The 115343-nt window shown below is 37.2% G+C and carries 108 protein-coding genes, 2 tRNA genes, 2 pseudogenes and 1 riboswitch (2 of these 113 only partly in view); of the genes and pseudogenes, 58 read left to right on the forward strand and 54 right to left on the reverse strand.

Translation table 11 applies throughout. The features are described 5' to 3' along the window. The 3 genes from ABR854_RS00545 to ABR854_RS00555 all read right to left on the reverse strand — a co-directional run. Nucleotides 1-433, reverse strand: partial view of an NAD-dependent epimerase/dehydratase family protein gene (locus ABR854_RS00545; RefSeq protein WP_350263395.1) — the 5' portion only. 230 nt of this gene lie to the left of the window's left edge; the window shows 433 of its 663 coding nt (coding positions 1-433); its start codon is at nt 431-433; its stop codon lies beyond the left edge, outside the window. Continuing rightward, a complete protein-coding gene (locus ABR854_RS00550; protein ID WP_350263396.1) occupies nt 430-993 on the reverse strand; it encodes a TetR/AcrR family transcriptional regulator in 564 nt (187 codons plus the stop codon). Before ABR854_RS00550 ends, ABR854_RS00545 begins: the two co-directional genes overlap by 4 nt. A 127-nt stretch (nt 994-1120) precedes the next feature. Continuing rightward, nucleotides 1121-1663 carry a pyridoxamine 5'-phosphate oxidase family protein gene (locus ABR854_RS00555; RefSeq protein WP_350263397.1) on the reverse strand — a complete coding sequence of 181 codons (543 nt, stop codon included), beginning with the start codon at nt 1661-1663 and terminating at the stop codon, nt 1121-1123. Between the two features lie 136 nt (nt 1664-1799). Here ABR854_RS00555 and ABR854_RS00560 point away from each other — a divergent pair, with 136 nt between their 5' ends. Together ABR854_RS00560 and ABR854_RS00565 are read left to right on the forward strand one after the other, a co-directional pair. Beyond that, complete coding sequence (locus ABR854_RS00560; protein WP_350263398.1) at nt 1800-3230, forward strand: amidohydrolase; 1431 nt, start codon at nt 1800-1802, stop codon at nt 3228-3230. A gap of 138 nt (nt 3231-3368) precedes the next feature. Further along, entirely contained in the window at nt 3369-4445 is a 1077-nt protein-coding gene (locus tag ABR854_RS00565; protein WP_350263399.1) for a GNAT family N-acetyltransferase, read from the forward strand. 66 nt (nt 4446-4511) lie between these two features. Here the strand turns inward: ABR854_RS00565 and kbl are convergent, their stop codons facing one another. Further along, entirely contained in the window at nt 4512-5696 is a 1185-nt protein-coding gene (gene kbl / locus ABR854_RS00570) for a glycine C-acetyltransferase (protein ID WP_350263400.1), read from the reverse strand. 4 nt (nt 5697-5700) lie between these two features. Next, nucleotides 5701-6651: an NAD-dependent epimerase/dehydratase family protein gene (locus ABR854_RS00575; protein WP_350263401.1), complete on the reverse strand. Its 951-nt coding sequence runs from the start codon at nt 6649-6651 to the stop codon at nt 5701-5703. 186 nt (nt 6652-6837) lie between these two features. On the opposite strand from ABR854_RS00575, the gene ABR854_RS00580 reads away from it, so the two are divergent. The 3 genes from ABR854_RS00580 (at nt 6838) to ABR854_RS00590 (ending at nt 9731) form a co-directional block, all read left to right on the forward strand. Further along, nucleotides 6838-7299: an Lrp/AsnC family transcriptional regulator gene (locus tag ABR854_RS00580; RefSeq protein WP_188771674.1), complete on the forward strand. Its 462-nt coding sequence runs from the start codon at nt 6838-6840 to the stop codon at nt 7297-7299. 172 nt (nt 7300-7471) lie between these two features. Then, on the forward strand, nt 7472-9112 hold the full coding sequence (locus tag ABR854_RS00585; protein WP_350263402.1) for an ABC-F family ATP-binding cassette domain-containing protein: 1641 nt from the start codon (nt 7472-7474) through the stop codon (nt 9110-9112). Nucleotides 9113-9143: 31 nt separating this feature from the next. Further along, a complete protein-coding gene (locus tag ABR854_RS00590) occupies nt 9144-9731 on the forward strand; it encodes a hypothetical protein (RefSeq protein ID WP_350263403.1) in 588 nt (195 codons plus the stop codon). Nucleotides 9732-10035: 304 nt separating this feature from the next. On the opposite strand, the gene ABR854_RS00595 is transcribed toward ABR854_RS00590, so the two are convergent. The 14 genes from ABR854_RS00595 to ABR854_RS00660 all read right to left on the reverse strand — a co-directional run bounded on the left by ABR854_RS00595 (nt 10036) and on the right by ABR854_RS00660 (nt 20348). Then, nucleotides 10036-11496, reverse strand: a complete 1461-nt coding sequence (locus tag ABR854_RS00595; RefSeq protein WP_350263404.1) for a nicotinate phosphoribosyltransferase — start codon at nt 11494-11496, stop codon at nt 10036-10038. Between the two features lie 363 nt (nt 11497-11859). Next, the gene (tnpA, locus tag ABR854_RS00600; protein ID WP_350263405.1) at nt 11860-12294 is read right to left on the reverse strand and encodes an IS200/IS605 family transposase; all 435 of its coding nucleotides are present in this window, start codon (nt 12292-12294) and stop codon (nt 11860-11862) included. A 45-nt stretch (nt 12295-12339) separates the two neighbouring features. After that, the gene (locus tag ABR854_RS00605) at nt 12340-13068 is read right to left on the reverse strand and encodes a metallophosphoesterase family protein (protein ID WP_350263406.1); all 729 of its coding nucleotides are present in this window, start codon (nt 13066-13068) and stop codon (nt 12340-12342) included. 2 nt (nt 13069-13070) lie between these two features. Further along, complete coding sequence (locus ABR854_RS00610; protein ID WP_350263407.1) at nt 13071-13604, reverse strand: RNA 2'-phosphotransferase; 534 nt, start codon at nt 13602-13604, stop codon at nt 13071-13073. Further along, entirely contained in the window at nt 13601-14011 is a 411-nt protein-coding gene (locus ABR854_RS00615; RefSeq protein ID WP_350263408.1) for a hypothetical protein, read from the reverse strand. Before ABR854_RS00615 ends, ABR854_RS00610 begins: the two co-directional genes overlap by 4 nt. Nucleotides 14012-14014: 3 nt before the next feature. Further along, nucleotides 14015-14485, reverse strand: a complete 471-nt coding sequence (locus ABR854_RS00620) for a macro domain-containing protein (RefSeq protein ID WP_350263409.1) — start codon at nt 14483-14485, stop codon at nt 14015-14017. Beyond that, complete coding sequence (gene ybiA / locus ABR854_RS00625) at nt 14482-15033, reverse strand: riboflavin biosynthesis intermediates N-glycosidase (RefSeq protein ID WP_350263410.1); 552 nt, start codon at nt 15031-15033, stop codon at nt 14482-14484. Before ybiA ends, ABR854_RS00620 begins: the two co-directional genes overlap by 4 nt. Before the next feature lie 62 nt (nt 15034-15095). Next, nucleotides 15096-15932, reverse strand: coding sequence for a ribose-phosphate diphosphokinase (gene prs, locus ABR854_RS00630; RefSeq protein WP_350263411.1), 837 nt, complete (start codon nt 15930-15932; stop codon nt 15096-15098). A gap of 70 nt (nt 15933-16002) precedes the next feature. After that, nucleotides 16003-16689: an NUDIX hydrolase gene (locus ABR854_RS00635; RefSeq protein ID WP_350263412.1), complete on the reverse strand. Its 687-nt coding sequence runs from the start codon at nt 16687-16689 to the stop codon at nt 16003-16005. 143 nt (nt 16690-16832) lie between these two features. After that, complete coding sequence (locus ABR854_RS00640) at nt 16833-17012, reverse strand: hypothetical protein (protein WP_350263413.1); 180 nt, start codon at nt 17010-17012, stop codon at nt 16833-16835. An 86-nt stretch (nt 17013-17098) separates the two neighbouring features. Further along, on the reverse strand, nt 17099-19273 hold the full coding sequence (locus ABR854_RS00645; RefSeq protein ID WP_350263414.1) for a xanthine dehydrogenase family protein molybdopterin-binding subunit: 2175 nt from the start codon (nt 19271-19273) through the stop codon (nt 17099-17101). Nucleotides 19274-19288: 15 nt separating this feature from the next. Further along, the gene (locus ABR854_RS00650; RefSeq protein ID WP_350263415.1) at nt 19289-19624 is read right to left on the reverse strand and encodes a hypothetical protein; all 336 of its coding nucleotides are present in this window, start codon (nt 19622-19624) and stop codon (nt 19289-19291) included. Next, nucleotides 19621-19860 carry a DUF4160 domain-containing protein gene (locus ABR854_RS00655; protein ID WP_350263416.1) on the reverse strand — a complete coding sequence of 80 codons (240 nt, stop codon included), beginning with the start codon at nt 19858-19860 and terminating at the stop codon, nt 19621-19623. The genes ABR854_RS00650 and ABR854_RS00655 overlap by 4 nt, the downstream gene beginning before the upstream one ends. Before the next feature lie 2 nt (nt 19861-19862). After that, entirely contained in the window at nt 19863-20348 is a 486-nt protein-coding gene (locus ABR854_RS00660; RefSeq protein WP_350263417.1) for a (2Fe-2S)-binding protein, read from the reverse strand. Nucleotides 20349-20548: 200 nt separating this feature from the next. On the opposite strand from ABR854_RS00660, the gene ABR854_RS00665 reads away from it, so the two are divergent. Then, nucleotides 20549-21571, forward strand: a complete 1023-nt coding sequence (locus ABR854_RS00665; RefSeq protein ID WP_350263418.1) for a threonine aldolase family protein — start codon at nt 20549-20551, stop codon at nt 21569-21571. Nucleotides 21572-21662: 91 nt separating this feature from the next. Next, nucleotides 21663-22442: a DUF3575 domain-containing protein gene (locus tag ABR854_RS00670; RefSeq protein ID WP_350263419.1), complete on the forward strand. Its 780-nt coding sequence runs from the start codon at nt 21663-21665 to the stop codon at nt 22440-22442. 49 nt (nt 22443-22491) lie between these two features. On the opposite strand, the gene ABR854_RS00675 is transcribed toward ABR854_RS00670, so the two are convergent. The 4 genes from ABR854_RS00675 to ABR854_RS00690 all read right to left on the reverse strand — a co-directional run bounded on the left by ABR854_RS00675 (nt 22492) and on the right by ABR854_RS00690 (nt 26645). Further along, nucleotides 22492-24477: an STN and carboxypeptidase regulatory-like domain-containing protein gene (locus ABR854_RS00675; RefSeq protein WP_350263420.1), complete on the reverse strand. Its 1986-nt coding sequence runs from the start codon at nt 24475-24477 to the stop codon at nt 22492-22494. Nucleotides 24478-24657: 180 nt separating this feature from the next. Beyond that, entirely contained in the window at nt 24658-25686 is a 1029-nt protein-coding gene (locus ABR854_RS00680; protein WP_350263421.1) for a FecR family protein, read from the reverse strand. 2 nt (nt 25687-25688) lie between these two features. Then, entirely contained in the window at nt 25689-26051 is a 363-nt protein-coding gene (locus ABR854_RS00685; protein WP_350263422.1) for a YybH family protein, read from the reverse strand. Further along, nucleotides 26052-26645, reverse strand: coding sequence for an RNA polymerase sigma-70 factor (locus ABR854_RS00690; protein ID WP_502881169.1), 594 nt, complete (start codon nt 26643-26645; stop codon nt 26052-26054). Nucleotides 26646-26861: 216 nt separating this feature from the next. Between ABR854_RS00690 and ABR854_RS00695 the strand changes: the two genes are divergently transcribed. Continuing rightward, nucleotides 26862-27581: a head GIN domain-containing protein gene (locus ABR854_RS00695; RefSeq protein WP_350263423.1), complete on the forward strand. Its 720-nt coding sequence runs from the start codon at nt 26862-26864 to the stop codon at nt 27579-27581. Nucleotides 27582-27664: 83 nt separating this feature from the next. On the opposite strand, the gene ABR854_RS00700 is transcribed toward ABR854_RS00695, so the two are convergent. After that, nucleotides 27665-28303, reverse strand: coding sequence for a hypothetical protein (locus tag ABR854_RS00700; protein ID WP_350263424.1), 639 nt, complete (start codon nt 28301-28303; stop codon nt 27665-27667). A gap of 88 nt (nt 28304-28391) precedes the next feature. On the opposite strand from ABR854_RS00700, the gene ABR854_RS00705 reads away from it, so the two are divergent. The 3 genes from ABR854_RS00705 (at nt 28392) to ABR854_RS00715 (ending at nt 33765) form a co-directional block, all read left to right on the forward strand. Beyond that, the gene (locus tag ABR854_RS00705; RefSeq protein WP_350263425.1) at nt 28392-30749 is read left to right on the forward strand and encodes a TonB-dependent receptor; all 2358 of its coding nucleotides are present in this window, start codon (nt 28392-28394) and stop codon (nt 30747-30749) included. A 57-nt stretch (nt 30750-30806) separates the two neighbouring features. Beyond that, a complete protein-coding gene (locus tag ABR854_RS00710; RefSeq protein WP_350263426.1) occupies nt 30807-32798 on the forward strand; it encodes a M1 family aminopeptidase in 1992 nt (663 codons plus the stop codon). Between the two features lie 121 nt (nt 32799-32919). After that, a complete protein-coding gene (locus tag ABR854_RS00715; RefSeq protein ID WP_350263427.1) occupies nt 32920-33765 on the forward strand; it encodes a sugar phosphate nucleotidyltransferase in 846 nt (281 codons plus the stop codon). 73 nt (nt 33766-33838) lie between these two features. Here ABR854_RS00715 and ABR854_RS00720 read toward each other — a convergent pair whose 3' ends face one another. The 3 genes from ABR854_RS00720 to ABR854_RS00730 form a co-directional block, all read right to left on the reverse strand. After that, nucleotides 33839-35083: an MFS transporter gene (locus ABR854_RS00720; protein WP_350263428.1), complete on the reverse strand. Its 1245-nt coding sequence runs from the start codon at nt 35081-35083 to the stop codon at nt 33839-33841. A gap of 961 nt (nt 35084-36044) precedes the next feature. Continuing rightward, a complete protein-coding gene (locus ABR854_RS00725; protein ID WP_350263429.1) occupies nt 36045-37475 on the reverse strand; it encodes a S41 family peptidase in 1431 nt (476 codons plus the stop codon). A 90-nt stretch (nt 37476-37565) separates the two neighbouring features. Then, nucleotides 37566-38438, reverse strand: coding sequence for a bestrophin family protein (locus ABR854_RS00730; RefSeq protein WP_350263430.1), 873 nt, complete (start codon nt 38436-38438; stop codon nt 37566-37568). Between the two features lie 197 nt (nt 38439-38635). Between ABR854_RS00730 and arsN2 the strand changes: the two genes are divergently transcribed. The 3 genes from arsN2 (at nt 38636) to ABR854_RS00745 (ending at nt 40036) form a co-directional block, all read left to right on the forward strand. After that, nucleotides 38636-39076: an arsenic resistance N-acetyltransferase ArsN2 gene (gene arsN2 / locus ABR854_RS00735; protein WP_350263431.1), complete on the forward strand. Its 441-nt coding sequence runs from the start codon at nt 38636-38638 to the stop codon at nt 39074-39076. Between the two features lie 128 nt (nt 39077-39204). Further along, nucleotides 39205-39717, forward strand: coding sequence for a SixA phosphatase family protein (locus ABR854_RS00740; RefSeq protein ID WP_350263432.1), 513 nt, complete (start codon nt 39205-39207; stop codon nt 39715-39717). A 178-nt stretch (nt 39718-39895) separates the two neighbouring features. After that, nucleotides 39896-40036, forward strand: coding sequence for a hypothetical protein (locus ABR854_RS00745; protein WP_350263433.1), 141 nt, complete (start codon nt 39896-39898; stop codon nt 40034-40036). Nucleotides 40037-40054: 18 nt separating this feature from the next. On the opposite strand, the gene ABR854_RS00750 is transcribed toward ABR854_RS00745, so the two are convergent. Then, a complete protein-coding gene (locus tag ABR854_RS00750) occupies nt 40055-40561 on the reverse strand; it encodes a GbsR/MarR family transcriptional regulator (protein ID WP_188771520.1) in 507 nt (168 codons plus the stop codon). A 385-nt stretch (nt 40562-40946) separates the two neighbouring features. Between ABR854_RS00750 and ABR854_RS00755 the strand changes: the two genes are divergently transcribed. After that, on the forward strand, nt 40947-42320 hold the full coding sequence (locus tag ABR854_RS00755; RefSeq protein ID WP_350263434.1) for an aminopeptidase P family protein: 1374 nt from the start codon (nt 40947-40949) through the stop codon (nt 42318-42320). A gap of 104 nt (nt 42321-42424) precedes the next feature. Here ABR854_RS00755 and ABR854_RS00760 read toward each other — a convergent pair whose 3' ends face one another. Continuing rightward, a complete protein-coding gene (locus tag ABR854_RS00760; RefSeq protein WP_350263435.1) occupies nt 42425-43663 on the reverse strand; it encodes an AI-2E family transporter in 1239 nt (412 codons plus the stop codon). Between the two features lie 98 nt (nt 43664-43761). Next, nucleotides 43762-44814, reverse strand: a complete 1053-nt coding sequence (locus ABR854_RS00765; protein ID WP_350263436.1) for a hypothetical protein — start codon at nt 44812-44814, stop codon at nt 43762-43764. Nucleotides 44815-44979: 165 nt separating this feature from the next. Between ABR854_RS00765 and ABR854_RS00770 the strand changes: the two genes are divergently transcribed. Further along, nucleotides 44980-47226: a DUF5916 domain-containing protein gene (locus ABR854_RS00770; RefSeq protein ID WP_350263437.1), complete on the forward strand. Its 2247-nt coding sequence runs from the start codon at nt 44980-44982 to the stop codon at nt 47224-47226. A gap of 237 nt (nt 47227-47463) precedes the next feature. Here the strand turns inward: ABR854_RS00770 and ABR854_RS00775 are convergent, their stop codons facing one another. Then, nucleotides 47464-49221, reverse strand: coding sequence for a hypothetical protein (locus ABR854_RS00775; protein ID WP_350263438.1), 1758 nt, complete (start codon nt 49219-49221; stop codon nt 47464-47466). A 167-nt stretch (nt 49222-49388) separates the two neighbouring features. On the opposite strand from ABR854_RS00775, the gene ABR854_RS00780 reads away from it, so the two are divergent. Further along, a complete protein-coding gene (locus ABR854_RS00780) occupies nt 49389-51179 on the forward strand; it encodes an ABC transporter ATP-binding protein (RefSeq protein WP_350263439.1) in 1791 nt (596 codons plus the stop codon). A 111-nt stretch (nt 51180-51290) separates the two neighbouring features. After that, the gene (locus ABR854_RS00785; RefSeq protein WP_350263440.1) at nt 51291-52235 is read left to right on the forward strand and encodes a hypothetical protein; all 945 of its coding nucleotides are present in this window, start codon (nt 51291-51293) and stop codon (nt 52233-52235) included. Nucleotides 52236-52289: 54 nt separating this feature from the next. Here the strand turns inward: ABR854_RS00785 and ABR854_RS00790 are convergent. Then, nucleotides 52290-54382: pseudogene (locus ABR854_RS00790) on the reverse strand (prolyl oligopeptidase family serine peptidase). Between the two features lie 171 nt (nt 54383-54553). Here ABR854_RS00790 and fdhD point away from each other — a divergent pair. Beyond that, nucleotides 54554-55393, forward strand: a complete 840-nt coding sequence (fdhD, locus tag ABR854_RS00795; protein ID WP_350263441.1) for a formate dehydrogenase accessory sulfurtransferase FdhD — start codon at nt 54554-54556, stop codon at nt 55391-55393. A 127-nt stretch (nt 55394-55520) separates the two neighbouring features. Next, entirely contained in the window at nt 55521-57806 is a 2286-nt protein-coding gene (locus tag ABR854_RS00800; protein ID WP_350263442.1) for an FdhF/YdeP family oxidoreductase, read from the forward strand. Between the two features lie 51 nt (nt 57807-57857). Here ABR854_RS00800 and glmS read toward each other — a convergent pair whose 3' ends face one another. Next, on the reverse strand, nt 57858-59696 hold the full coding sequence (gene glmS / locus ABR854_RS00805; RefSeq protein ID WP_350263443.1) for a glutamine--fructose-6-phosphate transaminase (isomerizing): 1839 nt from the start codon (nt 59694-59696) through the stop codon (nt 57858-57860). A gap of 444 nt (nt 59697-60140) precedes the next feature. Here glmS and aceB point away from each other — a divergent pair, with 444 nt between their 5' ends. Both aceB and aceA read left to right on the forward strand, forming a co-directional pair. Continuing rightward, on the forward strand, nt 60141-61748 hold the full coding sequence (aceB, locus tag ABR854_RS00810; RefSeq protein WP_350263444.1) for a malate synthase A: 1608 nt from the start codon (nt 60141-60143) through the stop codon (nt 61746-61748). Between the two features lie 131 nt (nt 61749-61879). After that, nucleotides 61880-63163 (forward strand): isocitrate lyase, encoded by a 1284-nt coding sequence (gene aceA / locus ABR854_RS00815; RefSeq protein WP_350263445.1) that lies wholly within the window; start codon nt 61880-61882, stop codon nt 63161-63163. A 65-nt stretch (nt 63164-63228) separates the two neighbouring features. Here aceA and ABR854_RS00820 read toward each other — a convergent pair whose 3' ends face one another. The 6 genes from ABR854_RS00820 to ABR854_RS00845 all read right to left on the reverse strand — a co-directional run bounded on the left by ABR854_RS00820 (nt 63229) and on the right by ABR854_RS00845 (nt 67618). Continuing rightward, on the reverse strand, nt 63229-64563 hold the full coding sequence (locus ABR854_RS00820; protein WP_350263446.1) for a DUF4270 family protein: 1335 nt from the start codon (nt 64561-64563) through the stop codon (nt 63229-63231). 37 nt (nt 64564-64600) lie between these two features. Beyond that, nucleotides 64601-65413 carry a glycogen/starch synthase gene (locus ABR854_RS00825; RefSeq protein ID WP_350263447.1) on the reverse strand — a complete coding sequence of 271 codons (813 nt, stop codon included), beginning with the start codon at nt 65411-65413 and terminating at the stop codon, nt 64601-64603. A 237-nt stretch (nt 65414-65650) separates the two neighbouring features. Then, nucleotides 65651-66202 carry a GNAT family N-acetyltransferase gene (locus tag ABR854_RS00830; protein WP_350263448.1) on the reverse strand — a complete coding sequence of 184 codons (552 nt, stop codon included), beginning with the start codon at nt 66200-66202 and terminating at the stop codon, nt 65651-65653. Between the two features lie 77 nt (nt 66203-66279). Next, nucleotides 66280-66633 (reverse strand): hypothetical protein, encoded by a 354-nt coding sequence (locus ABR854_RS00835; protein ID WP_350263449.1) that lies wholly within the window; start codon nt 66631-66633, stop codon nt 66280-66282. A 116-nt stretch (nt 66634-66749) separates the two neighbouring features. Then, on the reverse strand, nt 66750-67034 hold the full coding sequence (locus ABR854_RS00840; RefSeq protein WP_350263450.1) for a hypothetical protein: 285 nt from the start codon (nt 67032-67034) through the stop codon (nt 66750-66752). Nucleotides 67035-67063: 29 nt separating this feature from the next. Continuing rightward, nucleotides 67064-67618 carry an RNA polymerase sigma factor gene (locus ABR854_RS00845; RefSeq protein ID WP_350263451.1) on the reverse strand — a complete coding sequence of 185 codons (555 nt, stop codon included), beginning with the start codon at nt 67616-67618 and terminating at the stop codon, nt 67064-67066. Between the two features lie 205 nt (nt 67619-67823). Here ABR854_RS00845 and ABR854_RS00850 point away from each other — a divergent pair, with 205 nt between their 5' ends. Next, entirely contained in the window at nt 67824-68297 is a 474-nt protein-coding gene (locus tag ABR854_RS00850) for a hypothetical protein (protein WP_350263452.1), read from the forward strand. A 75-nt stretch (nt 68298-68372) separates the two neighbouring features. On the opposite strand, the gene cysM is transcribed toward ABR854_RS00850, so the two are convergent. From cysM to ABR854_RS00865, 3 genes are all read right to left on the reverse strand, one after another. Next, nucleotides 68373-69245, reverse strand: coding sequence for a cysteine synthase CysM (gene cysM, locus ABR854_RS00855; RefSeq protein ID WP_350263453.1), 873 nt, complete (start codon nt 69243-69245; stop codon nt 68373-68375). Nucleotides 69246-69337: 92 nt separating this feature from the next. Then, a complete protein-coding gene (gene epsC / locus ABR854_RS00860; RefSeq protein WP_350263454.1) occupies nt 69338-70147 on the reverse strand; it encodes a serine O-acetyltransferase EpsC in 810 nt (269 codons plus the stop codon). A 168-nt stretch (nt 70148-70315) separates the two neighbouring features. Continuing rightward, nucleotides 70316-70765 carry a hypothetical protein gene (locus tag ABR854_RS00865; RefSeq protein ID WP_350263455.1) on the reverse strand — a complete coding sequence of 150 codons (450 nt, stop codon included), beginning with the start codon at nt 70763-70765 and terminating at the stop codon, nt 70316-70318. 203 nt (nt 70766-70968) lie between these two features. On the opposite strand from ABR854_RS00865, the gene ABR854_RS00870 reads away from it, so the two are divergent. The 14 genes and pseudogenes from ABR854_RS00870 (at nt 70969) to ABR854_RS00935 (ending at nt 82555) form a co-directional block, all read left to right on the forward strand. Next, a complete protein-coding gene (locus ABR854_RS00870) occupies nt 70969-71865 on the forward strand; it encodes a hydroxypyruvate isomerase family protein (RefSeq protein WP_350263456.1) in 897 nt (298 codons plus the stop codon). Between the two features lie 96 nt (nt 71866-71961). Continuing rightward, on the forward strand, nt 71962-72999 hold the full coding sequence (locus ABR854_RS00875; protein WP_350263457.1) for an SMP-30/gluconolactonase/LRE family protein: 1038 nt from the start codon (nt 71962-71964) through the stop codon (nt 72997-72999). 44 nt (nt 73000-73043) lie between these two features. Next, nucleotides 73044-73451: a hypothetical protein gene (locus ABR854_RS00880; RefSeq protein WP_350263458.1), complete on the forward strand. Its 408-nt coding sequence runs from the start codon at nt 73044-73046 to the stop codon at nt 73449-73451. A gap of 225 nt (nt 73452-73676) precedes the next feature. After that, nucleotides 73677-74480 carry an MbnP family protein gene (locus ABR854_RS00885; RefSeq protein ID WP_350263459.1) on the forward strand — a complete coding sequence of 268 codons (804 nt, stop codon included), beginning with the start codon at nt 73677-73679 and terminating at the stop codon, nt 74478-74480. Next, a complete protein-coding gene (locus ABR854_RS00890) occupies nt 74480-75523 on the forward strand; it encodes a cytochrome-c peroxidase (protein ID WP_350263460.1) in 1044 nt (347 codons plus the stop codon). Before ABR854_RS00885 ends, ABR854_RS00890 begins: the two co-directional genes overlap by 1 nt. 100 nt (nt 75524-75623) lie before the next feature. Next, the gene (locus ABR854_RS00895) at nt 75624-76577 is read left to right on the forward strand and encodes a PepSY-associated TM helix domain-containing protein (protein WP_350263461.1); all 954 of its coding nucleotides are present in this window, start codon (nt 75624-75626) and stop codon (nt 76575-76577) included. A gap of 15 nt (nt 76578-76592) precedes the next feature. After that, a pseudogene (locus ABR854_RS00900) lies at nt 76593-76727 on the forward strand (PepSY domain-containing protein); the annotation flags it as partial. A 13-nt stretch (nt 76728-76740) separates the two neighbouring features. Then, nucleotides 76741-76995 (forward strand): YHS domain-containing protein, encoded by a 255-nt coding sequence (locus tag ABR854_RS00905; RefSeq protein ID WP_350263462.1) that lies wholly within the window; start codon nt 76741-76743, stop codon nt 76993-76995. Nucleotides 76996-77003: 8 nt separating this feature from the next. Continuing rightward, complete coding sequence (locus ABR854_RS00910) at nt 77004-77351, forward strand: heavy-metal-associated domain-containing protein (protein ID WP_350263463.1); 348 nt, start codon at nt 77004-77006, stop codon at nt 77349-77351. Between the two features lie 84 nt (nt 77352-77435). Further along, nucleotides 77436-78338, forward strand: coding sequence for a hypothetical protein (locus tag ABR854_RS00915; RefSeq protein ID WP_350263464.1), 903 nt, complete (start codon nt 77436-77438; stop codon nt 78336-78338). A 122-nt stretch (nt 78339-78460) separates the two neighbouring features. Next, a riboswitch (cobalamin riboswitch) is annotated at nt 78461-78596 on the forward strand. 158 nt (nt 78597-78754) lie between these two features. Further along, complete coding sequence (metE, locus tag ABR854_RS00920) at nt 78755-81043, forward strand: 5-methyltetrahydropteroyltriglutamate--homocysteine S-methyltransferase (RefSeq protein ID WP_350263465.1); 2289 nt, start codon at nt 78755-78757, stop codon at nt 81041-81043. Between the two features lie 55 nt (nt 81044-81098). Beyond that, the gene (locus ABR854_RS00925) at nt 81099-81599 is read left to right on the forward strand and encodes a PAS domain-containing protein (protein WP_350263466.1); all 501 of its coding nucleotides are present in this window, start codon (nt 81099-81101) and stop codon (nt 81597-81599) included. A gap of 21 nt (nt 81600-81620) precedes the next feature. Beyond that, complete coding sequence (locus ABR854_RS00930) at nt 81621-82337, forward strand: Dph6-related ATP pyrophosphatase (RefSeq protein WP_350263467.1); 717 nt, start codon at nt 81621-81623, stop codon at nt 82335-82337. Further along, the gene (locus ABR854_RS00935; protein ID WP_350263468.1) at nt 82334-82555 is read left to right on the forward strand and encodes a cysteine-rich CWC family protein; all 222 of its coding nucleotides are present in this window, start codon (nt 82334-82336) and stop codon (nt 82553-82555) included. The genes ABR854_RS00930 and ABR854_RS00935 overlap by 4 nt, the downstream gene beginning before the upstream one ends. On the opposite strand, the gene ABR854_RS00940 is transcribed toward ABR854_RS00935, so the two are convergent. The 3 genes from ABR854_RS00940 to ABR854_RS00950 all read right to left on the reverse strand — a co-directional run bounded on the left by ABR854_RS00940 (nt 82544) and on the right by ABR854_RS00950 (nt 86530). Next, complete coding sequence (locus tag ABR854_RS00940) at nt 82544-82906, reverse strand: hypothetical protein (RefSeq protein WP_350263469.1); 363 nt, start codon at nt 82904-82906, stop codon at nt 82544-82546. The two genes, ABR854_RS00935 and ABR854_RS00940, sit on opposite strands and share 12 nt — an antisense overlap. A gap of 105 nt (nt 82907-83011) precedes the next feature. Continuing rightward, complete coding sequence (locus ABR854_RS00945) at nt 83012-83944, reverse strand: sugar phosphate isomerase/epimerase family protein (protein ID WP_350263470.1); 933 nt, start codon at nt 83942-83944, stop codon at nt 83012-83014. A gap of 90 nt (nt 83945-84034) precedes the next feature. Beyond that, on the reverse strand, nt 84035-86530 hold the full coding sequence (locus ABR854_RS00950; RefSeq protein WP_350263471.1) for a M14 metallopeptidase family protein: 2496 nt from the start codon (nt 86528-86530) through the stop codon (nt 84035-84037). A gap of 264 nt (nt 86531-86794) precedes the next feature. On the opposite strand from ABR854_RS00950, the gene ABR854_RS00955 reads away from it, so the two are divergent. From ABR854_RS00955 to ABR854_RS00980, 6 genes are all read left to right on the forward strand, one after another. Further along, a tRNA-Glu gene (locus tag ABR854_RS00955) sits at nt 86795-86866 on the forward strand. A 162-nt stretch (nt 86867-87028) separates the two neighbouring features. Continuing rightward, nucleotides 87029-87100 (forward strand) — tRNA-Glu (locus ABR854_RS00960). Nucleotides 87101-87353: 253 nt separating this feature from the next. Beyond that, on the forward strand, nt 87354-87854 hold the full coding sequence (locus tag ABR854_RS00965; protein ID WP_350263472.1) for a QcrA and Rieske domain-containing protein: 501 nt from the start codon (nt 87354-87356) through the stop codon (nt 87852-87854). A gap of 359 nt (nt 87855-88213) precedes the next feature. Then, nucleotides 88214-88855: a hypothetical protein gene (locus tag ABR854_RS00970; RefSeq protein ID WP_350263473.1), complete on the forward strand. Its 642-nt coding sequence runs from the start codon at nt 88214-88216 to the stop codon at nt 88853-88855. Nucleotides 88856-88885: 30 nt separating this feature from the next. Beyond that, nucleotides 88886-89440 (forward strand): YceI family protein, encoded by a 555-nt coding sequence (locus ABR854_RS00975; RefSeq protein WP_350263474.1) that lies wholly within the window; start codon nt 88886-88888, stop codon nt 89438-89440. A gap of 58 nt (nt 89441-89498) precedes the next feature. Then, nucleotides 89499-90047, forward strand: a complete 549-nt coding sequence (locus ABR854_RS00980; RefSeq protein ID WP_350263475.1) for a YceI family protein — start codon at nt 89499-89501, stop codon at nt 90045-90047. On the opposite strand, the gene gldD is transcribed toward ABR854_RS00980, so the two are convergent. Continuing rightward, on the reverse strand, nt 90048-90644 hold the full coding sequence (gene gldD / locus ABR854_RS00985) for a gliding motility lipoprotein GldD (protein ID WP_350263476.1): 597 nt from the start codon (nt 90642-90644) through the stop codon (nt 90048-90050). A 13-nt stretch (nt 90645-90657) separates the two neighbouring features. After that, a complete protein-coding gene (locus ABR854_RS00990; protein WP_350263477.1) occupies nt 90658-91158 on the reverse strand; it encodes a phosphoribosyltransferase family protein in 501 nt (166 codons plus the stop codon). A 214-nt stretch (nt 91159-91372) separates the two neighbouring features. On the opposite strand from ABR854_RS00990, the gene ABR854_RS00995 reads away from it, so the two are divergent. The 3 genes from ABR854_RS00995 to ABR854_RS01005 all read left to right on the forward strand — a co-directional run bounded on the left by ABR854_RS00995 (nt 91373) and on the right by ABR854_RS01005 (nt 93436). Beyond that, entirely contained in the window at nt 91373-91801 is a 429-nt protein-coding gene (locus ABR854_RS00995) for a DUF4783 domain-containing protein (protein WP_350263478.1), read from the forward strand. 302 nt (nt 91802-92103) lie between these two features. Next, nucleotides 92104-92592 carry a YcxB family protein gene (locus ABR854_RS01000; protein WP_350263479.1) on the forward strand — a complete coding sequence of 163 codons (489 nt, stop codon included), beginning with the start codon at nt 92104-92106 and terminating at the stop codon, nt 92590-92592. Nucleotides 92593-92776: 184 nt separating this feature from the next. Then, on the forward strand, nt 92777-93436 hold the full coding sequence (locus tag ABR854_RS01005) for a hypothetical protein (protein WP_350263480.1): 660 nt from the start codon (nt 92777-92779) through the stop codon (nt 93434-93436). Nucleotides 93437-93522: 86 nt separating this feature from the next. Here ABR854_RS01005 and ABR854_RS01010 read toward each other — a convergent pair whose 3' ends face one another. From ABR854_RS01010 to ABR854_RS01025, 4 genes are all read right to left on the reverse strand, one after another. Continuing rightward, complete coding sequence (locus ABR854_RS01010) at nt 93523-93708, reverse strand: hypothetical protein (RefSeq protein WP_064197935.1); 186 nt, start codon at nt 93706-93708, stop codon at nt 93523-93525. Nucleotides 93709-93805: 97 nt separating this feature from the next. Beyond that, nucleotides 93806-96442, reverse strand: a complete 2637-nt coding sequence (locus ABR854_RS01015; RefSeq protein ID WP_350263481.1) for a VPS10 domain-containing protein — start codon at nt 96440-96442, stop codon at nt 93806-93808. A 91-nt stretch (nt 96443-96533) separates the two neighbouring features. Beyond that, complete coding sequence (locus ABR854_RS01020; RefSeq protein WP_350263482.1) at nt 96534-97643, reverse strand: tetratricopeptide repeat protein; 1110 nt, start codon at nt 97641-97643, stop codon at nt 96534-96536. A 109-nt stretch (nt 97644-97752) separates the two neighbouring features. Continuing rightward, nucleotides 97753-98379: a hypothetical protein gene (locus tag ABR854_RS01025; RefSeq protein WP_350263483.1), complete on the reverse strand. Its 627-nt coding sequence runs from the start codon at nt 98377-98379 to the stop codon at nt 97753-97755. Between the two features lie 226 nt (nt 98380-98605). Here ABR854_RS01025 and ABR854_RS01030 point away from each other — a divergent pair, with 226 nt between their 5' ends. Both ABR854_RS01030 and pepT read left to right on the forward strand, forming a co-directional pair. Beyond that, nucleotides 98606-99073 (forward strand): pyrophosphohydrolase domain-containing protein, encoded by a 468-nt coding sequence (locus ABR854_RS01030; RefSeq protein WP_350263484.1) that lies wholly within the window; start codon nt 98606-98608, stop codon nt 99071-99073. 7 nt (nt 99074-99080) lie between these two features. Beyond that, nucleotides 99081-100328 carry a peptidase T gene (gene pepT, locus ABR854_RS01035; RefSeq protein WP_350263485.1) on the forward strand — a complete coding sequence of 416 codons (1248 nt, stop codon included), beginning with the start codon at nt 99081-99083 and terminating at the stop codon, nt 100326-100328. 128 nt (nt 100329-100456) lie between these two features. Here the strand turns inward: pepT and ABR854_RS01040 are convergent, their stop codons facing one another. Beyond that, the gene (locus ABR854_RS01040) at nt 100457-101491 is read right to left on the reverse strand and encodes an alpha/beta fold hydrolase (protein WP_350263486.1); all 1035 of its coding nucleotides are present in this window, start codon (nt 101489-101491) and stop codon (nt 100457-100459) included. Nucleotides 101492-101537: 46 nt separating this feature from the next. Here ABR854_RS01040 and ABR854_RS01045 point away from each other — a divergent pair, with 46 nt between their 5' ends. Next, nucleotides 101538-103199 carry an AMP-binding protein gene (locus ABR854_RS01045; RefSeq protein WP_350263487.1) on the forward strand — a complete coding sequence of 554 codons (1662 nt, stop codon included), beginning with the start codon at nt 101538-101540 and terminating at the stop codon, nt 103197-103199. Between the two features lie 72 nt (nt 103200-103271). On the opposite strand, the gene ABR854_RS01050 is transcribed toward ABR854_RS01045, so the two are convergent. Beyond that, on the reverse strand, nt 103272-105425 hold the full coding sequence (locus tag ABR854_RS01050; RefSeq protein WP_350263488.1) for a S9 family peptidase: 2154 nt from the start codon (nt 105423-105425) through the stop codon (nt 103272-103274). A 265-nt stretch (nt 105426-105690) separates the two neighbouring features. On the opposite strand from ABR854_RS01050, the gene ABR854_RS01055 reads away from it, so the two are divergent. Both ABR854_RS01055 and ABR854_RS01060 read left to right on the forward strand, forming a co-directional pair. Continuing rightward, nucleotides 105691-106422 carry a sulfite exporter TauE/SafE family protein gene (locus tag ABR854_RS01055; protein WP_350263489.1) on the forward strand — a complete coding sequence of 244 codons (732 nt, stop codon included), beginning with the start codon at nt 105691-105693 and terminating at the stop codon, nt 106420-106422. Nucleotides 106423-106521: 99 nt separating this feature from the next. Continuing rightward, entirely contained in the window at nt 106522-107034 is a 513-nt protein-coding gene (locus ABR854_RS01060) for a hypothetical protein (protein WP_350263490.1), read from the forward strand. A gap of 2 nt (nt 107035-107036) precedes the next feature. Here ABR854_RS01060 and ABR854_RS01065 read toward each other — a convergent pair whose 3' ends face one another. Beyond that, entirely contained in the window at nt 107037-107405 is a 369-nt protein-coding gene (locus ABR854_RS01065; protein ID WP_350263491.1) for a winged helix-turn-helix domain-containing protein, read from the reverse strand. Between the two features lie 164 nt (nt 107406-107569). Here ABR854_RS01065 and ABR854_RS01070 point away from each other — a divergent pair, with 164 nt between their 5' ends. From ABR854_RS01070 to ABR854_RS01100, 7 genes are all read left to right on the forward strand, one after another. Beyond that, complete coding sequence (locus ABR854_RS01070) at nt 107570-108079, forward strand: hypothetical protein (RefSeq protein WP_350263492.1); 510 nt, start codon at nt 107570-107572, stop codon at nt 108077-108079. Between the two features lie 96 nt (nt 108080-108175). Then, nucleotides 108176-109072 (forward strand): DUF1684 domain-containing protein, encoded by an 897-nt coding sequence (locus ABR854_RS01075; protein WP_350263493.1) that lies wholly within the window; start codon nt 108176-108178, stop codon nt 109070-109072. An 86-nt stretch (nt 109073-109158) separates the two neighbouring features. Beyond that, nucleotides 109159-110034: an aldo/keto reductase gene (locus tag ABR854_RS01080; RefSeq protein WP_350263494.1), complete on the forward strand. Its 876-nt coding sequence runs from the start codon at nt 109159-109161 to the stop codon at nt 110032-110034. 73 nt (nt 110035-110107) lie between these two features. After that, the gene (locus ABR854_RS01085; protein WP_350263495.1) at nt 110108-110788 is read left to right on the forward strand and encodes a YggS family pyridoxal phosphate-dependent enzyme; all 681 of its coding nucleotides are present in this window, start codon (nt 110108-110110) and stop codon (nt 110786-110788) included. 671 nt (nt 110789-111459) lie between these two features. Beyond that, nucleotides 111460-112125: an RNA polymerase sigma-70 factor gene (locus ABR854_RS01090; RefSeq protein WP_350263496.1), complete on the forward strand. Its 666-nt coding sequence runs from the start codon at nt 111460-111462 to the stop codon at nt 112123-112125. A gap of 32 nt (nt 112126-112157) precedes the next feature. Next, nucleotides 112158-113240 carry a FecR family protein gene (locus tag ABR854_RS01095; protein WP_350263497.1) on the forward strand — a complete coding sequence of 361 codons (1083 nt, stop codon included), beginning with the start codon at nt 112158-112160 and terminating at the stop codon, nt 113238-113240. Between the two features lie 74 nt (nt 113241-113314). Beyond that, a protein-coding gene (locus ABR854_RS01100) for a TonB-dependent receptor (protein WP_350263498.1) crosses the window boundary here: on the forward strand, nt 113315-115343 show its 5' portion. The gene runs 1310 nt beyond the window's last position; the window shows 2029 of its 3339 coding nt (coding positions 1-2029); the start codon lies at nt 113315-113317; its stop codon lies off the right edge, out of view.

Raw genomic sequence — 115343 nt, forward strand, 5'->3', positions numbered from 1 at the left:
TGAAGGGTAGCTTCGTCAAATCATTTTCAGTTTTACCTTTTACCCTTGCCCACATACTTTTGCCTTGCTCGGTGCTGTCTGTACTTGCTCCCGAAATGTAACAAAATGTCATTGCTGGATTTACCGAACTCAATTTCTCGGCAAAATTGAGCGTAAGCGTATGCGTAAGTTTGAAATACTCGGCTTCTTTCATGCCAACTGACGAAACTCCTAAGCAAAAATAACAAGCATTATAGTCGGAGAGTTGGTTGAGAATTGGCGAAATATCATAAAAATCAGTGTGAATAATTTCTTTCAATTTTGGGTGAATGACTCCGCAAGGTTTACGATTGATTACCAAAACCGATTCTACTTCCGAACGGTTGAGGGCTTCGTGTAGCACTCCTTCGCCTACCATGCCCGTTGCCCCCGTTATAATTGCTTTTATTTTCATTTTTTTTGTTTGATTAAATCCCAAATCATCTCGAAGCCTTGTTCGATAATTTCTTGTTGTTGTGAAGTTGGCTGTGTTAAAACGTATTGATAAATTCCCATAATCTGACTATTCACGAGTGTGTAGAGTAAATCGTTGTGCATTATTTTAATATTGCCACTGGCTTTTGCCTTTTCTATAAAAGCAATGTGCATTTTGCTTTGTTCGTGCAGTACTTCAGCAGGAATTTGTGCCAAATGGGGCGAAAAATGTACTTGTTGGATATAATAAAATTTATCTTGATTGACCAATGCCCAATTGATGGTAGTGAAATAGAGTTTGCGAAAAGCTACTTTTATGCTATCGGTCGGGTTGGTTTGGCTTGCTAAAATTTGATTTAACTCATTTTTGATAGTCACATAAAGTTCTTTAATCAAAGTTTCTTTAGTTGCGAAATAATGAAAAAGTGTTCCGTTGGCTACACCAGCATCTTTAGCAATTCTGCTGGTAGGAGTGCCATGAAACCCAAATTCAACGAAAAGTTTTAGGGCTGTATCAAGTATTTTTTTTTCTTTATCCATTTAATAGATTGACTGATCAGTCGATATTTAAAATAGAAACGTTTCTTTCTTAGAAAAGTTTCATATTAGTTGCATTTTTATTGTACCACAGAGTTTCACAGTGTTTTTTCTCAGTGGTTAAAGAAAATTAATCAAAAATACCTGTTGGATGGCCATCGAAGCTGACCGTATTTTTGTTTTGCCAGTAATTGTTGATGCCTTCTTGGCCTTGTTTATCGGCCCAATGGTTGAGTTCTTCTCGTTCATGTCTATAATCCATAAACGGTACGGCCATACCGCAGGAAGTTTGAACTACTTCGACATTTACATCAAAAATTTGTCTTGCACCAGTATATTTTGGGAATAGATTGATGTATTCTGCCCATTCGGCATCACGTTGATGATAAGTTTTTGCCGTTCCGTAGAGTCTTAAAATGAGTGGTTTTCCCTCGAATGCACAAAACATAATTGTCATTCGATTGTTTTCTTGTAAGTGCGTAGCGGTTTCGTTGCCACTACCAGTTACGTTGAGCCACATTACCCGTTTTGGGCCAAGTACTCGAAAAGAATCCATGCCTTTGGGTGAAACATTAACGATGCCCGTACTCATAGCTGTACCTACGAAGAAGAGTTTTTGTTTTTCGATGAAATCTTTGATTTCAGGTTGAATTTGGTCGATTTTTTTGCCCATAATTTTGTGTAATAGTTTTTTACAAAAGATTTTTTTGAGTAAAAAAGTTCGTCGTTTGCTTTTAGTACTTCTTTTTGCCAATTTGCTGTTAATTTTAGGCATAACCAAGTAATTTTGAAACTTTACCTCATCAATTATGAAAAAAATACTACCACTCCTCCTCTTCTTGATTGCTTTTGTTAATCGAGGATTTTCTCAAAAAGAAATCATTCAAGAGTTAGAGCAAAACTTTAGATATTATGCTGGTATTTCTGATAAAGTTTGGCAGCTTGCCGAGCCAGGTTATCTCGAAAGCCAAACTTCGGAAATGTTGATAAATGAATTAAAAAATGCTGGGTTCGAGATAAAAAAAGGTGTTGGAAATATCCCGACGGCTTTTGTGGCATCGTATGGTTCAGGCTCGCCTGTCATCGGGATTTTAGCCGAAATGGACGCTTTGCCGGGGCTTTCACAAGAAGCAGTTCCGTTTAGAAAAGCACTGAAAGCTAATGGATACGGCCATGCTTGCGGACACAATTTGTTTGGTGTTGGCTCGGTTGCGGCCGCTATTGCTACCAAAAAATGGATGGAAAGTGCAAAAATCAAAGGAACGATTCGCTTGATAGGAACGCCCGCCGAAGAAGGTGCAGGTGGTGGAAAAACATACTTAGTTCGTGAAAATGTTTTCAAAGACATTGATGCTGTATTGCACTGGCATCCGGGTGATAACAATAATGCAAGTCCTAATTCATCATTGGCCTATCGGGTGGCAAATTTTAGCTTTGAAGGTTTGGCAGCTCATGCTTCTGCCAGCCCCGAAAAAGGTCGTTCTGCCTTAGATGCAGTTGAGGCAATGAATTATATGGTCAACCTCATGCGTGAGCATATTTCGCCCGAAACTCGCATTCACTATGTCATAAAAAATGGTGGTTTGACCTCAAATATTGTCCCTGATTACGCAATGGTTGAGTACACAGTTAGAAGCCCAACGGCCAAAGGTTTGGAAGAAACTTGGCAACGAATCATGAAAACTGCTGAAGCGGCTGCACTTGGCACCGAAACCAAAATGAGTTTTGAGATTTTGGCGGGTTTGTATAATCTGTTGCCAAATGATATTTTGGCGAAACAAATGCAAAATAGTTTAGAAAAAGTTGGCGGTGTGAAATATACGCCCGAAGAAGTTGATTTTGCCGAAAAAATCCGTAAAACGGTCAATAGTCAAAGTTTAGCGGCCTTAAATTCGGCACAAGAGGTAAGACCTTACCAATCGGGACTTTCATTTCCTGCATCAACTGATGTTGGTGATGTCAGCTGGGTTGTGCCAACAGCGGGATTATCAACCGCAACTTGGGTGGCTGGAATTCCTGCTCACAGTTGGCAAGCGGTGGCTTGCAATGGCATGAGTATCGGCCATAAAGGAATGATAAATGCCGCCAAAACAGTTGCTCTGACTGCTCAAAACTTGTTCCAAAATACTACAATTATTGACCAAGCAAAAGAGGAATTATACCAAAGAAGAGGCAGCAAAGTATTTGACTATAAATCATTGGCAGGTGATAGAAAACCACCTTTAGATTATAGAAAATAGCTTTTATATGGTATTTTTGTTTTGAAATTGCCAATTATCGGTGACACGCATAGCGTGCCACCGAATTTTTGTCAACTTTTAGCGGTGTGTAGATTCGCAAAGTTGTCAGTTAGAACCTTACATCATTATCCAATACGAATGTTTGTCGAATTACATTACCCAGAGTCATTAACTGCACAAGAACTTGATATTTACCTTGCCAATGGTTGGTTCAGAATGGGACAATCTATTTTCACGACAAATTTTCTACGTTTTAAGGATAAAATTTATTCAGCAATTTGGCTCAGAATAGACTTATTGAACAGTGAAAAAAGTAAAACTCAGCTCAAAATTGAAAAGCTAAACGCCAAATTTAGAGTTGAAATTCAAATAGCCAATCCAACCGAACAGCACGAAGAATTATTTAGCAAATACCGAGAAAGCATGACTTTTGATGCTGCCCCATCGGTCAAAAACTTGCTTTATGGGCATCAAGAAGAACGTGCTTCGCTCCGAATTTATAATACCATAGAGATAAACATTTATGATGAAAACAAGCTAATTGCGGCAGGTTTTTTGGATTTAGGTGAAAAAAGTGCGGCAGGAATTTCGTGTTTTTATGACCCCGAATACCGAAAACATAGTCTTGGAAAGTATTTGATGTATCTAAAAATAGAATTTTGTAAACAAAACGGATTTCATTTTTTCTATCCAGGTTATTTTGCCCCAGGGTATCCATTATTCGATTATAAACTTGATTTGATAAAACCAAGGCTTCAATACCTTGATTTGGTGGCCGATGCTTGGATTTCGTTTGAAGAGTTTGATTCAACTCGAATTCCGATAAATTTGATTGTGGAAAAACTAAGAATTTTGAGCGAAATTTTGGATAGTAGGGGAGTGAAAAATGACTTTAAATTTTACGACTTTTTTGATGCAGACATGATTCATAACCTCAACGGCATGGGCTTGCTTGATTTTCCAGTATTCTTGTTTTGTTTTGATATTGATTTCGATTCTCCGCTACTTCCGATGGTTATTTATGATGTACGAGACGAACAATTTCACCTGATCCTATGCACAAAAGTTTATAAATCAATTTTTGAAGAAGCACCCGAAGAGCATTATAATGCTTTTTTGCTACAAATTTCGAGGTTTTTATACACAGGTGAAGTGGTTGAGGAAATGGCTGATGTGATAGAAATGTACGGGCAAGAATTATTGAAAGAAGTCTAAAAAAATACCATCGAGCATCGATTCGACACCCGATGGATTTCATTGTATAGATAGAGTTGAATATACTTAGATAACTTTTAGCTCTTTACCGACTTTCGTGAAAGCGGCAATGGCTTTATCGAGATGCTCGATTTCGTGGCCTGCTGAAATTTGAACTCTGATTCGTGCTTTTGATTTTGGTACAACTGGATAAAAGAAACCAATCACATAAATGCCTTCTTCCAATAATTTGGCTGCAAACGCTTGTGCCAAAGGTGCATCATAGAGCATGATTGGAATAATTGGGTGTTCGCCTGGCAATAAATCAAAACCAGCTTCGGTCATTTTTGCTCTGAAATACGCCGCATTTCTTTCGAGTTTATCTCTCAAAGCAGTCGATTGCTGCAAAATATCCAATACTTTTATCGAAGCCCCAACGATAGCTGGTGCAAGTGTATTCGAGAAAAGATAAGGTCTTGAACGCTGGCGAAGCATATCTACAATTTCTTTACGTGCAGCCGTAAAACCACCCGATGCACCGCCCAAAGCTTTTCCGTAAGTACCCGTCACGATATCAACTCGGCCAATTACATTTTTCAATTCAATCGTTCCACGTCCAGTTTTTCCCATAAAACCCGTTGCGTGGCATTCGTCAACCATTACCATTGCACCGTATTTGTCGGCCAAATCACAGATCTTATCTAACTGAGCAATCGAACCATCCATCGAGAAAACGCCATCAGTTACGATTAACTTCTTTTTGCAATGGCTGGCCGCAATGAGTTGCTGCTCCAAATCTTCCATGTTATTGTTTTTATAACGGAAACGCTCGGCTTTACACAATCTGATGCCATCAATGATAGAAGCATGGTTGAGCTCATCCGAAATAATGGCATCTTCTGCCCCCAAAAGTGGTTCAAAAACACCACCATTGGCATCGAAAGCCGCCGCATACAAAATACAATCTTCGGTACCCAAAAACTCAGCCGTTTTACGCTCCAATTCTTTGTGAATATCTTGCGTACCGCAGATAAATCTTACCGAAGACATGCCGAAACCATGCGTTTTGATGGTTTCGATGGCAGCTTCAAGCACTTCGGGGTGCGATGAAAGTCCTAAATAATTATTAGCACAGAAGTTCAGCACTTCCTTGTTTTGTGTATTTATCGTAGCTGACTGTGGCGTAGTGATTACCCTTTCCGATTTATATAAACCAGCCTCTTTAATGGCCGAGAGTTCTTCCGAATAGTATTCTCTGATGTTATCAAACATGGTTTTATGCAAATGTTAATTGTTCCTGTAATTTAAAAATCATTATCTCGGCGATGTCCTTCAACGTGTAGCTCGATTGCCAACCCCATTCTGCTCTCGCTTCCTTATCATCAATTACTTGTGGCCAAGATTCGGCAATTTGTTGTCTGAAATCTGGTTCGTAAGAAATAGCAAAATTCGGAATAATTTTCTTGATTTCTGCCGCAATTTCTTCGGGCGTAAAGCTCAAACCAGCCAGATTATATGATGTGCGAGTTTTGATTCTTTCTTTCGGGGCTTCCATTAGTTGGAGCGTTGCCTTGATGGCATCATCCATAAAAATCATCGGTAAACGTGTATCTTTTGCCAAAAAACAAGTATAAGGCTCGTCGCAAACTGCTTTATGAAAAATATCAATGGCGTAGTCGGTTGTGCCACCACCTGGCAAAGATTGATAGCCAATAACCCCAGGATAACGCAACGAACGCACATCTAAACCATAGCGATTGAAATAATAGTTTGCCCAGTTTTCGCCCGCCGCTTTACTGATGCCGTAAACTGTACTTGGGTCTAAGAAAGTTTCCTGCGGACAAGTGCCTTTTGGGGCTGAATTACCAAAAACAGCGATTGTACTTGGGTAAAATATCTTATCAATTTTTTCGATTCGGCCTATCTCCAATACATTGAGTAGGGCTTTCATGTTTATATCCCACGTGCGAAGCGGGTCCTTCTCTCCATTGGCAGAAAGAATTGCAGCCAAATGGTAGATTTGAGTGATACCGTGACGAACTACAATTTCTTGTAGTTGATTAAAATTTGTGCCGTCCAATATTTCAAAATTGCCATTAAAGTCGGGTTTTTGATACAAATCTGAGGCGATAACTTGCTCGAATCCATATTTTGTTTGAAGAGCTTGTGTCAGAACCGACCCAAGCTGTCCATTTGCCCCGACTACCAAAATTTTAGTCGTGTTCATTTTATAATTTGTTGATGAAGTGTATTTTTCCGAAGTAATATTTACTTGCAAAAGTAGTATATGAGTAATAAAGTTGTTTATTTTGAAGTAAAATCAGTAAAAATAGTTTTTAATCTTGATTATGACAGTTAATTTTACTGAATCTTGGTATATTTATACTTCATCTGAAATAAATTTTATTGTATTATGGAACAATTGGACGAAACCGATAAAATTATCCTTAGGATTTTGCAGAAAGACGCTAAAAAAACAGCCAAAGAAATAGCCAGTCAACTAAAACTCACACCATCGCCGATTTATGACCGAATCAGGCGTTTGGAGAGTCTCGGATTTATAAAAAAATACGTTGCTATTTTAGATAAAGACCTGATAAACAAGTCGGTAACTTCTATTTGCCAAGTGTCGATGCGGTATCATAACGAAGCGTTTATCGAAAATTTTGAACAGGAAATTCAGAAATTAGAAGAGGTACAAGAATGTTATCATTTAGCTGGACAAGTCGATTTTGTACTGAAAATACACGTGAATAGTTTGGAAGAATACCATGATTTTATCAAATACAAACTCTCAAAAATCGAAAATATCGGGGTTTTGAATAGCACTTTTGTACTGAAAGAAATCAAACACAGTTCAGAGTTTTATATTTGAAGTATTTTTTATTGCTTGATTTTCAAGAAATTTAGTAAAAGTATTAATTAAGAAATGATTGTAACTATTTGATTATTAGTGATTTATAGAGGTGGATAATAAATTCTACATTCTACATTCTTAATTCTTCATTACTCCGCCCTATCTTTGCACCTTAATTTTAAAAAAGAGTATGATTTCAGTCGATAATGTTGCAGTTGAGTTCAATGGTGGAACGCTGTTTAGTGATATTACTTTCAATATCAACGAAAAAGATAAAATAGCCCTCATGGGCAAAAACGGAGCAGGAAAATCTACCTTGCTCAAAATTATTGCAGGCGTCGATAAACCTACTCGTGGTAAAATTTCTGCTCCAAAAGATGCTGTAATTGCCTACCTTCCACAGCATTTGCTCACTAAAGATGATAGTACGGTTTTTGAAGAAGCCTCAAAGGCGTTTTCGGCGGTGTTGGATATGAAAAATGAGATGGACGAACTTAATCACCAGCTCGAAACTCGTACTGATTATGAGTCTGATGATTACATGAAAATCATTGAGCGAGTATCCGAACTAAGCGAAAAATATTATTCAGTAGAAGAAGTAAACTATGATGCAGAAGTAGAAAAAACGCTTCTCGGAATGGGCTTTACGAGAGCTGATTTTACTCGCCCAACCGCTGAATTTAGTGGTGGATGGAGAATGCGTATCGAATTATGCAAGATTTTGCTTCAAAGCCCCGATTTGATTTTGCTCGATGAGCCTACCAATCACTTGGATATTGAGTCAATTCAGTGGCTCGAAGATTTCTTGATGAATAACGCCAAAGCCGTAATCGTGATTTCGCACGATAGAGCTTTTGTTGATACTATCACGAATCGCACGATTGAGGTAACGATGGGTCGTATTTATGATTACAAAGTAAACTACACACAATATCAACAACTCAGAAAAGAACGCCAAGAACAACAGCAAAAACAATATAACGACCAGCAAAAAATGATTGCCGAAACGCAAGAATTTATAGACAGGTTTAAAGGCACTTACTCAAAGACTTTACAGGTGCAGTCGAGAGTGAAAATGCTCGAAAAACTTGAAATAGTAGAAGTTGATGAAGTTGATACTTCGGCTTTGAGCTTAAAGTTTCCGCCCGCCCCACGCTCAGGAAATTATCCTGTAATTGTGGAAAACGTGAGTAAGAGCTACGGTGACCACTTGGTTTTTAAAGATGCGTCGGTGACGATTGAGAGAGGTGAAAAAGTTGCTTTTGTAGGTCGAAACGGAGAAGGTAAATCAACTTTGGTAAAGGCTATTATGTCTGAAATTGAGTTTGAGGGAAGCATCAAACTTGGACATAACTCAATGATTGGCTATTTTGCTCAAAATCAAGCTTCGTTATTGGATGAAGATTTAACAGTTTTTCAGACGATTGATAATATTGCGGTGGGCGAAATTCGTACCAAAATCAAAGATATTTTGGGAGCATTTATGTTCCGTGGCGATGATATTAACAAGAAAGTGCGTGTACTTTCGGGTGGAGAAAAAACTCGTTTGGCAATGATTAAGCTCTTGCTCGAACCAGTAAATTTATTGATTCTCGATGAGCCTACCAACCACTTGGATTTAAAAACTAAAGACATTTTGAAAGACGCCCTTCGTGCGTTTGAAGGCACAATTATCTTGATTTCTCACGACCGTGATTTCTTGGAAGGTCTGGCTAATAAAGTATTCGAGTTTGGGAATAAGCGAGTAAAAGAACACTTTGAAGACATTACGGGCTTCTTGCGTAATAAGAAAATGGAAAATTTGCGTGAGATTGAGCGTAAGAGTAAATAATCGAAAACCAATCAAAATAATATACTTAGCTATGAAAGTTCATATACGAAGTCTTTTATTTATATTCTTTCTTAACGGAAATGTTTATTCCCAAACAATTACACAAGAAATTGATAAAGTTGTCTTTGTAAAAGACCAATATCTTAATGATAAAAATAATAGCGAAATTTCATTGGCTTATTATAAGACTTATACCTACCCTGATTCAGCTAAAAATTCATATAAAATTGTAATTTCTACTCATGAAACTAAGAAAAAAGAGGTTGGAAATACTGTTGGAGGGGCAGCTTATACTGGTGGTTGGGGATTAGCTTTCAGTAGAATATATTCTAAAGAACTTTTAGAGGGGAGTTGTGAGGTAAATACTCAAGAGATTCCTCAATTTACTAAACTATTTGAAACAATACTTACAACTTCTGGAGAATTTAAAGTAGCATTTAACAAACAAAAAGTATCTTCTATTTTGATTACAGAGACTTTTAAAAATTTAACTTTTGGTAGTGAATTGAATGTTGATGGGATTCAATACTATTTTAAGATAGATACGGCTTCTTTTTTATTAACGGAGTCAGAGTTTTTTCAGATTGCTAAATTTTTGGCAAAAATTAAGAGGCATTGAGTAAATATTTTGTTTTTTCATTTTAGCAAGTAAAAACTCGAAAGTTATGTTCGGCAAAATTTGTAGTGATTGTTTTTGATTTACTCTTTGTACGTTTCTTCCGTTTACTAATGGCATTTTCTTTCAAAGAAAACTGTTTTATTTACGTTCGGCTACAATTTGTTTCTTCAAGGTTTTGTTGAGCAAATAGCGAAGTTACAGGTAAGATAAATAGTAATATAAAAAGTTCCTTTCTCATTTGGTTAAAAATAAAAGCGTCTAAGAGTGTATAACTCTTAGACGCTTTGTGTTATATGAAGTAACTTTATACGATAGAAAACTTAATTCGCTTTCTGATTTCAGCTAAAGAATGGTCAACTAAAAGTTTTCCATCTCTAAATACTTCTTTCAATTCACCCTGTTTTTCTTCTTCCCACGAAACTTGGTCGATTAGCTTATATTGACCATTTTCCAATATAAGCTTCATTAAACCTTTGGCCGATTTCTTAGTACCATCGTCAGTAATTGGGTCTTTGAAAATCTCACGACCTTCACCATTGACTTCGCCATATGTGGCTTTCATTGCAAAACCGAAAGTATCACGGGTATTATATTGATAGGTGTAAGAACCAATTCCCAAAACGATATTGGTAGAAGCAAAGCCTTTTTGTTTGAGTCGCTCACAGATTTGGGTAGCTCGCTCAATCGTGATACTATCTCCGTAGATTGCACCAATTTGTGGGGCTAACTCCTTAAACCCTTTTTCGTTTATTTTTCCTCCGAAAACCTCCCAAAGCAGTTCAATTACTCCCTTTTGTTCTTTTTCGGTTTTGCCTTTCGGATTACCGCAGATTATATCAACTGGATTACCACTATCAGGGCGAATCACTACTTTTCCATCTCTACCTATTATTTCGTTTTTGAGTTTGGGTAAATATTCGGTTAATACTTTCCATAAATCCCAAGTATCAGAAACGATAGATACAATTCCTTTTGGGTAAACCTCACAAATAAGTCGTTTGAAGGTTTCGTATTCACCTTCGGTTGTGCCCATGCACATAACCGAGTGTTCGGTGGCAGCAACTGAGCCTCCAATCAATTCAGTTTCTGCATTAGCATTGTAGTATTGTTCCAGAAAATCAATGGCTGGAATAGTATCCGTACCTGTAAAACTCAATAAATGTCCTGCTGCTGAGGTAACGGCTGCTTCAATGCCAGCCATGCCACGCATAGAAAAATCATGTCCTTGCCAATCGACAAATGTTGGAATTGAAGAAGTCTCGGTAGCATATTTATCTAAAACTTTTCTGTATTGTCGGGCAATGGAGGCCGATGTACAAGGCATCCAGATAATGGCTGAAAGTAATGTCTCGAAATAATTTGTTAGCCAGAAAAACTCTGGTTTGGTATTATACATTGTAAACATTGGCACTCGTGTAGGTACGCTTACACCTTCGGGTAATGCCTTGAAAACCATCGGAATATAACCTAAATCGTGAAGGGCTTCGATATGTTTTGTACCAACTTGATTTTCCCCTAAATAATTATTGATTCTACGTGCATATTTCTTTACTACCTCTTCTTTTGGTTGTTTGAAGAAATAGGTGTTGAAGTCTTCGATGACATATTTTTTGAGAAAATATTGAAGACCAAAGAAAACAACTTCTTCAATGCCCTCGATGCGAGATTTTCGAGGAGTCCAATTAGAATAGACCAAACTTGTGCCTTCGGGGTATTGGCGGCGATGGTCAACTTTGTAGCCATCGGTTAATAATAGTGGGTTCATGGTGGTTTTGCGGTTAATCCGTTTTGTTTGCTGTTTTCATAAGGCGTTGCCCTATGTTAATTTGTGTTGCCCCGTTGGGACGTTTTGTTTGATATATGTTCAATATGCCCTGAAAGGGCAAAAGTATTAGCGTATGGCAACGCCTTACGGATTGACGTTATGACATATATATACATGAAAAAACATCCAAATATTACGCCCTGAAAGGGCAAAACACATTAACGGATGGCAACGCCATACAAAACGACGTAATACCGTCGAAAAATGTTAAAAAATTCCAAAAAATCACGCCCTGAAAGGGCAAAACACATTAACGGATGGCATCGCCATTCGGATAGAGTATGTCAATCCCATACATAACGTTCATCGTAAGGCACATCGTATTGTTTCAGAAAAGCACGATATTCGTCTTGAAACGTTTTTTTTACTATGATGTTCTTTTTGATTTTGAATGTACCTTTTCACAATTTCAGTTTCTTTAGGATTAACGGAGAATGCACCGTAGCCGCCTTGCCAATAAAAGTTTTCAAATTCTTCGCCTTGAAGTTTCATCCATTTAGATGAGCCTTTCTTGACTTCTTCCGCAAATGTGACCAAACTTATTTTCTTAGATAGAACCGTTAGAATATGAATATGGTCTTCTATTCCGCCAATTTGGAGGGCTGGACTTTCTAAAGTTTTACAAATACCGCCAATATAGCCATATAGCTTATCTTGAATATGGGGTAAGATTAGATTTTGGCGGTTTTTTGTACTGGTTACAAAATGTATGTAGTTGTAGGCGAGTGATTGTGGCATGATGAAAGGGTGACATGTATTTTTCAATAATTTAAACCTTATTTCTTAATTTCTTCCTTCTTCATGAGGATATAGCGTATAAACAGGCTCGCTTTGCCAAAATTCTTTTGAAGTTATTTCTAAAATAGACAAACTACCTTTAAATGCAGCTCCCGTGTCGATATTCCAAACATTGATTGCATTCATTGGAGTTGAAATATCATAATAAAGCGTTGGTGTATGACCAATGTATATTTCATTGAATAATTTTAGCCTTTTTGGATAGAAGACCGAATCTTTCTTTACGTGTTTATCCATTGTTAATGCCATTTCCCATAAGGTTCTGTCCCAAGAATAATTACTTTCATAATGTTCTTTTTCAGGACCGTGCATTGATGAAAAACCAGCGTGTATAAATAGTCTATTCTCAGAGTCAACATAGAAATTTTTCATGCGGTTGAAAAATGTTAAATGCTTTTGCTTTTGGTCTGGAGAATAGTTTTGGTAGCTTTTTACCGTTGATTTTCCACCATGAAAGAGCCATATTTCGTTAGCCAGTTTACCCATTAACCAATCTTCACACCACGAATCATGATTACCTTTAATGAAAATACATTCGTGTTTGACTTCTAAATCAATCAAAAAATCAATAACTTGAGCTGACTCACTCCACCCATCTACATAATCTCCTAAAAATATGAGCCTATCGCTTTGATTGATTGAAACTTTGCTTAAAACTTGTTTTAATGCAAGCAAACCTCCATGAATATCACCTATTACGAATGTTCTTTTCATGACTAAAAACTGATATATTTTGTGGGTACATTATCGGTGAGCCAAACACCATTTTCAGAACAATAGAAAAGGATTTTATCATTATTCATAGCTTCGGCATCTATTTTTAAGATGATAGCAATACCTCTTCTATTACCTACTTTTTGAGCTGTTTCTATATCTTTGCTTAAATGCACATGATTGCGATTCATCTTTTTCAATCCTTCTGTTCTTATGCTATCTAAGTATTTTTCAACAGTTCCATGATACAAAATTGGTGGCGGAATCTGTGGGGTTAAATCTAAATCAATTTTTATAGAATGTCCTTGATTTGCTCTGATTTTTGTTTGGTCATCACTTAGTATAAATCGCTGTTTATCGTTCTTCTCTACAACCTCTACAAGTTGCTGAAAACTAAATTTAAGCTTTGATTTATTTAATAATTCATCCACATCAGCCCAACCGTTTGGGTCTAAGACTAAGCCTATACTTTGAGGTTGATGCCTCAGAATTAGGCTTAGGTATTTACTTATTTGTGTGATATTAGTATTGCTCATTTGAATTTATCTAATATTATGTTTAGTTCTTGAATAGTTGAGTTTTTGAACTCTTTTCCAAAGAACGCATTAATAATTTGTATTTTTTCGACTATATTTTGATTAAAGTCGAACATTTTTTCGGCAGGAATCCATAGTTCATTATGCTTAACTGCCCCGACATTTTGTACAGAATAATGTATCAAGAATTCACTATTCACCTCAAACGAAGTGATAATGCCGCAATAACCTGAAAATTCATCTTCCATATTCCATTCGATAGCAATTTGCTCGGCATAGGCTTGATTGAGAACAGGATAGAATATTGGCTGCCACGCCAAGCGAGGAGGGAAATGTTTCCAACCAGACTGAACGATTAGTTCCATTTCTTTGAGTCCTACTGGACGGAATAATTTCTGGGTTTTCATTATTCAAAAATCATAAACTGTTACATCAACTTCGTTAGAAACTAAGGTTTTTTGTATAATAGCTTCTATCTTTTCCCATTTTCCACCAGCCAAACCACAACCAATTCTTGGCATGTGAATGCTGGCTTTTAGCTCTTGTGCAAATTTGGCGACTTTTTCAAGCCCAATTTCAACAGCTTCGTATCTGATTGGTGGAATTCCGTTTGCGTCAGAATATATTTTATGCTGACCTATTAGATTAGCTATCCAAATATCTTGTTCAACTTTTATAAATTGACATTCACCGAGTTGAAAAGTCTCTTTTGAGGCAAACCATTCTCTATATTTCGATTCTGGTTCTTGCCATCTTTTTGAAATAGCAAGCACAAATCCTTTACCCCAACCTCCAATATCATTACAGATATGGACAATTATTTTGTTACCAATGGCTTTTGGAGCGGTCGCATCACCGTTTATATAGTTGATTTTGCTCATATTTCCATTAATTTATCTCTTACAACCATTAAAGCATAACCCAATAGGTTTTCGCCTTTCCAAAGCATTGGGTTTTCTATTTTTGGGTCGGTTGCAGCCATTCCAATTCCCCAAATTTTATCAACAGGGCTTGCTTCTACTAACACTCTTTCTTTTGTATTTAGTAAAAACTCCTTTAAATCAGAGTGCTGAGAAAATTTTTGAAAATTGCCTTCAACTACAATCTCAAACTTTTTATTGTCCCAAATTTTTGCGTCAAAATTCTTCACTAATCTCCCTAATTTCTTTGCTTCTGCTGGACTTTTAGCTTGTAAAATACGAGCTAATGTTTCATTATCGTTAAATAATCTTGCTTTTTCGGCCATCATCCAATGTTCTGCTGATGAATAATTATGTCCATCAATTTCAAATTTTGCAGTCCACCATTGGCTGAAACAACTCTGTGTAATACTCCCATCTTTTGATGGTTGATGTCCCCAAAAGAATAGATACTTTAATCTCTCTTTGCCCTGAAATTTTTCAATTAACCATTCATTTGTGTATTTCATTGTCGTAATTGTTTTTCGTAAATAGTATAATTTTCTTGGTCGAAACATGAAGAGAGTTTATTTCATATTATCTCTTTTAAATCTATCTGCACAAAAACCTCATTATCAATATTTTTAAAAGAATTCGTTGTAAAAATTTTATCAAAATACTTACTAAGCTCATCAAACCCCTTACTAAAAATCCCATGACTTACAGCCAAATATAGTTTTCCAGCGTTTTTCTTTTTCAGCTCTTCCGCTAAACCGATGAACGTACCACCACCATCACAAATATCATCTACAATCAAGCAATCTGAGCCTTCTAAATCATCGTGATAAACTTTAAAACCTGTAAGTTTTCCTGTTTTAACATCTCGGCTTTTACTGGCTTCTATCACTTCAATTCCACCTAAATATTCAGCTACTTTATAGATTTTCTTTAATGCTCCGCCATCGGGTGAAATTAGTTTAAGGTTTGTTCCGATTTGTTTCACAACTTTCTTAATAAAATCATGATTTGAAATCACCGAGACGTTGTTGAGTAAGGCAGGAGTCACTTCTGAGTGTGGGTCGAAAATAGATATTTTTTCTAAATTTAGATGATTAATAATATCGGCATAGACTTTTACAGATAAAGCCTCTCCCATAACCATCACACGGTCTTGACGAGCCGCAGGAAAATATGGAATAAATGCCGAAATTGTTTTGACACTCATTCGTCGAAGAGCATCGACGGCAATACACAAAAGTCCTAAATCAATAAACGAATTGATTCTGTGCGTAATCATCACTGGCAAAGAAATATCGAAGTCGGCTTTTATTTTGATATGGGGTTCTCCGCCATGAAAAGTGAAGCTCTCAAATGCAATTTCGTTTTCGTTCTGAAATGGCTTAAAATTATTATCTAAGTTGAGTATCATTTTGAGTTTGCGTTTATTTTACGCAAATGTAGTTTGTAAAAAATTGATGTGCAAATATTTTGTGTAAAATTTACGCAAATTTTATTTCAAAATGAAATCCTTCTTGTAGAAGCTGATTGTATTTTTGGGTATTAAACTGAAAAAACTTGGCAGGTCGCCCCGTATTATGCACTGAAATCTTCTCGGTTTCTTCCACAAAACCAAAACTGAGGATTTTTTTTCTAAAATTTCTGCGGTCAATTTCTTTTTCAAGAATCGTGCAGTAGAGGGTTTCTAATTCGGAGAAAAGAAAGTACTTAGGTAATAAATCGAATCCGATTGGTTGATAAGTAAGCTTAGCCTTGAGGCGTTCGATGGCTTTTTGTACTATTTTATTGTGGTCAAATGCTAAATTCGGAATCTGATTTACCTCAATCCATTGGGCGTGTTCGGCATCAGTATCTGCTTTTATCGAAAGTTTTGAAGAATCAACTAAAGCAAAATAAGCAACCGATATAACTCGATTACGAGTATCCCGAAAAACATCATCTCCAAAAGTATAAAGTTGCTCTAAGTAATTGACTTCCACATTGGTTTCTTCTTTTAATTCTCTTTGAACTGCCTCTTTTAATGGTTCGTCATTCCCCACCAAACCACCTGGCAAAGCCCAGTAGGTTTCGTTTGTGCCAAATTTTTGTTGAATTAAAAGTACATACAATTTACCATTTTGATAGCCAAAAACAATGGCATCAACGGCAACCCTAATATTCTGTATCATTGACAATAAATGCGTAAAGTTTACACAAAGATAGTGCAAAAGCGTATCTACCAAAAAAAAGCCTCTTTCTCAAGAAGCATTTTTAACAAAAGACTTGTATTGAGTTCAAGTTCATTGTGTTTTAAAAAGAAGCGACTTTAAAATCACTTATTTTTAAACTCCTCAACTATGCTTCTTATCAGTAGTGCCGATAATGCACCAATAACAAAAATGGATAAGAATTGTATTGCTCGAATATTCTCATTACCTACAATTCTAAAGTAGTTTCCAATTGACAACATTAGCATCACTGCAATGACAATTCTTCTTTTTTTGGCGTCCATAGGGTTTAGGGTTTTAGGGTAGATTATTTTCAAAATAAATATATAAAAAAATGGGCAGAATTTTCGTTCTGCCCATTTTTATTTTCTTACCCTAAATTCGTAATATCAAAAGGTAATTTTCTGATACGTTTTCCAGTGGCTGCAAAAATTGCATTACCCAGTGCTGGTGCAATTGGTGGTAAACCAGGTTCGCCAACGCCACCAGGGTTTTCACCACTGTCGATGATGTGAATTTCCATTTTCGGGGCTTCGTTCAATCGCATGACGTTGTATTGGTGGAAATTAGTTTGGTCGCAAACACCATTTGAAAACGTAATTCCGCCTTTAATAGCCGCCGAGATTCCCATCACGATATTGCCTTCGGTTTGAGCTTTTACGTGGTCTGGGTTTACATAATATCCGCAGTCAAGCACCGACACTACTTTATCTATTTTTACACCCGCTCCATCTTTTGAAACCGTTATGCAACAAGCCGAAATACTACCAAACGAGGCAAAAACGGCTATCCCTTTGCCTTGTCCAGCTCCGAGTTTCTCTTTCCAATTAGCCTTTTCGGCAACTGTTTCCATCACTTTTCTATAACGAGCATCTTTCACTAAATCTAAGCGTGCTTGAAGTGGGTCTTTTCCTGCCAATTGAGCCAATTCGTCAATGAAACATTCTTGTCCCCAACCAAAATTTGAGGCATAAACCGAACGCCACCAAACGATTGGAATCTCAGTTTTTACGTTTGTCCAAGAAATTTTTGAAACTGGGAATTCATATTTACTATTTTCGGTACTGATTTCGCCTGATAACCAAGGGTCAGATTCGTCAGGAGCTAAACCACCAAATACTTGACCAACAATAGACTCGCCAATAGCATGATGGTGAAAACCAGTGATTTTTCCCTTATCAACAAAACCCTGCATGTGGCTCAACATACCTGGGCGATAAGGCCCTTGCGTAATATCATCCTCACGAGTCCAAATCATTTTTACTGGCTTTTTCAATTCTTTCGCCAATAAACAAGTTTCGTTCAGATAATCGTGATATGCTTTTCTCCCAAACGAACCACCCAAAAGTGGCACATTGAATTTAATTTTATCTTTGCTGATTCCCAATGCTCTCGAAACATCGGCCAAACCGCCATCAGGGCCTTGTACGTGAGCCCAAACCTCGGCCGTACCATCGTCTTTTACGTGCACAACCGCACATTCTGGTTCGATTGGAGCATGTGCCAAGAATGGAGTTTCATAGTTTACCTCCAATTTTTGTTTGGCATTGGCAAATTTTGCATTGAAATCGCCTTTTTCTTCATATCTGATACCTTCTTTTTTAGCTGCTTCGTAAGTAGCCGCAAAATAGTTATCGGTCGTCATGGTTTTAGCTAAATCTCCATCATCCCAAGTAACTTTTAAGGCTTTTCTGCCTTTTTGTGCTGCCCACCAATTGGTTGCAATAACTGCCACGGCATCAGCTGCACGGTGTGGCATTGGCCTTTTGGTTTTAATAACCTGCAAAACACCTTTTACTTTCAAAGCTTCGCTATCATCAATCGAAACAACTTTTCCATGAATCGTTGGCGAGTGCTGAATACAGGCATAGACCATTCCTGGCACTTCGATGTCGATTCCGTAAACGGCTTTTCCTGTTACACGGTCTGGCACATCAAGGCGTTTGTTGTATTTACCTAAAATCTTGAAATCTTTCGGGTCTTTGAGTTTTGGATTTTTCGGAACTTGTAATTTTGAAGCATCATCAACCAATTCGCCGTACGTGAATGATTTATCAGAATTTTTCAAGTAAATCTTGCCATCTTTGGCATAACAGTCTGCTACTGAGGCATTCCAGCGTTTAGCGGCTGTTTCGATGAGCATTTCTTTAGCGGCTGCACCAGCTTTGCGGAGTGATGTCCACAAGCCACGCACGGTGCTACTTCCACCCGATTGTTGACTACCGTATTTTTCTTGTCCACCTGACTGAATGAGCTTTACTTTATTCAAACTCACTTCCAATTCTTCGGCAATCAGCGAAGGTGCGGCTTGCGTAGAACCCTGTCCCATGTCGGGGCGAGGATTTATCAAAGCAATGCTTCCATCGGTACTGATAATGATGAAAGGATTGATTTCAAGGTCGAGAACCGCCGATTTTGGGTCGGTATGGGAAATCTTTTTAGGGTGTTTTTCTTTGGCAAAAGAATTAAGCCCAATCATTAAACCGACTCCCGTAAGCGAGCCAGCTTTGATAAATGAGCGGCGTGAGGTATTGATATGTTCCATAGTTTTTTTAATATTTTAAACAAGTTCATTGGTTTGCACCAAACGATACTTAGAAATGGGTTGACTTTTTTCGTATAAAACAATCGGGTCTAAATCAAATGGTAGTGTCATCTTTTCTTGGGCGAAAGTAATAGTTATTGGTAAGTTTACCCATTGTAAAGTTCCCACATCGCCAATTGACGCGTATTTAAAAATGTCATAATCAGCTAATTGATAAAAGGCTTCGTGTTTACCTGATTCATTAAATTCGTCTTCAAAATCATTTACCCTCACTTCACCAGTATTCCACATACTGGTAATTTTGAAAGGCTCAACCTTAATGATTTGGGTAATAAAAGGAATATTACTCATTTTCTTAGACTTGGATTTAATTGGTAAAAAGTTTCGAGTAAATTTTCTTTATTCAAACCTGCCCATTCCACTACCTTATTTAATTGTTTTGTTGGCAAATCTCCTCTCATAATTTGTAGAGAGTCTATCGCTATCAATGCTTTGTATTCAGCATAATAAACATGAAAATGTGGCGGTAAATGGTCGTTTGAAAAAAGTAAAATCTTAATTCCATCAAAAAAGCTAATGATAGGCATCGTTATTTTCCTCCTACATTACCAGCTTTCAAACTTTCTGCTGCACGATGAATTCCTTTACGAATACGGTCGTAAGTGCCACAACGACAAAGATTTCCGCTCATATATGTATCAATATCCTCGTCAGTTGGATTGGGCGTTGTTTTCAACAATGCCACTGCCGACATGATTTGTCCAGACTGACAGTAGCCACATTGAGGAACTTGTTCTTCAATCCAAGCTTGTTGAACAGCGTGTAATTGCGTTTCGCCAATGCCTTCGATGGTTGTAATTTTGGCATTTTTGGCAAGTGATGAAACTGGAATTTGACACGAACGAGTCGCTTCTCCATTGACATGAACTGTGCAAGCACCGCATTGAGCCATTCCACAGCCAAACTTTGTGCCTTTTAGGCCCACAAAGTCTCGTACAACCCAAAGTAGGGGCATATCTGGCTCGACATCTACTTTAGTTTTTTTTCCGTTTACGGTAAGATTGAATATTGCCATTTTTTTGTTGGTTACTGGTTGATTGGTGATTAGTATATTGGTTATTGGGGAATTGGTTAGTATAGGAAATGATGAATTGCATAATTTGCACCAATTAATAACTAATTTTTCAATAACAAATAACTAATTTCCCAAATAATAACGTAAAATTTCCTAAAAAGTTAGACTTTTGCAAACGAAATTTACCTTTATCTCAAACCATGTTTATTGATTTAAGAAGCGATACCGTAACAAAGCCCAGTAAGGGTATGAAAGAAGCCATGTTTATGGCTGAAGTGGGTGATGATGTTTTTGGCGATGACCCAACTGTATTGGCTCTCGAAGCCAAAGCTGCCGAAATGTTTGGGATGGAAGCCGCTTTGTTTTGCCCATCAGGAACGATGACAAATCAATTGGCAATTCGGGGGCATACTTGGCCAGGAAGCGAAGTGATTTGCGATAAATATTCTCACATATATCTGTATGAAGGTGGAGGAGTTGCTTTGAATTCATTTTCATCGTTGAAGCTTTTAGATGGCGACCGAGGACGGTTAAACGCCCAACAAGTGCGTGATGCAATTAATAATCCCGATGATATTCATCAACCTACCACAAGTTTGGTTTCGCTCGAAAATACAATGAATAAAGGTGGAGGATGCTTCTATAACTTAGCTGATATTGAGGCAATTAGAGCGGTTTGTGATGAAAAGAACCTACCTCTACATCTTGATGGTGCAAGGTTATTTAATGCGTTGGTAGAAACCAATGAAAGCCCAAGGGTTTACGGAAAATTATTCGATTCTATCTCAATTTGTTTGTCGAAAGGTTTGGGCTGTCCTATTGGGTCATTGCTTTTGGGTAAGAAAGATTTCATTAAAAAAGCACGTCGCTCACGTAAAGTGATGGGTGGGGGCTGGCGACAAGCAGGTTTTTTGGCTGCCGCAGGAATTTATGCACTTGAAAACAATATTGAGCGTTTGAGAGAAGACCACGCTCGTGCCAAGCAAATCGGTAAAGTTTTAGATGGGCTTTCGTTCGTAAAAAACATTTATCCGATTGATACCAATATTGTGATTTTTGAATTGCCTGAAACTATTTTGGCAAGTGATTTTGTGGCACGCATGAAAGAACAAAATATTGGTTGTGTGGTTTTTGGTAAACATTTGGTAAGATTTGTGACGCATCTTGATTTTACGGACGAACATTTAGTTGAATTTGAAAAAAATATCAGAAAAGTTGGTTAAATTCGTTAAGAATGTAGAACAAGTTTCTAACTTGTTATTAAATTTTATATCTGACAAGTTAGGAAATTTGTTGTACTGAAAAATACAAATTGTGAAAAAAAAACTCGGAATACTCTGTTTTATCCTTATTACAATTCATTCTTTTGCTCAAGAAGAAAGACGTAAAGTATTGAAAATCAATCTTTCTGCTGCTGCAATGGGTGCTGCAACTGTGCAATACGAAAGGGTTTTTGGTAGTCGATTTTCGTTGGCTTTGGGGGCTGGTTATCGCCCGAAAGGTTTGTTTCCTTATGCCAAAGATTTAGAAAAGTATGTAGATTTTGCCGATGGGAAAATTGATTATATCAGTTTTGACAATGTAAAAAAGGCAGAATCTAAGATTGGAATGTATCATATTACCCCCGAAATGAGGTTCTATTTTGGAAGTAAAGGAGCTCCAATTGGTACATATCTATCTCTTTTTGCGAAGTACAACGATTTTCATGGCGATATACCAGTCTTTATCGATACCGAATACCGTGGAGTACCTGTAAGATTAGATTTACCAGTTGATACCAAATTACAAACAGTCACAGCGGGTTTGATGCTTGGGCATCAGTTTAGTTTGGGCAATCGTTTTACTTTTGATTGTTATATTATTGGAGCTCATTTTGGTCGTGTGCGTGTACACGGAGAGTCGAATCAAAATCTTGAAGGATTCGATGATGATTTCAGAACTCGATTAAGAGAAAAAATTCTGACAACTTTCAAAATTAATGAAGATTATTTGGGCTTAGTGGTTGATAATCAAGGAGTAAGGATTGATAATGTTCAACAACTTAATTACCTGAATTTGCGTGGATTTGGATTTAATTTGGGGTATAGATTCTGAGTTTTTATATAGTGTAGAGCCGTTGCATGCAACGGCTCTACCTGTGCGTTTAAAATATCCTAATTCCTCCTTGAATACCTACCCAAGAAGTAAGCGTAGCTCTTTGTCCAAAATAATAGCCTTGCTTTTCTGAAATCTTCCAGTTGTTGAGCTTTCCTAAATCAATTCCTTCATCTTTGCTCGCTAAGAAATTGAGTGTTGGAGAAACAAACAACGCAATATGTCGAGTTGCATGAATTTCTAATCCCAAACTTGCTTTACTATGTTGGTTAAGATTCCAATAATTGCCATTTTGTTGAATATGCGAGGAAACTACATCGAAATTGAGCCAAAAAGTGCGATTCAATTTCCAAGCTGTACCTAAACCATAGCCGAGCGAAAAATCTGGTTTATCTGTCATACCAAAATTATAGCCAGCCGTCAAGATATTATAAAAGCGTTTTACGCCAGTTTTAAAGGTTAGATTAAACCAGTTTACTTCATCAGCAGCAATTTCGAGGCGTTTGTAACCACCTTTTCCTGCAAAACTTAAGAGTCCAATTGGAATACAATTCTCATTTTCTTTGGCAAAATTAAATAGGCCAATTTGATAACCACGTTTTGCTTTTTGGGCATAATTAAAGACCGAAATCTGTAATCCACTCATAGTACCGCCCACGTAGTTGACCGTTCCTGCGATTTGAATTCCTTTTAAATTCTTTCCTGTGAAATTCCCAAATCCTGCCACTTGCAATCCGTTAGTGTTGCCAATTGTAGCATTGCCAAAGCCCGCTGCTTGAATACTTGCATGTGCATCTTGCAAAACAAAATTGCCGAAACCTGCCGCTTGGATGCCCGAAAGATTTTTGAACGAAGCATTGCCAAAACCTGCCATCTGGATTCCACCCGTGCTTCCGCCATTAAGGTTTCCGAAGCCCGATGCCTGCACACCGTAAAAATTCCGTCCGTTTACGCTTCCAAAACCCGCCATTTGTACGCCTTTTACATCTTGTCCAACCAAGTTGGCAAATCCAGCCGCCTGTATTCCGTAAACTTTTCCTCGAACCACATTGAAAACACCTCCAATTTCGAGGCTACGAACACCCAACGAATAACCCCCGATGATATTGACCGAAACATTATTGATAACATTCCCGCTCAGATAATGATTAGTGCCAATAAAAGGCAAAAACGAAATCTGAGCAGGGCGATAAATAGTATCACGAATATTGTCAAGATGAATATTTTGTTTGGTCGTAATGAACCAATCCGTTAGGCGTCTTTGCGTAATTTGGAACTGTTGTTTAGCGGTATTCCAATATTCTTGGTAATCTATTTTTGGAATCTCGATAATGATAGAGTCCTTGGCTTCGACGGGTTCGATTTTAGTTATTATCGGTTGAATAACTGGTAAACTATCGAGCTTTTTGTTGGGAAGTGAATCAATCTTGAAAGAAATCAATCGAGAGATTGTATCGACTTTTGGGAGTTTTGGGATAGCTAAAAGTTTGATATTGAGTGTTTTATCTTGTTTTGAGCGAATCAAGATTCGTTCGTCTTGGTAGTTTTGTTTCCTGACCAATAAATTCACGTTGTTTAATTCTTTCGGGATTTTTAGACGGTAGTAGCCATATTGATTCGATATGGCAGAAGCAAGCGTTACAGGTTCGTAGATACTCGCTTTCTCAATTTTTAAGCCCGTTTCTCCGTCTGAAACGTAGCCCATAACGAAAAAATCTTTCTGTGGTTCTTCGCTTGCTTTTTTTAGAATGATATAATTATTACGGTTCTTGAAAGTTGCCGTATTGCCAAAAATATCGCTTAGAATCTCTCTAACAGCTTGGTTTTGTGCCGAAACCGAAACTCTTTTTTCGACCGAAAATTCATCTGGATTATAAGAAAAACTAAAATTTCCTGCACTGGCAATGCTTTTGAGTGCATTGTCGAGGCGTTCGTTCGAGATTTTTATAGAAATGATTCGTTCGAGCGGTGGCCGATTTTGGGCAAAAACTTGGGTGATTGAGAGCAGTAAAAAAAATGTGAATAGCTTTTTCATAAATGCTTAAAATGTGTTGTTTGAAGCTATGACATTTTACTTTTGGTTTTCCCCTATTTTCAGTTACCAATTATCAGTAAACAGTTATCATAATTGACTCGTAAATTTGACGTTTTAAAAACTTGCGTTAACCTAAATTAAGAAGAGTAAATGCACCGATAACTGGTCACTGATAACTGTTCACTGCGAACATCCTGCTCCATCAATGATATATTTTTCACCTTCGGGTGTAACTTTCAAATTGAGTGTTTCGGCAATGACGTTGAGGGCATTAGGAAGTGTTTCGTTAGTGAAAGTAGTGGTTAGGCGACAGGTTTTTATGTTATTATTTTTCAGAATAATCTTCGTATGGTAGTTTTCACTCAATACATTTATTACATGTTCGAGACTTGAATCCTCAAATACAAAAGTCTTGGTTTTGTAGGCAAAGGTATTTTTATCAAGCATGACGGCTTTCTTAATAGAATCTTTTTCAGCCTCAAATTCGGCTTCTTCACCTTTTACCAAAAGCGTTTGTTTCTTTTCATGCTTAAATTCAACTTTGCCCGATTCCACGCTTACTTTTACATTTTTTGTGTAGGCTTTTACGTTAAATGAAGTTCCCAAAACCCGAATATCAGAGCCATTGGCGTGAATGATAAATGGTTTGTTTTCGTTTCGCTGGACCTTGAAAAATGCTTCGCCTGAAAGATTAATTTCTCTTGTATCTCCTTCAAAATCAGCAGGATAGCTTAGATTCGTATTTGCATTTAAGAAAACCACCGAGCCATCGGGTAGGGTTTGCTCTAAGGTTTGATTCGTAGTTTTGAGTGAAATAATTTCTGTTTCTTTCTTACTTAAAAAGACCGCTAATATTCCTGCCATCAAAAGTGTGATAGCGGCTGCAATGCGTAGGTATAGCCCCACCCCAACCCCTCCCCGATGGGTAGGGGCTTTGTTTTCTTGTGTAGAAGTTGTGAAACTTATGACATTATCTTTTTGGTGCTTTACTTGGTGCTGAATTTTATTCCAAGCAGCATCAACGTTTACTGGTTTTTCTTCTTTTATGCGTGCAACTTGTTGCCAGATAAACTGATAATCGTCGAGTTCTTTTTGGTGATTTTTATCTTGTTTCAACCAATTTTCAACCAATGCCGATTCTTGGGCATCAGTTTCCTGTGCCAAGAATTTTCCCAAAAGGTCTTCGGTTATTGGTTGGTTTTCGTTCATTTTTATTCAGAATAATAAACATTTATCTTATAAACTTCTAAGTTTTCATTAAAAGTCATGACTTCTGCGGCTCTTTTATTAGTAGCAGTGTTTAGATAGTAAATCGTGATACCATCAATGCCAACCAAGAGTTCTATTAACTCAAACTTTAGATTTGGGATTCGCTCTAAACCAATTGTCCAATATTTTCTAACCTCCTCTTTACCCACCACAATACCATTGCTCTGCGGATAAAGTTTAGCAGCCATTGGGGTAGTAATAGAAAAATCATCGGTATAATGACTCAAAATTCTATCGAGGTCATGCGAGTTCCATGATTCAATCCATTCGTTGGCAAATGCTTTTGCAAAATCAAGTGTTATCATCTAATTCAAAAAAAATAAAAGTAATGGTAAATATTCTGCCAGTTCGACTCTTAATATTTTTAGTGCTTTTCCAATCTGATTTTCAACTGTTTTTGGCGAAAGCTCCAATTGTTCGGCAATTTCGTGGTATTTCAATTCTTCAAATCTGCTCATTCTGAATATCAATCGGCATTGTTCGGGTAATTTTTTGATGGCTTCCTCGATTTTCGTTTCGAGTTCATTTTTCATCACTGTTTGGCTGACCGACTCATACGAAGCTTCATAAAAATTTACGGCGTATTGCTGATATTCTTCTCTAACTTTTAAATGTTTTATTCGGTTCAAGCAATGATTATGCACCGCTCGATATAGGTACGACTTTAACGAAATACTGATTTCCAAATCGCTGCGTTTTTCCCAAATACTCAGAAATAGGTTCTGAACAACCTCTTCGGCTTCATCCATTTCTTTCAAAATCGAATTGGCATAGTTGCACAGACTCTGATAATATTTCCGAAAAGTTTCTTCGAAAATACGCTCATTGCCCTCTCTGATTGCACCAATTATTTCTTGTTCAGATAAAACCACCGATTGTAAAAGGAATATTTTGTGCAAACATAAAGTTTTATGTTCAATTTTCTATGTCTAAAGTTGATGAAAGGTAAGATTACTATTCTTACTTTAACTTCTATTTTTCTATTATGACAATTATGTTGAAAGTTTCCCCTAAGGGGAAGATGTTTTTTTGAAAATATTTTTTGGAAGAGTAGGGGGAAATTGCTTTTGGTTTGTCATAGCATCAAACAAATCAATGAAAAAACTATTAAAAAAATGAAAAATGTAAGAATTGCCTCCGTTTTAGTGATGACCGCCTTGAGTTTAAGCATGAGTTCGTGCGATGTACTTCAACAAACCGTTGACCCCAAAAATGCCGTACAAGAATCTTTTGATGTAAAGAATTTTGATGGCTTAGAAATTGGAAATGCTTTTGAGATAACGGTTAAGAAAGGAAACGATTTCAAGATTAAGGCATCGGGCGATAGTCGAGATATTGATGATTTGGTGGTGAAAGAACGCAACGGCACGTTGGAAATTTATTACAGAAATAATTGGCGATTACGTAGATACAGAATGAGTATAGAAATCGAAATGCCGACTTTGAAAGAAGTTGATTTCTCAGGAGCTGTTGAAGCAAGTGTAAAGGGTTTTGATAATCTTTCAGATTTAGAAATTGATTTATCGGGAGCATCAAAAGCAACATTTTATACAAGTGCAAAAAACTTTGATATTGACCTATCGGGGGCTTCAACGCTTGAATTAGAAGGAAAAACTGATAAAATCTATGCCGAATTATCGGGTGCATCGAACCTAAATGCTTTTGGTGTGGAAGCTACTGATGCCTCGTTGAACCTTTCGGGAGCGAGCAATGGCCGAGTAAATGTAGCCCAACAACTCAAAGTTAAAGCCAGCGGAGCAAGCAAAGTACGTTATCGTGGGGCAGCCAAAGTAGAATCTGACCTTTCGGGGAGCAGTAAGGTGGTGAAAGAATAAAAGTCCACTGTTCACAGTCGATAGTCAATAGTTCAATAGAAGTTTTGTCTGTTGATAGTTGACTCTCGCCTGTGGACTAATTTTCAATTCGCATTATAATGATGCAAAAATGAGATTAAGCGTTCGTAGCTTAACAAATCTTCATCAGTACCATTTTTAAGTAGAAAATGGCGGTAAATATTCGTAATTGTCGCAAAATTGCAGTTATCGCTCAGTTTTGCGGCAATTATTCCTTTAAAACACCGATGAACTTGATTGTATAAATATCGGCAAGGCATTGTTGGCGAATCATTCAAGGTGTCTTCAATAAAACTTAGTGAATCAGCAGTATTTAAGAAATCGAATCCCTTTTCTTCAAAAAAACTTTTTATTTCCTGCGTTACTTTATCAAAATCTTCTTGATTACTGACTTTATATCTGAAATATTTGATTTCGAGAAACTTACCGATGCTTATGACTAATGTATTGGCCGCTGGGCGATACCCAAAACTATTATTAAGGAATTGCTGTGCTATTTGTTCGATAAACTCGAATCTTACGCCAAAGTTTACTTCAACCCAAAACACTTTTTGTGCTTCTGAAATAGAAAAAATTATATTCTGAAATCCGTTTTGTGTAGATTTGCGGTACTGCTTCTGGTCAGGGAAAAAACCAAACCCTCGCAATTGGAAAAAAGCATCCAATTGCTCATAAAACTTGGTCTCGAACTGACTATGTATCATATCTGAATTCATTTACTGATAAACCTTTGTTGTATCTAAATGTTTAGATTTAAGTACTAAAATATGTTTTCTCTTAATTAATATACTGATGTATAGAGGATTTCTCACTGTCATAATTTTGGTAGGCACGAGCTTTGGGTTGATTGCCCAGTCGAGTTCAAAAAATATGCCATCGGCTTCACAAATCATACGTGGAAAAGTAATTGATTTTGTTAGCGAACAACCTGTTGTTGGAGCCTCGATTACGGTTTTAAATGCAAAAAAAGGTACTGAAACTAATGCTGATGGTAGTTTTTTATTCGAGAAAATGCCAACAGGGCGTTATCAAGTGCAAGTAAGTTCGGTTGGTTATGAAAGCCAAATAATAGCTGAAATTTTACTTGAATCGGGCAAAGAAATGGTACTTGAAGTCAAACTTCATCCAACAAGCAACCAACTGGCTGAGGCCGTTGTGAGAGCAACATCAGCCAATCTTTCGGGTGCAGTCACGAGTATTCAGAATATCACAACCGAGCAGATTTTCCGTTATCCTGGCACATATCTTGACCCTGCACGTCTGGCAACTGCTTATGCTGGTGTGGCCAATTCAAACGACCAAGCAAATGGGATGGTTATAAGGGGGAATTCACCCAACGGAATGCAGTGGCGTTTGGAAGGTGTAGAAATAGTAAACCCTAACCATTTGAGCAATGCAGGAACTTTCAGCGACCGTGTGACTCAAAATTCGGGCGGTGTAAATATTCTTTCTGCACAATTATTGGGCAATATGAATTTCTTAACGGGAGCTTTTCCTGCCGAATACGGAAATGCTCTTTCGGGCGTAATGGATATGCGTTTGCGTAAAGGAAACGATAAAAAGCATGAATTTACAGCACAGGCTGGTTTGATTGGTATTGATTTGGCCGCCGAAGGCCCGATTGGTAACAATGGGGCGAGTTACCTCGTCAATTATCGCTATTCGTTTACGGGCTTGTTGGCAACGATGGGTGTAAAATTTGGTGGAGAAGACATTCGATTTCAAGATTTAGCTTTTAATCTCAATTTCCCAACTAAAAAAGCAGGTACTTTTATGCTTTTCGGAATGGGTGGATTGAGTAGCAATGTTTTTGAAGCTCAACGAGATACTACTCAGTGGGAAGTGCAAAAAGATGGATTTGATATTTATTACAAAAATAGAATGGGTGCTGCTGGACTCTCACACAGCTTAAATATCGGTAAAAAACTCTTATGGAAAACCGTTATTGCGGCATCTGGACTAAAAAATACTCGTGAAGGCTATGTTTTGAGCAAAGTAAATTTTCAACGTTTCTTGATTCAGGCCGATTCTTCAATTCGAGCAAAGGCCTCGGTTACTACAAATCTGACCTATAAATTCAATGAATTTGCCAATTTGAAAGTAGGTGTTTTCGTAACTCGTCAATACGATGAACTATTTGCTCGTTCGGCCGATAAAAGAGCTAATGGTGCAGCCGAAGGATTAATCATTCAACCCTACGCAAATTTACACTTAAATCTTTTATCTAAGCTATCGGCTAATGTGGGCTTACATTACCTTAATTATACATTCAATCAGACCAAATCTGTCGAACCTCGTTTCTCGGTTCAGTATCAACTGTCTAATAATCAGTCTCTTAGCTTTGCTTATGGTTTGCATAGCCAATTGCAGCAACCCGAAATCTATTTCGCACTGGCCACTCAAAATAGTGCATTTCTGGGTAATGCCACGCTTGATGTTTCTAAGTCTCGCCATTATGTTTTGAGCCACCAATATTCTTTCAAAAAAGGCTCTTATTTCAAAACAGAATTATTTTACCAGCAGCTTTTTAATATTCCATCGGCTTCGATGAACCCAACGTTTTCTACCTTAAATTTGGTTGAAGATTTCACTCCTGAACCGCTCCAAAATTCGGGTACGGGTCGAAATTATGGTTTAGAATTGACTTATCAACAGTATCTTATCAATGGTTTTTATGCCCTTACAAATGCCACACTTTATAATGCAACTTATAAAAACAATGACGGAGTAGAGCGAAATAGCCGTTTTAATGGAAAACACATTTTTAACTTGACCATAGGGAAAGAGTGGGTGCGGAGCAAAAGTGGGATGCCACCCAATCGTACTTTTGGAACGAGTATCAGAGTGATTTGGCTCGGCGGATTTTACGAAAGAGAAGTAAACGAACAAGCTTCAATTGATAATAAACGATTGATTTATAGAAATGCTGATGCTTTTACTGTAAAACAGCCCGACTATTTCAGACCAGATTTTCGTATTTACATGAAAAAGTCAAAGGAAAAGTATTCTCGTACACTGGCTTTGGATATTCAGAATATTGCTAACTATCAGAATGTTTCGTACAGTTACTATGATATTTTGCAGAATAAAATCGTTAGACAATATCAGATGGGTTTGATTCCGATTTTGAGTTATCGTTGGGAGTTTTAGTTAGTCCACCATCAATGGCCGATTTCATTAGCAACGGCCGATTTGAACATAAAAAACATGAGAGATATAGTTAAAGTATTTATTATCAGTGTTTTGTCTTTTTCTGCTTTTGCTCAGGAAGATGGAGCTGTACTTTGTGCCGAGTCGAAACAGCAGTCATTTGAACGTTTGTCGAAACAGCGTTATGGGCGTATTGCTTACCCTGGCGATGATAAAATTGATGTAACTTACTATAAACTTAATCTCAATATTTCATTTACTGATAAATCTATCAAAGGTGAAACCACGATTAATTTTAAGACAAAATCTACGATTTCAACTTGCTTTTTTGATTTAAGAAATGCCCTAAAAGTTGACTCAATAAAACTCGGTACAAAAAAGCTGGCTTTTGTGCAAGAAACCGAAAAAGTAAACGTAACCCTTGATAAACAATATACCGAAGGGCAAGCCGTAAGCTTAATTGTATTTTACCAAGGGAAGCCAAATGGTTCAGCTTTTGGTAGTTTTGTGTTTTCTACACATGGAAGTGGTAATGCACCAATAGTTTGGAGTTTGAGCGAGCCTTATGGTTCGCCCGATTGGTTTCCCTGCAAAGACTCGCCTGCCGATAAAGCCGATTCTTCAGATGTTTGGATTACGATGCCTTCGACCTTTGTGTCGGTTTCTAATGGGGTTTTGATACAAGTACTTGCTAATAAGGATAATACGAAAACCTATCAATGGAAAAATAGCTATCCGATTGCTCAATATTTGATTTCGATTGCTTGCTCGAATTATACCGAGTATAAAAATTATTTCAAATATTCTGCTACTGATTCAATGACAATCAATCATTTTGTTTATCCTGAATCATTCACCGCAACTACTAAAACGCAACTCGATCAAACGCCTTTCATGCTCAAATTGTTTTCAGAGAAATTTGGACTTTATCCATTTATTAAAGAAAAATACGGACACGCACAATGTGGCTTTGGCGGTGGAATGGAACACCAAACTTGCAGTTCGATGGGCAGTTATGGTAGTAGTTTGATAGCTCACGAATTGGCACATCAATGGTTTGGCGATAAAATTACCTGCAAAAATTGGGAAAATATTTGGCTCAATGAAGGTTTTGCTACTTATAGCGAAGCCATTTATGCCGAAGCTGTTGGCGGAAAGAGTGCTTATCAGTCAACCATAAATAATAATGCCACCAGAGCGAAAAGGGCCACTGGTAGTTTGTATGTGCAAAATATTAATGATGTTTTTGGAGGGATTTTTGAACCAAATCGTAGTTATTATAAAGGTTCGATTGTGCTACACATGCTTCGTGGTATAGTAGGTGATGATAAATTTTATCAGATTCTACAAAACTATTTAAAGTCGAGTGTGGCTTATGGTGCAGCTACTACCGAAGATTTTCAGAAAGTAGCCGAAGAAACTACAGGACTAAAATTGGATTATTTTTTCAAGCAGTGGATCTACGGTGAAGGCTACCCAAAATACACTTATAGTTGGAATCCGAGCGAAATTTCAAAAGAATTGAAAATAACGATTGCTCAATCCACAAATACAAATCCTGTGGTGTTTTCGATGCCAGTTGATATAAAAATTCTAATGGCGAGTGGTGAAGAAATTACTTCTACGGTTTTTGTTGATAAAGTAACGCAAGAAATTACGTTTTCTAAGCCACAAGGCGTAATTTCGCAGGTAATTTTCGACCCTGACAATAAAATATTGAAAGATGTAAGCGAAAACAAAGTTACCTCTGCAATTACAGCAAACGAAGTCGAACAGATTTTGGTAGCGTGGAATATTTTTCCAAATCCTACTGATAATCGGAACGCCGAACCGCAAGTAGTTGTGGGTTTTGATTTGGAAAAAAAAGCAGAAATTGAAGTCGAAGTATTCGATAAATTAGGGAGAAAACTCAAATCAGAGATGGTTGAGAATTTAATAACTGGGAATTATTCAAGACAAATTTCGTTGAGCGGATTCTCAAGCGGCATATATTTGGTGCGTTTACGCATCAATGACAAATATTTTGGAAAGACATTAATTGTTAGATAAAAAATCGACGTTCCGATGTTTTGAAGTTCCGAATAGAACAACCGCATCGGGAGTCCGATTTCAAGTTGTTTTGTAGATTGTTCATACCAACCGAACAACTTAGAAAGTTGTTCTACTTCAAATGAAATTATTGATACTGGCGGGCGGGATGTCATCTCGCATGAAAAAAAACTTAGAAGGTAATTCTAACCTTGATTCAAAATTGATTGAACAAGCCAATACTTTACCAAAGTCGATGATTGGACTTGGCAAAGATGGCCGCCCATTTCTGGACTATGTATTATATAATGCGTCAGTGGCGGGAGTGAAAGAAGTGGTGCTTTTGCTTAATCCAAAAGATACTGTTTCGCAGCCTCACTATGAAAAACTGATGCAGGAAGGTACAAGCTGGGGTTTGCAAATTGGCTTTGCTCGCCAACATATTCCTGAAGGCCGTGAGAAACCACTCGGTACAACCGATGCCATTGAGCAAGCTCTCAATCAGTTTCCTGCTTGGAAAAGTAGCCGATTTATTGTTTGTAATGGTGATAACTTGTATCCAGTAAAAGCCTTTGAATTATTGCTTGATGAAACTTATCCAAACGCCATGCTTGATTGGGACACCGATGGATATGATGAACCAAGAGTAAGAAATTGTGCTATTATCAAGAAAGATTCGGAAGGATATTTGATTGATTTGCTCGAAAAACCAAACGACGAAGAATGGGCAGAAATCACGCAAACAATGCCAAGAATTGGTATTAGTTGGAATATTTTTGCCTTCACAAGTGCCGACTTGATACCTTTTTTAGAGAAAACACTACTTCATCCAGTTAGAAATGAAAAAGAAATTCCTGTAACCGTGCGTATGTGGGCTAATGAAAATCCGAAAGGCATTTATACCATACAAATTGCCGATGTATTGCCCGACCTTACGAGCAAACATGATATTGCTGAGGTGCAAGCTTTGTTGAATTATGAAATTTGAGTTTGAGAACGTCGGCAAGCAGTTCCACTGTGGGCTTTAAGCCTTGCCGACGTTAATTTTAATCGGATATTTTTCAATCAGTCGAAATAATTTCCTTTGTAGGGTCAATAAAAAACCAAAGAGCAGATGCTACAATCAAACAGCCAGCAATCAAGAACAACGGATAATTGAAATTACCAGTTTGCTGTACGATTGTACCGAAAATAATTGTGATAAAAAATCCTCCCATTTGTCCTGCAAAATTCATTGCACCCGTCACTGTTCCCGAATTTCGTTTACCAATATCTACACAAACTGCAAAAGCTACGGGTAAAGTTAAGTCTTTCAGAAATACACAAAGTGCCAGTAAATAACCAGCCAGTTCATTATTTCCAGTCAGTCCAGCACCTAAAAAGCAAATGCTTGAAGAGCCTAAACCCGCCACACCAACGATTCTACGGCCAAGTTTTAGTCCCAATTTTTTGCTCAGAATATCGCTTGCAAAACCACCAACTACACAGCCAATTGCACCTAAGAAATAGGATAGAGAAACAAAGTTTTTGGCTTGTTCTTCACTCATGTGACGACCTTCTTGAAAGTATGTTGATGACCAATTGGTGAAGAAATATGATGCATAAAAGAACAAGTGGCACATCAGCATCAGTATCCAAACATTGGGGTTTCTGACGATGGTTTGCCAGCTAATTTTGTGGCTAACGGGTGCTTGTCGGCGAGCAGATTCGATTTCTTCAATTTCTTTTGGGGTGATTCCTTTATGCTCAGCAGGATTATCACGAAACCACCAATACCAAACTACTGCCCACAAAGAGCCTACAAATCCGAGTATAAAAAAGGCATAACGCCAGCCAACTGCATGAACCAAAGGTATTACCAAAAGCGGGGTCAATGCTCCACCGATGCGGCCAGCCGCCCAAATAACTGACTGAGCCCTTCCGACTTCAACAGCTGGAAACCAGCGAGAAATAACGATTGAAGCATTTGGGTATGCTCCTGCTTCGCCAATTCCAAATAAAAATCTGACTATCAATAAATAGATAAATCCGAAAGCGGTACCCGTGAGAGCCGTAAAACCTGACCACCAAAGCACTACACGAGTGAGGATTTTACGTGGGCCGATGCGGTCGCCGAGAATACCTGTTGGTAGCTCAAAAAGTGCATAAGCTAATGAAAAAGCCCCCAAAATATAACCAAAAGACTGATTGTCGAGGTGTAAGTCGGCTTTTACGTATTTGCTTACTACATTCATGCAAACACGGTCGAGGAAAGTAATGATTGAAAGCAGAAATAATAAGAAAAGAACTCGGTGGCGAATTTTCATGAGGTTTAGGGAATTCAGGCTTTAGGTTTTCATTTCCCAAATGTATAAAATATACAGCAGAAAAGCTCTTTTGGTACAGAGTAAATAGAACCAATTTTGAAGTGGCAGTCCTGCAACAAAGTTTATGGCACTGAAAAATTGCTGCTATGAGTTCTTATTAATCGGTAATATTATATTTTGGTGTTTTTTTATAGAAAAAAATGTGTCCGCTTAAAAAGTAAATTTATTTACGAGTGCTATTGATTTCTTATTGAGCGGATATATTTCTTAGAATTATGATAAAAAATGCTGTTTTTTATTAATTTTTACTTTTTTAGTGGCATGATTTTTCCGCTAAGCATAGAAGAAAGAATTAAGATCACTCATAAATGTGCTTTTGAGAATATCATAAAATTTATAAGAATTGAGACATTAATCGTACATGTTTCGTGGCTCAATCAACCGTATTTTTTCAAACACTGGAATGAAGATACGATATGAATTTTTATACCCGACTCAAAAAAACTGTAACACCATCTTTCAAGAAAAGCACAAGATTAACTCTATGCACAAATATATTTTGGACCATTGGATAAGTTGGTTTCCTAATTTACCCAGTTATGAAACCTTTGTGAGTTGATTAAATCGAATTTCGAGTATTTTTCCAAATCGGTCGGTCCGAAAAATTCTCAAATAATCACACCAATTAAAGATAAAAAAAGTGTTTCAATGGTTCTTAAACAGTTTGACCAAGCATTTAATGACTTGTTTTCAACGGCTGTTTCATCAATAAGACAACCTGTCGAATCTTTTTTAATTGGTTACAACAAGTAACAAATATTCGAATCGCATCCAAAGTACGTTCAAATAATGGACTAATTATACATGTGTACGGAAAATAACTTTAAATACAGTACTTGAATTGGATTCTAATAAAAAAAGCTGCCTTTTCTGGCAGCTTTAATTTCATTGTTGATATATTTTACTTAGGTAAAGTCACAAACATATCTTTGCGATTATCAGCAGGATTATCAGAAATATGTTCTTCTAAAATCGCTGACTTATCCATTGTTCTATATGAGCGATTGGCTGTAACCGATGCCTCAGCAGGAACAACAACGCCAGTAATTACTTCTAAGGCTTTTTTGAGCAAAGTCTCGCTTTCATCGCCCCATGGCTTGAAAGGATATACATTATCAGAAACAATATAGTCAGGTGTGAAACCAGTTTTTGTACCATAAGCCGACTCACCCTTTGAATTCACTGTACGCAATACGATCGGTTGCATTCCCCAAGTCCAGCGAGCTGGTTTAGTTTCATCCGAAATCGTTATCGAACCTACATTTTTCCCATAAGTGTTTTGTCCAACAATGATTACATCCATGTATGGGCGTAAGCTATTGATAACCAATTCACTGGCTGATGCAGTGCCATTTGATGTAAGTACAAATAAGCGACTTAAATTCAAGTTATTTGGTTGATTACTAAATTTCGTTGGTGTAGCTACTGATGGATATTTAGCTTTAATTGTGGCGTTCCATTCGTCTTGATGAATGACGTTATTGGTGTTGAGATTTTTCACCACTAACGAAGAAATCAAATCGGCGGATGAAATTCTGCCTCCACCGTTGGTACGTAAATCTAAAACCAACTCATTGACACCAGCCGCCTTGAATTGCCCAAAAACTTGCTTTAATTGGTCATCATAAGTCTCTAAAAACTGCGTATAAACTAAATACCCAATCTTTTTATTCCCTTTTTCGATGACTTTCGAAAATTGAATAGGGTTATTTTGCACCACACCTTTAGTGGCTGTAATAGTTTTGCCTGATAGTACATAACTACCGTTTTTGAGTTCGCCCAAACCAAAAGTTGCAGTTTCGTTATTAGCAATCAAAGTAGCAAAGTTTGTACCATTGATTTGTGTACCGTTGATGGTCAGAATAATATCGCCACGTTTCAGTCCAGCTTTTTCGGCAGGGCTTCCCAAAATCACGTTTGAAATAAAGAAAGCTACGTTTGTTTGTGTATTATCTAAATAAACGGCTGTACGAGAAAACCCAAAAGAAGTACTAATCCCACTCAACGAAGCAGTTAGGTCAGTAATATTTTCACGAATCCACGAAAAACGGTCAGTATTTGGGTAATCGTTGAGTAGTGAATAAAAATAATGTGATTTTATATCGGCTTCGCCATCTTTTCCCGTTACTAAGGTCAAATCAGTTTTGTCTTTGGCTGGCATTTTATCCGACCATAAATACCACTCTTTCATTTGGTCATAGACCCAACTATTGGCCGCAGCATTTGGGCTATTGACAGTAGCTGTAGTAGTTGGCTCAACTGTATCTTTTTTACAGGAAAAAGCTCCAACTACTAAAAATAACAATAGAAACTTATTCAATTTGGTTTTCATATACTGTTAGTTATTTGTTGATTTTAAAGACGTAAACTATAAACGATAGGTTGCGAGGAATGTTATGACGTATATTCTTACAACAATAAATTAATTTCTGAAAATCTCTTCTAAATTAACTTTTACATTTTTCACGATACTATCAAGCTGTAAATCATTGTTATCGGTGCCAAATGGGTCTTCTATTTCCTCGGCAATCATTTCTATACCTGCAAAAGCATAAAATACCAATGTTACGATAGGTGCTGCCCAATATTTAAACTCCAATACAAAGCCCAAAGGCATCGTGAAAACATACAAAAATATCATTTTTTTGATAAATATATTGTATGATGATGGAATCGGCGTATTTCTAATTCGCTCACAAGCCCCCAAATTATCGGTAAATGAACTCAATTCGTTGTTTAAAATTAATAACTGCTCGGCATTGATGATACCCGATTTATACAAACGATTGATTTCCAAATAAATAGCTTGTCCGATTCTATTAGGAGTGTGTTTATAATCTACGTAAAAAGCCTCATCATAGTTGCTTACGTACTCCAAATGTTTATGGTTTACATTTCCACGAAGATGGTCTTTTACGGCATGGATATAATTTCCAATTAAAACCCTGAAAATTTCTCGATTTTCAGGACCTTTGGGCAGTATAGCATTGAGTTTTAAGGCAAGATTTCGAGAATTATTCGTGAAACTTCCCCAAATTTTGCGTCCTTCCCACCAACGGTCATAAGAGCTATTAGTTCGAAAAACCAATAACAACGAAAGCACAAAACCCACTAAAGAGTGAATAGCTAATGGATTTTTGAGAGGCATAAAATGCAAAACCTCATTTTCGAGATAAGAAACAAAAAATGTATAAACCATTACGCCAGCCATTGCGGGTAAAAGTTTACGAAAAGTGTCGGCCTTGTGGAAATAGAAAATGAGTTTCCACCAATCTTTCGGATTATAACTAAACATCTGGCTTTGGAAAAGTGCTTTTAGTTGGTTTTTATTTGTTTTTAAGCAACAAAGATAAAGTTTTTATAATTTCTTTTGATAGATAAAATATTCATTGCATAATTGTGAAATCTAACACCGTTCGCTTTGTGTAACATAAATAAAATAGTTATGTTGAAACAGCGATTTGGCATAATTTGACTGAATAAAATTATAGAATGACTATCGAATTCGGAAAAACGCCACCCGAAAAGCTTTCAGAAGTAATGGCATTACTTACGTTAGCAAATTTACCAGTAAATGATATTGGTGAAAATGTAGAATTGTTTGCCTTAGAAACAAATGAACAAATAATAGCTACGGCAGGTTTGGAAATAAATGGTCTGATTGGACTTCTACGTTCGGTTAGTGTACTTGATTCTCAAAAAGGGAAAGGTTTTGGGCTTTTGATTGTTAGTAATTTAGAAAAATATGCCAAAAATCAAGGCATAAAAGAACTTTATTTACTAACAACAACCGCCAAAGAATTTTTTGAGAAAAAGCTCAACTACAAAGTTATTGAACGAACCGATGCTCCAACCGAAATTCAGAACAGTAAACAATTTACTTCGGTTTGTCCATCATCGGCAGTTATTATGAAAAAAGTTATACAATCCTAATAGTCAATAGTTTAATTTTGAAGAGAGAATATTTCTCAGCAGATTCATTTATTATTCAATAAAATTTCAGCAAAAATTAAGTTTATTTTCAGCAATGCTTGTATATTCGTGCCAAAACCATCGAAAATATGATTAAAACCCTCTACGTAATTCGTCATGCCACTGCTGAAGATGGTGGAAACTCTCCGATGTTTCGTGATTTTGACAGAGATTTAACCTCAACTGGTATCATTGAGTCGGCACGAATGGGGAAGTTTTTGGCTTCAAAAGGTATTAAATTCGACCTTATCGTAAGTAGTGCAGCCGAACGAGCCAAAGCTACCGCCAAGATTTTTGCCGAACAACTTCACTACGATGCTGATGCTATTGTTATTGACGATACGATTTATGGAGGTGGCCCTCGTAGTTATTTATCGGCCGTAAATCAATTAGATGAGTCGGTGAATGTAGTTGCAATTTTTGGTCATAATCCAGATGTTACGTTTTTTTCTGAATACCTTACTCGTGCTGATGTTGGTGGCTCAATGGATAAAGCAGGGGTGATTATCTTAGAATTTGAAGACATCAAATGGGCAGAAGTATCAAGCAAAATGGCTAAGTTTTTGGGGTATCATACTCCACAAACTATCAGTCATTCATAAATTTGTAAAAACTCTTTTGGGCGATTAATCGTTATGTTAGAGTTTAGAAAATAGTATTTATTATGTCACAAAATAACTCTACCAATCGGAATCGAAGCTTATTCCGAATCATTTTTCTCATATTTTTGGCAATAGTCTTATATTTTTTATATGATTTGTCTCGCCAAACTACTGCACCGTGGAAAAAGAAAAAGAATATAGAAAGGTCATTTTAGAAGGGCGTATTCAAATACGCCCTTTTTTATGGACAAAAAAAAGCAGTAATGCTCTATCTATGAGAAAATTACTGCTTGACCCCAAAAACTCCAAAAAACCATGACTCCGAGAAGTCATGTCACTATTTATTAAAAATTTTTATAAAATTGTTTATCAACCAATTTTCATCTGATTTTAGTAAAGATGTCATGGTGTTATCGGCAAATACCGAAACCTTGCTTATATCGTTTACTATTTTCAGAAATTCTTCTTTCTCGGCAGTGTCAGGTTGTATGCCTTCTTTAATATCCTCCATTGCCTCGATTAGTGGTCCGATTTCTCGGCGTCGTCGCTCTTTAGCAATTTGCTTAGCAACTTTCCAAATGTCCTTCTCTGCTATGAAATACTCCTTGCGTTCGCCAGGAAGGAGTTGTTTGTAAATCAATCCCCAATCCATCAAATCTCTGAGGTTCATGTTCACATTTCCTCTTGAAATTTGCAAATCGGCCATGATTTCATCAGCATTCATAGATTTAGACGAAAGCAAAAGCAATGCGTGTATCTGAGCCATCGTGCGGTTTATACCCCACTGCGTGGCCAGCGTACCCCATGTATGGATAAACTTGTCTTTTGCTTCTTTTAATTCCATTACTGACATCTTTGTTTTTAGACTTTTATATTTTAGCACGTAAGCTTTTGTACCCCAAAGTAAAATAACCTTTTTGAATTTTCAAAATATTCTGAAAGTTTTTTTATTTTTATTTTCTCGAACTTATTGAGTGGCATCAAAAGTTAACTCTTTGATTGATAGTTATTTAGAGTATAAACACCTACTTATCAATGTGTTTTGTTTCACTTTGTATGTGAATGATTCTTATTGAAAAAGATAAAGAAAACTTAAAAATGTTATAAAAAAGTTTTCGATGAGGAAAAATAAAAAGCCTGTTTTTTGTTGGATTGAATAATTACTGAGCTTTTATAATGACAAATTGACTATCTTTTCTTTATTTCGTGGTATAAAAAATCAACAAATTATGTTTTCTGTACAGACCTACACCGAGCGTCGTAACGCACTCAAAAAAGCAGTTGGAAGTGGCCTAATTCTGATAATGGGCAATGAAGAAGCTCCCATGAATTACCACGATAATACCTATCGTTTTCGTCAAGATAGTAATTTCTTATATTTTTTTGGTATCAGCCATGCAGGGCTTGCTGCTATTATTGATGTAGATTCGGGCGAAGAAATTATCTTCGGACATGAATTTACGATGGACGATATTATTTGGGTAGGTCCACAACCAACATTGGCCGAGCAAGCTCGAATGGTGGGAGTGTATCGTACGGAAGAACCTTCAAAGTTGCCAGAAAGACTTAAAAAAGCACAAAAAGTGCATTTTACGCCACCTTATCGATTCGATAATATGATTCGTATGAGCGAGTGGCTAAATATTCCGACTGCACAATTGAAAGAAAAAGCATCGGTTGAGCTGATAAAAGGAATTGTGGCTTTGCGTTCGATAAAGACCGAAGAAGAAATTGTACAGATGGAAGATGCCGTAAACATCACTCGTGAAATGCACATTACGGCCATGCAACTAACGGCGGCTGGCAAAAAAGAATACGAAATTGCCGCAGCTATTCATGCCAAAGCTCGTGAAGGTGGTGGAGATTTGGCGTATCCAATTATTTTTTCAATAAATGGGCAAACGCTGCACAATCATTATCACGGCAATACCATGACCGAAGGGCGTTTGGTTATCAATGATTCGGGTGCAGAAAACACGATGTTTTATGCAGGAGATATTACTCGTACGATTCCAGTCAGTAAACGCTTCACCGAAAAACAAAAAGAGATTTATAATTTGGTGTTGAAGATGGAAACGGAGTCGATTGCGGCCCTCCGACCAAATATTCAGTACCGAGAAATTCATCTTTCAGCCAATAGAATTATGCTCGAAGGCATGAAAGAGCTGGGCTTTTTGAACGGTGATGTAGAAGAAATGCTCGCTTTAGGCGTTCAAGGACTTTTCATGCCACACGGTTTAGGCCATGCAATCGGTCTTGATGTACATGATATGGAAGATTTGGGCGAAAAATACGTCGGCTACCGTGATGGTCTGGAGCGAAGCACGCAACTGGGGCTAAAATCGCTTCGTTTGGCTAAAGAATTGGAAGTGGGTTTTGTGTTGACGGTTGAGCCTGGGATTTATTTTATTCCAGAATTGATTGATAAATGGAAAGCTGAAAATAAGTTTACTGATTTTGTAAACTATTCAAAATTAGATAGTTACAGAGATTTTGGCGGAATCAGAATCGAAGATAATTGCTTGATTACCGAAACTGGTAGCAAAACGCTTGGCAAGCCAATTCCGAAAACAGTGGAGGATGTTGAGGCTTTGCGAGGATAGTAGAAGACTAAAAGAGATATATTTTGGTCTTGACTATGACTAATAATTAGAGCCGTTGTGTACTTGCAGCGGCTCTAATCTTTTAATAACAACTATTCATTCTTTCATTTGTCAATTACAGACGTGTCGTTCTTCTCTCCGATAAAGTGGTCAAAAGCTATTTCCTGACTAATTACGCTTTTTTCAGCAGCTTCGGGACTACCAAAATCGTTTAACGAAAAATCTTCGTTCATTTGAGTGCCCAGAATCATACCCCACGGCTTGAGGTCTTGGATTCTATCAAAAATTATTTTCAGAATTGCCACAAATGGAATCGACAAAAACATTCCTGAAACGCCCCACAATGCCCCACCAAGCAACACAACAATGATAGAAATAAAGGCGTTGACCTCAACTTTTGAAGAAACCACCTTTGGCACAATGACATTATTATCTAAAAACTGAATAATGGTATAAGCTATGATGATATACAAAGCGGTGGAATAACCGCCATCGCCAGTTACGAGCGACATAGCCACAGGCATTGCAATAGCAATTAAACCACCGATGTATGGAATAATGTTTATGATAGCACCAACTACACCAATCAATATTGCATATTCTACACCCAAAAGTAATAGAGCTGCTGAATTTAAACCTGCTACAATTAGCATTTCAATTAATAAACCTTGAATATAGCTTTGAATAGCTGATTTTGTTTCGGTGAGTACTTCCGATACCTTTGATTCGTGTTCGGTATCAAAAACTTCGTAGAAAAAATTGATAAATAAGGGTTTGTAGTAGAGAATTAAATAAACGTAAATAGGCAAAAGCACTACAATTCCTATAATTCCTGCAATTGTCGAGACGGTTTGGCCAATGTAGGCTTTACTACTTTCGAGAGCTTCTGTTATCATCTTCATTTGTTTGCTCAATGATATATTGCAGCAATCGCTTACCCAAATTTGAATATCATGTAAGAGTTGATTTCCTTTTTGCATAAATTCTGGAGCGAGTTCACTAAAACTACTCATTTGACTTGCCAAAAAAGCAATAAGACCGCCAAATAGAACAAATGCTAAAAGAATTGACAGTATAATAGAAATCTCTCGTTTTACTTTTAATTCATTTAGCTTATTTACCAAAGGATTCAATAAAATTGCCAAAAGACCTGCGTAGCAAACTGGTGCTAAAGTATCTTTTAGTATGAAAAGTATGTAAAATAGCAGATATAAGCCCAAAAGAACCATTGGAGCTTTTATGTAAAAAGGGAAGCTGCTTTTATTGGCTTTTGTGTAAGTTGTGAGTTGTGGAGACACTTCTGATTGTTTGTTTGTGAATCCTTTGAATATGCGTGCTAACATTATGATAGTGAATTTTGGATGCTTTGAAACAAAAAAGAATATCTCCAGCTAAGAAGATATTCTCTTACACTAAAAATTCGTGCCAGCACTTTTGGGTATCAATCTACCCAATCAGCAATGAAAAGATTGGTATCACGAGTGCCACCATTGTTGCGGTTTGAACTGAAAATCAATTTTTTGCCATCATAGCTAAACATCGGAAAGGCATTGAAATTGCTTTCGGTTGTAATTTTTTGAAGGTTTGTGCCATCAGCATTTATCATATACAACTGAAAATCATAGCCACGTTGTGAGTGATGATTCGAAGCAAAAATGATTTTATCGCCTTTCGGTGTAAAATACGGAGCCCAGTTGGCTTTTCCCAGTTTAGTGATTTGTTTCATGTCAGAGCCATCTACATTACAAGTAAAAATCTCCATGTTGGTTGGGGCAACCAAGTTTTTCTTTAAGTTTTCTTTGTACTCAGTTTTTTCTTCTTCGCTCGAAAAACGTGACGCACGGAAAACCAATTTTTTGCTATCAGGCGAGAAAAAAGCTCCGCCATCGTAGCCCAATTCGTGGGTGATTTGCTTTACATTTTTTCCATCAATATCCATGATGTATAAGTCCAAATCGCCATTGCGAGTGCTTGTAAATACAATCTTTTTTCCATCGGGCGAAACCGTTGCTTCGGCATCATAGCCTGGGGTATTTGTCAAACGTCTTTTTACTTTACCTTTTAAATCGGCTACGTAAATATCAAAACTATCATAAATTGCCCAAAGGTATTTTTTTCCCATATCTGGCACTGGCGGGCAGGCGTGTCCACCACCTTCGTGGGTGCTTCCGTATAAGATTTCTTTGCCATTGGGCATAAAAAAACTACAAGTGGTGCGGCCAAAACTTGTGCTGATAAAGTCTGGTCGAACTTTTGGGTCTTTCAAGCCTTTTTCTACATCCATATAGAAAATTTGGTCGCACGAAAGTCCCCAAGCTGGGTTATCTGATTGAAAACTAATGTACTTGCTATCTCGACTAAAATAGGCCTCAGCATTATTACCGCCAAAAGTGAGTTGACGAACGTTTTTGAGGTGTTTTTCGTCGGGTGCTTGTGCGAACACAAGGCTTGAGAAAAATAGAAAGATTAATGTACTAAATGAAGTATGTTTCATAAAGAATAGTTGAAATTGTATTTTATTTAGCAAAGGTATGACAGAATAAGTTTTTTATAAAAAATAATTAATAATGGCTCAAAAAACTCTAAAATAAATCAAAAATAGGCAAAAAAAGGCTTAGAAAAGTGTATTTTTGTAGCTTATTTTTAAGCCCCTGTTATTATGAATAGACTTCTCCTATTGTTTATCTCATTTTTATTTTTTCTTCAAACTCAGGCTCAACAAACCTCAACAGTAAGATTTATTACTGAAAAAATTAAACTTGATGGCGTTCTTGATGAGCAAGCTTGGCAAAATGCCGAGCAACTACCTGCATTTTGGCAATTTTTTCCTAAAGACAGTGTAAAAGCGAAGTATCAAACCGAAATCATGTTGGCTTATGATGACAAGAATGTATATATCGGAGCAAAATTATATTCGCCAGGAAATAATTATGTAACGCCTTCATTTCGCCGAGATTTTAGGGCAGGAGGAAACGATAACGTAAGTTTTTTGTTTGATACATTCAATGATAAAACCAATAGTTTTTTATTTGGTATGAATCCGTTCGGGGTCATGCGTGAAGCTTTGCTCTACAATGGTGGCACTGCCAATGAGTATTTCAATATGTATTGGGATAATAAATGGAGTGCTATCTCGAAAATGTATGATGGCTATTGGATTTGCGAATTAGCGATTCCACTTTCCACTTTAAGATTCAAAGAAGGTAGCACACAGTGGAATTTTAAGGCATATAGGTTTGATACGCAATCGAATGAACAATCGACGTTGATGCGAATTCCACAGAATCAAATTATCATGAATTTGGGTTACTCGATGCCTATTGTATTTGAGAAACCGCTCAAAAAGGCGGGAGCCAGCATATCGTTGATACCGTATGTTTCGGCCAGTACAACCCAAGATTTTGAACATCCAGAAAATCCTGCTGCTGGAAATAAACTTAATTTTGGAGGAGATGCAAAAGTAGCTGTTACGTCAGGATTAAACCTTGACCTAACATTTAACCCAGATTTTTCAAATGTTGAAGCCGACCGTCAAGTCATTAATCTTACTCGTTTTGATGTTAATTTTCCCGAACAACGCCAGTTTTTCTTGGAAAACTCTGATTTATTTACAGGTTTTGGTGGCTATAACACTAATCCGTTTGTGCCACCAGCGGGTGTTTTGGGTGGAAGTGCTGCTGGAAATCAGATTGTGAGTCCATTTTTTTCGAGGCAAATCGGTATAGGCATAGATACAGTGACCAACCTAAGTGTTCAAAACAGAATAACTTACGGAGCAAGAATCAGTGGTAAAATTGATGATAATTGGCGAGTAGGAGTGCTGAACACACAAACTGCCGCCGATGCTTTTAAAGGAATTGCGAGCATGAATTACTCAGTAGCTGCTTTGCAACGCAAGGTTTTTGGTCGCTCAAATATTGCGGCTATTTTTGTAAACAAAGAAGTATTAGGAAAAGAACTCAGCAAAGGTGTAAATGCGTATAACCGAGTGGCTGGTTTGGAATATAATCTGGCCTCGAAAGATAACCGGTGGAACGGTAAAGTTTTCTATCACCAAATTTTTAGTCCGATTGATATAAATGAGAAATTTGCTCACGGTTTTATGCTCAATTATAGTGTTAGAAAATTAATTGCTAAATGGTCGCACGATTGGGTAGGAAAAGGCTTTGATGCTGAAGTGGGATTCGTACCTCGCAAAAATTTCTTTCATATAAATCCAACAATTGGTTTTAATATTTTTCCAAAGTCGAAGACATTTAATCGCATAAGTTATGGGGTGGCTTATGACCAATTTAGCCAACCAGGTTTGGGAGTAACTGACCGCCAAGCTGGGCCATTTTTGTTGTTGGGCTTCGCAAATTCATCAAACCTCTTGATGACATTGAATCAAAATTATACCTATTTATTTAATGATTTTGATGCTCTGAGAAGTAACCGTACAATGCCTTCATTAAAAAAGGGTACAAGTTATACTTACTATAATTTTTCGGCAAATTATGTTTCTGATTTGAGGAAGAAACTTTCGATGAATATTCAGCCGCTCATTGGGCAATATTATGATGGAAATATTGTAAGCGTGGTTGGAACTGCCTCTTATCGTTTTCAACCTTACGGTTTTGTAGCTATTAATTTTAGTTATAATAACATCAACCTTTCGACTGGTAAAAATCAAGTGTATTTGGTTGGGCCGAAGGTGGATTTAACATTTTCAAAGAGCGTTTTCTGGACAAGCTATGTGCAGTATAATAGCCAATTCAAGAATGTAAACGTCAATTCTCGTCTCCAATGGCGTTTTGCTCCAGTATCTGATTTCTTCTTGGTTTATACCGATAATTATAATTCAGAAACATGGATGCCGAAAAACCGTGCAATTTTAGCCAAAGTAACTTATTGGTTGAATCTTTGATTTTTGGTTACTGGTATATTGGTGAATTAGTTACTGGGAAATTAGTTATCGGAGAAGTAAAATAGAAAAGTATTCATTGCCGTCTGCTTTAGCTGACGGGTAAATTGAATAATAAAGCATATTAGGCTTTAGCCAAACTATCTAAAAATGTTTGGGCTAAAGCCATTTTGTATTCATCTCAGTATCCGTCAGTTGAAACTGACGGCAATGAATTTTGTTGCTCAGATGACATTATAATTATGATAATGTTATCTTATGCTGAAAAGGTACAATACCTGTCAGGAAAACGTGCATGCCTTCGGTGCGGAGGCTTCCAAAATGTGAGGTGTACATTTCTCCTTCAAGGCCACGAAGTTTCGAGTGTTTGAAAATTCCTTCGCCAAATTTGATGCTATCTTTCCCGAATTTATATTCACCCGTGCCACTTTCGAGGGTATAATTATCGGCATCATCAAGTTTTTTTAAGCCAACAAATTCGCCTCCTTCTTTGAAGCAAAACTCAATGGTTACTTTTACGCCATCGGCACCTTTTACCGCAAAATTCAGTTCAGCACCGCCATTTTTTTCTTCAACACTTATGATGGTTTCTATATTCTTGACATTACTTTTCGGGCGATTCTCGAAGTCCATTTTATTCCAAAATCTACCATCTGTACTCGGCGAATGTTGATAATTACCGTCAGCACGCTTAAATTCATCTGTAAGTGGTTGATAATAAGGAGCTTCGATTTTTTGACTAAGAATATAGCGATTCCCGTCTTTCTTCAAACCATCACTTCTGAAATAACCCGTACTAAAAAAGTCGGTCGAGAAACGCATGTATTTCAGAATGGCCTCACCTTTACGGAAACTAAAGAAGTTTGGACTCGTCGAGCGACCCGATGCAATAATGGTCGGTTTATCCGTTCCCCCAAAAATTGTCATGGTCGTGTCTTTTCGGCGAATTCGAGCTAAACTGGTTGTCTTGAAAAACTGCTCAAAATTGGTGTTTAGCTCAGCAGGCTTTGGCAAAGGCATACGTAAATCTGCATCATCGGTCAAGAACGCCAATAAATCGGGCATGTTTTTCTCTTCAAAACCCTTCATTTGCTCAATTTGCTTACTGATAGCTGCAAATTCTGCATCATTATCATGAATGGCCATGTGGCGATAATCTAAGTAAAAAGGAAGAGCATTCATGCCAATAAATTGGTCTTGACGTCTCGAATCATTCGTGACCATCTCACCATTTGGCTCCATGTAATAATAACTCATTCGGAGGTTTTTTCGTACATACTCATATAATTTTGGGCGTTTTAGCAATCGTGCCATTGTAATTAGGCAATTATCAGTCACTTCTCCATAAATCATGCTTCGTTCGAGGTAATGGCCATCGGCATCAATAAAAATATATTCCGAAAGCCATTCGTCTATTCTTCTCACATATTTTTTATCGGGATACAAATCATTGATACGAGCCAAAGCTGCCGAAATTACCCAACGGTGGTTAGGTGTATGCACGCCACCTGTTCGCATGGCTTCACCTGCTTCCAAAATAAAGTCTTTCAATAAGTCCTTTACGTTGTTCAACGCAGGAATTGATAATTTTCGGAGAATACTATCGGCTACACAAAGAGGTTCTAAGATAAAGGCCGTGTCGGGTGGCGAAGCCAAATTACCGAGGTCGAGCGTTCCATCCACTTTCTGATATTTAATCAGAAACTTCAAAATGCGAGTCATGGCAGGTATCAACTCGGCCTTTTGGTAATAGCGTGAAGTTGGCTCTGCCATTGCTGCCGAAAGATTGGCAAAGTCGAAACCTAATCGACGACGAATTTCAGTGATTTCAACTTCAAAGGTTTTTAGCAGTTTTTCAACTTCCTGATTATTGGCCTTTACAACATTTTGTAAGAAAGTATCGGAGTCTTCTGCCCAAGAAAAATAAGGCGAGAACGTAAGCATAGAGCCAATTCCGAGGCATTGTTTAAGAAATGTTTGTCGAGTAATGTTTGACATACTTAGGGTTAAATTTTAGGCTGTAAAAGTATAAGCAAGTGCGTGGGCTTTCAAATGATTTGATGCTCAAAAATGGTACTTTTTAAAACTAATGCTTTTTGTGCAGGCGAATTTGCAGTAAATTGAGCCGAAAATACCAAAATACAGAAATCAGACCACGAAAAGCTATGGCAGCTCAGCACTCAAAAAATCCATACATATCTCTATTACAAACCGCATGGAAATACGCCAAGCACGAACGCAAAAGGTATTTGTTGATTTATGCGATGTTTGCGGTTGCTAATGTGGTGTTTTCATTGAATCCGATTCTATTTGGGTGGTTTATTGATAAAATTCAGCATGATTTTCAGCACACAATCAAATACACGATTTGGTATGCCGTAGGGTATCTTGGCTTAAAGCTTTTGGAGTGGGCTTTTCATGGGCCAGCTCGAATCATGGAGCGGCAGTTAGCGTTTAATTTGAGCCGAAATTTCTTGCAAGAAATGTATCATCAAGCACTTCATTTACCCGTAAAATGGCACCAAGACCACCACAGTGGCTCAACTATCAACCGAATCCGCAAGGCTTATGAAGCACTTAAAAATTTCTTTCAAAATGGGTTTATGTTTCTGCATGCACTCTCGAAATTCGTGTTTTCGTTTGGAGCAATGCTCTATTTTTCGCCACTTTTTGGCGGAATCGGCATTTTGATTGGTATTTTTACGGTTTGGGTAATTTTTAAGTTCGATAAACCTTTCATCAAAACCCTCGACGAAGTAAACGAAAAAGAGCATACGATTTCTTCAACACTTTTCGATAGTCTTTCTAATATCATTACGGTTATTACGCTGCGTTTGGAAAAAAGCATGGAGTCGGGTTTGATGGCAAAAGTGAAAGATTTGTTTCCGCCATTTCGCAAAAATGTGGCAATAAACGAATGGAAATGGTTTACGGCCGAAATGTTGGTGGGACTAACGTACGTGGTCATTACGCTCGGTTATGTGTATCAAAACTATGAGCCAAATAAGGTTTTTTATGTGGGTGGTTTGGTGACACTTTTGGGTTTTGTGAATCAGTTTACGAGTGTTTTTCATGATGTGGCTTGGCAATATACCGAAATTGTGCAGTACAATACCGATGTACAAACGGCTCGCTCAATCAATGAAGATTATGCCAATAATCATCGACCTGAAACTGCTGAAACTTTACCTGAGAATTGGAAGCAAATCAAGATTGAAAATCTGAGTTTCTCGCACCGAGATTTGTATGATGAAGGCCACTCCCCGCAAAGCTTACACGATATTTCGATAAAAATTGAGCGAGGGAAAAAGATTGCTTTTATCGGTGAAAGTGGTAGTGGAAAAAGTACGCTACTCGCCTTATTACGAGGGCTTTATGAATCGGAAGCAAATTTGAAATTTGAGGTAGATGGAAAATCGTATCAGATGGCTACACTCAATGAAACCGTGACGCTTTTTCCGCAAGAACCAGAGATTTTTGAAAATTCGATTCGCTATAATATTACACTTGGTCTGCCATTTGAAGAAACCGATGTTTGGAAAGTTTGTGAAGAAGCCTATTTTGCAGATACTGCCAAAAATTTACCAAATGGTTTAGAATCAAGCATTCAAGAAAAGGGTGTGAATCTTTCAGGTGGACAAAAACAGCGTTTGGCTTTGGCTCGTGGAATCTTGGCCGCTCAAACCAGTGAAGTGGTGCTGATGGATGAACCAACCAGCAGCGTTGACCCTAAAACCGAGGCACTGATTTATGAACAGTTGTTTGAAACATTTGCCGAAAAAGCGGTTATTTCTTCGCTTCACCGCCTGCATTTATTGCGATACTTCGATTATGTCTATGTATTGAGTCAAGGAAAAATTGTGGCCGAAGGTACTTTTGAGGCTTTGAAAACTACAAATCAAATTTTTCAAGAACTTTGGAAACATCAGGAAGTGGAAGGTGGGAATGTAAAGTAAGATTCATCCCCCTTTTTGTCCCAATATCATCGAAAAAAGTCTTTTGGCTTAAATCAGTTTCAGTAAATCGGTTTTTTATTCAAGATTTGCTGACTAATTAAACCGAAAAACATGATACCAGATTCACTCAATGTCGAATTATTAAACATTAGTCAGAAACTTGAAAATAGGAAACAGATTGCTCAGAAACTACAAGAAGCAAGGCGAATTCAAACAAGCGAGCAGCATAAACTTGAAGCCACAAAACGCAGAATGCACGAAGAGTTTCAGGATGTAAAAGACCTCGAAACACTCACTTTAAAATCTATTTGGTACGATTTATTGAATAAGAAATTTACTGAACTGGAGCGTGAGCAAGTCGAGTATTATCAAGCGAAAATACAATTTGAAAGTCAACAAAATAAATTTGATAGCCTTTCACTTGAAATAAAGTCTTACGAAGCACAACTGCTTGATTTTGAAACGATTAAGGTTCAATACGAAGGTCTTATTCAAGAAAAAGTAACGTTATTAAAAGAAAATAATCATCCGAAATTGTTAGATATTTTTAGCAAACAAGATGAATTAGTAAAAATAGATGCTTATATAAAAGAGATTCAAGAGGCGATTTTGGCGGCTGAAAAGGTGTTAAGCGTGATTCCGAAAGTAATTGATGATTTAAAAGATGCAAAAGGTTATGCTACTTGGGATATGGTCGGTGGTGGAACAATGGCTACTTATCTGAAGCGTCAAAAAATGCACAAAGCTAAGTTGGGAATTATTGAAATAAATTATGCTCTTGATAAGCTCAGAAGAGAACTCAAAGACCTTAAACCTGATTTGTTTCCCGCCGAAATAAAGTTTAACACCTCTTGGGAATTTGCTGATTATTTCTTCGATAATATTTTCGTAGATATGGAAATAAGAGAGCGAATTTTGGAGGCCTATAATTCTACATTATCGCTTTTTAACTCAATAACCTTATTGAAAGAAAGGGTGTTGGCTGAAAAAAATATTCAACAGCTTTTATATCAAGCCACAGAAAGCGATTTTAGAAAACTGGTCGAGCAGGTTTGATATATTTTAGAAAAATCTGTGCGAAACTCAATCAGCTTCGCACAGATTTTAATATCAAAACTTCGGAACAAAACCCATATTCCACCAAATAAAGGCATAAATATCAGCAGTCGATTCGAGGTTTTTCTTGGTATTACTCGCTCCGTGACCAGAGTTTGTATCAATTTTTATCAATAAAGGATTTTTGCCGCTTGCTGCACCGAGTTCTTGCAAAGTAGCTGCATATTTGAATGAGTGTGCAGGCACAACTCTGTCATCGTGGTCGGCCGTTGTAATAAGCGTTGCAGGATAATTAATGCCCGATTTTATATTATGAATCGGAGAATAACCGTACAAAGTTTTAAATTCTTCGGCATTATCTGACGAACCATAATCGGCAATCCAATTCCAACCAATTGTAAATTTCTGGAAACGTAGCATATCCATCACACCCACTTGCGGAATGGCCACTTTAGCTAAATCTGGGCGTTGATTCATCACTGCTCCAACCAAAAGCCCACCATTTGAGCCACCACGAATCGCCAAATGAGCATTATTGCAATATTTTTGGGCAATCAAATATTCTCCTGCCGCAATAAAATCATCAAAAACGTTCTGTTTTTTGAGTTTCATACCTTGCTCGTGCCATTTTTCTCCATATTCGCACCACCACGCAAGTTTGCTGAAGCATAAACACCACCTTGTTCTAAAAATGGAATCAAAGTTGGACTAAAACTTGGATTCAAATTTATATTAAAACCACCATATCCATAAAGTAAAGTTGGATTTTGTCCGTTGAGTTTTAAGCCTTTTTTATAGACAATAAACATCGGAATTTTTGTGCCATCTTTACTCGTATAAAAAACTTGTTTTGTTTCAAAATCAGTTGCTTTAAAATCGACTTCTGGTGAGCGGAATACTGTGCTTTTCTTTGTAGCAATATCGTATCTGAAAATAGTAGGAGGGTAGTTGAAAGTGCTGAATGTATAAAACACAAATTTATCATCAGCTTCGCCACCAAAGCCACCTGCCGAACCGAGAGATGGTAATTGCACCTCATTTTCGAGCTTTCCGTTCAAATCATATACATACGCACGAGTTGTCACATCTTTCAAATAAGTAGCAAACATTTTTCCGCCCGCTGTTCCTACGCCTTGTAATGGTTCTGGTTTTTCGGGTAAAACTGTACTCCATTTCCCCGTTGCGATGTCATATTTTTCGACTTTTTCATTGGGTGCATCTTTGTTGGTTTGAATTAAAAAAGACTGTCCAACATTATCAATTACTCCAAAACTAAAATTCGTAATTTCTGAAACAATCGGCTTAAATTCCTTTTCGCCTGCTGCTCTAAAATAAAGTGCGTTTCCATCTTTTCCTTTGCCACGGTCGCTGATGCTCAAGAATGCAAATTTTTGGTCTTCGCTCGTATAAACGCCATTGAATCGTTGTGGATTTGCTTTGTCTTCAAAGACCAATTCGTCGGCATCTTGGCTTGTTCCAACTTTATGAAAAAATACTTGATGATTTTCGTTTTTCGCCGCTAACGCACTACCTTCGGGTTTCGGATAACGGCTGTAATAAAAGCCATTTCCTTGCCACGAAATTCCCGAAACTTTCACCCATTCGAGCTTTTCGCTGAGATTTTGCTTTGTGGCCATATCCATGATTACAATATCTTGCCAGTCAGAACCACCTTTCGATAAAGCCATTGCACCGTATTTCCCATCTTTCGACAGCACAAATTGAACCAAACGAGTAGTGCCGTCGGTTGAAAGTTTGTTTGGGTCAATTACTAATTCTGGAGTTCTATCTAAGCCTTTTTGGCGATAAAGTACCGACTGATTTTGAAGACCATCGTTTTTATAAAAATAGAACCATTCACCTTTGCGTGAAGGTGACGAATATTTTGGGTAGTTGTAGATTTTCTCCAACCTTTTCATTATATCGCCACGATACGGAATCTGCTCGAAATATTTGGTTGTAACGGTATTTTGTTGTTTCACCCATTCGGCAGTTTCGGCCGAACGGTCATCTTCGAGCCAACGGTACGGGTCGGCAACGGTCGTGCCATGATAAGTGTCGGTGTGGTCGATTTTCTTTGTTACTGGATAATTGTACTGAGCCATTGCTAAACTGGGGAACAAGAGAGAAATAAGAATTTTTTTCATAGTTTTTTAGGTTGGTCCGACGGCACGCCTGACCGTATTTGTTATTGATGAATAAATTGTAAGACAAGTTTCTAACTTGTCAAAGATAGAGTATTGGCATTTTAATGAACAAACAACTATCAATCAAAGAAGTTTTACTAATTTGGTCGAATCAATAAAACCTACAAACAAATGTACGGAATAAAATCTTTTGAAATAAAGAAAATTGGGGCGAAAAGTGTGGGAAAAATACCTGATTTGGTGGTTATCGAAGAGCCGCTGGAGATGCGTTTGGGTTTTGGAAGTGCAGAAGATAGGCAGCAAAAAAGCATTTCTGTAACGATGCGAACTCCAACGGGACATGATTTTGAACTGGCTTTAGGTTTTTTGTTTACTGAAGGAATAGTTGCTAAGTTAGATGATATATTGAGTATTCGATATTGTGTAGATGCGGGCCGACAAGCACAAGAGAACATCGTAAGGGTTGAGTTAAAGCCAAGTATTGAAGTAGATTTAAGTAAAGTTGAACGGAATTTTTATGCAACTTCAAGCTGTGGAGTTTGTGGCAAAGCATCTATTGAGAGTATCCAGCAATATTGCAAAATACTGACAAACGATGACCTTAAAGTACCAGCTACCTACATTCAGTCATTACTAAACATTCTAAAAGAAAAACAAGTATTTTTCAAGCACACAGGCGGACTTCATGCGGCATTATTAGTCAGTCTATCAAATGCTAAATTAGGTATTCTCAGAGAAGATATTGGTCGTCATAATGCACTTGATAAAGTCATTGGTTCAGCATTTCAAGCTAATCTTTTACCCTTGAAGGATAGTATTTTAGCTATGAGTAGTCGAGCGAGTTTTGAAATTATACAAAAAGCTGCCTCAGCACACATTCCGATTGTTGCTTGTGTAGGTGCACCATCAAGTTTAGCCATCGAAACGGCACGAGATTTTGGTATTACACTGATTGGATTTTTGAGAAATGATGGATTTAATGTTTATTCTCATGACAACCGAATTGAATAATTTTATCATAACGGAATTTATCCCGTTTCACTAAAAAAATGTCCTTTGTTCCTTTAGCCATTGAATTTATTAAATGAACTACCATAGAAGTAGATTTTTTCATTATGTTTGAAAAACGCAAAATATTATGTCGAAAATAAACCCTCAACCACCCACCGATTTTACAGGACTCGAAACAACAAAACCTGCTACCGAAGCTGCTGGTTTTACAGCAGTATTTTCATCAATGAAGCATGTTTTTGGGGTAATGCCCGCCAGACGAGGTTTAAAATCTTTATTGAATCTCAATCAAAAAGGTGGAGTTGATTGTCCAAGTTGTGCATGGCCTGATCCTGACGGCGAACGCTCTAAAATAGCCGAATATTGCGAAAACGGTGCAAAAGCCATTGCCGAAGAAGCAACTACTCGAAAAGTAACTCCAGTTTTTTTTCAAAAATATTCGGTTGCTGAACTTTCTCAAAAATCAGATTATTGGCTTGGTCAGCAAGGGCGTTTGACGCATCCTTTGGTTTTGCGGGAAGGTCAAACACATTACGAGAAAATTTCTTGGGAAGAATCCTTCAAACTCATTGGTAGTCAGTTAAATAGCTTGCCTTCGCCGGATGAAGCCATTTTCTATACTTCGGGACGAACGAGCAATGAAGCAGCCTTTTTATACCAGCTTTTTATCCGAATGTATGGCACAAATAATATGCCCGATTGCTCAAATATGTGCCACGAATCAAGTGGTTCGGCTTTGAGTGAAACTTTGGGTTTGGGTAAAGGTTCGGTAAGATTAGATGATTTCGAGAAAGCAGAAGTGATTATGATTCTTGGACAAAACCCAGGCACAAATCACCCTCGTATGCTTTCTGCTCTCGAAAAAGCCAAACGTGCAGGAGCAAAAATCATCTCAGTCAATCCACTAATTGAAGCAGGTTTACTAAAATTCAAACATCCACAAGAAATGCGTGATGTGTTTTTTGGTGGCGAAAAACTGACAGATATTTACCTGCAAATCAGAATCAATGGCGATTTAGCTCTGCTTAAAGCTATAAATAAACTTTTACTTGAAGCTGAACGAAAATTAGGAAATGTTTTTGATAAAGACTTCATTATTAACCAAACCGAAAACTACGAGAATTATGTAAAAAGCCTTGAAAATGAAAATTTAGAACAACTTTCAGAAGCTTGCGGAATTAGTTTAGAAGATATTAGGGCTGCCACACAACTGCTCATTGACCATAAAAAAATCATTGTTTGCTGGGCAATGGGACTTACGCAGCACAAAAATTCGGTCGTTACGATTCGAGAAGTTGTGAATATTTTATTACTTAAAGGAAGCATCGGAATTGAAGGTGGAGGTACTTGCCCTGTACGTGGACATTCAAACGTTCAAGGTGATCGCACGATGGGAATTTATGAAAAACCACCAAAAGTTTTACTCGATAATCTACAAAAGGTCTTTGGTTTTGAACCTCCACGCAAACATGGTTTCGATACGGTGGAAGCAATCAAGGCAATGTCAGATAAAAAAGCAAAAGTTTTTATTGGGATGGGGGGAAATTTCCTTTCAGCCACACCCGATACCGAATTTACGGCAAAGGCCTTACAGAATTGCGATTTAACTGTTCATATTTCAACAAAACTTAATCGAAGTCATTTAATTCATGGAAAAACTGCCTTGATTTTACCAACTTTGGGTCGTACTGACCTTGATTTACAAGCAGGTGGTGAGCAATTCGTGACTGTTGAAGATTCGATGGGAGTTGTGCATAGTAGTACAGGAGTTTTAAAACCAATTTCAGAACATTTATTATCAGAACCAGCCATTGTTGCAGGAATCGCAAAAGCGACTTTAAAAAACACAAATCTTGAGTGGGATAAACTCGTAGCGGATTACGATAATATCAGAGATTTGATTGAAAAGACAATCTCAGGCTTTGAAAAATACAATCAAAGAGTACGTCAAGATGGTGGTTTTTATTTGCCAAACCTTCCTCGTGAAAGAAAATTTGGTACTGATTCAGCAAAAGCGAAGTTTTCAATCAATGAACTGGAAACGATTCAATTGATTGATAATGAGTATCTTATGATGACGATTCGTAGTCACGACCAGTTTAACACAACCATTTATGGCTTAGATGACCGCTACCGAGGAATCTACAATGAACGAAGAATCGTAATGATGAATGAAGCCGATATGGTAGAAGCAAAATTAGAAAAATACCAAGTAGTAAACCTTCATAATAATCATGGTGGAGTAGAGCGAGTAGCTGAAAAATTTATAGTAGTACCATATAATATTCCAAGAAAATGTGTAGCCACCTACTTCCCAGAAGCCAATGTTTTAGTGCCGATTGATAGCTTTGCCGACATTAGTAAAACCCCAACTTCAAAATCGGTGGTGATCACAATAAAAGCAATTTCTTGAACAAACGCAGATATTTATCATAAAAATCATAAATATCTGCGTTCAAATATTTTATTCGACAGTAACCGATTTGGCCAAATTACGAGGTTGGTCAACGTTTCTGCCACGCATTACGGCAATGTAATATGAAATCAATTGTAGAGGAATTGAAGTCAATAACGGCGAAAGTAACTCATTTGTACGAGGAACTTCAATCGTAAAATCAACCATGTTCGGAATTTGTGTATCTCCTTCCGTTACAATCGCAATCACTCTACCTTTACGAGCCTTTACTTCTTGAATATTCGATACAATTTTCTCATAAGAACTATCTTTGATTGCAATAAATACCACAGGCATATCTTCATCAATCAAAGCAATTGGTCCGTGTTTCATTTCTGCAGCAGGATAACCTTCGGCGTGTATATATGAAATCTCTTTTAATTTCAATGCACCTTCCAACGCAACTGGGAAATTCAAACCACGACCTAAGAATATAAAGTTAGAAGCAAAAGTGAAGAGTTTGGCAATATCTTTTACTTTATCAGCATTTTTCAAAATCTTCTCAACTTTTGTAGGAATTGCATCTAAACCAAAAATTAATTCACGGTATAATTCATTATTTATTGTGCCTTTTTTCTGAGCAACTGCAATAGCGATTAATGAAAGAACCGTTACTTGTGCCGTAAATGCCTTCGTACTTGCCACCCCAATTTCAGGGCCAGCATGAGTATAAACGCCAGCATGAGTAATGCGTGCAATTGACGAACCTACTACGTTACAAACGCCCAAAATAATTGCACCTTTCGATTTTGCCAGTTCTAATGCTGCCATTGTATCTGCTGTTTCACCAGATTGTGAAATCGCAATTACAATATCACCTTCTTTGATGATGGGATTTCTGTAACGGAATTCTGAAGCATATTCAACTTCAACATTGATTCGAGCCAATTCTTCCAATAAATATTCTCCAACCAAGCCAGCGTGCCACGACGTTCCACAAGCTACAATTACAATGCGTTTTGTTTTAGCAATTTTATCGAGATAACTCCCCAATCCACCTAAAAGTAGGGTTGCATCTTCTGGATTGATACGTCCACGCATTGAATCAGCAATCGAACGAGGTTGTTCAAAAATCTCTTTTAGCATGAAATGCTCATAGCCACCTTTTTCAATAGCTTCGAGTTCTAACTCAACTGTTTGAATATAAGGGTCAATTTCTTCGTTCGATAAATTCTTGACAGTCAGCTCATTATCTTTTACGATTGCTATCTCATAATCATCTAAATAGATTACCTCTTTGGTGTATTCAATGATTGGAGTAGCATCTGATGCGAAAAAATATTCATCGTCGCCCACACCAATTACCAACGGACTACCTTTACGAGCCGCAATTAATTGAGTAGGGTTTTCAGCATCCATAATCACAATGGCATAAGCTCCAACAACTTCATGCAAGGCGATTCTGACAGCTTCTTCGAGCGAACAGTTTTTATTTTTCTGAATGTCTTCCACAAAGTTTACCAAAACTTCCGTATCAGTTTGGCTCTGGAAAGTATATCCTTTATTTAAAAGGCTTTGTTTAATAGAAGCATAGTTTTCTATAATTCCATTATGGATAATTGCAAAACGTCCACTATTTGAATAATGCGGGTGTGCATTGACATCATTTGGTTCACCATGCGTAGCCCAACGAGTGTGGCCGATTCCTATTTTAGCAAGTAATTCTTTATCTTTTATCTCATTTTCGAGTTCCGAAACTTTGCCTTTTTTCTTGTAAACTTTTAATCCATGACCATTCAAAAGAGCAATACCTGCACTGTCATACCCACGATATTCTAATCTTTTGAGACCTTTGATAATGAGCGGGGCGGCTTCACGATTACCCACATAAGCTACAATTCCACACATGTTTTATTCGATTATTGGTTATTTTTTGTTAAAACTTAAACGCTTGTGAGATTTATAGAAAAAGCAATATTTAATCTAAGTAAAATCTCAAAAAGTGTTATTTTTTAGATACTTGTTCAAATGTATATAAAAAACATAACATAAAAATAAGGTCATATAGACAATCTTTTTTTGAGATTAGACTTCAAAAATTATTTCAGTTAATTCTGTTTTTTCTTATAAAAATTTAAGAATTGGCATTAAATGAAAATTTATTTTTTCAATAAAATAGCTATATATGTTAAAATGAAATAGTTTTATGTTATTAAAAACAGAATTTATATAACTAATTAATGAATATTTAGCGAATATTAATTAATAGCGAATATTCGCTTGTTTATTAATATTCGCTTTTGTAGTTTTGAATCATCAAACACTTCATCAACAATTAACCTTTTTAATGATATGCAAGCCAACACAGACACCGAACTTGATTATGTTTTGCTTGGAGAAATTAAGCCACAGTACGAGCAAATTCTTACCCCTGAAGCTATTGATTTTGTAGTGAATCTTCATCAACGTTTTAATTGGAGGCGTGAAGATTTATTGAGAGAACGCCAAGAACGTCAGCACCGAATTGATGCTGGCGAAATGCCAACTTTCTTGAATGCCACAAAACACATTCGTGAGTCTGACTGGCAGGTAAATGCGATCCCTGCCGATTTACAAAATCGAAGAGTTGAAATAACCGGCCCTGTTGACCGCCGCATGATTATCAATGCTCTGAATTCGGGAGCAAAAGTTTTCATGGCAGATTTTGAGGATGCAAACTCGCCAACATGGGATAATTGCATCGAAGGACAATTGAATCTACGTGCGGCCATTCGTCGAGAAATTGATTTTGAAGCCGAAAATGGGAAAAAGTATGCTTTAAAAGATAAAGTTGCCGTTCTGAAAGTTCGTCCAAGAGGTTGGCATTTGATCGAAAAGCATTTGGAAATCAATGGCGAACCAATTTCTGCATCTATTTTCGACTTTGGTCTATATTTTTTTCATAATGCAAAAGAATTGATTAGTAGGGGAAGTGGCCCATATTTCTATCTACCGAAACTCGAAAATCATCTGGAGGCTCGTTTGTGGGATGATATTTTTGTGGCCGCTCAAGAATCGCTCGAAATTCCAGTTGGAACAATCAAAGCTACTGTCTTGATTGAAACAATTCTGGCCGCTTTCGAGATGGACGAAATAATCTATGAACTTCGCCGACATTTGGCGGGTTTGAACGCTGGCCGTTGGGATTATATTTTCAGTGTCATTAAAAAATTCAGAAATCATTCCGATTTTATCTTACCTGATCGTGCCGATGTGACAATGAGAGTACCATTTATGCGTGCATATACTCAACTTTTGGTTAAGACTTGTCACCGTCGTGCCGCTCATGCTATAGGAGGAATGGCTGCTTTTATTCCCAATCGAAGAGATGAAAAAATCAATTCAATGGCTTTTGAGCGAGTAACAGCCGATAAAGAATTGGAGGTAAATAATGGCTTCGACGGAACTTGGGTGGCTCATCCCGATTTAGTTCCAGTCGCAAAAACTGCTTTTGAGAAGCATTTAGGCGTAAAACCACATCAAAAAGAAGTAATGCGAGAGGATGTGAATATAACGGCTCACGATTTATTGGATGTAAGAATTGATAATGCAACAATCACTGAGCATGGTTTACGAACCAATATCAACGTTGGTATTCTCTACATAGAATCTTGGTTGCGTGGCATAGGAGCAGCAGCGATTCATAATTTAATGGAAGATGCTGCAACTGCTGAAATTTCGAGAGCTCAAATTTGGCAATGGCTCAAACACCGAGTTAAAACCCAAGAAGGAGAAGTCATCGAGCCTAATTATTATCATCAAATTTTGGTAGAAGAAGTAGAAAAAATCAAGAAAATGGCCGAAAAAGATCAAATTCCAGAAGGACAATATAAAAAAGCTGCCGAACTATTCAATACGCTCGTAATGAAACGCCAATTTAGTGATTTTTTAACTCTGGGTGCTTATAAAGAATTAGAGTAGGAAAGGAGCAAGGTGCTAAAAATACTAAACACTCGAAGCTATGCGAAGGTCTCCTTTTAATCTCTGTGCCTTTGTCTCTCTGTGCCTTAGTGCCTATGAAACATTTTCATCAACAAATAAACATTAAAAAAATGACTACGAAACAACAAAGAATCAATGCTTTAGTAGCTGATTGGGCTACAAATCCTCGCTGGAATGGAATCGAACGCCCATACACTGCCGAAGAGGTTGTAAAATTATCAGGTTCGTTTCCGATTGAGCATACTATTGCGAAATTGGGTGCAGAACGTTTATGGAATTTATTGCACCAAGACGAATGGGTGGCTGGTTTAGGTGCATTGACAGGAAATCAAGCGATTCAAGAGGTACAAGCAGGAATGAAAGCCATTTATTTATCGGGCTGGCAAGTGGCGGCGGATGCCAATTTATCAGGACAAATGTATCCAGATCAAAGTCTCTATCCTGCCGATTCTGTGCCGAATGTGGTGCGTAGAATAAACAATTCATTGCTCCGTGCTGACCAAATTCAGTCAGTTAGTGGCGAAGGAGATACACATTGGTTAGTGCCAATCGTTGCTGATGCCGAAGCTGGTTTTGGTGGAAACTTAAATGCGTTTGAATTAATGAAAATGATGATTGAAGCGGGTGCATCGGGTGTGCATTTTGAAGACCAACTTTCATCAGCAAAAAAATGTGGTCACTTAGGAGGAAAGGTTTTAGTGCCAACTCAAGAAGCCATCAATAAATTAATTGCTGCTCGTTTGGCTGCCGACGTGATGGGTACTTCAACACTCGTTATTGCTCGAACTGATGCTGAAGCAGCTAATTTGATCACTTCAGACATTGATGAGCGTGATCGAAGATTCATAAAATCAGCCGAACGCACAGCTGAAGGATTTTTCTATGTAAAGAATGGCTTAGAGCAGGGCATTGACCGAGGTTTAAGTTATGCTCCTTATGCCGATTTGATTTGGATGGAAACAGGAAATCCAGACTTAGGGATGGCTCGTGAGTTTGCTCAAGGTATTCATCAAAAATATCCTGAGCAAATGTTGGCATATAATTGTTCGCCATCGTTTAATTGGGCCAAGTATATGGATGAAAAACAAATGCTTACTTTCCGTGAGCAATTAGCCGAAATGGGATATAAATTCCAGTTTATTACTTTAGCTGGTTTTCATGCACTCAATACAGCTATGTTTGAACTTTCAAGTGCTTACGTTGAGCGTGGAATGGCAGGTTTTTCGGAGCTACAACAACGTGAATTTGCTTTGCAGAATAAAGGTTTTAAGGCAATTAAGCACCAAAGTTTTGTTGGAACTGGCTATTTTGATGCAGTGCAGAATACGGTTATGGCAGGAGTTTCTTCAACAACAGCAATGGCAAATTCGACCGAAACAGAGCAATTCCATTGAGATAGTTTAAAAACAAAAGCCCCAGTTTGAGGCTTTCAAACTGGGGCTTTTTTATAGTTTGATACTTATTTCTTCGTAGAATAATAAATATTAAGTTTTACATTTTTGATTACCATCCTTGATACATTACTATTATAAACCGAAATGGTAGAAGTGGTTGTATTTAATAAACTTGGTACTAAGGCAATGCCTTCTGTTGTCTTCTTTTTGGCGACTAAATCTTGCAGGAATGAAGTAAAATTGAAACTATAATTATTTGTCGATGTATTATAAGTTGCCACATATTGGGTTCCTGAAAGTCCATCAAATCCAATAAAGTCGATTAAATTACCAGTAGTCTTTTTAATGCGATTCGTAGCATCGAGCTGAACCAAAGCTACTTGAGACGGTACTTTATAATTACCCGAAATTTGATCTAAATCTGGCTCGAAAACTAACTCTGCTTTATTGATTGTAATATTTGTGTTTTTCTGTAGTGTCTCCAGCGTTGGAAACGTTAATTTCGGCGAAATACCAATACCTGTCTGCAAATAAGTACGATTATTAGTGGCACTTGAGGCAATTGGTTGTAAAGTTTTCAAATTTTGTAAAACAGTACCATTTCTATTACCCGTAATTTGACTAAAACGTTGAGAATAAAACGTTAAAGGAATACTTTTTCTATCAGTAGAGTTGGTTGTGTGATAATATAATTGAATGTAACTTCCAGAAATGGCCAATCCATAAGCATTCTCAGCATTGTTATCTGCTAAAAATGCTATTCCTTTTACGGCTGCCGTAAATTTATCAATTGTAGAACCTGTATCAGTATTTACCAAATCATACAATTCTTTACCCAAAGTATTCGGTAATTTGAATTTCAAAAGACTATCTTGTACCGTCGAATTAGCACGCTTCATTTGAGCATGAGTAAACGTTCCACTCGCCATAGGCGTAGGATTATACCCCAAAACATCATCTTTTGTATATCTTTTAGAACTAACAAAATTTTCAGTTAGACGGTGTAATGCCAGACTATATGTTTTCGTTGAGTCACCGTAAGAGAAACCATTATAGGCCACATATACATAAATTGAATCATAAACAGTCAGTCCAGAGTCGGCAGTTGGAAACTTCAATGCAGTAAAAGCATCCGTGCTAAGGAGTGGTAGTGTAATCTGTGCAAATGTTTTGGCTGAAACTTCTCCAAAAACAGGATCTTTGTATCGTCCAACAACGGCATTAGCTTGGCCAGAAGTAAAAGTAGAGTCAAACAGAACCGTCGAGGTTGAAACTTTTACCGTATCAGTAAAGATAGTAGTTATTTGGCCGCCAGTGCTTGGCGTATCAATAACGATACCGATGGGGTCTTCACATGAGAAAAATAATGCGGAAAGTAGCATTACCGCTAAATTCCGCATAGAAGTAGGATGTAAAGTCTTTACATCTTTCCAAATATTATTCAGGAACAAGTTCTGTGTAAAGGTTAAAATACGTTTCCGTAACATTGTCATCTTCGATGCTTGCTTCGATTGTGTTTGCTGCAATTTCATTCAAAAGTTTACTTAATTTTTCATTCGATTCCTCGTTGGCTCTCACAATTGCATCTGCATATTGGCAACCTATTTTTATAAATCCTTCAAAATCGGCCGAACGTAAGTTGGATAAATTTTCATCTGAAACATCCATTGACTTGGCTTTTTCGATAATGTCTTCATCAAATTTATGCTCAAATGTGTTGTTATAGACAGTGAAAACCGATTTTGTGTCTTTGAAAACAGGGTCGTTTTTATAAGTTGTTTTTAAATACAACGGAATCAACGATGTCATCCAATCAGTGCAGTGTACAATATCAGGTGCCCAACCGAGTTTTTTTACTGTTTCGAGTACTCCTTTGCAAAAGAAAATGGTTCTTTCATCATTGTCGTCATAGAAACTTCCTTCTTTATCTAAGAAAACGTATTTTCTATTGAAATAGTCTTCATTGTCTAAAAAATAAACTTGCAATTTTGCAGTTGGAATAGAAGCGACCTTGATAATCAGAGGTTTTTCATCGTCTCCCACGGTAATATTAATACCCGATAGACGTACAACTTCATGAAGGCGGTTTTTACGCTCATTGATAGACCCAAAGCGTGGAATTAAAATTCTGATTTCCATGCCTTTTTCTTGCATGGCTTGCGGCAGTTTACGAAGAAATTCAGCTACTTCTGAAACTTGCAGGAAGGGATTTATCTCACTTGCTACGTACAGAATACGAAGTTTACGCATATCTTAAATATATTGATTAGTGGGAGGTGTCTTCCAAAAAAGTATGCAAAGATACGAAAAAAACTGACAATTTGTACAATAATCTTTGAAAAACAATAGTTAGGGGCTAAAAAATTGCAGTTATTCGGAAAAAAAGCATAGATTTTTTTGGAAGTCGATGAATTTGAGGTAGTTTTTGAATGGGTTTTCACGAGAAAAAAAACAGTAATTGGCTCGTAAAACTAACAATTACACCGATTATTCAGATATTACTTTTTCCATGATAATAAATTCTAAAAACTGTTTAGGTAACCCAAATTTGGGGTCTGTCATCGGGAAAGGCTTTGTTTCACCAGTACTTTTATAACCTCTTCTTTCGTAATAGGCTATTAATTCACTACGTACAGAAATGACAGTCATAGAGATTTTGCTGAGACGAGCTTTTCGGGCATAATCTTCGGCTGCTTGCATGAGTTTCTTGCCTACGCCTCCACCTTGCAATTCGGGAGAAACAGTGAGCATGCCAAGGTATAATTTATCAACTTGCTTTTCGAGATATACCGAACCAATAAGTTGATTATTTTCGGTGTATTTTAAAATGGTTACATCTTCTTTCTGAAGTAGTTCGCTAAGATTCGCTTCGTCAGTTCTGATTCCACCAAGCAAGTGTTCCTCGGTTGTCCAACCTTTTTTAGATGATTCACCTCTGTAAGCAGAGTTTATCAATATATTTAATTCGGGAACGTCTTGTATTGTAGCTTTACTAATCATTTTAATCGGAAATGTCTTGTTAAAAACAAATTGCATCATTATTAAAGATTTTGTTTACAAAATCTTTAATAATGATGCAAAATTACAAAACATTTAGAACCTTATTTTCTGAAAAATCAATCTTTATTCTCTTCACTTTTCTCTGCCCATTTACCCCAACGATTTTTCATTTTTGCTCTGAAATGTTCTTTTTCTTCGGGAGTCATGTTGGCCATACGTTCAGCCATTTTTTGTTTCCAAAAGTGGTGACGATTTCCACCACAGCCACCTCCCCAGCCACCACCACCACGGAAACCACCAAATAGGATTTTAGACAAAACCAATAATCCCAAAGCTTGTACCCAAGTGATTGTGACCAGTCCGAAAATACTCGGAATCAGCCAATTCCATAAACTCATGACCGCAAATCCACCTATAAAAATAAATGCTGCCACTATGGCAAAACCTTTCAAAAACCAAAACTTTCTCATTTTCTTTAATGTTTTTTAATTAATAATTAGTCAAGTCCAGCAGTTGTTTTTTTGATAAAATATTGATAGCTAAATGCTTATTTTATTGTCGGCTGTGGACTATTGCATGTTGCCATTTACTTAATAATTGACTCTTTTTTGTCGGAATTCATTTTCCATTCTTTGCATTGTTCATGCTTCATTCCTTGATGAAAACCACGATGTCCACCGTGCCAACCTCCAAAACCTCCGAAGAGTAGTTTACTCAAAACCAGTAAACCCAGAGCGTGCTTAAACTTAATCGTTGGCAATTTGAAAACGCTTGGTGCTAACCAATTCCACAAATACATAACTACCAAACTCATTGTGGAAATGGCTATCACTCCGATAGCGATTCCACCTAAAATCCATAATGCTGTCATTTTCTTTTATCTTAATTTTGTGTTAAATTTTACTCAAATAAATCTTCGTACAGATACCGTAATTTATCTCTTAAAAACAAAATCGCTTGACGTTTTTCCGAAACCAAAACACTTACTTTTACGCCCGTTATTTCTGAAATTTCTTTGAATGATTTATCCTCCAATTCGTGCAATTCAAAGACTAATCTTTGGTGAGCAGGTAGCTCTTCGAGTGCTTCAGAAAGTGCCTCTAAGATAGTTTCCTGCATCATTGGGTCTTGATTTGAGCCATCTGGAAGCATATCAAATAAAGATAGTTTTTCATCTTCATCGTTGGGGCTACTCGTCAACTCTTCGAGTGCATCTACTTTTTTTCTGCGATAAAAATCATTAATTTTATTGCGAGCCACCGTAAACATCCAAGCCACCGTTTGGTCGATAGGTTTGGTTAATCTGTACATTTCTACCAACTCATAAAAAACTTCCTGCAACACATCTTCGGCATCGTGTAGCGAGGGTACCCGCTGTCGGATGAAGCCCAACAGTCGCTGACGTTCGCCGCTGACGGTTTTCTGAATTTGTTTATTTTGTTCGGTAGTGTTCATTAAGTATCAAACATTCGCTGTTTGATTTGAAGACGCTTGAAGATACATTTAATTAAAATTTAGTGAAGATTGGTGAATTAAGCTGATAAAAGGTAAAAAAAACACTTAAAACCATTCCATAAAAAAACTTATTGAACTCTTTTTCAATTAATAAAAACTTTATTTTTGTAGAAATATAGTATCAACCCTTCAATAAAGACAAATCATGAAAAAAGTTTACTTTCTATTATTTATGGCGTTGGCTGCTTGCCAATCGAAGAAAACAGAAACTGCCAGTACGGACTCAACTACTGTCAGTGCCGATACCGTTGCCACCGCAACAGCTACTGTTGCAGAAGAAACTGTTTGCTACGAATTTAGATTTAAGAAAGACCTAACATCAGTAAAATTAGTAATGAAAGGCGACTCGGTAACGGGAGAAATGAGTGAGCTTTTGTGGGAAAAAGATAGTGCAACAGGCACCCTAAAAGGTAAAAAAGTAGGTAATGACTTAATTGTTGATTATGATTATGTGATAGAAGGCAGTAACCAAGTAGAGGAGAGAATTTTGAGAATGGAAGGCGATAAGCTACTCGTAATGAGCGGTGAATTGAAGGAAGACAAAAGCGGTAAACTGAAAATGAAAGACCCAGCAAAAGCTACGGTTTCGGAGACTTTGGTGAAAGTAAAATGTCAGTAAATAGATATGATTGATGAATTATGAGATATGAAGTTTTTTATAACTCATATCTCATAATTCATATCTAACAAAAAATCATCCAAACAAATTACTCGATAAATATCTATCGCCTCGGTCGCAGCAGATGAATACAATTACGCCTGATTCTAATTCTTGGGCTAATCTGATGGCTGCTGAGGCTGCACCGCCCGAACTCATTCCTGAAAAAATCCCTTCGGTTTTGGCCAATTTTTGTGCCATCTCAGTTGCTTCGGCTTCTGCTATATCCATTACTCTATCAACTCGGCTTGCATCAAATATTTTGGGGAGATATGCCGCAGGCCAGCGTCTAATGCCTGGAATCGACGAACCTTCAGTTGGCTGACAGCCCACAATTTGAATGGCTGGATTTACTTCTTTCAAAAACATCGAAGTTCCCATAATTGTACCAGTTGTTCCCATCGAACTCACAAAATGCGTTACTTTTTGGTCGGTATCTCGCCAAATTTCGGGGCCAGTGGTTTTATAATGAGCTAAGTAATTGTCAGGATTAGCAAATTGGTCGAGCATGAAATAGTTGCCAGTTGCCGCTTGTTCTTCGGCATAATCTCGGCATTTTTCTATGTTTTCGAGCAAAATAACCTTTGCCCCGAAGGCTTCCATCGTAAGCGTTCGCTCACGAGTAGAGTTTGCGGGCATTACGAGTTCAATTTCTAAATCAAACAGTCGAGCAATCATTGCCAAGGCAATTCCTGTATTTCCGCTCGTGGCTTCGATGAGTTTCATACCGTGTTTAATATCGCCACGCTCAACCGCACTCCGAATCATATTTAAAGCAGGGCGGTCTTTTACACTTCCCGCAGGATTATTGCCTTCGAGTTTGCCGTAAATCTTTACGTTGGGATTCGGATTGAGTTTAGTTAATTCAACAAGAGGAGTATTTCCTACAAGGTCGATTATTGTTGCCATTTTTTAATGGAGAATGTAAAATGAATAATTAGTAATGTGAAACCTCAGTCTCAATAACAGTGGAGTGTTGACTGAAAACTGTTGACTGAAATTTATTCCATTACTCTTTCAACAACTTTTATTTCGGGTTTGTGATAAACTGTTGAGTACGAAGGTACAGACTTAGTGAGCCAAACGTTTCCACCGATGATTGAATGTTCGCCAATGATGGTGTTTCCGCCTAAAATTGTTGCTCCCGAATAAATTACTACGTTGTTTTCTACTGTTGGGTGGCGTTTGGTATTGGCCAAAGTTTTTTCAACGCTCAACGCTCCAAGCGTAACACCTTGATAAAGCTTTACGTGTTTACCGATAACGCAACTTTCACCAATAACAATGCCTGTGCCGTGGTCGATGAAAAAATATTCGTCGATTTGAGCGGCAGGGTGAATGTCAATTCCTGTTTTCGAGTGAGCATATTCCGTCAAGATTCTGGGTAGGAGCGGAATCTCTAATTTGTGTAATTCGTGGGCGATTCTATAAAATGTAATAGCATAAAAACCTGGGTATGCTCTTACGACTTCAAATTCGCTTTTTGCTGCTGGGTCACCTTCGATAATTGCTTTAATATCAGTTTTTAAGAGTCGATAAACTTCGGGAATACGCTCAAAAAATGTGTTCGCTTCGTTTTCTGGATTACAACTTTTACATTGATAAGTCGAAATCAGAATATTTCTTAATTCCAATTCGAGGTTTTTAAATTGAATCTCAATTTCTTCTTCTGAGCGGAAATACTCTTTTGTTTGCTCAGGAAACAACAACCGAATAATGCGTAATGCCCATGCGGCAATCTCTTTGGTAGGAGGTACGGGTTCGGCTTGCTGATGTTTGTCGAAGATATGTTGGAAAAACTCTTTGTTCATGAGACTCGTCTTTAAAAATTGTCAGAAAGATAACACCTAAAATTATACCACCGTTCAACACCCCAACAAATTTATTTGACGAAAGTTGCTTTTTGATATATAAATTTGCGAAAAACAAAAGACACTGCAACGGCTGGGCAGTGTCTTTCACGAATCAAAAATGCTATTTTACAAAATTATATTGACACTAAAGGTGCCATTGGCGGTCATTTTTTTGCTGGTACTTCCTACGGCGTTTCCTTCAAAACTAAATTTTCCTTCCACAATTTTATTATCTGTAAACTTTGTTATTTCCAACGTTCCAGTACTTGGCGAATAAAAAGTGCCGTCATGTTGAAATGTAAATACACCTGTCGAACTTTTCAAATCATAGGTTTTTCCTTCTTTAATATCTGACTTATTTAGTAAAATTGTATAGCCACTTTTATCTTTATTGGCTTCAATCGTCACGACTCCGAGTAGCGTTACGGCAGTTGGTGTGCCTAAACTGACATTTGTACCATTAGCAATTAAAGTGGCCGAACCCGATGGCGTTAAGTCGTCTTTCAGTTTTTTGAAACATGAACTCATAACGAGGGCAACCAAAAATAAAACCAAAATTTTTGCGGTGTTTTTCATTCTTTTTTGTGCTAAATTGTTTTGGGTGATGTGTCCGAAATTTACGCTTTATAAACATTCATATCCAAATACGCCAAACTATGATTTTTATTATATTTTGGTGTTAATTTGATTGTAAATTGTTCATAATCAATTTTTTTACTTTAAATTGCCCTTCTATTAAACTTCACAAAAAGACCCACACGGGAAGAATAATTATTTTGATGGAAAACAACAATTCTCGCCGAAAAGCTATGAAAAAAATTGTAGAAGGAGCTGCCGCCGTAGCCCTCACTGGAGCAGTTGCTTCTCGCCTCGAAGCTGCCGATACTATCATGGGAGCTGCACTCAAAGGCCGCATTAATCACTCTGTTTGCCGTTGGTGCTATGACTCAATCGACCTTGATTCACTTTGTCGAGCCGCTAAAACGATAGGTTTGCAATCAATCGAATTATTGAATGTTGATGAGTTTCAAACCGTCAAGAAACATGACCTTACTTGTGCGATGGTGTCGGGAATCGGTAAGGATTATGGGATAACAAAAGGCTGGAACAAAAAAGAAAACCACGATGGACTCGAAGAATGGTATAAATATTTGATTGATGAAACATCGAAAGCAGGATTCACGAATTTGATATGTTTTTCGGGAAATCGTGAACGAAAACTCGACGATGAAGATGGCTTAAAAAACTGTGCGAAAGGACTGAAAAAAATCATGCGATATGCCGAAAAGAAAAAGGTGACAATCGTAATGGAACTGCTCAATAGCCGAGTTGACCATGCCGATTATATGTGCGACCACACTGATTGGGGCGTTGAACTTTGCAAAAGTATAGATTCAGATAATTTTAAATTGCTCTACGATATTTATCACATGCAAATCATGGAGGGTGACATCATTCGCCGCATTCGTGAAAACCATAAATATATCGCACATTATCATACAGGTGGAGTGCCAGGCCGCCACGAGATTGACGAAACCCAAGAAATTTATTATCCTGCCATTATGAGTGCCATTGCCCAAACGGGCTTCAAGGGCTTTGTGGCACAAGAATTTATTCCTGCTCGTGCCGATAAATTGGCTTCTTTGAAACAAGGCGTAAATATTTGTGATATTTAGGCTAAACCTACTTTAGAAAAAGCAACATTATGAAAAATGTGGTGTCTTGTATCTTCAAATATTAAGATACCACAAGATTGTTAAAAACACTTAATTATGAAACTTTGGCTTAAAATATCTCTCGGAATTGTTGCAATTATCATTGTTTTTATAGGAAAAACGCTCTACAATGCTGGCGTTTTTACCGCCATTAATCCTCATTTCAATGGTTCTGTAACCGAGATTGATGGTTTTGGCGGAGCAGAAGACATCACATTCGATAAAGCTACTGGACTTGCTCTTATTTCATCGAATAATTTTAGTGATAACTCAAAAAATGGGGCAATTTTCTTGTTAAACACCAAAGAAAATTCACCTAAACCAATCAAACTGACCGAAAACATTACGTTTGATTTTCATCCGCACGGCATTAGTTTGTATCGCACACTTGATGGTGCAAAAAGACTTTTTGTAATCAATCACCGAAAAACAAAAGATTATGTCGAAGTTTTTGATTTTACAGATTCCACGCTTGTGCATCTCGAAAGCATTACGAGTTCGTTGTTTGTGAGTCCGAATGATATTGTGGCGGTGGGTGAACATACGTTTTACTTGACTAACGACCACGACGAAGAGCCATCGGATTGGCGAAGCAAAAAAGATTTATTACAAATTCCGATGGGAAATATTTGCTATTACGATGGTCAAAAAGCGACTTTAGTGGCCGATGGATTTTTATATGCCAACGGTATCAACGTAAGCCTTGATGGGAAATTGCTTTTTGCATCGGCTACTACTGGCCATAAGATAAAAGTTTTTAATCGAGATACCAACACAGGAAAACTCACAGAATTTGATTCAATTACCATCAACGGTGCCGATAATATTGAGGTTGATGAATACGGAAATCTTTGGGTAGGCTGTCATCCAAAATTGCTTTCTTACTTGGCTCATTCAAAAGACCGAAGCAAGCCTTCACCGTCTGAAATCATTAAAATTATCTACCAATCCAAAGAATATTATACGCTCGACAGCATTTATCTCAACGATGGAACACCTGTTTCGGGGTCGAGTGTGGGGGCTGTTCTTGGCGATAAACTACTGATAGGCACAGTGTTTGGAAATAAAGTGCTGCTTTGTACGTTAAAAAAATGATGATAATCATTGGTTTCGCAAAAATCGTACTTTAGCTTTGCAGCATGAATTTAATCTCAAACAGTAAACGAGGCTTAGCAGTTTTTCTGCTTCTGCTTACCAGTGTTCGCATACTGGTAGTGCCTGTGGTTTATCTTGATTTTGAATTGAATAAAGATTACATCATCAAAAATCTCTGCGAAAATCGCTTTAAGCCAGAGCTACAATGTAATGGTAAATGTTATTTGGCCAAACAACTCCATAAAGTAGCCGAAGACAAAGCCAGCAAAGAAGCCGACCGCCAAGAGCAAAGTTTCAAGAAGCTACTCGAAGAAACTTTTCACCACGAAAACTTCGTGTTTTCGCAGAATTTTGAAAGTGTAACTTTCACTGTTCAAAACAATTTTTCTTACAAGACGAGCCACTATTCTACGCTCACTACTTCTCTTTTTCGTCCACCCTGTTTGGGCTGATTTTTCTTTCTTTGTTTTGCATCCAACTACCAAAGTTATTAGCTGACTTTGCGTGCTTGTGTATGCGTTTTCTTATGTTTAATTAATTTTTTAATACTTTTTTACGGAATTCTGGCGAGTTCCTTCTTCTCGGTGTTTGCCTGTAAGTTTCTTATAGTCAATCGCTCAAACTTCTGTGGACAAACCGCAGATGCTTATCATTTTATGTTTAATTATATCTAAAAAATGAAAAATATATCTAAATTATTCTTAGCAATCTTCGCAACTGTAGCCATTATTTCTTGCCAAAAAGAAGAAGAAATCGGGCCAAATGATAAAAATTCGGTGACTTTAGAGTTTGATAATCGCATTGGCGACCAAAAGCTTGTTTTGGGTGCAACCAAAGCTAAAAACGCTGCTGGTGAAGAATTTACAGTTACAAAACTCAACTATTTTGTATCGAATATTGCTCTGAAAAAAGAAAATGGTGAAGTTGTAAAATTCCCTGACCAATATTTCTTGGTACGTCAATCAGAAGCCAGTTCTTTGAACATCACTTTGAAAGATGTGCCTGCTGCAAACTATACGGGTCTCACTTACACAATCGGTGTTGATAGCTTGAAATCTATCTCTGATGTAGCCCAACGCACGGGTGTACTCGACCCTGCCTCTTATGGTTCAGATAATATGTATTGGTCGTGGAACTCAGGCTATATTTTCTTCAAAATGGAAGGTACTTCGCCTGCAATTCCTGCAAACATGATGGGAATGACTGAATACCAATTCCATATTGGAGGATTTGGTGGTCGCACAGCCAAAACTCCAAATAACCTTAAAACGCTCAATTTTACATTCGGAGAAGCTGCTACGGTAAGAAAAGATATTGCTCCTGCTATTCATATCATCAATGATGTAACTAAGGTATTTAGTGCAAAAAATAAAATTAGCATAGCTACTTCGTATATGATTCATGCTCCTGCGGCGGGTGGTGTTATTGCCGAAAACTATGCTCAAAGTTTCATCGTTGACCACGTTCATAACGACCATTAATGAAATTAAAAATCCTAACTATGGTAGTTAGTAGTGTTGTTTATCTGGGAGTTGCGTGTAACAGCGACAACTCCCAAGATATTACACCTGACCAACCATTTGCTGTTCCTGCCAATTTCCCAAAGCCTGTCTATGATTTTGCAAAAAATCCAATTACTCAGAGTGGTTTTGAATTAGGGAGAGAATTATTTTACGAGGGTGATTTATCGAGAGATGGAACAATTTCTTGTGCCGAATGCCATAGTCAAGCATCGGGCTTTACGCATCATGGACATGATGTGAGTCACGGAATTGATAATTTGAGAGGTATACGAAATGCACCACCGATTCAGAACATGGCTTTTCAGAAAGAATTTTTCTGGGATGGAGGCGTGTTTGATTTAGACCTATTTTCGATTGCACCGATAGGAAATCCAGTAGAAATGGATGAAAAATTGGGAAATGTACTCGAAAAATTACGTAAAAAAGAGAAATACGCTACTCTTTTTCAGAAAGCCTACGGAAGTAAAGAAATTACAACTGAACGTTTTTTGAAAGCACTTTCGCAGTTTATGAATTCATTGGTTTCGGCTAATTCTCGCTATGATAAATATATCAGAAAAGAAGTAGGAGGAACTTTGACCGAAGAAGAATTAGCGGGAATGGAGATTTTCAAACAAAAGTGTGCTTCGTGCCATTCGGGTGAACTTTTTACCGACCAAAGTTATCGAAATAATGGTTTGGCAGTTTATAATATCGAAGATACGGGACGTGCGAGAATCACCCAAAACGAAAAAGATAATTATAAGTTTAAAGTTCCGAGCCTCAGAAATGTAGCTATTACGGGGCCTTACATGCACGATGGGCGTTTTTATACGCTCGAAGCAGTACTGAGGCACTACAACGAATCGGTTTTGGATGTGCCAACGCTCGACCCATCGCTCAAAAATGGACAGAAATTGGGTATTCAAATCACTGCTGATGAACAGAAAAAGCTGATAGCTTTCTTGAAAACTTTGACCGATAATGAGTTTTTGACAAACAAAAGATTTGCAGCACCCTAAAGTTTAGTAGCACAAGTTTCTAACTTGTGGTGTTATCGAATAAATTAGAAATGGATTTACTTTGCTACTAATCAAGTTAATATTGTTTTGACCTAAAAATATGAATCATAAATTTAAACGCCTACTTTTTAGTATCCACAGTTGGTTTGGACTCATCACAGGAGTATTTCTGATCCTGTTGGGTCTGAGTGGTTCGGTATTGGTTTTTCAAGATGAATTGGATGAATTAATTTATCGTAAATCATTGACAGTCAAGCCCGAAGCAAATGTTTTGCCGCTTGATAGTTTATATAAAATCATTACGAATAAATACCCAAACTTAGACGGAATTGCGTGGATAAACCCAATGGCCGAAAAAGACCAATCGTATCATTTGCGATTGTATTTGAATGATGCTCGTTTAGAATCTTATGATTTAGGAGCGATAAACATCAACCAATACACGGGCGAAATTTTGCGTTCGGGCCGAAGCGATGATTTGGAAGTAGGCTGGATTGAATGGATTTTTCAGTTTCATTTTTCTTTTCACCTCGGAATGCCAGGGGCAGCACTTACCGCCATTTTTGGACTAACGATGCTCATTTCAATTATTACTGGTTTTATAGTTTACCGAAAATTTATTTGGAAAGTGCTGACTTTCAAAGTAAAAATAAAAACCAAGAACTGGCGAATGTTAAGCTCAGATTTGCACCGAGTAGTGGGCGTGTGGTCGCTTTTGCTTAATGTGATTGTGTTTTTTACAGGTTTTTGGATGAATTTATTTGCTTTTGAGTCAGAAACTTGGAAAAAAGAAACAATTCCGACACCGAATAATATTTTGGTGAAGGCATCGCTTGATAAAATGTATGCCGAAAGCCTACAAAAAATGCCTGATTTAGTGCCGTCTTATGTCTATTTACCAACTCAACCCGATAAAAAGTTCAGCGTTCGGGGGAATCTGAAAGACCAAAATCCGATGTTTGCGGGTGGAAATGTAGTAAGATTTGATGCCAACACTGGCGAGTTTTTAAGTACAAGTCGCTTCGGTGATTTAGCTTTTTGGGATAAAGTATAAGCACTATTTTTTCCGCTTCACGTAGGCAATTATGGTGGTATTCCAGTGAAGATTCTCTATGTAATTCTCGGTCTAACACCTGGCTTATTGGCTATCACTGGCTTTATGCTTTGGTGGCGGCGTAAGTTCGTAAAATCTAAAACAATCTAAACAAATAAGATTTATGAAAAATATAGTAATAATGTCTGTTTTCATGCTTTTTGTCTCTTCAAATCTTATGGCTCAAGAAGCAAATCCAAAGCAAAAGGATAAAAAAGTTGCTGAAAAAGAAACCAAACTCGAAGATCCAGTTTGCCATATGAAAGTAAAAAAAGGCGGCAAAATAACGGTCAAGCATAAAGAGGTAGAATACGGTTTTTGTAGCGAATCTTGTAAAGAGAGTTTTGTGAAAAATCCCGATAAGTATATCAAAAAATAGGAGGTTCTATGAATCGCAAAGACTTTATTTCTACGCTAACATTTTCATTATCAGGTATTTGTGCAAATGTTTTTGATAAGCCTGTATCTGCTGTTGTGAATACCAACCGAGTATGCGAAAAATGCAAATACAATTTAGGTAGAAATATTGTCTTTGAAAAAGGAGTGAAAGACGTAATAGTTGATGTTGAGAAAAAGCAAATTATTATCAAATTTGATTCGAGCAAAACAAACCTTGCCAATTTGAAAAAATACATCGCCTCAATCGGCTTTGACGCTGACGAGTTGAAAGCCGATATTTATAAACGAGAACGTCTGCGAGATTGCTGCCTAATGGACACAACTATTTGTAAATAAAAGTAGCACAAGTTTCTAACTTGTGATTGAGTAATAAAATTTTCTAAACACAGAAGTTGAAAACTTGTGCCGCAACGAAACATAATGAAGAAATTACTATATATAACGCTACTAATCAGTAGTTTATCAGCGTCGGCCTGCGATTTGTGTGGTTGTGCAAACGGAAGTTCATTTGTTGGACTTTTGCCTCGCTCGGGCAGCCAATTTGTAGGTCTGCGTTATCGTTTACGGAGCTTCGATTCGCACCTCAATAGCCAATTATTAAAAACTAAAGAAGATTACCAAACACTCGAAGTTTGGGGACGTTTTTATCCCGTCAAAAATTTGCAAGTAATGGCATTTTTGCCTTACAACGATAACCAACAAACCTTGCTTTATTCGGGTACTGAAGAGCGAAAAAACGGCGTGGGTGATGCAACAATTTTGGCTCATTATAATGTGTTAAACACTTTTCTGGATTCGACTAATACCAGTGGAATCTACCATAATTTAATGATTGGTGGAGGAGTAAAACTCCCAACTGGCAAGTTTGAATATGGTTATGGTGGCGAAGCCGTAAACCCCAATTTTCAGTTGGGTACGGGTAGTACTGATTTTTTGTTGAGTGCCATTCACACTGTTCGTTATAAAAAATTGGGTTTAAACACCGAAGTAGGAGGGAGGATTTCGACCAAGAGCAATGAGTATTATAAATTCGGCAATCGACTAAGTGCTTCCATCACAGCTTTTTATACAAAAAACTTCGGGCATCTTTCTATTATGCCAAATATCGGCTCTACGATTGATTATGGTTTTAAGGACCGCAAAGATGGCGTACTAAATTCTCAAACAGGAGGCTATACTTTGCTCGGTAGCCTTGGAGTTCAAGCCTATTACAAAGCGTTTACGGCTGGATTTACTTTTCAAGAACCTCTCGTTCAAAACTTAGGTGGTGGAGAACTCAAAACTCGACCGCAATCTTCGGTTTTTCTGACAGTAGGCTTTTAAATATCCTTATGTAGATAAAAATTGCTTTATTTGTAAATATTTTAGATAAATATTCTAATTTATTTAAAAATTATAGATTATATATCTGAATAATAAAATTCGTTATTATCTTTGGGCGTTCTTTCAATAAAAGCGTTTTTGGTTACTACTGATGAGGTAGTATTAAAAAGGAATCGTGTGAGAATCACGAGCTGACGTGCAACCGTATTGAGGGTTTTACCTCTAAGTCGGGATACTTGCCAACTACGTATCGACAAAATGCTTTCACGAATAAGGCATTGGTCAGGCATATTTCGCTTGTACGCTCATGAGCTACGAGTGCTATTCCTTGCTATCTTAGTGTGAAAGCATACCGTTAGGAAATGAACAAATGGTTTTCTAAAAACTCTTTTGTTTCACTCAAACTCTTTAACAGTATGCTAAAAAACAACCTCGGTTTCCCACGCATCGGAAGCCATCGACAACTCAAAAAAGCCTGTGAATCCTACTGGTCAGGCAAAAGTTCTCTTTCAGAATTACTTGAAGTTGGGAAAAAAATCAGAATCGAAAACTGGAAATTGCAGCGAGAATTGAGCATTGACCTAATTCCAAGCAATGATTTCTCGTTCTATGACCACGTTTTAGACCACAGCTTGATGTTTGGAGTAATTCCTCAACGTTTTGAAGTACTGAAACACTTGCCCGAAGCTGACCAGTACTTTGCAATGGCCAGAGGCTATCAACAAAATGGTTTCGACCTCAAAGCAATGGAAATGACCAAGTGGTTCGATACCAACTATCATTACATTGTACCAGAATTTACTCGTTTTCAGACCTTCAAACTCAACGCCGAAAAAATAATTAATGAGTTTCGAGAAGCAAAAAATGGGGAAATTATTACAAAACCAGTCATTATTGGGCCCGTAAGTTATCTTTTGCTTGGTAAAGAAAAAGAGGAAGGATTCGATAAACTCTCTTTGCTCGACCGACTTCTGCCAGTTTATAGTGATTTAGTCGCCCGCCTCGTTAACGAAGGTGCAGAGTGGATTCAGTTCGACGAGCCATTCTTGGCTTTGGATATTAATTACCAAACCAAAGATGCTTTAAGAGTCGTTTATCAAACCATTCGCAAAGAATTTCCTGCACTCAAAATTTTATTGGCTACTTATTTCGATGGCTTGCAGGAGAATATCCTTGCTGCTTTGAATCTTCCGATTTGTGCATTGCACCTTGATTTGGTCAGATGTCCCGAGCAGTTAGAAGAAATTTTACCCAAAATTCCTAAAGATTTTACATTATCGCTTGGCTTGATTGACGGCCGAAATATCTGGAAAACCGACTATAAAAAAGTTATTCCTATTGTTGAAAAAGCAATAAAAACGTTGGGTACAAATAGAGTGATGCTTGCTCCATCGTGTTCACTTATTCATACGCCGTGTAACTTGGAAAACGAAACAAAAATTTCGGCCGAAATAAAAGATTGGTTGGCTTTTGCTCAACAAAAACTCATCGAAATAACTGAAATTTATGAAGTCGTTGTTAATCAAAACATTGAATGTCTTACCAAAAATCAAGCGTCAATTCAACGACGACAAACTTCGACTTTGATTCACAAATCACACGTAAAAAATAGAGTAAACGATGTTAAACCAAGTGATTTAGATAGAAAAAGCCCATTTTTGGAGCGTCAACGCTTGCAAAAAAGCATTTTAAGTTTACCGCTTTTTCCGACTACAACCATTGGTTCATTTCCACAAACTGACGAAATTCGTGCCATTCGAGCAAAATTTAAGAAGGGCGAAATTTCGGTTGCTCAATACAACGAATTCATTAAACTGCACACACAAAAAGTGGTGGCTTGGCAAGAAGAATTAGGCTTCGATGTGCTGGTTCATGGCGAATTTGAGCGAAATGATATGGTCGAATATTTTGGCGAACTCCTCAGCGGTTTTGTATTTTCTGAAAATGGTTGGGTGCAGAGTTATGGTTCTCGATGTGTGAAACCTCCCATCATTTTTGGCGATATCGAACGAAAAACTGCAATGACAGTAGAATGGAGCAAATACGCTCAGTCGCTGACCCAAAAGCCCATGAAAGGAATGCTTACTGGGCCAATTACGATTTTGCAATGGTCGTTTGTGCGAGATGACCAGCCACGTAGTACAACCATGATGCAGATTGCGTGGGCAATTCGTGACGAAGTGGTTGATTTGGAGAGAGCTGGCATCAAAATCATTCAGATTGATGAAGCTGCTTTGCGTGAGGGGCTTCCGTTGCGTCAAGCCAAACGAGCAGCGTATCTAAAAAATGCCATTGATGCGTTCAGAATTTCGGCCTCGGGTGTGCAAGACGAAACTCAGATTCATACTCACATGTGTTATTCTGAATTTAATGACATTATCGAAAATATTGCCGAAATGGATGCCGATGTGATTACGATTGAAACCTCTCGCTCGCAAATGGAATTGCTCGAAGCATTTGCTAAATTCAATTATCCTAACGAAATTGGGCCAGGTGTATATGATATTCATAGTCCACGGGTGCCAAGTGTAGAAGAAATGGAAGTTTTATTGCTAAAAGCGATGGAGGTTTTACCAGCCGAAAACCTTTGGGTGAACCCCGATTGTGGACTGAAGACCCGTAAATGGCCAGAAACCGAACAGGCACTTAGAAATATGATTGAGGCGGCTCAGCGAGTAAGAGAACGAGTGACTGAATTTGCTTAAATTTCAACTGGTTTGGCTGCACTGGTGGCCAAACCTAACTTTAAAAAATAGATAGATGGATTTTGTTTCGGGATTATCACGACAGAAGAGAACAGGTGCAAATGTGCCTTTGCATAGCTGGGGAATTGCTCATCCGTTGTTGCAAAAGCAAATAGATATTGCCGAAGATTTGAAAAAAATAGAAACCTTGAAAAAGCAGTTTTCTTGGCAGGTAGATTTGCCTTTTCGAGATTTTTTGCTTGAAAACTATTCGATAATTATCACGAATTTAGAACGAGAAATCATTTGGATAAGTCATAATTTTGTGAAACTAACAGGATATTCGGAAGAAGAATTGATTGGTAATAAGCCGATGATGCTGCAAGGAGAAAAAACAGATGAAAAAAGTAGAAATAAAATTCGTGAAAATCTACAAAAATTTGAGTCATTAAAAGCCAAGGTTATCAATTATCGAAAAAACGGAGAAGTTTATAATTGCAACATCGAAATTTTTCCGCTGATGAATGATTCAGGCAACTTTACCCATTTTTTAGCACTTGAAAAAGAGGTTTGCTGAGTAAACGAAAATACACAAATCATGCAGACAAAGTCACCGAAAAAAGCATTGATGAATTGGTCGGGCGGGAAAGACTCTGCTTTGTCGCTTTACCATGTTTTGAAAGATAAAAACTATGATGTTCAGAGTTTGCTAACAACGGTAAACGATGCTTTCGGGCGTGTATCTATGCACGGTGTGCGTGAAGAACTGCTCGACAAACAAGCTGAAAGTATTGGATTGGAATTAGTAAAAGTTCGCCTTTCAGAAACTGTTTCGATGGAAGAATACCATGCCCAAATGGCAGCAATGCTTAGGCCAATGGTAGAAAAAGGTATTGAATACTCGATTTTTGGAGATATTTTCTTAGAAGATTTGCGTCAGCATCGAGAAGAACGTTTGACTATGCTTGGCATGAGAGGTGTTTTTCCAATCTGGAAACGCCCTTCGCTCGAACTTTTGGCTGAGTTTTGGGATTTAGGCTTCAAAACTATTGTAGTGAGTGTCAATGGAAATGTACTGGATAAATCTTTTTGCGGAAAAATCCTCGACCGAGACTTTATCAAAGAACTTCCCGCAAATATAGACCCCTGTGGCGAAAACGGTGAATTTCATACGTTTGTTTACGAAGCACCTTATTTCAAGCAAACAATTGGTTTTGAACTTGGCGAAACCGTTGATAAAACGTATAATTTTAAAGATTCTGACGGAAACGAACACATTTCTACCTACTATTTTACCGATTTATTGCCCAAATGAACAAACACGCACCCGATAGCTGCCCACGCTGTGGAAATATTTTTACGTGTAAGGCAAATAACGCCAGTCGGTGCGACTGCCAAAATACTCGCCTTACATTCGATGAAACGCAGTATATCAGAGAAATAACCGTTTGGGATTTTGATGGAGCGTGTTTGTGTCTTTCGTGTTTGAAAGAACTTCAGCAAGAATACCAAGCCAAGCAATTACTCGCCTAAAACTTCCCAACCATCAGCTTGAGGGTCGTATTTGGCAAATTCGCCCGAATCGGCCAATTCAGACGCCATCATGCCTATTTCAAAAGCATCATCGAAGCTCGAACGCAAGTATAAAGCGTTGGAAGTCAGAATGGCTCTCATGCCTTCAAAATTATCGTTTTTGAAAGTAATGCCTTTTTTATCTTCTTTCGATATTTCAAAATTTTGTTCTAAAAGACGTTCTTTTAAAACCTGAATTTGCTTTTCTGTGAAAGGAATCAGATTTTTATCATTATCGAAAAAATCCTCCGATTCGGCCTCCATTTCGGCCAACATTGTTTTGGCTGTGTAAACTTGAATATTGTAACTCATTATTTTGATGCTGGATGCTTGATGTTTGATATTCGATGTTCGAGGCTTGGGTTTATTTACAAAATCAAAACACCCAACATCGAATATCCATCATCGGACATCGTTTTATATGTATTTTCTCAATAAATCAACACTTTTCTGAACGCCCGATTTAGGGTCTTCTTTTCCTTCAAACTCAATCGAAATATATCCTTGATAATTTACTTTTTTCAAAATATCAACAATGCGTTTGTAATCTAAATCAAGCGAATACCATTCGCCACCACCGTAATAAGTTTTGGCTTGTACGAAGTTGGTTTGTGGGGCAATTTTCTCCAGTTTGTCATAAGGATTTTCTAAGAAATTACCCGTGTCCATCAATAGCCCCAACCACGGCGAATCAATGGCATTTTTGATACGAAGCATTCCTTCGGGAGTTGAGCCAAGTCCCCAGTGGTTTTCGAGAGCCAGCAAAATTCCACATTCTTCGGCTTTTTTCATGCACTGCTGAATACTATCAATGCACCATTTGAAAGCTTCATCTTCGGTGTAGCCCTCAATGGCAGGTTCGATGCCTCGCTTGGCCATAAAATCATCGAAAGATTTGATAGTTCCCCAACGACCCGTATTCAAACGCATACACGGAATCCCCATTTTGTAGGCCAATTCAAGGCAATGAATAGTATGGTCAATGTGTTGTTTCAAAACTGCCTTATCGGGCGAAACAAAACCTTGGTGAATCGACAAACAAGTCATGGCAATTCCATTTACGAAAGCGTGTTTTTTTAGTTTCTGCAAATAAGCATTTTCTTCGCCGTCCATTTGTCGGTGAAGTACATCAATGCCGTCGAGTCCGAGTTTTGCTGCTTCGTCAATTACTTTTTCAATCGGGAATTTATCACCTTTAAAATGCCAATACGAATAACTCGACACACTGAGTTTTATTCGGCTGGCGGTTTTAGTAGTTGGTTGAGGTGTTTCAGCAAAAACTGGACTTGAGAAAGCCGCTGCACCTGCCAATGGCACTGTTTTCAGAAACGAGCGTCGAGTGTTGTTCATAGTTTTATAGAGTTGAGAAGTGAGAAGCGAGATTGGAGATACAAGAATTGAGATTTTTTCATCTCGTATCTCCAATCTCGCATCTCGTGTCTAATTCACAGTAAATAGAGCATTACCAAAAATCAATTTACCCGAATACCAAAAACCTCTGAAAAGTGGAGAATCGGCCATGTAAACAATTTTTCCACGCCCCATTTCTTGCACACCGAAAGTTAGCGTATTTTTCATTTTTTCTTTCGCAATTTTTCCTGCAAAACCAGTTATATGATTGTTTTCTTTGATATACCCTACATTCCAACCATCTTTCATGTAATCATAGTTATAAACATCACGCACGAGTGCATAATAAAAACCATCTGTGCCGTAGCCGAGTGGATGCGTTTTGTCAATTTCTACCTTAAAAATAGCTCCTGGAATTTGCTCCATGATTCCCTCACGCTCACGAGTACCATAGGTTTTGAGTTCGGCTTTATCGTTTGCTGAAGCATCTTTTTTACGTTTCAAAGCATACCCATCTTTATCGGCAAAATAGCCAGTTGCACCTTCGAGAGCAATTACTTTTCCACCGTTTTGAATCCATTTTTTCAAAGCATCGCCATTACCAAAAATTCGGTCATAACTACCATCAGCCAAAACAATTACATCAAGTTGCTCAAGTGGTACTCTTGAAAACGAACTTCCCTCAATTACCGTAATCGGGTATTTGATTTGCTGCTCGAAGAAATGCCAAACTTCGCCAAAAGCCGTTGAAACTACACCATCACCCGCAATCAAAGCAACTCTTGGATTTTTAAGTACATTTACTGAACCAGAACCGAAATCATTTCCGCTCATAACCATGCCTGAAGTAGTGCCTAAAAGATTGATATTAAATTCTTTAGCGGCTGATAAAATCGTTTTATCGAATTTATCTCCCATTCGCTCATTATTGGTGCGAGTAATAATCAACGAACCCGCATCAAATTTTTTACCGTCAATCTCGAACGGATTTTCGTTGAATCTTACTTTGATGCCCGCTGCCAAAACTTTCGATAAAAACTTTACATCTTCAAACGATTTCCATGCTGCTACATACGCATAAGGTTTGCCTTCTATGCTTGCTTGTTTAACGCTTGTCATTTGCGAGTTACCTACTGCTAATTTTTCTTTGGTAGCGAAAGCCTTTAAACCGTAACCATACGCCAACGACCAAGTTGTGAGGTCATAAGTTACCGAGTCTTCGAGGGCTGTTTTGGGTTCAAACAAAATCTTTACAAATGTTCCTTTTGGTTGATAGGTGCTGATAATCAAATCATTAGTTTCTATTTTGAAGCTCTCGTCTTTCAAGCTTTGATAACCAAAACCAGTTGCCGTAGATTCTTTAGCTGCAAAACCATAATTGATTTGGAGTTTATCCAGAAGGCTCGTCAAGGCCTGAACCTTCGCTTCATCACCTTTGGTTTTCATTACAAACGATTTGTAAGTGCCGTAACCATTGGCAGTTTTGTCGGTAAAAAACTTGGTAAATTCATCCACCGTTTTATCAGCACGACTCGAAATAGCTTCCAACGACCCCATACTTGTAGCAAAATGATGCGAAATACGTTGCGTTAGCGTAAGTGTATCGCCATCTTCTTTGGCAATCGCCAAACCAGCAGCACCGCCACCACCTTGCTCATAAGTCATACCGATTGCTCCGTTATACGAAGGATAAGTATCGCCATAGCTTGGATAAAGCAAGTCGTAGTTTTCTTTCGAGAAATATAACCAGTAATTTTTGTCGAAATATTTTTTATTGAATTCGCCCAACGTTTGTTGAAATTCACGTTGCCATTTGCTCAAATCTTCGTGATAAGGTTTTGCTGATGGCGGGAAGTAATACGGTGTATTATAGCCCATTTCGTGAAAATCGGCGTGCAGATGTGGCATCCATTGGTTATAAAGTTTCACTCGTTGTTGCGAAATTTCTTGTGTTTGCCAAGCCCAGTCACGGTTGGGGTCGAAAATATAATGCGAGAAACGTCCACCTGGCCACGGTTCACGGTGTTCGATAGCAAAAGGAGCGGGGTTTCCGCCTTGATTTGCCACACGATTATACCATTGAGCATATCGGTCACGGCCATCAGGGTTGATACACGGGTCGAGGATTACAACTGTATTTTTCAATACGTTTTGAGTAGTTGTATTATTTCTATTCAAAAGCTCATATAAAACCTGCAAAACAGCTTCTGAACTTACGGCTTCATTACCATGTACATTATAACTCAACCAAGCAATGGCAGGAACTTTGCCCGTTGGCTTGCCTTCCATGAGGCCGATACTTTTCAAGTTATTGGTACGAATTTCTTCAATCTTGGCTAAGTTTTCTGGAGAAGCGATTATAGCTACCATCAACGGGCGACCTTCAAATGTCATTCCATAGTCAATGGTTTTGACTTGCGTTGGGTTTTGTGCCGCTACATATCTCACATAATCAACGATGCGGTGATGAAAGCTGAATTTTGTGCCGAGTTTATACCCCAAAAATTCGTCAGGAGTTTTGGTTGTTTGGGCTGATAAGTTTAGAAAACTAAGAAATAAGAAAAAACAATAAGAAATCTTTCTCATTAGACAATGAATGTTTTGAAGTGTTAAGATTCTTCAAAGATAGAGAAGAGAAAAATGATTTGCGAAGGTCAGGCAAAGTATTTCATAAAAATTATGATTATTTTCTTTTTAGCCTTGAAAATATGATGTTTTTGTTTTTATATATGACTTTTGCAAGAATTTTTCTTATTTTAAACTTTTTTTGAAGTGTGCTATTGCACATTAAAATTATTGCCGTACTTTTGCACCACAATTCGCTAACGCAGACGATAAATGGAACCAGTCGGCCCTATCGTCTAGCGGTTAGGACAAGTCCCTTTCACGGATTAAACCGGGGTTCGATTCCCCGTAGGGTCACGAAATCGCTGCGATTTGACGAATTTATGCTCAATAATCACTGATTATTGAGCATTTTGCTTTTTATGCAGGGGTACTACATTTTAGGTCATTGTAATTTGAAATATTTATTGTACTTTTGCACCACGATTTACAATCGCAGACGATAATATGGAACCAGTCGGCCCTATCGTCTAGCGGTTAGGACAAGTCCCTTTCACGGATTAAACCGGGGTTCGATTCCCCGTAGGGTCACGAAGTCGCTGCGATTAAAAAATCGTTAACGCCTGATAATTTTCTAATTATCGGGCGTTTTCTTTTAATGCTATCTTCAATTTCACTCCTTCTTAAATTTTTATAAAAAAGTTTTCATCACTTCTGCAACCTTGCTTGATCTATTCTCGTATCTGACAATAAACAAAGAGAATTCTTTTATAATGGCCATTAAAGAAGATACATCTATTATTTCAATCGAGTCTAAAATTTATCTAAAAATTATTTTTAGTTTATGGAAACATCACAATTAAGTAGAGGACAATTTTTGAAGCAACTTGGAATGAGTAGTGCGGCTTTAATGTCGTTTTATTGTCTGGGTACAGGGCTTACATCTTGCTCAAGTAGCTCAGATGACCCCACACCAAGCCCTACAACTGGTGGTGGAACAAACACAAATTCAGGTGTAACAGGGACTACATCGGGAGCAATTGATTTTACAATAGATTTGACTAATTCTAATTTTGTGAAATTAAAAACTGAAGGTGAATTTACTTATGTAGGTGACATCATTATTGCCAATGCCAAAGGTACTTTTGTAGCTTTATCAAAAGTTTGTACACATCAAGGTACTACTATCAATTATAGAAGTGGTACAAACGATTTTCTTTGTCCGAATCATGGGTCGCAATTTAAGACCGACGGAACTGTATCGAAAGACCCAGCCACAAAAGCTCTTGCTGTGTATAAGACTGAACTTTTAAATAGCGGAAATTCCTTAAAAATCAAAGCTTAATACCCTTTTCTAAATTTCTCAACAAATTATGTATAAATTTTAAAAAACATAAATCCATTGTTTTTAATTTTACGTATATATAAGGAGTAATTATAGAAATTGATTACCGTAAACTGATAAATTTATTTTAAAGATATCTAAGTCTGTACCATTATATTGGGTTACAGCATAGTTTACCCTAGTCATTTCTTTAGTTATTTATGTAAATTGGAAAATTACATAAACAAAGTTTTAAGTGTTTTTCAAATACATATAGTAATTATTGTTTAGGGGTATGTGTTTTGATGAATAAAGGAAGCCAAATTTTTTGGCTTTCTTTTTATATTTCTTTTCTAAACTTTTATACCTTATTAATTATCATGAAGAAAATTCTTGTATTGCTGTTATTCGTATCTTCTACAATTATAAATCAAGCTCTTGCCCAGACCGATGCCGATAGTCTTTTAAACGATTTGGATGCAGGAACTGCAAAAACGGAATTACTGCCCAAACGAATGCTTTTATCTCAAAGGCTTTTTTGGGGTGAGCATGGGCTATATCGAAGAACTGGAATTGCTCCGAAGTTAACACTCGAAAATCGTGAGCGAGAATTAAAGATTCGTAGAAATATGTTTAAAATCCATCAAACACTGGGTTTTATTACAGCAGCGGGTATGATTACACAAGGAATTTTAGGCTCTCGTTTGTATAAAAATGAAACATACAGTGATAAACTTAAGAAGACTCACGGAGCAGTAGCAACAGGTGTAAATATTGGCTATGCAACAACAGCTTTAATGGCCTTTACAGCCCCTCCTGCGATGCTAAACAGAAAAGGTATCAGCAATATTAAGGTTCATAGATATTTGTCTTATGTGCATCTTTCTGCTATGATTGCTACCAATGTCTTAGGTCCTCGAATTAGTGATAATTATAAATTAAAGCCTTATCACCGTGCCGCTGCTTATACCGCAGTTGGAGGCTATTTAGCCGCAATCGCAATGATTAAATTTGAGTTTTAGACTCAACTCTCACATTTTTGATACTAATCAATGAAACTAACATATAGTTGCCTTGTTTTGTCGCTGATTTCTTTTTTTGGAGTCGCACAGCAACAAGATGTAAGTAAGATATTTGCCGATAAAAGTGTTTCAAAGGTAATTTATGCCATGAAACATCCAATGCACGATTGGGAGGGTGTCTCGAAAGACGTAAATGCCGTGATAGTTTATAATAAAGCAACCAAGAGCGTTGATCAAGTGGTGGTTTCGCTTAAAGTAGAGTCGTTTGATAGTGGAAATTCTAACCGTGACTCACACGCATTGGAGGTATTAGAAGGTTTAAAGTTTTCGAAAGTGACTTTTGTTAGTACAAAAATCAAACCTAATGGAAATGCCCTTAGCATTGACGGAAACCTTACTTTCCATGGCGTTACGAAGCCAATTACGATTACTGTAAACCGAAATGATGTTGCCAATAAGATAGCTTTTGATGGTAAATTTGATGTATTATTGTCTGATTATAAGGTAGATAGGCCTTCGCTCTTTGGCGTAAAAACTGAAGATTTTATCAATTTAAAGTTTAATTTGAGTTTCAATATAAAGTGAGGAAATGGCGAATTTACTTCTGTTATTCCGATTTTAAAATAAACATTAAAGAACTGCAATGAAAACGCTCTCAAGAATCCTCGTAGCTATTTTACTTCCATTAATGGCTTTTTCACAGCAAGATTTGACTAAGATTTTTGCCGATAAAAGTGTTTCGACGATTACTTACGAAATGAAACACCCCATGCATGATTGGGAGGCTGTCTGTAAAGATGTAAATGCGATAGTAGTCTATAATAAAGCAACGAAAGGAATTGAACAGGTAGCGGTATCGTTAAAAGTACAATCATTTGATAGTGGTAATCCGAATCGAGATTCACATGCTTTAGAGGTTTTAGAAGCTCTAAAATACCCGAAGGTAACGTTTGTTAGTACAAAAATAAAGGCCGTAGCTGAGATGCTAACCGTGGAAGGGAATCTGACGTTTCATGGGATAACAAAGCCAATGACAATTATAGCTTCTCGTGAAGATTTTATAAATAAATTGGTCTTTGAAGGTAAATTTGATGTGTCGCTCACTGATTATAAAGTTGAGCGACCATCATTATTTGGCATGAAGACCGACGATATGCTACACTTTAAGTTTAAATTTATCTATAAGTTGTAGTTATTGCCATTTAAGCGTTTCAAGAATATGTCTTGAGTCAATTTTGACGTAATCAATGATTGGCTTCAGTGAATCATTTTCAGTTGCTGTCATCAAATATACCGCTCCTCTGAGGTAATGTTTGGTGCTATCAGTCACAAAAAACTGGTAAGGACTTGGCACTTCGCCTTCTAATTCAAAAATAACTGCTCGTTTTCCACTTTTCGTAGTCAAAATCTTGTCTGTTATCGAATAAGCTTTTTTATCGTGGTTAAATGCCAATTTTGCTGCATCCCCCATCATGTTTTGCAATCTGCCGAGGTCATTTTTGACGGGCTTGTATGTAAACTGGATACGAGTATTGAGTTTTGGATAATAAACAATTATCCAATGCGGTTCGGCTTTTTTGAAAGTATCAAGCTGAATAATTGCTTCCTTTGAGTACTCAAAGGTATAGGGATGTTCGTTCGGTAAGGTTTGATATTGATGCGGAGGCAAATCAATTCGATTAAATCCCCGAGGTTTTGGCGAATATTCTTGGTCTGAGTTTTTGCAGCTTCCGAGCCAAATGCCAACAATCATAACAACTACTACTTTCAAAACCTGTATTTGGTGCATAGAATACTTTTTCTTAATAAATATAAACTCCTGTTTTTTCTTCGTCGCTCAAAATTACCTGAATATGCTCATTGAGGGTTGTTGAAAGCGAATATCCAACATAATCTGCCGCCATCGGAAAATTAGGATGGTTGCGGTCAACGATTACGGCAACTTGTAATTTTTTGATTGGAATACTCAAAAACGGACGCAAACTAAATGCCAAAGTTTTCCCTGTATTGAGTACATCATCACATAAAACGATGTTTTTATTGCGAAAAGTATCTACTTTACTTTCAATATTTATTTCTGGTTGTTCGGTTGCTTGCTTGTCAAAAGATACACGTGCGATGCTAACATCAATTGCTGAGATTTGTTTCAATTCTTTCACTAAGATTTCGGCAAAAGTGTAGCCTTCTCCATTGATTCCTGCAATAATTATCGAGGATTCTTCAAAGTTTTGTTCATAAACTTGATAGGCAATTCTACGAATTTTTTGAAGAGTTTGGGTCTTATTTAATAACTGATTTGACATAAAATAAACTTTTTATACTTGATTTATTGTGCCTAAGATTTAAAAACAAAATAATTGGTTTGAATTTTGATACTACTACTTTGAAGCTCTTTTGGACTGATCCAATGCGAAAAAACGTATCCGTTTAGTAATTTTTTGGCATAGTTTGTGCAAATGACTTTAGTAAATAATATTAACGAACAAAGATAGTCAAAACTTAATCATTATGAAGTTCATGAAATACTTAATGTCAGCAATCGTTTTCATTTTTCTTACGAGTGCCACACGTCCAAATGATGATGACACCAAGAGAAGAAGAGAGGATAATGAGCTGGCTGACAGAATCAGGATGTCGTTTAGAGGTGGAAACCCTCGAATGTTGGCAAGTTGTCTAAACCAGCAAGTTGAACTGGTGATAGATTCAGAAAAAATCGACTTCCAAAAAATTTCAGCACAACAAGCAGAGCAGATTTTTAAATCGTTCTTTCAAAAAAATCCCCCATTAGCATTTCAGTATGTTTATCAGGGAGCATCAAACGCTGACCTTCGTTACAGTGTAGGCACGTATCGCAGTCGAAACAAAGATTTCTTGGTTTATATCTTGGTTCGTCGTGCTGATGCCAATAAATATGTGATTGATACGATTCAGTTTAGAGAGGGGTGATATTGCTCTACTTACGAATTTTATAGATACTTATGACAAAATAATAGGAAAGGCTCTGAAATTGTCAGAGCCTTTTTCTATTTTTGTGTTTTCAAATCATAAGTGAGTGTTTATGCATAATGATCAATGTTAAATGCTTGATGTTTAATTTGCTGATAGAAAGGAGATTATGTTGTGTTGATGCTTTAAAAACAAGGCAAACAAACTGAAAATGATTTCTTGGAATTAAAAAAATAAGGAGAATATCAAAAATTTGACAGATATTGAAGCACCGATTGAGTATTTAATGACAATAAAATAAGATGATAGTAAAAACTAAAAAATTTGCCTTAGACCCCAAAGAATATGTGAGTATTTCGTTTAAGCGTCACATGAAAAACGAATGGAAATGGTTGTTGATTCCAGCGGCTATTTTTTTATTGGGTTTGGTTCTTCATTTCTCGGGAGCATACAAAAACTGGTGGATTCCAGTAGTATCCGTAGTGGGTGGTGGTCTTTATGTGTTGTTTTGGTATGCACAATTTTATGCGGCCTCACAAATGGAGCAAAACAAACAAATGTTCGACAAGTTTATGTACGAGATTGATAGCCGCCAAATTTTAGTTAAAATCAATCAAAAAGAAGGTGGAATTATGAAATGGGAAAGTATTCAGTCGGCAGAACGAATGGCTGATGCTTTTTTATTAATCATCGGTAAAGGTCAATTTTTACGCTTTCCATTTACAGTTTTTAATAGTGAGCATGATTTGAAATTATTTGAATCAATCTTGAAACGTAAAGAACTCCTATAAATTATTAACTATAAGGTATTTAGAATATAAAAAAATAAACTAAATACCTTTTAATTAGCTCATGAATGCTAAACGTCGTGTATTGATTGACGTTTGTCAAGTGTTAGTAGTAGCCTAACAATTTTATAAGTAATAATATTCATTAAGCTGCTTGTTTTTCGCTTAATTTTCTTATTATTACATAATGAATATAAGAAATGTACTCTTCGATTATGATGAGTATATTGTTACTGACATGAAGAAAGCTTTCCTTTTGCTGTATTATGGTTTTATTCCTGCTTTATTTTTCTTCGATTTCTTTCAAGAGCGAGATATCATGAAAAAAATAGGAGGATTAGAATTGTTTTTAAATATAATTCTGGTTTTTTATACCATTCAATATAAGAATAAGAAAGCAAAATTTGATCTGGTTGATTTGTATTTAATTGAAGCTCTACTTTTTACAGCAACTGGTGGGCTCCTTCTCCTATTTTTTAAAGACTTTCAATTATTGATGTTTATCAACACAGTTGGGTTTTACCTAACCCAATTTATGTATATCAACATTTTTAGAAATGAAGGTAGTTTTTTACCCGCTTTTTCTTCAGTAATCAAAGACTGGAAAATAATTATACTTACAATTCTATTTTTTTTAGGTTTAGCTTATTTTCTGATTACTTATACACCTAATAGTCTTCTTGTAATAAGTTTTGTTTATTCTACCCAAATGATGGTGCTTTGTTGGATGGCTTATTTTCGACCAATACCGTCTAAAGCATTTTTTATGGGTTTTGCAGGGGTTTTCTTATTGGTTATGTCTAATCTGTGGTTAGCCTTCAATTTATTGTATCGACATTTCAGCTAAGGAATAGGTATATATTTTGTGCTTTATGCGACCTCGCAATTTTTGCTCGTTGAGAGTATTCTGTATAATCAAAATCTGAATAAAAATTAGCTTGCCATTAGATAATCAATCGTGGCTAAGTCAATGGCTTCTTCAACATTCATTCCTTCTCGGAGATAATTTAGAGAAGTGCGTAAATAAATCAACTCATCTTGGAGATTTGGTCTTACTCCAGTGGTTTTTTCGAGTATTTGCTCGATGTATTCGGTCGGAATTTGGATATACTCTTGCATCGTTTTTGTAGTTTGAATAGTGCTGTATTTTAACTACAATATCAATGCCAATGCTTGATTTGGGTAATTATACTTATCAAGAGGATATGAAATGGATTTAATTAACGCCCATTTTTATAACTTTGCTAAAATTGCCAGATGAAAGTCTAATGAAGTAAATACCTGACTGTAAGTTTTTTACTTCAAAATTTTTGCCAAATTTTAAAGCTTTAAGCTGTAAATTTTCTTCATATCTAATTCTCCCCAGAATATCAATAATTTGTATTTTTTCAATCTCATTGTAGTTGGCTTGAAGAGTAAAAATACCATTATTCGGATTGGGAGAAAGGATAACTTCCATCTCATAAAAATCAGTTGATTGCGGAGACTTTTCGTTGAGTAAATCCGTTACCCAAATACCTCGACCAAAGGTAGCTGCATAAAGCTTTTTGGTTTCGGTATTTATTTCGAGTTCATGAACAATTACGTTGGGTAAATTACCCAATAATGGTTTCCATTCTTTTGTACCTTCAACCATGTAATAAACCCCAATATCCATACCTACATATAGAATATCAGTTTCGTCATCTGATTGATAAACAATGGTATTTGCGGGAATATTTGGCAAATTATAGCTAATATTCTCCCAATTTTTCCCACCATTACTCGAATAGAAAACTTTCTTGTTTTCTTCAAAATTACTTAAAGTAGCCCAAATACGTTCGGGATGATTATCATCTACTGTAAGATAAGTTATGTAAGAATCTTTGTAAATGTCATTGGTGATATTTTCCCAAAATGCACCATTATTAACAGTTCGCCAAAGCTCTGCCGACTGTTTTTGGATTGGCGTTGCTTTCTTTGCTATATAAATAATGTTGGCATCAGATTTCGGGACAGCCAAAGCCGTTGAAACTTGTGGATAGCGAGTTGTGCCGTAAATTCTGAAATTTGATATGGTTTTGAGTTGAGACCTATCCTGAGCGATGTCTAATTTATGTACATTTCCGCCCGCAATAATTACTTGATTACTCTTTTCATTAATCACAAATGGGGTTGTCCATTCTCCAGTATCGTTATTGGTAGCTGGTGGAAATACAGGAATCTGCCTTTTTCGACTATCATTAAGGTCAAAAAAACTAATAAAACCATATTGAGAAGAACCATAAATATAGTTTTTACTGAAAGCACCTTCCATTCCATCACCATCAAATTCGTTTGTCCATGGTTTTTCGTCTTGCATCAAAAACATATTATTATCTTGAGCTCCTGTCAGAATTTTTTTGCCATCTGACGAAAGGCCAAGTCGATAACACGACGTTGCATTTACACCTGTCGATACGAATTTCCAAGATAGGTTGGCAATCGTACTGGCAATGATTTCTTTGGTGGCGTAAACTCCTCCATCATTACACAAATAAATAGTTTTGTTAAGTGGATTATAGCCAAAAGCGTGCTGGTCAGGGTGAATAGTGTAATAACCCGTAGCTTGACGCCATGTGGTGCCGCCATCGTTTGTTTCGTTCAGTATTAAGCCTCCAACATAGATGGTTTGTGGTTTAGTAGGATGCACCATAATACACAAGTCATAAAAACCTTGTCCACCAGTTGAATTATAAGAAGTAGAAAGAAGGTTGCCTCGAAAGGCTGATTTTTGCCAAGTGTCTCCATTATCAGAACTAAGATAAAAGCCTTCAAAACCATTATTGACATCACAGCTTACGGCATAGATGAGGTTAGGATTTGTTGGTGAAATAGCTACCTCTACTCGTTGCACATTTGTTTTACCGATGCCTGTTGACAAATATCGCCAAGTATTTCCTGCATCTTCTGACTTCCATATTCCAGCTTCTCCTTGCTTGGTACTTGCCACATAAACGGCAGAAGCAAAAAGAATATTTGAGTTGGTAGGATGCTGCACGAGTGCAGATGTCATTTTATCTAAGACTTTATTCGACCATGATTCTCCACCATCAAACGATTTGAAAATACCTTTTGTACCAACTACTATAACCTCCTTAGAATTTTGTGGATTTACCCAAATAGTTCGAGTAATTGAGTTAATACCTTCTGAGAGTTGGTTTTTTAGTCCAGTTTGTTGCCAAGTTTGGCCTCCATTAATACTCTTCCAAACACCGATACCGTAGTAAGTATTCCGTTTTCGGTCGGCAGTGTAAAGGTCATAGCCAATATAGGCGAAATCAGCCAATGAAATGTAGATAATTTCAGGATTATTGGGGTCAAGAGTAATACCACTGATTCTTAAAATAGGTAAATTATCGCCCAGTGGCGTATATGATTCTCCACCATTGGTAGTTTTCCAAATTCCTCCTTGACCAAAACCGATATAGAAAGTTAAACTATCTTTTGGGTGAAATGCAATACAGTTTACTCGGCCAATGCCGAATAGTTCTTGGCTACCATAAGGCCCAGAAGGAATCCAAGAAGATGTTTTTTTGCGTGAACTTCTGTCGTTTTTTCTAAGATTTTCAATATTTTGATTAGTACTGAGTAAAACTTCATTTGACGGCATTGAGCCTGTTGTATCAATTCTTCTTAGAAGTTCATGTTCGTAGCGAGCCATCCATTTCCATCCACGAGTACTTTTAGGTTGTTGAAAGAGCCAATCTCTAAACTTCTCTTCGTGTTGAAAAAGGTTCTTCGATTCGTCTAAACTCGGAACCCCCTCAGGAAGCGTCTGAGCCATTAAAGCGAAGCTAATAGAAAAAAAGAATAACGTAAAGGCTCTTTTCATAAAAAAGAAAAATTAAGTAAGCATCAGTCAAAAGGTTCCATCAATATCGGGAATATTTTGATAATTTTAATGTAAATGTACATGAGCGTAGCTACTTTATGAAATTATTAGCTTCGCTAACTGTTGATTTATATTCTGCATATTCCAAACATCTACGATATAGTTCTTCAGCTCGTTTATTATTTCCTGAACGAATCGAAATCCGAGCCAGACCTGCGTAAGCCATTGCGTAATAATCATTTGTATAGCGTTCGTTGGGTTGCATCTTCAATACATTTGTGTAGTGTTCGGCGGCGGCTTTATCATTTTTTTTAGACTTTTCGAGAATTAATCCTTCAAACAGATTTCCTGCCAAAACATATACTTTATCATTAGTACGTTTTAATTGTTGAATAAGTGGCAACGCATCATCAATTTTTCCGTTCATAATCAAACTTTCTGCATGACGCATTGTATAGACTAAATTATTTGGATAACGCTCATGTAGCCACTTGGAATAAACTAAAGCTTTTGAATAATTAGACTCGTACTTTAAGAAGACATTCATTAAATAAAATGCTGCTTCAATGCGAGAAAAAACCGATTTCTGAACAGCTTGTTCAAGCTGTTGAATACCAATTTTTTTATTGCCATTTTCAAAGAAGATCATAACAGGTTTGACTATCGGATGGGTTTCAGGGTACTGAACTCTGTAAAAATTATACAAACCCGAAGTAAACAAAAACTCAGGGTTTTTCTCAATCAACTGTTTTCCATCTTTCAGATAACCATAAGCCTTACGAGATTCGTTGGCGGCTTTTACTTGCTCTTTTTTATAATTAAGCACTAAGGCGATATATCCATGCGAAGCAACTAAAAAGAAAATAGCTTCAGCTTTTTTGCTTTGGTCTTGTAGCAAAGTCTCAGCTGAAAGTTGGCATTTTTCAAGCAGAGCAAGATATTGTGCTAAGGCTTTCGGGTTTTGTTCAACAGGTAAATTCTGCCACTGTACTTGTAATGCACTTAGTAGTGGTGTTACTGGATGTTTTGGATATTTGGCTTTTACATGGTGGAAATATGAATCGGCTTCTTTAAATTCATAGTTGTATAACTTGTCTAATCCTTTGATAATCAGCTGCTTAGACTCGTTGTCATTAAGGAGTTGTGCAAATGATGTTACTGAAAACATTAAAAAAAATAAGATACCAAAAAGTTGTTTCATGAAATGTAATGTGTATTTCCTTTATTAACGAATATTAAGCAAAAAAAGCCTCCCAAAGGGAAGGCTTTTTTTTGCTTCGTAACTTACTTTTTGATTGTGTAGTTTACGATTAATTTTTGTGTTGCTCTAAGTAAGTCATTACAGCTTCACGGCTTCTGAGGTTTACACCTTCGCTTTGCATAGCCTGACCAACTGTTTTCTCAACTGTAACGTAAGAGAAAGTAAGGTCTGTTTGAGGAGCATAACTTTTGCTACCACCGATAGCAGCAGTTTGTGAACTGTAATAGAAATTTACTTTGCCAGTTTCATAACCAAAGTTTACTTGCTCAGTTGCACCATCAGTTTCTTTGATGATTACACGTGGTAAAGCCACAAACTGTGTACCAACTTTTACGAAAGCAAAAACAAACATTGTTGCTTTTACGTTAGCATCAATTACTGAGAAAGCACCTGTTTTACCAGTTGCACCAGTACCAAGACCAGCAGCATCAATTGTTTTCCAGTCTGCTACTTTTACTGTTACTTCTGCACCTTTTACGTTAGCGTTTCCGTCTTTTCCGTTTGTACCGTTTGTACCGTTAGTTCCATTAGTACCGTTAGTTCCATTTGTACCAGGAGTTCCTGCAGGACCTTGAGCACCAGCAGGGCCTTGAGGACCTTGGTCACCTCTACATGACCAGAAAGCTACAGATAATGTGAGTGATACTACTGAAAGAACTCTATAAAATTTGTTCATGATTTGATGGGTTTTGATTTTTTGGCTTCAGTTACGTAGCAATATTATTGAAATTTGTTCAACTTTGCAAACGCTAATATCGCTTTATTTATTTTACGGCAAAAATTTTTTCTAAAACAGAGTATCTTAAAGTTAGAAGAAAGAAATTGCCCTAAATTTGTTTCAAAGATAATATTACTTTAGCAAAGTGTATGCATTTAATGTTTAAAAAGAATAAAATCAAATTATGCAAAATTTAGATTGCCTCAATCAAGTAGCCGAGTTTCATCGCACATTCAAGCATCCAATTTTAGAAACCCCACAAATTCCTTCAAAACAACGTTGTGACCTTCGGATTTCACTCATAGCCGAAGAGCTAAAGGAGCTTCAAGAAGCAATCAATGATAATAATATTGTAGAAGTGGCCGATGCACTGGCCGATATTCAATATGTATTGGCAGGTGCGATTTTAGAGTTTGGTTTGGGCGAAAAATTTAGAACTTTGTTTGATGAGGTGCAACGCTCTAATATGAGTAAGGCTTGTAATACAGTAGAGGAAGCCGAAGCTACCATGAAGCACTACGCCGAAAAAGGAACGGAGTCTTATTATAAAGAAATAGAAGGTAAGTTTTTGGTGTATAGAAAAGGTGATGACAAGACCTTGAAAAACATCAATTATTCGCCAGCAGATTTAGCTTCAATCGTTAACGCTTGAGATTTTTATGAAAAAACATCAGCCATTTAGTGCAAGTACTCGGTTTTTGAAGTATGTCCAAATTGACACGCAATCAGACCCAAATTCACCATCGAATCCATCTACCGAAAAACAGAAAGATTTGAGTCGATTGCTGGTGCAAGAGCTATTAGATTTAGGTATTATTGATGCTCATCTTGATGAATGGGGATATGTCTATGCCACGATTCCGAGTAATACCAATAAGAATGTGCCAACAATTTGTTTCTGCTCACACGTAGATACCTCGCCCGATTGTAGTGGGGCAGGAGTGAAGCCACTCATTCATTTTAATTGGGACGGAACAGATATTGTATTGCCTGATGATTCTACTCAAGTAATTAAAGTAGCCGAACACCCCGATTTAAATGAACAAATCGGTAACGACATAATCACGGCCAGCGGAACAACTTTGTTGGGGGCTGATAATAAAGCAGGAGTTGCTGAAATTATGGCTGCGGCCGAATACTTGATGCAAAATCCTGAGGTGAAGCATGGAACAATAAAGATATTGTTTACACCTGATGAAGAAGTGGGACGTGGCACAGAGAAAGTTGATTTAGCTAAACTTGGTGCTGATTTTGGCTACACAATGGATGGTGAAAACCTTGGCACACTCGAAGACGAAACTTTTTCGGCCGATGGTGTGAGTCTTACTATTCATGGGATAAGTACACACCCTGGTTTTGCGAAAGGTAAGCTCGAAAATGCCATGAAAATTGCGGGAGATATTTTGGCTGCTTTACCCAAAGACACCCTTTCACCCGAAACTACCGAAGGCATGGAAGGTTTCATTCATCCAACCCAAATTTCGGGGATTCAAGAATCGGTAAAACTTGATTTTATCATTCGAGATTTTACGGTGGCGGGGTTGCATGAAAAAGAAACTTTCTTGCAAAATATTGTTAATCAGATTCTTATAAATTACCCTAACTCAAAGGTTGATTTTAAAGTAATTGAACAATACCGCAATATGAAAGAAGTTTTGGTGAATTATCCGCAGGTGACAGATTATGCTTTGGAAGCTATCGAACAAGCAGGTATTAAAGCTGAAAAACGAAGTATTAGAGGTGGAACTGATGGTTCACGGTTATCATTTATGGGTTTGCCGTGTCCGAATATTTTTGCAGGCGAACATGCGTTTCACTCAAAACTCGAATGGGTTTCGGTGCAAGATATGGAAAAAGCTACCCAAGTGATTATTAATTTAGTGCAGATTTGGGAACAGCGTTCGTAAGTCATAAAACTCCTGACTATTCCAGTCTAATATGGATTCATTATTAGGTCTTATTTCTGGATATTTGACAATTTATGTTGTAAAGACAAGGCATGCCTTGTCTTTACTCTGCGTATGATAATTCCGATTTATTTCTTCAAGAATTCTTTCACTACTGCCGCCGTTTTCTCAGCATCTTCTTCCATTGGCGTATGTCCTAAATTTTTGAAAACTACCAAAGTATCATTAGGTAAATCTGCATGAAATTTTTCGCCAACTTCAAGCGGAATTAGTAAATCTTTATCGCCCCAAATAATGAGTGTAGGCATTGCTAAATCTTTGATTTTAGCGGTTTTATCATTAATAATTCCTTTATTTCTAAACTCCGACATTCTATCAATAAATGCTTGACGATTACCTTCACGGAGCGATAATTCAAAATAACGGTCAACCAAATCGTCGTTTACTTTGCTTTTATCAGCATAAACATTTTCTACACTTTTTTGTACAATTGAGCGAGGCGTAACGTATTTAAACAGATTCTTTACAACTGGCCAACCTGCTACTTGAAAAGCAATTGGTACTGATTTTGACTTCATGGCATAGCCTCCAGCATCTACTAAAATCATTTTTGATACTTTTTCGGGGTATTTCACTGCAAAATTCCATGCAATTGAGCCACCCAGCGAGTTCCCTGCAATGATGCACTGTTTTACGTCAAGTTTTGTCAGAAAATCATTGACGAAAGTAGCATAAAACTCTTGAGAATAATCGCTCGTGGGGTTTGGGCCAGTCAAGCCATAAGCAGGTAAATCGAGTCTGATAATCTTTCTTTCGGTTTTTAGAGCATTTACCCATCCATCCCATGTGTGTAAGCTCGCTCCAGTTCCATGCAGAAGAACCAACGGAATGCTATCATTTGCCAAACCTTCTATTCGATAATGCACCGACATTCCATCAACTTCGATAAATTTTGAGTCAGCGTTGGTATATTTTTCTTTAAGTGTTGAGAGCGGAATATCATTTTTCCAGTATAAAGCAGAAAGACCAACAATGGCGAGTAGTACAAAGATAAAGAGGTACTTTAAAGTTTTGACCAACAGTTTCATGTGATGAAGATTTTTTTCTGAATTTTTATAAGCCAAATCTAATATCTTTTTCTTGAAAATTTTAAATTGTTTCATTATTTTGTGCAAATTTGTGAATAGAACATAACCTGTTAATACACCTATGAAAATTTCACCTAACAAAACCCTATTAGAATATTTTTATCATTGGGAGGCAACTACACCCGATAAAATTTACTTACGTCAACCCTTCGGCGATGATTTCAAAGATTTTACGTTCAAGGAAGCTGGGCGACAAGCACGTAGTTTGGCAGCATACTTAAAGTCATTGAATCTCCCCACTAAAAGTAATATAGGTTTAGTCTCAAAAAACTGTGCTGAATGGCTCATTGCCGACTTCGCAATCATGATGGCGGGGCATATTTCGGTGCCTTTTTATGCTACTTTGACCGATGCTCAGATTAATCAAGTGCTTACGCACAGCGGTTGTGAGATGCTTTTTGTTGGAAAATTGGATGATTGGGCAGGTATGAAATCGGGTATTCCTGCTAATGTGAAATGTATTTCGTTTCCTACTTACAATCCCGATGCCGACCACGTACAATGGAATGATATTTTGGCAAAACATGCCCCAATGACCGAAAATTATGTGCCAAGTTTAGAAGATATTTTTACGATAATTTATACATCAGGCACGACAGGAAACCCTAAAGGTGTGATGCTAAAATACGGAGCAATGGCAAGTGTAATTTATCATACCCGTGATGTGGCTAAATTGCACACCGAAAATGCTCGTTTTTTCTCGTATTTACCACTTTGCCATATTGCTGAGCGAAACATCATTGAAGCAGCGGCAGTTACGATGGGTGCTACCATTTATTTTGCCGAAACACTTGATAGTTTTGCCAAAAATTTGGCCGCTGCCGAACCAACGCATTTCTTGGCCGTTCCTCGAATTTGGACAAAGTTTCAGTTGGGAATTCTGGGGAAAATGCCCGAAAAGAAACTCAATACTTTATTAAAAATTCCGATTTTGAATGGAATTGTGAAGAAAAAAATCAGAAAAGGGCTGGGCTTAGATAAAGCCGTGATAATTCTGACTGGTGCTGCACCGATGCCAAATAGTTTGATTGTTTGGTTTAGAAAGCTGGGGATAATTATTCAAGAGGCTTATGGAATGACCGAAAACGTCGGAGCTGTGTGTATGATGCCAAAAGAAAATGTGAAAGATGGAACAGTCGGGAAAATATATCCAGGAATGGAAGTAAAAATTGCCGAAGGTTCTGGCGAAATCTTGACTCGTTCAAACTGGAATATGGATGGTTATTACAAAGAACCAGCACTGACTGCCGAAACAATTGATGCGGAGAATTGGATTCATACGGGCGATGTAGGAGAATTAGATGCAGAAAATTATCTAAAAATCACGGGGCGTGTAAAAGAAATGTATAAAACCTCGAAAGGTGAATATGTTGCTCCAGCACAAATCGAATTTGGTTTTGCTGATAATAACTTTATTGAACAGATTTGCGTGGTTGGAAACAATTTACCACAACCGATTGGTTTATTAGTATTGTCGGATTTAGGTAAAGCAACTGATAAACAGGTAGTTAAAGAAAGTTTGGAGACAACCTTAAAAGATTTAAATCCAAAACTAAAAAGCTATGAGCGTGTACAAAGATTGGTAGTTTTACGTGAACCGTGGACGGTAGAAAACAATAAAATGACGCCAACACTCAAAATCAAGCGAAATATTATAGAAAAAGAATTTGCCCCAAAAGTTGATGGCTGGTATAATAAAGTAGAGCCAGTAATTTGGGAGTAAGTTTTTTTTAGTGTAGAGTTAAAAATGTAGAGTTAAGAGTTCATTCTACATTCTTAACTCTACATTCTTCATTTATCTAAGCAGTCCCTCTGGAATCGGTTTTTCTAATAAATGTTTGTAGATAAACTGCGTTTTTAGATTATCGAAATGAACACCTTTATTTCCTCCCCAACCGTGGCGGCCATTTGGGTAAAGCATAAACTCAAAGTTCTTCTTTTCATCTTGCAATTTACTGATTAGCTGAATGCTGTTTTGCATATGTACGTTATCGTCCATAGTTCCGTGAACAATTTGCAAAACACCTTTTAGTTTACTTGTGTGCGTCAGTACATTGGCCGATTTATAACCTTCAGGGTTTTCGGCTGGCGTGTCCATGTATCTTTCGGTGTAGGCACTGTCATACAAACTCCAATCTACAACGCTTCCGCCCGCCATTCCGTGAGTAAATACATCACTTCCGTAAGTCAAAGCATAGCAACTCATATAACCACCATAACTAAAACCTGTGATACAGATTTTTGTTGGGTCAGCTATTCCTTTGTCTATCAATGATTTAACAAGCGTTTTATAGTCTTTCATTTCCCAGTAACCTAAATTACGGTGCATATAAGCCACACCTTCTTTACCGAAATGTCCGCTTGCACGGTGGTCGAGTGCCACTTGAATGATTCCTTCTTTAGCATACCATTGTTGGCGAGCAGACCACGTCCATTGGTCATAAACTGTACCAGCGTCTGGGCCACCATAAATGCTTACCAAAACAGGATATTTTTTACCAGCTACCATATTTTGCGGGTAAGTGATTGTCATCGGTAAGTCATAAATTCCATCATCACTTTTTACTCTCAAAAGTTCAGTTTTAGCCAAATTATAATTGTCCATTTCTGCACCTTTGATACTGCCCAATTCACGCACTATTTTACCTTCGTTATCAACAATTGCCATGCTGGTTGGCGTATTGATGTTTGAGTAAGTAGTGATAAAATATTTAAGATTTGGCGAAGCATTGATATTACGGTTATTGTAAGCCCCAAAAGTGAGGCGTTTTAAGCCTTTTCCATCGAAACCAACTTTGTAGAGGTCGAAACGAGCAGTGCTTTCGATACCACGAGCATAGAAATAAACCACACGATTCTTTTGGTCGATGCCTTCAACATTTTTCACTGTATATTTCCCTTCGGTGATGTTATTGATAAATTTACCGTTGATGTCATATAGATATAATTGTTTCCAGCCAGTTTTATCGCTGATAATCATCATTTCTTTGCCACCATCCATAATCGTTAGGCGTTCGTCGGCTTCATCAATACCAATCCACGATTTTTGAGTTTCGTTATAAAGCTCCTTTTTACTACCATCTTTTGGCGAAACATTGTATAGTTTTAGGTTATCATTGCCACGGTTTATCCATTGGAGCATCAAACCGCTACCATCTGGCAACCATTTTGGCCAACCAAAATATTGTTCGTCTTTTTCGTTGAAAGTAGCCCAAGTAGTTTTTCCACCCGCTGGCGAAACAAAACCAACTTTGGCTTCAGGATTTGGGTCGCCACTTTTTGGATAACGAGTTTCTTCGATAAAACCATGCTGCCCTTCGCTGCTATAAAGCGGAAACATCATCGTTTTTGACTCATCGAAACGCATATAAGCAATTTTCTTGCTGTCTGGACTCCACCAAAATGCACGGAAACGAGTCGGGCGACCGAAGATTTCTTCCCAATAAACCCACGTTGCGTAGCCATTTAGCGTAGTTTTAGTGCCATCGGTTGTGAGTTTTATCTCTTTTTTTGCTTTGAAATCATACGAATAAAGGTTGTTTTCTTTTGTATAAGCAATGTAGCTGCTATCAGGCGAAAACATAGCATTTTTTTCTTCGGCTGGGTCGTTGGTTAGTTGCGTTTCGGTATCACCACTTTTCAAAAATAGATTACCATTTTTGCTGATAATGGTTTTTACAGGTTTTGCTTTTGGGCGGAGAATTTCTTCGCTCGCTTCGGTCATTTTTCCGCTGCTAACTTCCAAAACCATAGATTTTGCTTCTGCTTCTGGCGAAAGTTTTTGAGTAACTAATACTCGCTCATCGTCAAGCCAGCGTTGAATAATTGGTAATGGTTGGATGAAGTTTTTGGGTGTTTTACCCGTCATCAATTCTTTTTCGTCAAAATCTTTCTTTTGAGCCAAAACTGCGGTACTCGCCAGACAGAGAAGTAAAAGCGTTTTTTTCATGTTTAATAGTTTGAAGATTACAATTGGGCGTAAAAATAGTGAAAATGTTGGAAAATCATCGAATGTATTTCTGTATTGGAAAGAGTGATTTTTGTAAGAATATCCAACTTGGACGTTCCTACGGGAAAATTTGACCATTAAAATTAAATCGTAAAAACACTTTTTGGTTGTTGAATACTAATCGTTATATTTGTAAATATATAACGATTGTTTGCTTAATCATTTGAACCTCGCAAAACAGAAACTTCAGCCTAATTACTAAATTATGACATCACTATTATTACTTCTCTTGTTATTGAGCTTGGTGGCTTTTTTATATTCTTCAGTCGGGCATGGCGGAGCAAGTGGGTATTTGGCCGTAATGGCAATTATGGGCGTAGCTCCCGCAATGATGAAGTCGTCGGCTTTGGTCATGAATTTGGCAGTTTCACTGTTTTCGTTTATTAGCTTTTACCGAGCAGGACATTTTCGACTAAAACTTTTCTTGCCATTTGCACTGGCCAGTATTCCGATGGCTTTTTTGGGAGGAACAATGACCCTGTCGGATTCGATTTATAAGAAAATTCTTGCTGTATGTATCTTATTTTCAATCGTTCGATTAGTTTATAAATTTGATGATAGTGAAAAGAATAGACCAATTCCGATATGGGCAGGAGTCCTTTCGGGCGGCTTAATTGGTTTACTTTCGGGAATGATTGGCATTGGCGGAGGAATTATTCTTAGCCCCTTGATGCTACTGATGCGATGGGCGAATTTGAAAGAAACGGCGGCCGTTTCGGCACTTTTTATCTTTGTTAACTCACTTTCAGGCCTTTACGGTCAACTACAAAAAGGTGGAATCAATCTCCCCGAAAATATGCAATGGGCAGTTTTGGCCACGATTGTTGGTGGTTTGGCTGGTTCTTATTTTGGTAGTCAAAAATTCAATATACCAACCCTAAAAAAACTTTTAGCGGTGGGATTGGTCATTGCTTGTTTGAAATTGATTTTTACATAATGTTCAGATAATAAATGGGTCATTTTGTAGGAACGTCCAAATTGGACGTTCCTACGTGGGAAACTTAACCAATTGTACAATAAAGACTATATAAACAGCATGAAAATACTATCTTTAACCTTATTTTTTGTTTTTTCTATAATGCTTGGATTTGCACAAAAAAGTGTAGAATCAACAAATCAGTTTACAATATCGGGTTTGGTCGATAAACCTAAAACAATAAGTTTTTCTGATTTACAGCGAGAAAAAAGCATCGAAATCGGTGATGTTAAGATTACTAACCACGCAGGAGAATTTCGGAAAGAGTATAAAAACTTAAAGGGTGTGCCTTTGCTAAATTTGCTCAAAGATGTAAAGATTACGGCTGAAAGTCCTAAAGTTTTGAGCGAATATTACTTGGTTATCAAGGCATCTGATGGATATTCGGTGGTGTTATCATGGAACGAACTTTTTAATACGGAAGTCGGGAATTCATTTTTTATTGTGCTGGAAGCTGATGGTAAAAGTCAAGTCGAAAGCACTGAACGAATCTTATTGATTGCCACAAAAGATTTTAAAACTGGCCGCCGACATGTAAAAGGTTTGCAGAGTATCGAAATTAAAAAAATCTAACTTTAAGATTGTAGAAAGATTTTAATTTTCTCATCAAACGATTGTTGAAATTCTTCATGTAACTTTCTAAAAGCAGCAATCAGTTGTTTCCCTTCCTCGGTGACAACCGTTCCGCCACCTTTTTCGCCACCCGTTTGTGTGCTGACGATAGGTTTAATGGTATGCTGATTAATCGAATTCACCAAATCCCAAGCTTTTTTGTATGACATCCCCATCTGTTTAGCAGCTTGACTTATCGAACCAGTTTCGATGATATTTTCGAGCAATTCTAATCGGCCAGGGCCAAGAAAACGGTCATCTTCGCTCTCAATTCTAAGCATTCCTGTTATCCGAAAAGTCTTTTCTGGCTTCAATAAATCTTTAATTGGCATTGGTTTTGGCAATTTTGGTGCGGTAAATATAAAAAATCTACGGCTGAAAACTTCTCAAGTTGCTAAAATCCCTAAATCTTCTCGCCAAAATATGATTTTTCTCATTTCAAGATAAAAAATCATTCGATAGTTTTGGTCATTATCTATTCTAAACCTTTGATACAATGACATCCTTTCGTACCCGTCCAAAATTTAAGATTACTTCCGAAAAAAGCACTAACGATATTGTAAAACTACTTACCGATGGACTTGAAAAAACATCGCTGCCAGTTGAAGGTAAGGTTTTTAATACGCACGGCTTGCTCAGAATCAAACCCGAACAACAGCATTATTGGTCGCCACAATTGAGTATTAGTTTTGAAGAAATCGAAGACCACAAAACGATTATTAGAGGAATGTACGGTCCGCACCCAAGTGTTTGGGCGATATTTCTGATGGGCTATGTGTTTTTTGGACTGGGTATATTTTTTATCTCAATGATTGGCTTGGTCAGAATGAGCCTTAAACTTGACGCTACCATTTTATGGATAGTACCGATTTTGGCTACTGGGGCAATCATTGAATGGATGTTAGGCCAAACAGGCCAGAAAGTAGGAGCAGAGCAGACCTTCACGATTCACCATTTCTTTGAAGATGCTCTCAATGAACAGGTGCATATCAGTAAAATTCGCTAAAAAAGAAAATTATACTCTATTGAATTGGTAGATAAATAAATAGTTTGCTATTTTTGCCTGTTATCTAACGATTTCTTCAACAAAAATCAAATAATCATGCAAAATAGTAAACTAACTATACATTTCGCTTTGGCGGTATTTCTATCAGTTTTCTTGTTTTCGTTTAATACTCCTTCCGATGATTCTGACTACGAAAAAGAAATAAAAGCGTGGCATCAGAATCGTATCGAAGGACTAAAGAAAGAAAATGGTTGGCTGAATTTGGCGGGTTTATTTTGGCTTGAAGAAGGTAGAAATTCGTTTGGCGGAAATACTGAAAACAAAATTGTTTTTCCGAAAGATAGGAGCAAGGCTTTCTTGGGTGAAATAATTTTATCGAAAGGGGAAGTTTTCGTGGAAACCAAAGCCGATGCCGAGGTTTTTAATGAAAATGAAAAGGTTGAAAAACTCAAAGTTTTCCCTGCTGAAAAAACTATTGTGCTAAAACACAATACTTTACGCTGGTTTGTGATAAAACGTGGCGAACGCTACGCCATCAGACTTCGAGATTTAGAAAGTCCATTTTTGAAAGAATTTCACGGAATTGAAACTTTCAAAATTGACCCAAAATGGAAGCTAAAAGCCAAATTTGTACCAACAGAAGGCAAGAAAATTGCTATTTTGGATGTAACTGGCCAAACTTCACAACAAGATTCACCTGGAGTTTTAGCCTTTACCATTGCCGGAAAAGAATATAAGTTAGATGCTTTAAAGGAGGGTGATGAGTTTTTTATCATCTTTGGCGATAAAACCAATAAAAAAGAAACCTACGGAGCTGGTCGATTTGTATATGCTGCTAAGCCCGATGCCGACGGCTACACTTATATTGACTTCAATAAAGCATACAATCCACCGTGTGCTTTCACACCTTACGCAACTTGTCCGCTGCCGCCAAAACAAAATCTCTTACCGATTGAGATAAAAGCAGGTGAGAAAAACTACGGAAATCACTAAGAATTGAGCAAAGAACAAGAAAAATTAGAGAAGCAGTAAACTAAAAACTATTATCTTTACGCACTTTAATAAAAATCTTGTACAACATGAAGAAAGTATATCTCAGTGATTCGGGGCCGAAAGTATCGGAGGCAATTTATGGATTTTGGCGTTGGGAAAATTTAGAAAATACTCCAACCAAAATGGAGCAAATCATTAATTTATGCTTAGAATTGGGCATTAATACCTTTGACCATGCCGATATTTATGGTGATTCGACCATCGAGGAGCATTTCGGAAAGATAATCAGCAATAAGTCTTTCAAACGTGAGGATATCGTACTTTTTAGCAAATGTGGTATTCGTAAATCGAGCAACGGAAAGGTCAGTTACTTCGATAATTCACATAATTACATTGTGAGTAGCGTAGAAAATTCTTTGAAAAAACTCAAGACCGATTATTTAGATATTTTCTTATTGAATCAAAGCGATTTCTTGGCCGACCCAGAGCAAACAGCTATGACTTTGGCCGAAATCGTCAATTCTGGAAAAGTGAAGCATATCGGAGTCGCTAATTTTACGGCATTCCAACACCAATTATTAGCTTCTTATCTCACCATTCCAATCGTTACAAACCATATCGAATTAAACTTGATGAATATCTCTGCTATCGAAGATGGTCGCCTTGATTTTATTAAGCAAAGTTTCAGCAAACCTTTAGCATGGGCTCCGCTTGCAGGTGGCGAAATCCTTGATGGAAAAGAAGGGAAATCGGCAGTTTTGAAAACAAAACTCGAAGCAATCGGCAAAAAGTATGATGCTAACGTAGAGCAAACGGCCGTTGCGTGGTTGATGCAGTTGGGTACTTTGCCAATCATTGGCTCGTTGTCAGAAGCTCGTATACGCAATGCTGCCAGTGCCTCAGATATTAAATTAAGCCGTGAAGACTGGTATGATATTTACCAAACTTCGGTAGCATCTTGACAAGTTCTGAGTTCTGAGTGAGATACTCGGTCCAGACTCAGAACTCAGAATTCTAAACTCAGAACTTAAAGACATGGCAATTGTAGAAAATATTCAGTTCATAGAAAAGGAAATTGAAGGGAAAGGTGTAACGCTGATAGCGGTGTCGAAGACCAAACCAGTGGAAATGCTAATGGAAGCCTATAATGCTGGTTTTAAGCGTTTTGGCGAAAACTATGTGCAGGAATTGGTCGATAAATATGAGCAAATGCCAAAGGATATTGAATGGCATTTTATTGGCCATTTACAGTCGAATAAAGTGAAATATATTGCTTCTTTTGTGAGCCTAATTCACTCGGTAGATAGTTTGAAACTTTTGCAGGAAATCAATAAACAAGCTGCCAAAAATAATCGAGTAGTTGATTGTTTATTGCAAATTTATATTGCCGAAGAAGATACTAAAAGCGGCATGACTGAAGAAGAATGTTTGGAGATTTTGAAGGCTGAGACGCTGGAAAAACTTCCAAACGTAAGAATCGTAGGTCTGATGGGAATGACAACCCTCACCGAAGATGAAACTCAAATCAGAAAAGAGTTTAAGAAGCTGAAAAGTTTTTACCAATCAATAACAATCAATCCGCAGCGGCGGCCGCATTCACAATTAAGCATTCTTTCAATGGGCATGAGTGGCGATTACGCTATTGCAATCGAAGAAGGCAGTACGATGATTCGAGTTGGAAGCAAGATTTTTGGTGGTAGAATTTATCAGAAATAGAAAAATACTTGTGCCATATTTATAAAATGTGGCACAACTTTATACATACTCCCCATTGGTTGACTTCTTGAAATCTTCATACTGAAAGTCGCTCATCAAAATTACATATCAAGTTTTCAATGAAGGAATTGAAAAATAAGTAAATCTTTCTATTTGCTTAAAACTTGTGTAAAGGTTTAAAGCTGGGTTTCTGCAGTTCAAATAACGTTTTTCTTGAAGAGGTATTGAGTTGTTTATTAAGCCATCTGAGTGGTATAATCTGAATTCTCACAAAAGAACTTACTACTTGAAGTTTTTAGCTCAACAATTTTATCTGGAATGAGCAAAATTGTCAATCTTTCTTTCATTTAAAGTCTATCAATGGTCTGAAACTTAAACGCTGTTTATTAATATACTCTGGATCAATACTTGTCACTTAGTAGAGAAAACCGTATAGTGAAATTCAAGATATAAAGGTATAACAGCTATTATTTCAGGACTCAAATCTACACTAAAGCAAAATGCTACCATTAAAATTCACGAGGCTTTTATGCCATAGATCATAGCAGAACATACTGAAACCCACCAAAATATTCTTTATTATTTTCAACAATATCAAAAAAAAACATCTCCTAATGTGGGGTAAAATAAGAAAAAAATGTCTTAGAATTGTACAATAAAATTTCCGAATAATGCTACACTTTAAGCACAAGGAAGATACCACTGAGAAAGATATTATAAGTATCACTAAATTTTCGGAAGAAACTAAGGTGATTTCTGAAGAATATTTTATTGAAAAAACTTTCGTCGAATCCCCACAAAAAGGCTTTGAATTACTCTTCAGGAAATATTATACCAATTTATGTAATCACGCTATTCGATTTGTATATTCAAAAGAAATGGCCGAAGATATTGTGGCAGAGGTCTTTACTAATTTTTGGCAAAATAAGATATATGAAAATATTACCACTTCTTATCGCTCGTACCTCTATACTTCGGTTAGATATAGGGCTTACAATACTATAAAAAATGAAATTAACCGAACTACCAATTTAGAAAATAACGAATTTGATTTTCAGTATTCTGATAGTTCGGTGGTACTTCAGCCTGATGAAATTTTACATTTTCACGAACTGACAAAAAAACTGGAAACTTCAATTCAGAATTTGCCGCAGCAGTCCAGAAAAGCGTTTCAATTAAACCGACTCGAAGGAAAAAAATATACCGAAGTAGCACTTGAAATGCAAATTACGGTTAGTGCCGTAGAACGTTTGATAAGTAGGGCATTGGCAAAAATCCGTCAAGAACTCAAATCAGAATGGATTCTGGGGGCTGTACTTTGGATATTTTTAAACTAAACCCACAAGAATTTAAAAATTAGGCTTTTAACATGGAATCATCACTTACAAAAAAAATAATATTTGACTACTTCGACGGAAAGCACTCTTCGATGCAATATAAAATGATAGAAGAGTGGCTTAAAGTCGAGGAAAATCAAGAACTTTTCTATCAATACCTTGATGAATGGGAATCACAAAATCCACAATACTTTCACAACCTTGAGCATGGATTTGAGAAAATTAAACAGAATCTGGTGAGTGCGGCAAAAGAAAAACAAGCTTTTGAAACCATCGAAGATAAAAACCAGAGAGGAGTGTTCTTAAAATGGTTTGGTGTGGCAGCTGCCATGTTGATTTTTGCGTGGGTAGGGTGGTCAGAGCTTTCAAAGCCCAGAAAAGTTTCTTATGAGAACCTCGTACAAAATACAAAAAAACAAACAGGAGAAATTTACGAAAAAGAAAATACCACAGCCTTTCCAATGCTACTAACTCTACCCGATGAAAGTTCGGTGATTTTACAACCACAAAGTAGAATTAGCTATTCACCACAACAATATAATAAAAACAAAAGAGATGTGATTCTGTCGGGAGAAGCGTTTTTTGAAGTACAAAAAAACTCTAAAAAACCTTTTTTTGTTTACGCCAATGGCTTGATTACTAAGGTGTTGGGGACAAGTTTTAGTGTAAAAACAAATCTTGCTGAAACCGAGGTGATTGTCAAAACTGGGCGAGTGTCGGTTATTATGCAAAACGACATTCGCAAAAATGAAAAAATCAACGGTAAAACTTTAGAAGGGCTTGTATTAGAGGCCAATCAGCAAGTGAAAATTAACCAAAATGATGAAAAAATAGAAAAACCAGTGATTGTTAAACAAGACCAGTTATTTCAAATTATTCAAAAACTTTCTTTTGATTTCGACGAAACACCTGCAACCGAAATTCTTGAGATAATCAAAAAAGCCTACAACATTGAGATAAGTTATAATAAAGAAAAGTTGGCAAACTGCAAACTTACAGCACACTTATCTGACGAACCACTTATCGAGAAAATCAAACTGATATGTATTGCCTTAGACGCAACTTATGAAGAATCTGACAATAAATTTATCATCAAAAGTAGTGGCTGTAAGTAAAAACATTATTCAAATCACCTAATCACTATAAGCGTAAACAAACAGTAATATCTATTTTTCCCTTAAATAAAACTATGAAAAAAAATCTACTGATTTGTAAGAAAACAAGTAGTTTCTTGCGAGTTACATTTTCACAGTTGGTTCTTCTATTGTTTTTTGTTGGAGTTTCCTTCGCTCATGATGGTTATTCGCAAGAAATATTGAATAAAAGAATTAGCCTTAAAGCGGAAGTTCAGCCCATAAAAAAGGTTTTGAATGAAATCGAAAAATCGGCAGATATTAGATTCATTTATAGCTCAAATCTAATAAAAGCAGAGAAAACGGTAAGTATAAAAATGGATAACTCTACTTTGGGCGATGTGTTGAAAAATCTACTTTCACCGCTTCAATTAGATTATAAGGTAATGGGCAAACAAATTATCCTTAAAAGAATCGAACCAAAGGTAGGACTTATTGAAAATGAAAACCTGCCAACTGCTCCCATAATTTTAGATAAAACTATCAAGGGCAGTGTAAAAGATGACAAAGGAGAAATGATAGTTGGGGCAAGTATAGCAGTAAAAGGTACAAATAAAGGTACAACATCTGACATCAACGGGGAATTTAGTATGAGTGTCCCGAACGAAAGTGAATTATTGATTGTCAGCTTTGTAGGCTACGAGTCGCAAGAAGTGGCAATCGGCAATCGCACCATCTTTGACATTACACTAAAAGCTGATTTAAAACAGCTCGAAGAGGTGGTTGTGGTTGGCTACGGAGAGCAGAAAAAGAGAGACTTAACAGGTGCTTTGTCTTCAATTCAATCGAAAGATATTGTAAGAGCAAATCCAACATTAGCAGCAAGAGCTATTCAAGGGCAAGTAGCTGGAGCAACCGTAACAAAATCTGATAACCGCCCAGGGAGTGGTTATAATATCACAATTAGGGGCGAAAATACAATTAATAACTCGACCGCTCCTTTAGTTGTAATTGATGGTCTGATGGGCGGAGATATTAATAACCTCAATCCTAATGATATTCAAACAATGGATGTGCTAAAAGATGCTTCATCAACGGCTATTTACGGAGCAAGAGGGGCAAACGGAGTCATTATTATTACCACAAAAAAAGGTATTTCAGGAAAGCCTCGTGTAAGTTATGATGCTTATGTAGGGATGAAAACCCCCGCTCATCTACCAAGAATGATGACCGCTCAGGAATTTTACAAATCTACCTATACTGATAGAATTTTGGAAGGTTCAACAGGGGCTACTTTTACAGCTTCTGAATTAGCAGTTATTAATGGTGGCAAAAGTACTGACTGGGTCGATTTAGTGACACATAATGGCCTACAAATGAGTCAGAATATTAGTGTTTCGGGTGGAACAGAAAAAACAACATATCGCTTTTCGGGTGGGTATTTAAACGAAGATGGAAACGTAATCAGCACCAATTTCAAGCGTTATAATTTAAATGCGGGGCTTGATAGTAAACTGGGCGAGCATTTCAAGGTTGGCTTTACTTCTTATGTTACTTACTCTAACCAAAATTTAGGTTCGCAAGAATCGTTGAGAGGTGCTTACCGTGCAAGACCAACTGGCGTGCCATATTACGCTGATATAGCAAATCCAAGTGAAAATCAGGAAGTAAATGTAGATGGATTGGCTTTTTGGATGGGAATTAATGATAAGCAAGTACCAAATCCCTTGAATGACGTTGATCCTACGCAGTCGAAACTGCAAACCACAACGGCCAATATCATGGGCAATACCTATGTCGAATATACGCCTATCAAGGGTTTGAGTATTCGTTCTTCGCTTTCTGCGACTTACGGAAACTCAAGAATTGGAGATTTCAGAGGTTCTTGGACAAAATCGCAAATTGGGGCAAAACCAAGAGCTCAATATGACAATCGAATCATTGCAAGTTATACGCTTGATAATATCATCAACTATAATTTAGATTTGGGTAAGCACCGAATTACTTTAACTGGTTTACAGAGTGCATTTTATCAAAGAAATGAATCATATACGATAGCAGCAAGAGACCTTCCATTTAACTCTGATTGGTATGCTTTAAATACAGGTTCTATTACTGGCTTTTCGAGTGCATTGGTTGAGCGTT

This window comes from Emticicia sp. W12TSBA100-4, from assembly GCF_040253585.1.
Taxonomy (GTDB): domain Bacteria; phylum Bacteroidota; class Bacteroidia; order Cytophagales; family Spirosomataceae; genus Emticicia.

What these genes read in the sequence shown, in the direction of transcription:
- ABR854_RS00845 (WP_350263451.1), bottom strand. Translation starts at nt 67,618, where the DNA reads ATGAACACTACCGAACAAAATAAACAAATTCAGAAAACCGTCAGCGGC.
- ABR854_RS00910 (WP_350263463.1), top strand. Translation starts at nt 77,004, where the DNA reads ATGAATCGCAAAGACTTTATTTCTACGCTAACATTTTCATTATCAGGT.
- ABR854_RS00775 (WP_350263438.1), bottom strand. Translation starts at nt 49,221, where the DNA reads ATGTCAAACATTACTCGACAAACATTTCTTAAACAATGCCTCGGAATT.
- ABR854_RS00645 (WP_350263414.1), bottom strand. Translation starts at nt 19,273, where the DNA reads ATGGAACATATCAATACCTCACGCCGCTCATTTATCAAAGCTGGCTCG.
- fdhD (WP_350263441.1), top strand. Translation starts at nt 54,554, where the DNA reads ATGTACGGAATAAAATCTTTTGAAATAAAGAAAATTGGGGCGAAAAGT.
- ABR854_RS00680 (WP_350263421.1), bottom strand. Translation starts at nt 25,686, where the DNA reads ATGAACGAAAACCAACCAATAACCGAAGACCTTTTGGGAAAATTCTTG.
- ABR854_RS01055 (WP_350263489.1), top strand. Translation starts at nt 105,691, where the DNA reads ATGACATCACTATTATTACTTCTCTTGTTATTGAGCTTGGTGGCTTTT.
- ABR854_RS00580 (WP_188771674.1), top strand. Translation starts at nt 6,838, where the DNA reads ATGGAACAATTGGACGAAACCGATAAAATTATCCTTAGGATTTTGCAG.
- aceA (WP_350263445.1), top strand. Translation starts at nt 61,880, where the DNA reads ATGACTACGAAACAACAAAGAATCAATGCTTTAGTAGCTGATTGGGCT.
- ABR854_RS00765 (WP_350263436.1), bottom strand. Translation starts at nt 44,814, where the DNA reads ATGAAACATACTTCATTTAGTACATTAATCTTTCTATTTTTCTCAAGC.
- ABR854_RS01060 (WP_350263490.1), top strand. Translation starts at nt 106,522, where the DNA reads ATGAAAATACTATCTTTAACCTTATTTTTTGTTTTTTCTATAATGCTT.
- ABR854_RS00615 (WP_350263408.1), bottom strand. Translation starts at nt 14,011, where the DNA reads ATGAAAACCCAGAAATTATTCCGTCCAGTAGGACTCAAAGAAATGGAA.
- ABR854_RS00565 (WP_350263399.1), top strand. Translation starts at nt 3,369, where the DNA reads ATGTTTGTCGAATTACATTACCCAGAGTCATTAACTGCACAAGAACTT.
- ABR854_RS01085 (WP_350263495.1), top strand. Translation starts at nt 110,108, where the DNA reads ATGGCAATTGTAGAAAATATTCAGTTCATAGAAAAGGAAATTGAAGGG.
- metE (WP_350263465.1), top strand. Translation starts at nt 78,755, where the DNA reads ATGCTAAAAAACAACCTCGGTTTCCCACGCATCGGAAGCCATCGACAA.
- ABR854_RS00590 (WP_350263403.1), top strand. Translation starts at nt 9,144, where the DNA reads ATGAAAGTTCATATACGAAGTCTTTTATTTATATTCTTTCTTAACGGA.
- ABR854_RS00705 (WP_350263425.1), top strand. Translation starts at nt 28,392, where the DNA reads ATGTATAGAGGATTTCTCACTGTCATAATTTTGGTAGGCACGAGCTTT.
- ABR854_RS00685 (WP_350263422.1), bottom strand. Translation starts at nt 26,051, where the DNA reads ATGATAACACTTGATTTTGCAAAAGCATTTGCCAACGAATGGATTGAA.
- ABR854_RS00940 (WP_350263469.1), bottom strand. Translation starts at nt 82,906, where the DNA reads ATGAGTTACAATATTCAAGTTTACACAGCCAAAACAATGTTGGCCGAA.
- ABR854_RS00915 (WP_350263464.1), top strand. Translation starts at nt 77,436, where the DNA reads ATGAAGAAATTACTATATATAACGCTACTAATCAGTAGTTTATCAGCG.
- ABR854_RS01020 (WP_350263482.1), bottom strand. Translation starts at nt 97,643, where the DNA reads ATGAAACAACTTTTTGGTATCTTATTTTTTTTAATGTTTTCAGTAACA.
- ABR854_RS00715 (WP_350263427.1), top strand. Translation starts at nt 32,920, where the DNA reads ATGAAATTATTGATACTGGCGGGCGGGATGTCATCTCGCATGAAAAAA.
- ABR854_RS00785 (WP_350263440.1), top strand. Translation starts at nt 51,291, where the DNA reads ATGATACCAGATTCACTCAATGTCGAATTATTAAACATTAGTCAGAAA.
- ABR854_RS01070 (WP_350263492.1), top strand. Translation starts at nt 107,570, where the DNA reads ATGACATCCTTTCGTACCCGTCCAAAATTTAAGATTACTTCCGAAAAA.
- ABR854_RS00665 (WP_350263418.1), top strand. Translation starts at nt 20,549, where the DNA reads ATGTTTATTGATTTAAGAAGCGATACCGTAACAAAGCCCAGTAAGGGT.
- gldD (WP_350263476.1), bottom strand. Translation starts at nt 90,644, where the DNA reads ATGCACCAAATACAGGTTTTGAAAGTAGTAGTTGTTATGATTGTTGGC.
- ABR854_RS00950 (WP_350263471.1), bottom strand. Translation starts at nt 86,530, where the DNA reads ATGAGAAAGATTTCTTATTGTTTTTTCTTATTTCTTAGTTTTCTAAAC.
- ABR854_RS00885 (WP_350263459.1), top strand. Translation starts at nt 73,677, where the DNA reads ATGAAAAATATATCTAAATTATTCTTAGCAATCTTCGCAACTGTAGCC.
- aceB (WP_350263444.1), top strand. Translation starts at nt 60,141, where the DNA reads ATGCAAGCCAACACAGACACCGAACTTGATTATGTTTTGCTTGGAGAA.
- ABR854_RS00840 (WP_350263450.1), bottom strand. Translation starts at nt 67,034, where the DNA reads ATGACAGCATTATGGATTTTAGGTGGAATCGCTATCGGAGTGATAGCC.
- ABR854_RS00835 (WP_350263449.1), bottom strand. Translation starts at nt 66,633, where the DNA reads ATGAGAAAGTTTTGGTTTTTGAAAGGTTTTGCCATAGTGGCAGCATTT.
- ABR854_RS00575 (WP_350263401.1), bottom strand. Translation starts at nt 6,651, where the DNA reads ATGAACACGACTAAAATTTTGGTAGTCGGGGCAAATGGACAGCTTGGG.
- ABR854_RS00550 (WP_350263396.1), bottom strand. Translation starts at nt 993, where the DNA reads ATGGATAAAGAAAAAAAAATACTTGATACAGCCCTAAAACTTTTCGTT.
- ABR854_RS00850 (WP_350263452.1), top strand. Translation starts at nt 67,824, where the DNA reads ATGAAAAAAGTTTACTTTCTATTATTTATGGCGTTGGCTGCTTGCCAA.
- ybiA (WP_350263410.1), bottom strand. Translation starts at nt 15,033, where the DNA reads ATGAAATACACAAATGAATGGTTAATTGAAAAATTTCAGGGCAAAGAG.
- ABR854_RS01030 (WP_350263484.1), top strand. Translation starts at nt 98,606, where the DNA reads ATGCAAAATTTAGATTGCCTCAATCAAGTAGCCGAGTTTCATCGCACA.
- ABR854_RS00830 (WP_350263448.1), bottom strand. Translation starts at nt 66,202, where the DNA reads ATGATGCAATTTGTTTTTAACAAGACATTTCCGATTAAAATGATTAGT.
- ABR854_RS00560 (WP_350263398.1), top strand. Translation starts at nt 1,800, where the DNA reads ATGAAAAAAATACTACCACTCCTCCTCTTCTTGATTGCTTTTGTTAAT.
- ABR854_RS00620 (WP_350263409.1), bottom strand. Translation starts at nt 14,485, where the DNA reads ATGAGCAAAATCAACTATATAAACGGTGATGCGACCGCTCCAAAAGCC.
- ABR854_RS01015 (WP_350263481.1), bottom strand. Translation starts at nt 96,442, where the DNA reads ATGAAAAGAGCCTTTACGTTATTCTTTTTTTCTATTAGCTTCGCTTTA.
- cysM (WP_350263453.1), bottom strand. Translation starts at nt 69,245, where the DNA reads ATGGCAACAATAATCGACCTTGTAGGAAATACTCCTCTTGTTGAATTA.
- ABR854_RS00605 (WP_350263406.1), bottom strand. Translation starts at nt 13,068, where the DNA reads ATGAAAAGAACATTCGTAATAGGTGATATTCATGGAGGTTTGCTTGCA.
- ABR854_RS00640 (WP_350263413.1), bottom strand. Translation starts at nt 17,012, where the DNA reads ATGGACGCCAAAAAAAGAAGAATTGTCATTGCAGTGATGCTAATGTTG.
- ABR854_RS00755 (WP_350263434.1), top strand. Translation starts at nt 40,947, where the DNA reads ATGTTTTCTGTACAGACCTACACCGAGCGTCGTAACGCACTCAAAAAA.
- ABR854_RS00925 (WP_350263466.1), top strand. Translation starts at nt 81,099, where the DNA reads ATGGATTTTGTTTCGGGATTATCACGACAGAAGAGAACAGGTGCAAAT.
- ABR854_RS00905 (WP_350263462.1), top strand. Translation starts at nt 76,741, where the DNA reads ATGAAAAATATAGTAATAATGTCTGTTTTCATGCTTTTTGTCTCTTCA.
- ABR854_RS00875 (WP_350263457.1), top strand. Translation starts at nt 71,962, where the DNA reads ATGAAACTTTGGCTTAAAATATCTCTCGGAATTGTTGCAATTATCATT.
- ABR854_RS00720 (WP_350263428.1), bottom strand. Translation starts at nt 35,083, where the DNA reads ATGAAAATTCGCCACCGAGTTCTTTTCTTATTATTTCTGCTTTCAATC.
- ABR854_RS01045 (WP_350263487.1), top strand. Translation starts at nt 101,538, where the DNA reads ATGAAAATTTCACCTAACAAAACCCTATTAGAATATTTTTATCATTGG.
- epsC (WP_350263454.1), bottom strand. Translation starts at nt 70,147, where the DNA reads ATGAACAAAGAGTTTTTCCAACATATCTTCGACAAACATCAGCAAGCC.
- ABR854_RS01080 (WP_350263494.1), top strand. Translation starts at nt 109,159, where the DNA reads ATGAAGAAAGTATATCTCAGTGATTCGGGGCCGAAAGTATCGGAGGCA.
- ABR854_RS00650 (WP_350263415.1), bottom strand. Translation starts at nt 19,624, where the DNA reads ATGAGTAATATTCCTTTTATTACCCAAATCATTAAGGTTGAGCCTTTC.
- glmS (WP_350263443.1), bottom strand. Translation starts at nt 59,696, where the DNA reads ATGTGTGGAATTGTAGCTTATGTGGGTAATCGTGAAGCCGCCCCGCTC.
- ABR854_RS01075 (WP_350263493.1), top strand. Translation starts at nt 108,176, where the DNA reads ATGCAAAATAGTAAACTAACTATACATTTCGCTTTGGCGGTATTTCTA.
- ABR854_RS00895 (WP_350263461.1), top strand. Translation starts at nt 75,624, where the DNA reads ATGAATCATAAATTTAAACGCCTACTTTTTAGTATCCACAGTTGGTTT.
- ABR854_RS00865 (WP_350263455.1), bottom strand. Translation starts at nt 70,765, where the DNA reads ATGAAAAACACCGCAAAAATTTTGGTTTTATTTTTGGTTGCCCTCGTT.
- ABR854_RS00740 (WP_350263432.1), top strand. Translation starts at nt 39,205, where the DNA reads ATGATTAAAACCCTCTACGTAATTCGTCATGCCACTGCTGAAGATGGT.
- ABR854_RS00555 (WP_350263397.1), bottom strand. Translation starts at nt 1,663, where the DNA reads ATGGGCAAAAAAATCGACCAAATTCAACCTGAAATCAAAGATTTCATC.
- ABR854_RS00750 (WP_188771520.1), bottom strand. Translation starts at nt 40,561, where the DNA reads ATGGAATTAAAAGAAGCAAAAGACAAGTTTATCCATACATGGGGTACG.
- ABR854_RS00970 (WP_350263473.1), top strand. Translation starts at nt 88,214, where the DNA reads ATGAAGAAAATTCTTGTATTGCTGTTATTCGTATCTTCTACAATTATA.
- ABR854_RS00695 (WP_350263423.1), top strand. Translation starts at nt 26,862, where the DNA reads ATGAAAAATGTAAGAATTGCCTCCGTTTTAGTGATGACCGCCTTGAGT.
- ABR854_RS01010 (WP_064197935.1), bottom strand. Translation starts at nt 93,708, where the DNA reads ATGCAAGAGTATATCCAAATTCCGACCGAATACATCGAGCAAATACTC.
- ABR854_RS00700 (WP_350263424.1), bottom strand. Translation starts at nt 28,303, where the DNA reads ATGATACATAGTCAGTTCGAGACCAAGTTTTATGAGCAATTGGATGCT.
- ABR854_RS00820 (WP_350263446.1), bottom strand. Translation starts at nt 64,563, where the DNA reads ATGCGGAATTTAGCGGTAATGCTACTTTCCGCATTATTTTTCTCATGT.
- ABR854_RS00780 (WP_350263439.1), top strand. Translation starts at nt 49,389, where the DNA reads ATGGCAGCTCAGCACTCAAAAAATCCATACATATCTCTATTACAAACC.
- ABR854_RS00770 (WP_350263437.1), top strand. Translation starts at nt 44,980, where the DNA reads ATGAATAGACTTCTCCTATTGTTTATCTCATTTTTATTTTTTCTTCAA.
- pepT (WP_350263485.1), top strand. Translation starts at nt 99,081, where the DNA reads ATGAAAAAACATCAGCCATTTAGTGCAAGTACTCGGTTTTTGAAGTAT.
- ABR854_RS00675 (WP_350263420.1), bottom strand. Translation starts at nt 24,477, where the DNA reads ATGAAAAAGCTATTCACATTTTTTTTACTGCTCTCAATCACCCAAGTT.
- ABR854_RS00660 (WP_350263417.1), bottom strand. Translation starts at nt 20,348, where the DNA reads ATGGCAATATTCAATCTTACCGTAAACGGAAAAAAAACTAAAGTAGAT.
- kbl (WP_350263400.1), bottom strand. Translation starts at nt 5,696, where the DNA reads ATGTTTGATAACATCAGAGAATACTATTCGGAAGAACTCTCGGCCATT.
- ABR854_RS01025 (WP_350263483.1), bottom strand. Translation starts at nt 98,379, where the DNA reads ATGAACAAATTTTATAGAGTTCTTTCAGTAGTATCACTCACATTATCT.
- ABR854_RS00890 (WP_350263460.1), top strand. Translation starts at nt 74,480, where the DNA reads ATGAAATTAAAAATCCTAACTATGGTAGTTAGTAGTGTTGTTTATCTG.
- ABR854_RS00655 (WP_350263416.1), bottom strand. Translation starts at nt 19,860, where the DNA reads ATGCCTATCATTAGCTTTTTTGATGGAATTAAGATTTTACTTTTTTCA.
- ABR854_RS01065 (WP_350263491.1), bottom strand. Translation starts at nt 107,405, where the DNA reads ATGCCAATTAAAGATTTATTGAAGCCAGAAAAGACTTTTCGGATAACA.
- ABR854_RS00800 (WP_350263442.1), top strand. Translation starts at nt 55,521, where the DNA reads ATGTCGAAAATAAACCCTCAACCACCCACCGATTTTACAGGACTCGAA.
- prs (WP_350263411.1), bottom strand. Translation starts at nt 15,932, where the DNA reads ATGATACTCAACTTAGATAATAATTTTAAGCCATTTCAGAACGAAAAC.
- ABR854_RS00725 (WP_350263429.1), bottom strand. Translation starts at nt 37,475, where the DNA reads ATGAAAACCAAATTGAATAAGTTTCTATTGTTATTTTTAGTAGTTGGA.
- ABR854_RS00760 (WP_350263435.1), bottom strand. Translation starts at nt 43,663, where the DNA reads ATGTTAGCACGCATATTCAAAGGATTCACAAACAAACAATCAGAAGTG.
- tnpA (WP_350263405.1), bottom strand. Translation starts at nt 12,294, where the DNA reads ATGCCACAATCACTCGCCTACAACTACATACATTTTGTAACCAGTACA.
- ABR854_RS00980 (WP_350263475.1), top strand. Translation starts at nt 89,499, where the DNA reads ATGAAAACGCTCTCAAGAATCCTCGTAGCTATTTTACTTCCATTAATG.
- ABR854_RS00930 (WP_350263467.1), top strand. Translation starts at nt 81,621, where the DNA reads ATGCAGACAAAGTCACCGAAAAAAGCATTGATGAATTGGTCGGGCGGG.
- ABR854_RS00965 (WP_350263472.1), top strand. Translation starts at nt 87,354, where the DNA reads ATGGAAACATCACAATTAAGTAGAGGACAATTTTTGAAGCAACTTGGA.
- ABR854_RS00870 (WP_350263456.1), top strand. Translation starts at nt 70,969, where the DNA reads ATGGAAAACAACAATTCTCGCCGAAAAGCTATGAAAAAAATTGTAGAA.
- ABR854_RS01090 (WP_350263496.1), top strand. Translation starts at nt 111,460, where the DNA reads ATGCTACACTTTAAGCACAAGGAAGATACCACTGAGAAAGATATTATA.
- ABR854_RS00880 (WP_350263458.1), top strand. Translation starts at nt 73,044, where the DNA reads ATGAATTTAATCTCAAACAGTAAACGAGGCTTAGCAGTTTTTCTGCTT.
- ABR854_RS01005 (WP_350263480.1), top strand. Translation starts at nt 92,777, where the DNA reads ATGAATATAAGAAATGTACTCTTCGATTATGATGAGTATATTGTTACT.
- ABR854_RS00995 (WP_350263478.1), top strand. Translation starts at nt 91,373, where the DNA reads ATGAAATACTTAATGTCAGCAATCGTTTTCATTTTTCTTACGAGTGCC.
- ABR854_RS01050 (WP_350263488.1), bottom strand. Translation starts at nt 105,425, where the DNA reads ATGAAAAAAACGCTTTTACTTCTCTGTCTGGCGAGTACCGCAGTTTTG.
- ABR854_RS01000 (WP_350263479.1), top strand. Translation starts at nt 92,104, where the DNA reads ATGATAGTAAAAACTAAAAAATTTGCCTTAGACCCCAAAGAATATGTG.
- ABR854_RS00975 (WP_350263474.1), top strand. Translation starts at nt 88,886, where the DNA reads ATGAAACTAACATATAGTTGCCTTGTTTTGTCGCTGATTTCTTTTTTT.
- ABR854_RS00935 (WP_350263468.1), top strand. Translation starts at nt 82,334, where the DNA reads ATGAACAAACACGCACCCGATAGCTGCCCACGCTGTGGAAATATTTTT.
- ABR854_RS01040 (WP_350263486.1), bottom strand. Translation starts at nt 101,491, where the DNA reads ATGAAACAATTTAAAATTTTCAAGAAAAAGATATTAGATTTGGCTTAT.
- ABR854_RS00730 (WP_350263430.1), bottom strand. Translation starts at nt 38,438, where the DNA reads ATGTTTAGTTATAATCCGAAAGATTGGTGGAAACTCATTTTCTATTTC.
- arsN2 (WP_350263431.1), top strand. Translation starts at nt 38,636, where the DNA reads ATGACTATCGAATTCGGAAAAACGCCACCCGAAAAGCTTTCAGAAGTA.
- ABR854_RS00710 (WP_350263426.1), top strand. Translation starts at nt 30,807, where the DNA reads ATGAGAGATATAGTTAAAGTATTTATTATCAGTGTTTTGTCTTTTTCT.
- ABR854_RS01095 (WP_350263497.1), top strand. Translation starts at nt 112,158, where the DNA reads ATGGAATCATCACTTACAAAAAAAATAATATTTGACTACTTCGACGGA.
- ABR854_RS00825 (WP_350263447.1), bottom strand. Translation starts at nt 65,413, where the DNA reads ATGCGTAAACTTCGTATTCTGTACGTAGCAAGTGAGATAAATCCCTTC.
- ABR854_RS00595 (WP_350263404.1), bottom strand. Translation starts at nt 11,496, where the DNA reads ATGAACCCACTATTATTAACCGATGGCTACAAAGTTGACCATCGCCGC.
- ABR854_RS00585 (WP_350263402.1), top strand. Translation starts at nt 7,472, where the DNA reads ATGATTTCAGTCGATAATGTTGCAGTTGAGTTCAATGGTGGAACGCTG.
- ABR854_RS00945 (WP_350263470.1), bottom strand. Translation starts at nt 83,944, where the DNA reads ATGAACAACACTCGACGCTCGTTTCTGAAAACAGTGCCATTGGCAGGT.
- ABR854_RS00635 (WP_350263412.1), bottom strand. Translation starts at nt 16,689, where the DNA reads ATGATACAGAATATTAGGGTTGCCGTTGATGCCATTGTTTTTGGCTAT.
- ABR854_RS00990 (WP_350263477.1), bottom strand. Translation starts at nt 91,158, where the DNA reads ATGTCAAATCAGTTATTAAATAAGACCCAAACTCTTCAAAAAATTCGT.
- ABR854_RS00610 (WP_350263407.1), bottom strand. Translation starts at nt 13,604, where the DNA reads ATGAGCAATACTAATATCACACAAATAAGTAAATACCTAAGCCTAATT.